This is a genomic window from Buttiauxella gaviniae (assembly GCF_040786275.1).
Lineage (GTDB): Bacteria > Pseudomonadota > Gammaproteobacteria > Enterobacterales > Enterobacteriaceae > Buttiauxella > Buttiauxella gaviniae_A.
On sequence record NZ_JBFMVT010000002.1, the window covers coordinates 1,268,775 to 1,384,117 of the forward strand.

The 115,343-nt window shown below is 51.3% G+C and carries 104 protein-coding genes and 5 tRNA genes (1 of these 109 only partly in view); 47 read left to right on the plus strand and 62 right to left on the minus strand.

Translation table 11 applies throughout. The features are described 5' to 3' along the window. From deoD to AB1E22_RS06475, 13 genes are all read right to left on the minus strand, one after another. Positions 1-98, minus strand: partial view of a purine-nucleoside phosphorylase gene (deoD, locus tag AB1E22_RS06415; RefSeq protein WP_367594594.1) — the start only. Its footprint begins 622 nt before the window's first position; only the first 98 of its 720 coding nucleotides appear in the window; its start codon is at positions 96-98; the stop codon falls past the left edge of the window. A 59-nt stretch (positions 99-157) separates the two neighbouring features. Next, complete coding sequence (gene deoB / locus AB1E22_RS06420) at positions 158-1,381, minus strand: phosphopentomutase (RefSeq protein ID WP_367594595.1); 1,224 nt, start codon at positions 1,379-1,381, stop codon at positions 158-160. A 73-nt stretch (positions 1,382-1,454) separates the two neighbouring features. Next, complete coding sequence (gene deoA / locus AB1E22_RS06425) at positions 1,455-2,774, minus strand: thymidine phosphorylase (protein WP_367594596.1); 1,320 nt, start codon at positions 2,772-2,774, stop codon at positions 1,455-1,457. Positions 2,775-2,832: 58 nt separating this feature from the next. Beyond that, a complete protein-coding gene (gene deoC / locus AB1E22_RS06430) occupies positions 2,833-3,612 on the minus strand; it encodes a deoxyribose-phosphate aldolase (protein WP_367594597.1) in 780 nt (259 codons plus the stop codon). A 341-nt stretch (positions 3,613-3,953) separates the two neighbouring features. Beyond that, positions 3,954-5,231: a NupC/NupG family nucleoside CNT transporter gene (locus tag AB1E22_RS06435; protein ID WP_367594598.1), complete on the minus strand. Its 1,278-nt coding sequence runs from the start codon at positions 5,229-5,231 to the stop codon at positions 3,954-3,956. Positions 5,232-5,398: 167 nt separating this feature from the next. After that, positions 5,399-6,178, minus strand: coding sequence for a TatD family hydrolase (locus AB1E22_RS06440; RefSeq protein ID WP_367594599.1), 780 nt, complete (start codon positions 6,176-6,178; stop codon positions 5,399-5,401). After that, positions 6,175-7,248 (minus strand): patatin-like phospholipase family protein, encoded by a 1,074-nt coding sequence (locus tag AB1E22_RS06445; RefSeq protein WP_367594600.1) that lies wholly within the window; start codon positions 7,246-7,248, stop codon positions 6,175-6,177. The genes AB1E22_RS06440 and AB1E22_RS06445 overlap by 4 nt, the downstream gene beginning before the upstream one ends. A gap of 177 nt (positions 7,249-7,425) precedes the next feature. Then, positions 7,426-7,587, minus strand: coding sequence for a DUF1328 domain-containing protein (locus AB1E22_RS06450; protein WP_064513877.1), 162 nt, complete (start codon positions 7,585-7,587; stop codon positions 7,426-7,428). Between the two features lie 137 nt (positions 7,588-7,724). Then, entirely contained in the window at positions 7,725-8,309 is a 585-nt protein-coding gene (gene osmY / locus AB1E22_RS06455) for a molecular chaperone OsmY (RefSeq protein WP_367594601.1), read from the minus strand. 353 nt (positions 8,310-8,662) lie between these two features. Continuing rightward, on the minus strand, positions 8,663-10,252 hold the full coding sequence (prfC, locus tag AB1E22_RS06460) for a peptide chain release factor 3 (RefSeq protein ID WP_367594602.1): 1,590 nt from the start codon (positions 10,250-10,252) through the stop codon (positions 8,663-8,665). A 112-nt stretch (positions 10,253-10,364) separates the two neighbouring features. After that, the gene (gene yjjG, locus AB1E22_RS06465) at positions 10,365-11,039 is read right to left on the minus strand and encodes a pyrimidine 5'-nucleotidase (protein ID WP_367594603.1); all 675 of its coding nucleotides are present in this window, start codon (positions 11,037-11,039) and stop codon (positions 10,365-10,367) included. A 16-nt stretch (positions 11,040-11,055) separates the two neighbouring features. Continuing rightward, a complete protein-coding gene (gene rimI, locus AB1E22_RS06470; RefSeq protein ID WP_367594604.1) occupies positions 11,056-11,499 on the minus strand; it encodes a ribosomal protein S18-alanine N-acetyltransferase in 444 nt (147 codons plus the stop codon). After that, a complete protein-coding gene (locus tag AB1E22_RS06475) occupies positions 11,468-11,890 on the minus strand; it encodes a DNA polymerase III subunit psi (protein WP_367594605.1) in 423 nt (140 codons plus the stop codon). The genes rimI and AB1E22_RS06475 overlap by 32 nt, the downstream gene beginning before the upstream one ends. A 107-nt stretch (positions 11,891-11,997) precedes the next feature. Here AB1E22_RS06475 and rsmC point away from each other — a divergent pair, with 107 nt between their 5' ends. The 4 genes from rsmC to AB1E22_RS06495 all read left to right on the plus strand — a co-directional run bounded on the left by rsmC (position 11,998) and on the right by AB1E22_RS06495 (position 13,471). Beyond that, the gene (gene rsmC, locus AB1E22_RS06480) at positions 11,998-13,029 is read left to right on the plus strand and encodes a 16S rRNA (guanine(1207)-N(2))-methyltransferase RsmC (protein ID WP_367594606.1); all 1,032 of its coding nucleotides are present in this window, start codon (positions 11,998-12,000) and stop codon (positions 13,027-13,029) included. Positions 13,030-13,149: 120 nt separating this feature from the next. Continuing rightward, a tRNA-Leu gene (locus AB1E22_RS06485) sits at positions 13,150-13,236 on the plus strand. Positions 13,237-13,265: 29 nt separating this feature from the next. Beyond that, positions 13,266-13,352: transfer RNA gene (locus AB1E22_RS06490), tRNA-Leu, on the plus strand. A gap of 32 nt (positions 13,353-13,384) precedes the next feature. Next, positions 13,385-13,471, plus strand: a tRNA-Leu gene (locus AB1E22_RS06495). 47 nt (positions 13,472-13,518) lie between these two features. Here AB1E22_RS06495 and AB1E22_RS06500 read toward each other — a convergent pair. Continuing rightward, positions 13,519-13,758: a DUF1435 domain-containing protein gene (locus AB1E22_RS06500; RefSeq protein WP_367594607.1), complete on the minus strand. Its 240-nt coding sequence runs from the start codon at positions 13,756-13,758 to the stop codon at positions 13,519-13,521. Positions 13,759-14,038: 280 nt separating this feature from the next. On the opposite strand from AB1E22_RS06500, the gene AB1E22_RS06505 reads away from it, so the two are divergent. Together AB1E22_RS06505 and fhuF are read left to right on the plus strand one after the other, a co-directional pair. Beyond that, entirely contained in the window at positions 14,039-15,103 is a 1,065-nt protein-coding gene (locus tag AB1E22_RS06505; protein ID WP_367594608.1) for a GGDEF domain-containing protein, read from the plus strand. Between the two features lie 100 nt (positions 15,104-15,203). Then, a complete protein-coding gene (fhuF, locus tag AB1E22_RS06510; protein WP_367594609.1) occupies positions 15,204-15,992 on the plus strand; it encodes a siderophore-iron reductase FhuF in 789 nt (262 codons plus the stop codon). Positions 15,993-16,045: 53 nt separating this feature from the next. Here fhuF and AB1E22_RS06515 read toward each other — a convergent pair whose 3' ends face one another. Next, positions 16,046-17,392 (minus strand): PTS sugar transporter subunit IIC, encoded by a 1,347-nt coding sequence (locus tag AB1E22_RS06515; RefSeq protein WP_367594610.1) that lies wholly within the window; start codon positions 17,390-17,392, stop codon positions 16,046-16,048. A gap of 472 nt (positions 17,393-17,864) precedes the next feature. Between AB1E22_RS06515 and AB1E22_RS06520 the strand changes: the two genes are divergently transcribed. Next, a complete protein-coding gene (locus AB1E22_RS06520; protein ID WP_367594611.1) occupies positions 17,865-18,323 on the plus strand; it encodes a YbaK/EbsC family protein in 459 nt (152 codons plus the stop codon). A gap of 47 nt (positions 18,324-18,370) precedes the next feature. On the opposite strand, the gene AB1E22_RS06525 is transcribed toward AB1E22_RS06520, so the two are convergent. The 4 genes from AB1E22_RS06525 to pobA all read right to left on the minus strand — a co-directional run bounded on the left by AB1E22_RS06525 (position 18,371) and on the right by pobA (position 22,086). After that, on the minus strand, positions 18,371-18,976 hold the full coding sequence (locus AB1E22_RS06525) for a helix-turn-helix transcriptional regulator (RefSeq protein ID WP_367594612.1): 606 nt from the start codon (positions 18,974-18,976) through the stop codon (positions 18,371-18,373). Positions 18,977-19,096: 120 nt separating this feature from the next. Next, positions 19,097-19,747, minus strand: coding sequence for a LuxR C-terminal-related transcriptional regulator (locus AB1E22_RS06530; RefSeq protein ID WP_367594613.1), 651 nt, complete (start codon positions 19,745-19,747; stop codon positions 19,097-19,099). 221 nt (positions 19,748-19,968) lie between these two features. Then, the gene (locus AB1E22_RS06535) at positions 19,969-20,865 is read right to left on the minus strand and encodes a helix-turn-helix domain-containing protein (RefSeq protein WP_367594614.1); all 897 of its coding nucleotides are present in this window, start codon (positions 20,863-20,865) and stop codon (positions 19,969-19,971) included. A gap of 36 nt (positions 20,866-20,901) precedes the next feature. Continuing rightward, a complete protein-coding gene (pobA, locus tag AB1E22_RS06540; RefSeq protein WP_367594615.1) occupies positions 20,902-22,086 on the minus strand; it encodes a 4-hydroxybenzoate 3-monooxygenase in 1,185 nt (394 codons plus the stop codon). A 288-nt stretch (positions 22,087-22,374) separates the two neighbouring features. On the opposite strand from pobA, the gene AB1E22_RS06545 reads away from it, so the two are divergent. The 4 genes from AB1E22_RS06545 to AB1E22_RS06560 all read left to right on the plus strand — a co-directional run bounded on the left by AB1E22_RS06545 (position 22,375) and on the right by AB1E22_RS06560 (position 24,985). Then, on the plus strand, positions 22,375-23,151 hold the full coding sequence (locus AB1E22_RS06545) for a threonine/serine ThrE exporter family protein (protein WP_367594616.1): 777 nt from the start codon (positions 22,375-22,377) through the stop codon (positions 23,149-23,151). Beyond that, the gene (locus AB1E22_RS06550) at positions 23,142-23,615 is read left to right on the plus strand and encodes a threonine/serine exporter (protein WP_367594617.1); all 474 of its coding nucleotides are present in this window, start codon (positions 23,142-23,144) and stop codon (positions 23,613-23,615) included. Before AB1E22_RS06545 ends, AB1E22_RS06550 begins: the two co-directional genes overlap by 10 nt. A gap of 108 nt (positions 23,616-23,723) precedes the next feature. Next, a complete protein-coding gene (locus AB1E22_RS06555; protein WP_367594618.1) occupies positions 23,724-24,365 on the plus strand; it encodes a TetR family transcriptional regulator in 642 nt (213 codons plus the stop codon). A gap of 116 nt (positions 24,366-24,481) precedes the next feature. Then, the gene (locus tag AB1E22_RS06560; RefSeq protein ID WP_367594619.1) at positions 24,482-24,985 is read left to right on the plus strand and encodes a DUF2501 domain-containing protein; all 504 of its coding nucleotides are present in this window, start codon (positions 24,482-24,484) and stop codon (positions 24,983-24,985) included. A 33-nt stretch (positions 24,986-25,018) separates the two neighbouring features. On the opposite strand, the gene AB1E22_RS06565 is transcribed toward AB1E22_RS06560, so the two are convergent. From AB1E22_RS06565 to AB1E22_RS06575, 3 genes are all read right to left on the minus strand, one after another. Next, positions 25,019-26,035 (minus strand): class I SAM-dependent methyltransferase, encoded by a 1,017-nt coding sequence (locus AB1E22_RS06565; protein WP_367594620.1) that lies wholly within the window; start codon positions 26,033-26,035, stop codon positions 25,019-25,021. 119 nt (positions 26,036-26,154) lie between these two features. Continuing rightward, positions 26,155-27,321, minus strand: a complete 1,167-nt coding sequence (locus AB1E22_RS06570; protein WP_367594621.1) for a M20 aminoacylase family protein — start codon at positions 27,319-27,321, stop codon at positions 26,155-26,157. A gap of 14 nt (positions 27,322-27,335) precedes the next feature. Next, entirely contained in the window at positions 27,336-28,670 is a 1,335-nt protein-coding gene (locus AB1E22_RS06575) for an MFS transporter (protein ID WP_367594622.1), read from the minus strand. 171 nt (positions 28,671-28,841) lie between these two features. Between AB1E22_RS06575 and AB1E22_RS06580 the strand changes: the two genes are divergently transcribed. Then, positions 28,842-29,777: a LysR family transcriptional regulator gene (locus AB1E22_RS06580; protein WP_367594623.1), complete on the plus strand. Its 936-nt coding sequence runs from the start codon at positions 28,842-28,844 to the stop codon at positions 29,775-29,777. 47 nt (positions 29,778-29,824) lie between these two features. Here the strand turns inward: AB1E22_RS06580 and AB1E22_RS06585 are convergent, their stop codons facing one another. Further along, entirely contained in the window at positions 29,825-31,255 is a 1,431-nt protein-coding gene (locus AB1E22_RS06585) for a 6-phospho-beta-glucosidase (RefSeq protein ID WP_367594624.1), read from the minus strand. A 17-nt stretch (positions 31,256-31,272) separates the two neighbouring features. Then, a complete protein-coding gene (ascF, locus tag AB1E22_RS06590; RefSeq protein ID WP_367594625.1) occupies positions 31,273-32,724 on the minus strand; it encodes a PTS cellobiose/arbutin/salicin transporter subunit IIBC in 1,452 nt (483 codons plus the stop codon). A 310-nt stretch (positions 32,725-33,034) separates the two neighbouring features. Between ascF and AB1E22_RS06595 the strand changes: the two genes are divergently transcribed. Beyond that, on the plus strand, positions 33,035-34,054 hold the full coding sequence (locus AB1E22_RS06595; RefSeq protein WP_367594626.1) for a LacI family DNA-binding transcriptional regulator: 1,020 nt from the start codon (positions 33,035-33,037) through the stop codon (positions 34,052-34,054). Positions 34,055-34,203: 149 nt separating this feature from the next. Here AB1E22_RS06595 and AB1E22_RS06600 read toward each other — a convergent pair whose 3' ends face one another. After that, complete coding sequence (locus AB1E22_RS06600; RefSeq protein WP_367594627.1) at positions 34,204-35,235, minus strand: NADP-dependent oxidoreductase; 1,032 nt, start codon at positions 35,233-35,235, stop codon at positions 34,204-34,206. A 98-nt stretch (positions 35,236-35,333) separates the two neighbouring features. Next, positions 35,334-36,854, minus strand: coding sequence for a methyl-accepting chemotaxis protein (locus AB1E22_RS06605; RefSeq protein WP_367594628.1), 1,521 nt, complete (start codon positions 36,852-36,854; stop codon positions 35,334-35,336). Positions 36,855-37,149: 295 nt separating this feature from the next. Between AB1E22_RS06605 and proP the strand changes: the two genes are divergently transcribed. The 3 genes from proP (at position 37,150) to AB1E22_RS06620 (ending at position 41,284) form a co-directional block, all read left to right on the plus strand. After that, positions 37,150-38,655, plus strand: coding sequence for a glycine betaine/L-proline transporter ProP (gene proP / locus AB1E22_RS06610; RefSeq protein WP_367594629.1), 1,506 nt, complete (start codon positions 37,150-37,152; stop codon positions 38,653-38,655). A 297-nt stretch (positions 38,656-38,952) separates the two neighbouring features. After that, positions 38,953-40,344, plus strand: a complete 1,392-nt coding sequence (gene ygjG / locus AB1E22_RS06615; protein WP_367594630.1) for a putrescine aminotransferase — start codon at positions 38,953-38,955, stop codon at positions 40,342-40,344. A gap of 115 nt (positions 40,345-40,459) precedes the next feature. Further along, positions 40,460-41,284, plus strand: a complete 825-nt coding sequence (locus tag AB1E22_RS06620; RefSeq protein WP_367594631.1) for a benzoate transporter — start codon at positions 40,460-40,462, stop codon at positions 41,282-41,284. Between the two features lie 229 nt (positions 41,285-41,513). On the opposite strand, the gene lsrG is transcribed toward AB1E22_RS06620, so the two are convergent. From lsrG to lsrA, 6 genes are read right to left on the minus strand one after another with little or no spacing between them, the layout of a single operon-like run. Then, positions 41,514-41,807, minus strand: coding sequence for a (4S)-4-hydroxy-5-phosphonooxypentane-2,3-dione isomerase (gene lsrG, locus AB1E22_RS06625; protein ID WP_367594632.1), 294 nt, complete (start codon positions 41,805-41,807; stop codon positions 41,514-41,516). Beyond that, complete coding sequence (gene lsrF / locus AB1E22_RS06630) at positions 41,804-42,694, minus strand: 3-hydroxy-5-phosphonooxypentane-2,4-dione thiolase (protein WP_367594633.1); 891 nt, start codon at positions 42,692-42,694, stop codon at positions 41,804-41,806. The genes lsrG and lsrF overlap by 4 nt, the downstream gene beginning before the upstream one ends. Before the next feature lie 9 nt (positions 42,695-42,703). Then, entirely contained in the window at positions 42,704-43,723 is a 1,020-nt protein-coding gene (gene lsrB, locus AB1E22_RS06635) for an autoinducer 2 ABC transporter substrate-binding protein LsrB (RefSeq protein ID WP_367594634.1), read from the minus strand. A gap of 2 nt (positions 43,724-43,725) precedes the next feature. Further along, positions 43,726-44,730 carry an autoinducer 2 ABC transporter permease LsrD gene (lsrD, locus tag AB1E22_RS06640; protein ID WP_367594635.1) on the minus strand — a complete coding sequence of 335 codons (1,005 nt, stop codon included), beginning with the start codon at positions 44,728-44,730 and terminating at the stop codon, positions 43,726-43,728. Then, entirely contained in the window at positions 44,730-45,761 is a 1,032-nt protein-coding gene (lsrC, locus tag AB1E22_RS06645) for an autoinducer 2 ABC transporter permease LsrC (RefSeq protein ID WP_367594636.1), read from the minus strand. Before lsrC ends, lsrD begins: the two co-directional genes overlap by 1 nt. Next, positions 45,758-47,239, minus strand: coding sequence for an autoinducer 2 ABC transporter ATP-binding protein LsrA (gene lsrA / locus AB1E22_RS06650; protein WP_367597344.1), 1,482 nt, complete (start codon positions 47,237-47,239; stop codon positions 45,758-45,760). Before lsrA ends, lsrC begins: the two co-directional genes overlap by 4 nt. A 231-nt stretch (positions 47,240-47,470) precedes the next feature. Here lsrA and lsrR point away from each other — a divergent pair, with 231 nt between their 5' ends. Continuing rightward, positions 47,471-48,442: a transcriptional regulator LsrR gene (lsrR, locus tag AB1E22_RS06655; RefSeq protein ID WP_367594637.1), complete on the plus strand. Its 972-nt coding sequence runs from the start codon at positions 47,471-47,473 to the stop codon at positions 48,440-48,442. A 40-nt stretch (positions 48,443-48,482) separates the two neighbouring features. Beyond that, the gene (lsrK, locus tag AB1E22_RS06660) at positions 48,483-50,069 is read left to right on the plus strand and encodes an autoinducer-2 kinase (RefSeq protein WP_367594638.1); all 1,587 of its coding nucleotides are present in this window, start codon (positions 48,483-48,485) and stop codon (positions 50,067-50,069) included. A gap of 159 nt (positions 50,070-50,228) precedes the next feature. Here lsrK and AB1E22_RS06665 read toward each other — a convergent pair whose 3' ends face one another. Continuing rightward, positions 50,229-51,623 carry a carbohydrate porin gene (locus tag AB1E22_RS06665; protein ID WP_367594639.1) on the minus strand — a complete coding sequence of 465 codons (1,395 nt, stop codon included), beginning with the start codon at positions 51,621-51,623 and terminating at the stop codon, positions 50,229-50,231. 455 nt (positions 51,624-52,078) lie between these two features. Between AB1E22_RS06665 and AB1E22_RS06670 the strand changes: the two genes are divergently transcribed. Beyond that, positions 52,079-54,097: an FAD-dependent oxidoreductase gene (locus AB1E22_RS06670; protein ID WP_367594640.1), complete on the plus strand. Its 2,019-nt coding sequence runs from the start codon at positions 52,079-52,081 to the stop codon at positions 54,095-54,097. Between the two features lie 58 nt (positions 54,098-54,155). On the opposite strand, the gene rlmG is transcribed toward AB1E22_RS06670, so the two are convergent. Next, a complete protein-coding gene (gene rlmG, locus AB1E22_RS06675; protein ID WP_367594641.1) occupies positions 54,156-55,292 on the minus strand; it encodes a 23S rRNA (guanine(1835)-N(2))-methyltransferase RlmG in 1,137 nt (378 codons plus the stop codon). An 86-nt stretch (positions 55,293-55,378) separates the two neighbouring features. Here rlmG and AB1E22_RS06680 point away from each other — a divergent pair, with 86 nt between their 5' ends. After that, on the plus strand, positions 55,379-55,879 hold the full coding sequence (locus AB1E22_RS06680; protein WP_367594642.1) for a M48 metallopeptidase family protein: 501 nt from the start codon (positions 55,379-55,381) through the stop codon (positions 55,877-55,879). Between the two features lie 90 nt (positions 55,880-55,969). Here AB1E22_RS06680 and AB1E22_RS06685 read toward each other — a convergent pair whose 3' ends face one another. After that, the gene (locus AB1E22_RS06685) at positions 55,970-57,616 is read right to left on the minus strand and encodes a glycerone kinase (protein ID WP_367594643.1); all 1,647 of its coding nucleotides are present in this window, start codon (positions 57,614-57,616) and stop codon (positions 55,970-55,972) included. Between the two features lie 135 nt (positions 57,617-57,751). Between AB1E22_RS06685 and AB1E22_RS06690 the strand changes: the two genes are divergently transcribed. Next, on the plus strand, positions 57,752-59,254 hold the full coding sequence (locus tag AB1E22_RS06690; RefSeq protein ID WP_367594644.1) for a helicase HerA-like C-terminal domain-containing protein: 1,503 nt from the start codon (positions 57,752-57,754) through the stop codon (positions 59,252-59,254). Positions 59,255-59,398: 144 nt separating this feature from the next. On the opposite strand, the gene lptG is transcribed toward AB1E22_RS06690, so the two are convergent. Beyond that, positions 59,399-60,478, minus strand: a complete 1,080-nt coding sequence (lptG, locus tag AB1E22_RS06695; RefSeq protein ID WP_367594645.1) for an LPS export ABC transporter permease LptG — start codon at positions 60,476-60,478, stop codon at positions 59,399-59,401. After that, entirely contained in the window at positions 60,479-61,582 is a 1,104-nt protein-coding gene (gene lptF / locus AB1E22_RS06700; protein WP_367594646.1) for an LPS export ABC transporter permease LptF, read from the minus strand. A 276-nt stretch (positions 61,583-61,858) separates the two neighbouring features. Here lptF and pepA point away from each other — a divergent pair, with 276 nt between their 5' ends. The 4 genes from pepA (at position 61,859) to AB1E22_RS06720 (ending at position 67,481) form a co-directional block, all read left to right on the plus strand. After that, the gene (gene pepA, locus AB1E22_RS06705) at positions 61,859-63,370 is read left to right on the plus strand and encodes a leucyl aminopeptidase (protein WP_034459593.1); all 1,512 of its coding nucleotides are present in this window, start codon (positions 61,859-61,861) and stop codon (positions 63,368-63,370) included. 149 nt (positions 63,371-63,519) lie between these two features. Next, positions 63,520-63,978, plus strand: a complete 459-nt coding sequence (locus AB1E22_RS06710; protein WP_139879902.1) for a DNA polymerase III subunit chi — start codon at positions 63,520-63,522, stop codon at positions 63,976-63,978. Positions 63,979-63,984: 6 nt separating this feature from the next. Beyond that, complete coding sequence (locus tag AB1E22_RS06715; RefSeq protein WP_367594647.1) at positions 63,985-66,840, plus strand: valine--tRNA ligase; 2,856 nt, start codon at positions 63,985-63,987, stop codon at positions 66,838-66,840. Between the two features lie 137 nt (positions 66,841-66,977). Continuing rightward, on the plus strand, positions 66,978-67,481 hold the full coding sequence (locus tag AB1E22_RS06720; protein ID WP_367594648.1) for a GNAT family N-acetyltransferase: 504 nt from the start codon (positions 66,978-66,980) through the stop codon (positions 67,479-67,481). Positions 67,482-67,539: 58 nt separating this feature from the next. Here the strand turns inward: AB1E22_RS06720 and rraB are convergent, their stop codons facing one another. After that, a complete protein-coding gene (gene rraB / locus AB1E22_RS06725) occupies positions 67,540-67,965 on the minus strand; it encodes a ribonuclease E inhibitor RraB (protein ID WP_367594649.1) in 426 nt (141 codons plus the stop codon). 99 nt (positions 67,966-68,064) lie between these two features. On the opposite strand from rraB, the gene argL reads away from it, so the two are divergent. Further along, entirely contained in the window at positions 68,065-68,133 is a 69-nt protein-coding gene (argL, locus tag AB1E22_RS21810; RefSeq protein WP_437178408.1) for a putative translational regulatory protein ArgL, read from the plus strand. After that, positions 68,130-69,137, plus strand: a complete 1,008-nt coding sequence (gene argF / locus AB1E22_RS06730; RefSeq protein ID WP_367594650.1) for an ornithine carbamoyltransferase — start codon at positions 68,130-68,132, stop codon at positions 69,135-69,137. The genes argL and argF (AB1E22_RS06730) overlap by 4 nt, the downstream gene beginning before the upstream one ends. A gap of 39 nt (positions 69,138-69,176) precedes the next feature. Here argF (AB1E22_RS06730) and AB1E22_RS06735 read toward each other — a convergent pair whose 3' ends face one another. Then, complete coding sequence (locus AB1E22_RS06735; RefSeq protein ID WP_367594651.1) at positions 69,177-69,629, minus strand: YhcH/YjgK/YiaL family protein; 453 nt, start codon at positions 69,627-69,629, stop codon at positions 69,177-69,179. Between the two features lie 670 nt (positions 69,630-70,299). Between AB1E22_RS06735 and arcA the strand changes: the two genes are divergently transcribed. From arcA to AB1E22_RS06785, 10 genes are all read left to right on the plus strand, one after another. Beyond that, positions 70,300-71,520, plus strand: a complete 1,221-nt coding sequence (arcA, locus tag AB1E22_RS06740; RefSeq protein ID WP_367594652.1) for an arginine deiminase — start codon at positions 70,300-70,302, stop codon at positions 71,518-71,520. 16 nt (positions 71,521-71,536) lie between these two features. After that, positions 71,537-72,448: a carbamate kinase gene (locus AB1E22_RS06745; RefSeq protein WP_367594653.1), complete on the plus strand. Its 912-nt coding sequence runs from the start codon at positions 71,537-71,539 to the stop codon at positions 72,446-72,448. 80 nt (positions 72,449-72,528) lie between these two features. Then, positions 72,529-73,533 carry an ornithine carbamoyltransferase gene (gene argF, locus AB1E22_RS06750; protein WP_367594654.1) on the plus strand — a complete coding sequence of 335 codons (1,005 nt, stop codon included), beginning with the start codon at positions 72,529-72,531 and terminating at the stop codon, positions 73,531-73,533. Between the two features lie 78 nt (positions 73,534-73,611). Next, positions 73,612-75,081 carry an arginine-ornithine antiporter gene (arcD, locus tag AB1E22_RS06755; RefSeq protein ID WP_367594655.1) on the plus strand — a complete coding sequence of 490 codons (1,470 nt, stop codon included), beginning with the start codon at positions 73,612-73,614 and terminating at the stop codon, positions 75,079-75,081. Positions 75,082-75,237: 156 nt separating this feature from the next. After that, positions 75,238-75,717 carry an arginine repressor gene (locus tag AB1E22_RS06760; RefSeq protein ID WP_367594656.1) on the plus strand — a complete coding sequence of 160 codons (480 nt, stop codon included), beginning with the start codon at positions 75,238-75,240 and terminating at the stop codon, positions 75,715-75,717. A gap of 112 nt (positions 75,718-75,829) precedes the next feature. Beyond that, entirely contained in the window at positions 75,830-75,934 is a 105-nt protein-coding gene (locus AB1E22_RS06765) for a pyrBI operon leader peptide (RefSeq protein WP_367594657.1), read from the plus strand. A 42-nt stretch (positions 75,935-75,976) separates the two neighbouring features. Then, on the plus strand, positions 75,977-76,909 hold the full coding sequence (gene pyrB / locus AB1E22_RS06770; protein WP_367594658.1) for an aspartate carbamoyltransferase: 933 nt from the start codon (positions 75,977-75,979) through the stop codon (positions 76,907-76,909). Positions 76,910-76,926: 17 nt separating this feature from the next. Continuing rightward, positions 76,927-77,388: an aspartate carbamoyltransferase regulatory subunit gene (gene pyrI / locus AB1E22_RS06775; protein WP_367594659.1), complete on the plus strand. Its 462-nt coding sequence runs from the start codon at positions 76,927-76,929 to the stop codon at positions 77,386-77,388. A 204-nt stretch (positions 77,389-77,592) separates the two neighbouring features. Further along, positions 77,593-77,979 carry a 2-iminobutanoate/2-iminopropanoate deaminase gene (gene ridA, locus AB1E22_RS06780; RefSeq protein WP_367594660.1) on the plus strand — a complete coding sequence of 129 codons (387 nt, stop codon included), beginning with the start codon at positions 77,593-77,595 and terminating at the stop codon, positions 77,977-77,979. A 369-nt stretch (positions 77,980-78,348) separates the two neighbouring features. After that, on the plus strand, positions 78,349-78,498 hold the full coding sequence (locus tag AB1E22_RS06785) for a Hok/Gef family protein (protein ID WP_367594661.1): 150 nt from the start codon (positions 78,349-78,351) through the stop codon (positions 78,496-78,498). A 137-nt stretch (positions 78,499-78,635) separates the two neighbouring features. Here the strand turns inward: AB1E22_RS06785 and mgtA are convergent, their stop codons facing one another. After that, positions 78,636-81,347, minus strand: a complete 2,712-nt coding sequence (gene mgtA, locus AB1E22_RS06790; protein ID WP_367597345.1) for a magnesium-translocating P-type ATPase — start codon at positions 81,345-81,347, stop codon at positions 78,636-78,638. 370 nt (positions 81,348-81,717) lie between these two features. Between mgtA and treR the strand changes: the two genes are divergently transcribed. The 3 genes from treR to treC all read left to right on the plus strand — a co-directional run bounded on the left by treR (position 81,718) and on the right by treC (position 85,991). Then, positions 81,718-82,665, plus strand: coding sequence for a trehalose operon repressor TreR (gene treR, locus AB1E22_RS06795; protein WP_367594662.1), 948 nt, complete (start codon positions 81,718-81,720; stop codon positions 82,663-82,665). Positions 82,666-82,787: 122 nt separating this feature from the next. Next, on the plus strand, positions 82,788-84,206 hold the full coding sequence (treB, locus tag AB1E22_RS06800; RefSeq protein WP_367594663.1) for a PTS trehalose transporter subunit IIBC: 1,419 nt from the start codon (positions 82,788-82,790) through the stop codon (positions 84,204-84,206). 129 nt (positions 84,207-84,335) lie between these two features. Beyond that, complete coding sequence (treC, locus tag AB1E22_RS06805) at positions 84,336-85,991, plus strand: alpha,alpha-phosphotrehalase (RefSeq protein ID WP_367594664.1); 1,656 nt, start codon at positions 84,336-84,338, stop codon at positions 85,989-85,991. A gap of 330 nt (positions 85,992-86,321) precedes the next feature. Here treC and AB1E22_RS06810 read toward each other — a convergent pair whose 3' ends face one another. From AB1E22_RS06810 to tssI, 3 genes are read right to left on the minus strand one after another with little or no spacing between them, the layout of a single operon-like run. Further along, complete coding sequence (locus AB1E22_RS06810; RefSeq protein ID WP_367594665.1) at positions 86,322-86,873, minus strand: hypothetical protein; 552 nt, start codon at positions 86,871-86,873, stop codon at positions 86,322-86,324. Continuing rightward, a complete protein-coding gene (locus AB1E22_RS06815) occupies positions 86,848-87,837 on the minus strand; it encodes a hypothetical protein (protein WP_367594666.1) in 990 nt (329 codons plus the stop codon). The genes AB1E22_RS06810 and AB1E22_RS06815 overlap by 26 nt, the downstream gene beginning before the upstream one ends. A 16-nt stretch (positions 87,838-87,853) precedes the next feature. Further along, positions 87,854-90,196 carry a type VI secretion system Vgr family protein gene (gene tssI / locus AB1E22_RS06820; protein ID WP_367594667.1) on the minus strand — a complete coding sequence of 781 codons (2,343 nt, stop codon included), beginning with the start codon at positions 90,194-90,196 and terminating at the stop codon, positions 87,854-87,856. A 564-nt stretch (positions 90,197-90,760) separates the two neighbouring features. On the opposite strand from tssI, the gene nrdD reads away from it, so the two are divergent. Together nrdD and nrdG are read left to right on the plus strand one after the other, a co-directional pair. After that, positions 90,761-92,914: an anaerobic ribonucleoside-triphosphate reductase gene (nrdD, locus tag AB1E22_RS06825; RefSeq protein WP_367594668.1), complete on the plus strand. Its 2,154-nt coding sequence runs from the start codon at positions 90,761-90,763 to the stop codon at positions 92,912-92,914. 107 nt (positions 92,915-93,021) lie between these two features. Continuing rightward, entirely contained in the window at positions 93,022-93,486 is a 465-nt protein-coding gene (nrdG, locus tag AB1E22_RS06830; RefSeq protein ID WP_367594669.1) for an anaerobic ribonucleoside-triphosphate reductase-activating protein, read from the plus strand. 19 nt (positions 93,487-93,505) lie between these two features. Here the strand turns inward: nrdG and AB1E22_RS06835 are convergent, their stop codons facing one another. After that, positions 93,506-94,549, minus strand: a complete 1,044-nt coding sequence (locus AB1E22_RS06835; RefSeq protein WP_367594670.1) for a permease — start codon at positions 94,547-94,549, stop codon at positions 93,506-93,508. Positions 94,550-94,636: 87 nt separating this feature from the next. Continuing rightward, positions 94,637-95,290 carry an NAD-dependent epimerase/dehydratase family protein gene (locus AB1E22_RS06840; protein ID WP_367594671.1) on the minus strand — a complete coding sequence of 218 codons (654 nt, stop codon included), beginning with the start codon at positions 95,288-95,290 and terminating at the stop codon, positions 94,637-94,639. A gap of 101 nt (positions 95,291-95,391) precedes the next feature. On the opposite strand from AB1E22_RS06840, the gene AB1E22_RS06845 reads away from it, so the two are divergent. After that, the gene (locus AB1E22_RS06845; RefSeq protein ID WP_367594672.1) at positions 95,392-95,910 is read left to right on the plus strand and encodes a type 1 glutamine amidotransferase domain-containing protein; all 519 of its coding nucleotides are present in this window, start codon (positions 95,392-95,394) and stop codon (positions 95,908-95,910) included. On the opposite strand, the gene AB1E22_RS06850 is transcribed toward AB1E22_RS06845, so the two are convergent. After that, positions 95,907-96,335 (minus strand): YhbP family protein, encoded by a 429-nt coding sequence (locus AB1E22_RS06850; RefSeq protein WP_367594673.1) that lies wholly within the window; start codon positions 96,333-96,335, stop codon positions 95,907-95,909. The genes AB1E22_RS06845 and AB1E22_RS06850 overlap by 4 nt on opposite strands. A gap of 53 nt (positions 96,336-96,388) precedes the next feature. Here AB1E22_RS06850 and AB1E22_RS06855 point away from each other — a divergent pair, with 53 nt between their 5' ends. After that, positions 96,389-96,673 carry a GIY-YIG nuclease family protein gene (locus tag AB1E22_RS06855; RefSeq protein ID WP_367594674.1) on the plus strand — a complete coding sequence of 95 codons (285 nt, stop codon included), beginning with the start codon at positions 96,389-96,391 and terminating at the stop codon, positions 96,671-96,673. A 114-nt stretch (positions 96,674-96,787) separates the two neighbouring features. Here the strand turns inward: AB1E22_RS06855 and AB1E22_RS06860 are convergent, their stop codons facing one another. Together AB1E22_RS06860 and ubiT are read right to left on the minus strand one after the other, a co-directional pair. After that, positions 96,788-97,294 (minus strand): GNAT family N-acetyltransferase, encoded by a 507-nt coding sequence (locus tag AB1E22_RS06860; protein WP_367594675.1) that lies wholly within the window; start codon positions 97,292-97,294, stop codon positions 96,788-96,790. Beyond that, positions 97,288-97,812 (minus strand): ubiquinone anaerobic biosynthesis accessory factor UbiT, encoded by a 525-nt coding sequence (gene ubiT / locus AB1E22_RS06865; RefSeq protein WP_367594676.1) that lies wholly within the window; start codon positions 97,810-97,812, stop codon positions 97,288-97,290. Before ubiT ends, AB1E22_RS06860 begins: the two co-directional genes overlap by 7 nt. A gap of 245 nt (positions 97,813-98,057) precedes the next feature. Between ubiT and ubiU the strand changes: the two genes are divergently transcribed. From ubiU to AB1E22_RS06880, 3 genes are all read left to right on the plus strand, one after another. Next, positions 98,058-99,053, plus strand: a complete 996-nt coding sequence (gene ubiU / locus AB1E22_RS06870) for a ubiquinone anaerobic biosynthesis protein UbiU (RefSeq protein ID WP_367594677.1) — start codon at positions 98,058-98,060, stop codon at positions 99,051-99,053. Between the two features lie 8 nt (positions 99,054-99,061). Next, positions 99,062-99,946: a U32 family peptidase gene (locus tag AB1E22_RS06875; RefSeq protein WP_437178376.1), complete on the plus strand. Its 885-nt coding sequence runs from the start codon at positions 99,062-99,064 to the stop codon at positions 99,944-99,946. 93 nt (positions 99,947-100,039) lie between these two features. Next, the gene (locus AB1E22_RS06880; protein WP_367594679.1) at positions 100,040-101,050 is read left to right on the plus strand and encodes a luciferase-like monooxygenase; all 1,011 of its coding nucleotides are present in this window, start codon (positions 100,040-100,042) and stop codon (positions 101,048-101,050) included. Positions 101,051-101,080: 30 nt separating this feature from the next. Here AB1E22_RS06880 and mtr read toward each other — a convergent pair whose 3' ends face one another. The 14 genes from mtr to secG all read right to left on the minus strand — a co-directional run bounded on the left by mtr (position 101,081) and on the right by secG (position 115,337). Then, positions 101,081-102,325, minus strand: a complete 1,245-nt coding sequence (gene mtr, locus AB1E22_RS06885) for a tryptophan permease (protein WP_367594680.1) — start codon at positions 102,323-102,325, stop codon at positions 101,081-101,083. A 159-nt stretch (positions 102,326-102,484) separates the two neighbouring features. Then, complete coding sequence (locus AB1E22_RS06890) at positions 102,485-104,452, minus strand: DEAD/DEAH family ATP-dependent RNA helicase (RefSeq protein WP_367594681.1); 1,968 nt, start codon at positions 104,450-104,452, stop codon at positions 102,485-102,487. Further along, positions 104,445-104,522 (minus strand): protein YrbN, encoded by a 78-nt coding sequence (yrbN, locus tag AB1E22_RS06895; protein WP_110510645.1) that lies wholly within the window; start codon positions 104,520-104,522, stop codon positions 104,445-104,447. The genes AB1E22_RS06890 and yrbN overlap by 8 nt, the downstream gene beginning before the upstream one ends. Before the next feature lie 110 nt (positions 104,523-104,632). Continuing rightward, positions 104,633-105,517: a lipoprotein NlpI gene (gene nlpI / locus AB1E22_RS06900; protein ID WP_367594682.1), complete on the minus strand. Its 885-nt coding sequence runs from the start codon at positions 105,515-105,517 to the stop codon at positions 104,633-104,635. 117 nt (positions 105,518-105,634) lie between these two features. Next, positions 105,635-107,764 (minus strand): polyribonucleotide nucleotidyltransferase, encoded by a 2,130-nt coding sequence (pnp, locus tag AB1E22_RS06905; protein ID WP_367594683.1) that lies wholly within the window; start codon positions 107,762-107,764, stop codon positions 105,635-105,637. A gap of 245 nt (positions 107,765-108,009) precedes the next feature. Next, a complete protein-coding gene (rpsO, locus tag AB1E22_RS06910) occupies positions 108,010-108,279 on the minus strand; it encodes a 30S ribosomal protein S15 (protein ID WP_002434239.1) in 270 nt (89 codons plus the stop codon). 153 nt (positions 108,280-108,432) lie between these two features. Continuing rightward, positions 108,433-109,377, minus strand: a complete 945-nt coding sequence (gene truB / locus AB1E22_RS06915; protein ID WP_367594684.1) for a tRNA pseudouridine(55) synthase TruB — start codon at positions 109,375-109,377, stop codon at positions 108,433-108,435. Next, a complete protein-coding gene (gene rbfA / locus AB1E22_RS06920; RefSeq protein ID WP_367594685.1) occupies positions 109,377-109,781 on the minus strand; it encodes a 30S ribosome-binding factor RbfA in 405 nt (134 codons plus the stop codon). The genes truB and rbfA overlap by 1 nt, the downstream gene beginning before the upstream one ends. Positions 109,782-109,851: 70 nt before the next feature. Continuing rightward, positions 109,852-112,533, minus strand: coding sequence for a translation initiation factor IF-2 (infB, locus tag AB1E22_RS06925; protein ID WP_367594686.1), 2,682 nt, complete (start codon positions 112,531-112,533; stop codon positions 109,852-109,854). Between the two features lie 24 nt (positions 112,534-112,557). Next, positions 112,558-114,045, minus strand: coding sequence for a transcription termination factor NusA (gene nusA / locus AB1E22_RS06930; protein WP_367594687.1), 1,488 nt, complete (start codon positions 114,043-114,045; stop codon positions 112,558-112,560). A gap of 27 nt (positions 114,046-114,072) precedes the next feature. Continuing rightward, a complete protein-coding gene (rimP, locus tag AB1E22_RS06935) occupies positions 114,073-114,525 on the minus strand; it encodes a ribosome maturation factor RimP (RefSeq protein ID WP_367594688.1) in 453 nt (150 codons plus the stop codon). 211 nt (positions 114,526-114,736) lie between these two features. Beyond that, a tRNA-Met gene (locus tag AB1E22_RS06940) sits at positions 114,737-114,813 on the minus strand. A gap of 59 nt (positions 114,814-114,872) precedes the next feature. Then, positions 114,873-114,959, minus strand: a tRNA-Leu gene (locus AB1E22_RS06945). 48 nt (positions 114,960-115,007) lie between these two features. Then, entirely contained in the window at positions 115,008-115,337 is a 330-nt protein-coding gene (gene secG, locus AB1E22_RS06950) for a preprotein translocase subunit SecG (protein WP_367594689.1), read from the minus strand. Positions 115,338-115,343 lie beyond the last annotated feature (6 nt).

The following is a 115,343-nucleotide window of genomic DNA, read 5'->3' on the forward strand; positions in this document are numbered from 1 at the left end:
AAGGTTTCTGCAATATGTTTTGCGCGCAGCGGGTCGCCCGGCATCAGTACGACGTCTGCGAAATCACCCATCTCTGCATTAATATGAGGCGTTGCCATCTTTTTATTCCTTGTTTAAAGAGGTTCAGTGCGGGCGGCAATTCAGCCGCCCGACAAAATCACAGCATGTTTTTGCCGTAGTCCATTGGAGACGTGCCAAAATAACTGGCCACCGTCTGACCGATATCCGCGAAGGTTTCACGGTGGCCCAGAGAACCGGCTTTCACTTTCGGGCCGTAGACCAACACTGGAATGTGCTCGCGAGTATGGTCGGTACCTTGCCAGGTTGGGTCACAGCCGTGGTCAGCGGTGAGGATTAAAATATCGTCCTCTTTCAGCAGTTCCATCAGCTCAGGCAAACGGCGGTCAAACAGTTCCAGCGCGGCGGCATAGCCCGCAACATCACGACGGTGGCCGTAAGAGGAGTCGAAATCAACGAAGTTAGTGAAGACGATAGTCTCGTCGCCCGCTTCTTTCATCTCTTTGATAGTGGCATCAAATAACGCATCCAGACCTGTCGCTTTCACTTTTTTGGTGATACCGACTTCAGCATAGATATCCGCAATTTTACCCACAGAAACAACCTGACCATTTTTCTCATCAACCAGTTTTTTCAACACGGTTGGAGCGGGTGGTTCAACAGCCAGATCATGGCGGTTACCGGTACGCTGGAAGTTACCCGCTTTGTCGCCGATAAACGGACGAGCGATGACACGACCAATGTTGTAGCCGCCTTCGGTCAGCTCTTCGCGTGCGATTTCGCACAGTTCGTAGAGTTTATCCAGACCGTAAGTCTCTTCGTGGCAGGCAATCTGGAACACGGAGTCAGCAGAGGTATAGAAAATCGGCTTGCCGGTTTTCATATGCTCTTCGCCCAGTTGATCCAAAATTACGGTACCGGAAGAGTGGCAGTTACCGAGATAACCCGGCAGATTGGCACGTTTAACCAGCTTTTCCAGCAGTTCTTGCGGGAAGCTGTTTTCATGGTCGCTGAAATAGCCCCAGTCAAACAGCACAGGCACACCAGCAATTTCCCAGTGGCCTGACGGAGTATCTTTACCTGATGAGAGCTCATGCGCCCAACCATATGCCCCGATAACGTCTGCGTTACCGTCCATACCCGCTGGGATTTTACCGGTAGAGCCTTCTGCGGCTTTAACCAGCCCCAGACGCGTCAGGTTTGGCAGATGCAGAGGCCCTTTACGGCCATGGTCTGCTTCGCCTTTTGCACAAGCTTCTGCGATATGACCAAAAGTATCAGAGCCAACGTCGCCGAAGCGGTCAGCATCTTCAGTCGCGCCAATGCCGAAAGAGTCCAGCACCATAATAAATGCACGTTTCATAATTTCTCCTGCGTCGTTGCGCCTGAAACGCCCGAAGGCGTTTCAAAAAGTGATCAGATCAGTATGCCAGTATTTAACTAATACGGCGATACACGACGGGTGTTTCGACTGGTTCTGTACCGTTAACTTTGATTGCCGCTTTTATAGCGCGGGCTGCTTCCTGCCACTGGGTTTCACTTGCGGCATGAATCACGGCCAGCGGACGTGTGGTATCCACGCTTTCGCCCAGACGAGCCATATCAGTAAAACCAACGCTGTAGTCGATAGTATCCGAAGCCTGGCGACGGCCGCCGCCCATGGAAACCACTGCCATGCCTAACGCACGGGTGTCCATTTCACTGACGAAGCCTGCGCGGTCTGCATAAACGGCTTTGCTGAGAACCGCCGTTGGCAGGTATTTCGCATAGTTCTCGACGAAATCAGCCGGGCCTTTTTGTGCCGCGACCATGCGTCCAAACACTTCCGCCGCTTTGCCGTTATCCAGCACAGCTTGCAGTTTAAGACGTGCTTCTTTGTCATCTTTCGCCAGATTGCCGGAAAGTAACATTTCCACGCACAGCGCCATGGTGACTTCATGCAGACGAGGGTTGACGTATTCGCCAGTCAGGAACTGCACGGCTTCGCGCACTTCAACGGCGTTACCCGCGCTGGATGCCAGCACCTGGTTCATGTCGGTCAGCAGCGCGGTCGTTTTCACGCCTGCGCCGTTCGCCACGCCAACAATCGCTTCGGCCAGTAATTCAGAAAGCTCGTAGGTTGGCATGAAGGCGCCGCTACCCACTTTCACGTCCATCACCAGCGCGTCCAGACCTTCGGCCAGTTTCTTCGCAAGAATTGACGCGGTGATAAGCGGGATGGAATCTACGGTCGCGGTAATGTCACGCGTCGCGTAGAAACGTTTGTCAGCCGGTGCGAGGGAGTTAGTCTGGCCGATAATCGCCACGCCGACATTTTTAATGATGTCGCGGAAACGATTATCGTCCGGGAAAATATCGAAACCAGGAATCGCTTCGAGTTTATCCAGCGTACCGCCGGTGTGGCCCAAACCGCGGCCAGAGATCATTGGAATGTAGCCACCGCATGCCGCCACCATTGGGCCAAGCATTAAAGAGGTCACATCACCCACGCCGCCCGTTGAGTGTTTATCAACGATTGGGCCGTTCAGGTTAAGGCTCTTCCAGTCCAGCACGGTTCCCGAATCTCGCATCGCCATGGTCAGTGATACGCGTTCCGGCATAGTCATGTCGTGGAAGAAGATGGTCATGGCGAGTGCAGCAATCTGCCCCTCAGAGATAGTGTTATCCCGAATACCATTGATGAAGAAACGAATTTCCTCATCGCTTAGCGCGTGACCATCACGTTTTTTACGAATAATTTCTTGAGCGAGGAACAAGGTAACCCCCTGAGTTCATCAGGTGAAATGCGGCGGGGAAACCGCCGCAAGGAAGATATTAATAGCTGCTAGCGCTTTTACCGTCGCCATGACCCAGCGCTTTTAACAGGCTCGCGAGCAGGCTGGAAGCACCAAAGCGGTAGTGACGGGAATCAGCCCAATCAGCACCAAACAATTCATCAGCAATAGACAGGAACAGGGCTGCGTCTTCAGCAGTGCGTACGCCACCAGCCGGTTTGAAACCAACGGTTTTTTCAACGCCCATATCACGAATCACTTCCATCATGATGCGCGCGCTTTCAGGCGTTGCGTTGACTGGCACTTTACCGGTAGAGGTTTTGATGAAATCAGCACCCGCTTTGATAGAAATTTCAGACGCTTTACGAATCAGCGCCTCTTCTTTCAGTTCGCCGGTTTCGATGATCACTTTCAGCCAAACGTTAGCTGCAGCACAGGCTTCTTTACAGGCTTTCACCAGCTCAAAACCCACTTGCTCGTTGCCTGCGATCAACGCGCGGTACGGGAATACCACATCAACTTCGTCAGCACCGTAAGCGATAGCCGCGCGGGTTTCCGCCAGCGCGATTTCGATGTCGTCGTTGCCGTGCGGGAAGTTAGTCACGGTGGCAATACGGATATCAGGCGTGCCTTGTGCGTTCAGCGTTTTACGCGCAATTGGGATAAAACGCGGATAGATACAAATCGCTGCGGTGTTGCCGGCTGGGGTTTTGGCCTGATGGCAGAGCGCGATCACTTTTTCATTAGTGTCATCGTCGTTCAGGGTGGTCAGGTCCATCAATTTCAGGGCGCGCAGGCTGCTTGCAGTTAAATCGGTCATAAATACTCTCCAACAAAAGATATAAAAGTTTCTGGCTGCGAAACTCAACACGTTGGAGCGGACTTGGTTCCTTGAAGAGCAGAGGTAACACGAGTCACCCTCACGTTGAGATCCTTCTCACCGCACATCATCAGTAGCAATGTTATAATTATAACATTCACCCGCCAGATGATTTTGTGTTTTGCCTCACAAAAGCCAAAGGTAAAATTACATGCTTTCTACAGTATATGTGATTTAACAACGATAGATCAGAGAAAAATAATCATGCAGGCATAAAAAATGGCCGGCGCAGGCGCCAGCCATTGATTTCACAGAAATGTTATAATTATAACATTCAGCTTTTATAGCGCCAGGAAGACACCGGCAATCGTTGCACTCATCAGGTTTGACAGCGTACCTGCTGCTACAGCCTTCAGACCTAACTGCGCAATGTCATGACGACGGTTCGGCGCCATGCTTCCCAGGCCACCAATCAGGATAGCGATAGAAGAAAGGTTAGCAAAACCACACAGCGCAAAGGAAATAATGGCTTTAGTGTGATCGGAGAGAACTTGCAGGCCAGCCGCCGCAACGGTCGCATCATCTTTCAGGTATTCCCCAAAGTTCAGGTATGCCACAAATTCGTTGATGATCAGCTTCTGGCCGATGAAAGAGCCCGCCACATTGGCTTCACTCCACGGCACACCGATAACCCATGCCAGAGGTGAGAACACCCAGCCCAGGATCAGTTCCATAGACAGTTGCGGATAGTTGAACCAGCCACCGATGCCGGAAAGCATGCCGTTAAGCAGGGCAATCAACGCCACAAACGCCAGCAGCATTGCGCCCACGTTCAGGGCCAGTTGCATACCCGAAGCGGCACCAGATGCAGCGGCATCCAGCACGTTCGCCGGGCGATCTGGATCGTTTTTCATGGATTCCAGTTCTGGCGCATCGTTTGGTGTTTCAGTTTCAGGCAGGATGATTTTCGCGAACAGTAAACCGCCCGGTGCTGCCATGAAGGATGCGGCAATCAGATATTCAAGCGGCACGCCCATTTGCGCATAACCCGCCAACACAGAACCCGCAACGGATGCCAGACCACCGCACATTACTGCGAACAGTTCTGAGCGCGTCATGGTAGCGATATAAGGACGCACAACCAGTGGGGCTTCGGTCTGACCAACAAAGATGTTTGCTGTGGCAGAAAGAGATTCTGTACGAGAGGTTTTCAGAATCTTACGCAGGCCGCCGCCGAGAATACGAATAACAAACTGCATGATGCCCAAATAGTAGAGCACAGCAATCAGTGAGGAGAAGAAGACGATAATTGGCAGAACACGTAGGGCAAAAACAAAACCACCGCCGCCAAAGACTTCAAACATTTTGTCCGAAACCAGCCCACCGAACAGGAAGGAGATACCGGCGTTACCGTAGCCGATAACGTTCGCGACCCCTTCAGACATGGCGAGCAGAACTTTACGACCGACCGGAACATACAGGATTAGCGCCCCGATGCCGACCTGAATGAGCCATGCGCCAACAACGGTGCGGAGATTAATCGCTTTGCGATTACTGGAAAGTAAAACGGCGATCAGCAGCAGAACGATCATGCCGATCAATCCCATGAGTAGTTGCATACAGAATCCCTGTGTATTGATTGGAAAAAGAAAACCAAGCTAAAAGCCAACAGCGGGCGGGATTATAGCCTCACCAGCCCGGCCAATTGCTATGGCAATCACGTATTTCTACAAATCCAGGGAAACGTTTGTCTTAGAAGTTGAGTCACGTCACATTTTGTTACTGACTATTTCAGTTGGAATAATTCATCACAGTTATGAATTATGGCATGAGCCAGCACATCGGCGGGTTCCGAACGCAGCGAACAAAGCGTTTGAAAAACGTCAGCAATGCGTTCCGGGCGGTTGGGTTGCCCCTGCCAGCCATTGAGCGGCATATCCGGAGCGTCAGTTTCCAGCACCAGAGCGCTAAGCGGTAAATGCGTTATGACGTCGCGCGTTTTGCTGGCTCGCGGATACGTTATCGTTCCACCGACACCAATTTTGTAGCCTAACGCCACGAAACGTTCAGCCTGTTGCAGACTGCCCGCAAAGCCATGCACCACGCCCGTGCGGGGCAAATCATGGCGTTTTAAATGAGCGGCGAGTTTATCGTGCGTACGCCGTGAATGAAGAATGACCGGCAGATCGTAACGTTTAGCCAGTTTGAGTTGTGCATCCAGCATCGCTTCTTGTTTATCGAACAGCGGATTTTCCATATACAGATCAAGGCCAATCTCACCAATCGCCACCAGTTTTTGCGGGCGCTGGTGCAGATGATGTTCAAGCAACGCCAGAGAAGCATCCTGATGTTTGTGAATCACGATCGGATGCAAGCCAAGGGCGGCGTACAGCGCGGGATAGTTATCCGCCAGCGCCAGAACTTTGCTAAACCGGTCAGCTTCAATCGCAGGGACAATGATTTTTTCAACGCCCGCCAGCGCCGCCAGTTGCAGGCTATTGGGCTCATCGTCGCTAAAAGGAGGGAAATCGAAGTGACAGTGGGTATCGTAAAACGTCATCGTCACGCAGAATCCTCATTATTAAAAGTTGAATCATTGGCTTCCGGCGTCTCAATAACTGCTTTGGATAAAGGTTCCTGAGTCACCACCACAGAGGGAACCTTAATCGGGCCAGGCACAACGATACGTGGATAATGGCGTTTAATGGGCGGGTGATCCACAAGCAGCCTGCCCACGGTAGCCAGGAAATAGCGGCCACATAAACGGCCCGTTTTATAATCTGCATTCAGCGCCGGTAAACGGCTCCCTAACGCCATACTCATCAACGGTTTTGGCGGGTAAATCTCGAAAATACGCAGTTTACCCGGAGGCTTCTCGATAAAACTTTGAATCTCGCGATAGCTGGCTTCATGGTGATGGACCAGGTTAAGCAGCGGTTGCAGGCTGCTGTCGCCAAGCCAGCGCTCCATACGTTTAAACCATTCAGGCGTGTAGTACATCTGCGACGGAACCGTGCGAATCACCACCAGCGTATCGGCTCCCAGGCGCATCGCCTCTCTTACCGGCACAGCATCACTGATTCCGCCATCCTGGTAGCCTATGCCGTCAATTTCTACGCCAGCGCGATAAAAACCCGGAATCGCACTGGAAGCTTTAAGCAGATTCAGCCAGGAACCGCTGTCTGGTGAAAAGTAGCCCGGAGTGTAATCATCGCTGCGGCAGGCACACATATAAAACGCTTTTCCCGACGCAAACAGCTTTTCCGCCGTAATCATGGAGAGCGGGATTTTGGTGGAGGTAGATTGCACTAGCCAGTCGAGATCGATGAGATGCCCGCCGCGCACAAAGCGCAGAGGATCAAAAAATTCACGGGTTGTGGTAAATCGCGTAATCACTCTTCTGGCGTAACCAGGCTGGTGACAAACGTAAGCAGAAAGGTTTTGTGCCCCGGCGGAGGTACCGAGGAAAAGCTCGAAAGGGTTGAAATTAGCGCGCATGAATTCATCCAGCACACCGGCTGTAAAAATCCCGCGCTGCCCGCCTCCTTCACAAACAATGGCGAGTTTTCCGGGACGAAACGATTTGAGCGCAAGCGGCGAGATGTTGCCGAGCGTAACGGGTATGCGTTGTCCCACCCTGCTTTCCTAAGTATCTATCCTTCATCTTTCAAGCCGCAGGAGTGTTGGCTACGACTCGAAATCTAAAGAATATATTGTTTTTTTAATTTAAAATTCTGCTGATACAAACGCGAGAGCCAGTCTAATTGACTGGCTCTCTGGTCTGTCTCTAAATGTTATAGCATGTTATTGACGCTAAGGGCGTTTTCGACCCATAAACAGGCTAACCAAGAACAGAATAATACCTACCACGAAGACAATTTTTGCTGCACCTGCCGCAGTACCCGCGAGAGTACCAAAACCCAGTGCTGCTGCAATCAACGCAATAACCAGAAAAATAATGCCCCAACGAAACATAAGCTTCTCCTTAACCATAATGAACCCGAATCGCTTCTGGATGGGTGCGAAGTACACACTCATTGGCGATATTTGAGTAACGATGTTGCTGACCTACTCCTCCGGCGCACCGAAGGAGGAAGTTTCGATATTTACTTTTACTTCATTTTCAGGTCGTTTTTGACGCTTTTCACGCCATCAACTGCTTTTGCGATACTCTCAGCACGCTCAGACTGTGCGTTCGATTTCACGGTGCCCGATAGCTGAACCACACCGTCAGTGGTTTCTACTTTCACATTTCGTGAAGGGACGATGTCATCAGCTAAAAGTTTAGCTTTAATTTCGCTAGTGGTTGCGGTGTCGCCCGCATAACCGCTGACAGATTTTTTAGAGCCGTCACGTACATGCAGTTTGTCGCTGACGGAAGAGACCCCTTCAACGCCTTTAGCGACAGATACCGCCTGTTCCGCCTGCGCCTGGCTTTCGACGAAACCACTTAACGTCACGACTTTTTTGTCAGTTTTCACTGAAATGTCGGTGCTTTTAATATCTTCGTGATCGACCAGAGCGGCTTTCACTTTGGCAGTGATCGCGCTGTCATCCATGAAATTACCGACGTCTTTTACAGAACTATCAATTTTTTGGCCTGCTGTGTCTGCTGCCATTGCACTCCCGCCTGCGAGTACAGAGCCCAGAACAACAGCTAACAGAGTTTTAGAAATCTTAGTCGTAGTCATAGTCATCGATTAATTCCTATAGTTTTGCTCACTATTTGAGCACAAGCCTTGATGTAACGGCTTTCCTTAAATATCGGGCCAAGTCATGCAGCCTCAAATTTTTCCGTTCAGTTTTTAATAACGCCATTCCAAATCAGAGTGAAAGAAGACGCCAGGAAGATTCTTTTACGTGGCATATTCGACCAACCAATTTGTCACTGGTTTGTTAAATATAGACAACAATCACGGAATTGCATGGTGGGTGTGGTTGAAAAACAGGCGATAGAGAGCGAAATGGCGGAAATTAAGAACATTCCGTAAGGGATTAATAAGACGGGAAAAGTAGCAGGACGCGACGGCTGCCGCGCCCTGAGAGACGATTAGTGTTCGCGGGTTTTACGGAACGTCACTTCCGGGTAACGATCTTGTGTCAGGTTAAGATTGACCATTGTTGGAGCGATATAAGCCAGGTTATCGCCGCCATCCAGCGCCAGTTGCATTTCGTTTTTCCGTTTGAACTCTTCAAACTTCTTCACGTCAGTGCTTTCAACCCAACGCGCCGTCGAGACGTTGACCGATTCGTAAATCGCTTCAACGTTATATTCACTCTTCAGACGCGCCACAACAACGTCAAACTGCAGCACGCCGACCGCGCCCACAATCAAATCGTTGTTGGCGATTGGACGGAACACCTGCACCGCGCCCTCTTCAGAAAGCTGAACCAGGCCTTTAAGCAATTGCTTCTGCTTCAACGGATCGCGCAGGCGAATACGACGGAACAGTTCCGGCGCGAAGTTCGGGATACCGGTGAACTTCATCATTTCACCCTGGGTGAAGGTATCGCCGATCTGAATGGTGCCGTGGTTATGCAGGCCGATAATATCGCCCGGATACGCCTCTTCTACGTGTGAACGGTCGCCCGCCATAAAGGTCAGCGCGTCGGAAATCACGACGTCTTTACCGGTACGAACCTGGCGCAGTTTCATGCCTTTTTCGTACTTACCGGAAACCACACGCATGAATGCCACACGGTCGCGGTGTTTCGGGTCCATGTTGGCCTGAATTTTAAATACGAAACCGGTGAATTTATCTTCCGCAGCCTGAACTTCACGCGAGTCGGTTTTACGCGGCATCGGAGCCGGAGCCCACTCAACCAGGCCGTCGAGCATGTGGTCAACGCCAAAGTTGCCCAATGCGGTACCGAAGAATACCGGCGTCAGTTCACCTTCAAGGAACAGATCGCGGTCAAACTCATGGGAAGCGCCCTGCACCAGTTCCAGTTCATCACGCAGTTGCGCGGCAAGATCTTCACCCACAGCGACGTCAAGTTCAGGGTTATCCAGCCCTTTAACAATGCGCACTTCCTGAATGGTGTGGCCTTTACCGGTCTGGTAGAGATAGGTTTCGTCTTTATAAAGGTGATAAACGCCTTTGAACAGCTTGCCGCAGCCGATTGGCCAGGTGATCGGTGAACAGGCGATTTTCAGCTCACGTTCAACTTCATCCATCACTTCCATCGGATCGCGGATATCGCGGTCAAGTTTGTTCATAAACGTGAGGATCGGCGTATCGCGCAGACGGGTTACTTCCATCAGCTTACGGGTACGATCTTCTACACCTTTTGCGGCATCGATAACCATCAAACAGCAGTCGACGGCGGTCAGGGTACGATAGGTATCTTCAGAGAAGTCTTCGTGCCCTGGGGTATCGAGCAGGTTAACCAGGCTGTCGCGATACGGGAATTGCATTACAGATGTGGTAATTGAGATACCACGCTGCTTTTCCATTTCCATCCAGTCAGATTTAGCATGCTGGCTGGAGCCGCGGCCTTTTACGGTACCGGCGGTCTGAATGGCCTGTCCGAACAGCAACACTTTTTCAGTGATGGTCGTTTTACCGGCATCGGGGTGAGAAATGATCGCAAAAGTGCGGCGTTTCCCCACTTCTTGCAAAAAAGGAGACAAAGTCATAATGAAATCTTCTGTGAATTGCGCACAGGCATCGCTGCGCGACAAATGAACGTTACCTGGCGGCTATTTTACCCATCAGGTCAGGTTTAACAATCTAGCTGTGATGCAATCATCAATTACACAACAGTCGCTCCAGTTCACTGAGTGAGGTCACTTCCCAGGTTGGCGTAATGCTTTCTGGCAAGCTTCGTCCGTGGGGGTTGAGCCAGCAGGTGGCAATTCCCGCATTCATACCGCCCAAAATATCTGATTCCGCTGTATCGCCGACCATTAAAACGCGGTCACGGGGCGGATGCCCCATTTGCTCAAAGGTATAATCAAAAATTCTGCGATCCGGCTTTGCCACCCCGACCTGCTCAGAAATCACCAGCAAGTCGAAATAGTCCCGCAGGCCCGTGCGCTCAAGGCGAATTTGCTGTAACGCCGTAAAGCCGTTGGTAATGATACCGATTTTTACTTTATCTTTTAGGGCATTAAGCAATGACACGGCACCTGGCAACGGCACGCAAATCTCCGCCATAGCGTTAAGAAATGCGGCGTTCAAATCTCCCGCAGGGACGGATAACCTTTCCGACCAGCCCTGAAAACGCTGATGCTGTAACTGAAGAGCGCTGATGGCACCGTTCTGGTAATCGACCCACAAAGGCTTGTTAACGGCCTGGTAATCCTGGAAATCTTCAGCGGTAAACGTCACGCTATAATCAAGAAACATCCGCTGCAAGCCGCCGAAAGCGTCGAAGGTAAAGAGCGTTTCGTCAGCATCAAATAAAATCCAGTCCCAGTTCATTTACACACCTGTCGTTTCATCCCAGTGGGAGAGCCATAATAATAGCGTCTTCCCTGCCCTCTTTTGTCGGGTAGTAGTTACGGCGAATTGTCGCCTCGTTAAAGCCCAGGCTTTCATAAAGTGCAATTGCCGCAAGATTTGAGGCGCGCACTTCAAGCCACAGGGTAAAGACATCTCGCGCTTCGAGTTCGCGGATTAAATGCTCCAGCAACTGACGACCCAAACCCTGACGTTGATAATCCGGATCGACCGCAATATTAAACAGCGTCGCCTCATCCAACACGACCTGAGTCACAGCAAAGGCCGCCATTTTTCCGTCTACATCGAGACGCAAATTAAAATAGCGATCGCCTTCGTTACTGGCGAAGGTTTTTTCACTCCATGGGAAAGCATGGCTGCGAAGTTCGATGGCGTAAGCCGAGCTCAAGTCACTTGTGGTGAGGGAAGAAATCGTGTTCATGTTCGCAAATTTGCTGCCACAGCGCCTGCCGGGCGACGCCGTTATGATAAAGCTCGTTTAAATTAGGGGTCGCTAACTGCGCGCCGGAAATGGGGAGCGCATCGCTCACACCCAATCGCCAACTGTTACAGCGGCTTTCAGCGGGCAGCATCGCGGCTCGTTCCGGCGTAAGCTGCATGACCTGCCGGGCGTCCAGATTCAGGCTGCGCAAAACATCGTTTACCAACGGATCGCTGAGGTCTGGAATGTCTTCTGCAATCATCAGTAGTTTAACGTTTTCATGCAGTGAGACTGCAATTTCGCCCTGCAACGCGGCCGGGCGTCGCAGCTCCCACTGGGTGATGCCCAGTTGTTGTAACAACCAGTCACGTCGCAAAGGTAAGTGAGGCATAACGAAACCTGTTGAGAGTGCCAATTGGGGCGCAAATATAGCAAATTCATCGAATGTGCGCCATTAAAGCTCTATAATCCCGGTTCTGATTTTCCAGGAGTAATTTGATGACTGCGTTAACCCCGGCAAGTGAAGTGCTGCTGCGCCATAGCGATGATTTTACCGAAAGCCGCGTGCTGTTTGCCGGTGACTTACAAGACGATCTGCCAGCCCGTTTCGAAACGGCGGCAAGCCGCGTGCATACCCAACAATTCCACCACTGGCAGGTGCTAAACGCTCAAATGGGCGAAGATGCGCAATACGGCCTGGTGGCGGATGCCAATACCATTGGTGATGCCAACACCCTGATTTATTACTGGCCAAAGAATAAGCCAGAAGCGCATTTCCAACTGATGAACATCCTGTCGTTGATGCCCGTAGGCAGCGATATTTTTGTTGTCGGTGAAAACCGCAGCGGTGTACGCAGCGCGGAGCAAATGCTCGCCGAATTCAGCCCGCTTAATAAAATCGATAGCGCGCGTCGCTGTGGTTTCTACCACGGTCGCCTGGAAAAACAGCCGCAGTTTGATGAGCATTCCTGGTGGGATGAGTATCAACATGAAGGCCTGACCGTGAAAACGTTACCGGGCGTATTTAGCCGTGACGGCCTGGATACCGGCAGTAAATTGCTGCTGTCCACCCTAACGCCGCACACCAAAGGTAAAGTGTTGGATGTGGGTTGTGGTGCCGGTGTGCTGGCGGTTTCTCTTGCCAAACACTCGCCGAAAGTTCGCCTGACTTTGTGTGATGTTTCAGCCCCAGCCGTTGCAGCCAGCCGCGCAACGCTTGCTGCGAATGAAATTGAAGGCGAGGTTATCGCCAGTAACGTCTATTCCGAAGTGAATGGCCGTTTTGACATGATTATCTCCAACCCGCCGTTCCACGATGGCCTGCAAACCAGCCTCGATGCCGCACACCAGCTAATTCGTGGCGCAGTGCGTCACCTGAACATGGGTGGTGAATTGCGTATCGTGGCAAACGCCTTCCTGGCGTATCCGGACGTGCTGGATGAAACGTTTGGCAACCACGAAGTGATTGCGCAGACGGGCCGTTTCAAAGTTTATCGCTCTATCGTTATGCGTGGCGCGAAGAAGCGCTAATCCCGCATTGTGCCGCTTTTTGCAGCGATTAGAAAAGCGGCGCTAAATTAACTGTTGACGACGCGTAGAAAACATCTAGAATGCGCCTCCGTGGTTACAATACTTCGGTGTTGTGGGTATGCGAAGGTGGCGGAATTGGTAGACGCGCTAGCTTCAGGTGTTAGTGTTCTTACGGACGTGAGGGTTCAAGTCCCTCTCTTCGCACCATTAACCACGCAAGATATCGTTCGCACTGCGCGAAGGTGGCGGAATTGGTAGACGCGCTAGCTTCAGGTGTTAGTGTTCTTACGGACGTGAGGGTTCAAGTCCCTCTCTTCGCACCAATGCGAAGGCGATATCAGATAAGACTTGATTTGCGAAGGTGGCGGAATTGGTAGACGCGCTAGCTTCAGGTGTTAGTGCTCTAACGGGCGTGAGGGTTCAAGTCCCTCTCTTCGCACCAATTCTTATCAACTTCCCAGCAGAACTCTTCCCCTCAGTTTTACCCTTTTACTTCATTGTTCCCAGATTCATCATCACCAGCGCAAGCCCACTGGCAAATGCCACGCATGATGGCAACAATACAAAATGACGTAACCGTTTATGGTACAGCATGACCGTCGTCGCCAGTAATCCTAATACAATCAAGACTCGCCACTGGCTAAAAGAGAGATCCAGATACAACAATGCGGCGACAATTCCTCCCGGTATGAGTACGCCCCACGCACTTTCAAGCTGCCGTTGTAACATGTTCGCTATCTCTTCAATTGGTAATGATAACCAATATCATATGATATAATTTCTCGTTTGTCAGCGATGGCGTTTGAGTTGTTTTACATAAGAAAGATGAAAGCTTTTCCGATCACCAGATGACATAAATTAAGTAAGGTGATAGATTGAGCACCCATGTTAATAATATGATTAGCATGAATATAATTTCATAACGCAATAATATTTCGATATATTTTTATACTGGATAATTCATTCAATAGCATACCGTCGGGCATGCGTCGTAAGAACAATAATTGATATGACAGCAAAAAATTGGCGCGCTTTACTCAAAGGGAAACACCAACTCTCTTTGCGTTTATTTCTTATTCTGAATGCGTTTTCTGCGAGTTTTAGCATGATATCTCCCGCAGCCAACACTCAGCACATTACCGTGCCAATCATTATGATACTGGTGATAAGCGTGTCATGCCTTGGCTGGCAATTCCTGAATAAAAAACAGCTGATCAATATTCCTGCCGTCTCCCTGACAATAGGCTTACTTTGGGCCGCACATATCTATTTAAAAGTGACAGGAATGCCGCACAATGACCTGTCGTTTTTAATTATTGCGCTGCTGGCGATATTATTCATTGGCTCAATCTCTTTTATCAATAATATACAAGCATTTATTGCTTCCTGTTTGCCGGTAACCTTAATGGTATTTTGGCTCGATCAGGGAGCCAATTGGCCGCGGCTGTTTTATTCCATTGCCCTGCCCGGTTTTGGGATCACCATCCAACATATCATTCATAAGCGCCACGATAACTTTACCCGCCGTTTAATGGATAAATTGCTCGAAGAAAAAGAAACGCTTAATGATTTGAGCATGTTAGACCCGCTTACGGGCTTATATAACCGCCGCGGGTTTCAAAACCGTCTGGACACAATCCTTTCGATAGGAAGCGGCCAACACTATGTGCTGCTGTTGGATATCGACCATTTTAAAGCCTACAACGATAACTACGGCCATAGCATGGGCGATCAGGCGCTGACGCACGTCTCCGCCGCCATTCGTGATGCCGTTCGTTCACGGGATATTGTCACGCGCTATGGTGGCGAAGAGTTTATGGTTTTATTGACTGATATTGATGCCGAGCGTGCCTTGCAAACGGCGGAGCGCATTCGCAAGCGCGTTTATGATTTAGAAATCCCTCATCTGTTTAATGAAGATGTGGCGACCAACGTGACGATAAGCATTGGGCTGGCTCCCCTTGAACAGCAGGATATCGAAGAGGCATTGCGCCAGGCCGACGGCGCGCTTTATCGTGCAAAACGGCAGGGCCGTAACAGTATTCTGGTTAGCGATTCACTTCTTGCAGGCTAAGTAAAAAATCTCATCATTTCCTCTCTGCTTCTTGCTAAAGGCTTTACCTATAGATAGGATTGGCAATCATTATCATTTGTATTAGTGGTCTTGTTTGTCGATGGCACTTCACTCTTCACAGTTTATTGATTCCCTTGCGTGGCAGCCGCCATATACCAGTGAGCAACCCACGCTTGCTGATGCGCTACGTGCGCATTTTGCTGAGCACCGCCCCTGGTTTAGCGACATCATTAAACTCAATGAAACTGCCCCGACAAATAGCCTTACTCTGCGCCAGTGGTCGCAACCCGCGGCTCTCACCTCACTTCTCAACTGCTACAGTGACCATATTTATCGTGAGGAGCCGGAGCTCACCCGAGAGGGTAAGCCGCTAATTTCACTCTGGGCGCAATGGTATCTTGGCCTACTGGTTCCCCCGCTGGTGATGGCGCTGATTACCCAGCCGCGCGCGTTAGATATCGACCCGGAGCATATTCAGGTCGAATTTCATGAATCGGGTCGAGCCGCCACTTTCTGGATGGATGTTCACGAAGACAGAACCGCGACCACGCAGCCGCTCGCTCAACGCCTTGAAAAATTGCTTATCAAAGGGCTGATGCCTGTCGTTGATGCATTAGAAAAAAGCGGTGAGATTAATAGCAAGCTCATCTGGAGCAATACGGGATATCTGCTGAACTGGTTTTTTGGCGAGCTGAGAGCGTTGTTGGATGACGCAACGATTGCCGAATTACGCCATGCCTGCTTTTTCGAAAAACAGTTACGCGATGGCCAGGATAATCCACTTTACCGTACGGTGATTCTTCGTGAAGGTTTATTGGTACGTCGCACCTGCTGTCAGCGCTATAAACTGCCAAATGTGCAACGTTGCGGCGACTGTACTTTAAAATAAAAAAGCAAAACGGTGGGTTTCCCCACCGTTTCATCTCACTACTCACAGTATGTTTAAGCCGCTTCCTGGCTCTCTTGCCCGGACGCTCTTTGCGCCTCTTCCGCCTCCTGTTCCAGCAATTGCTTCTCGTACACTTTAAAGAACGGGAAGTAAATAATGGCGGAAACCACGGCCAGTAAGATAACCAGAATCGCCGCGCGGAAATCCCAGCCTAGCGCCCATGCCGCACCGATGGGTGCAGGTGCTGTCCACGGCACCACAGAAATCACACGGCCAATCAAATCCATTTTCATCGCGCCCCATGCCAGCACGGCGTTAACCATTGGCGCCAGTAGGAACGGTATAAAGAACACAGGGTTCATAACGATTGGCGTACCGAAAATCACCGGTTCGTTAATGTTAAAGCAGGTTGGAACGATACTGAGGCGGCCAATGGAGCGCAGGTGTGCAGATTTACTGCGCAGGTAGCAAATCACCAGGCCCATAGTTGCGCCCGACCCCCCGACAACAATAAAGAATGTCCAGAACGCTTCCATAAAGATGTGCGGCAGCGGTGCACCTTGCGCGAGCGCGCTCTGGTTCATGCCAAGGTTAGTCAGCCAGAACATTTGCAGCATCCCGGAAACGATAGCCGCACCGTGAATCCCGGCAAACCACAGCAGGTGACCAATCAATACCGCCAGCAGAATGGCAGGCAGCGAATCAGCAGCCGATACCAGCGGTTTAAACACGGACATAATCGCCTGCGGGATCAACATGTCAAACTGCGACTGAATCAGCAGGCTTAGCGGATAGAGCGTTAATACAACAACCAGAACCGGAATCAGAAGATCAAAGGAGTTTTTGATCATCGGTGGAACCTGGTCCGGCAGTTTGATCCCGATATTGTGCGCTTTCAGGAAACGCATCATTTCGACACAGTAAATCGCCACCAGGATCGCGGTAAAGATCCCCGTCCCGCCCAGGCTATCGACCGGCAGAGTCCCTTTCGTCTTCGGTGCGGCTACCAACAGGAACGCCATCAACGAAAGCATTGCACACATGAACGGATCCAGACCGTGCGATTTCACGTAGTGCTTACCGAGGTTGTAGGCAATGGCTGCACAAATGTAGATGGACATAATACCCATCGTCATATCAAACGGCGTAAGAATCTGCCCTTCAAACTGTTTCGCCATATCCAGCCACGCACGAGCAAAACCCCAGGTCGTGGTGGGCGAAAAAGGTGGGTACGCAAAGACCAGTAAGAACGAACCAACAATCATGAACGGCATCGCAGAGATAAACCCGTCACGAATCGCCATGACATGGCGCTGTGACGAAATCCGTCCCGCTACGGGGCTCACGTAGTTTTCAACAAAACGAAATATCAAATTAAAGGCTGCATGATTTGAAGACATAGCAGTGCTCCTGTCAGGCCATCAACGCGAAAGTTTCGGCGGGAAGCGTCTCGCCGCACAACAGTGCGTAATTCATAGAGTTGACCCACGTAACCGGGATCTTTTTGTATACAGCTTTGGTTTCTTTAACACTGGCAGGGGCATCAGTGGCACAGCATAATAAAATAGGTTTCATAGGCTGCTCTTATTATTGGGTACAGGTGTGTGACCGTTTCAGTATTCATCGCTATTTCACGCACTGCAACCGGTTACTGAAACCGGTTGCAGTGATTGTGAAGAAGATCCAGAAATCGCTGAAACATTAACTTTTTTAGCCAATTCACATCACAGCTTTCACTTTCAATTCAACATACTCACCGCAATAAACATCGGGCCGGTAAATTGAAATTGGATAGGTATTATCAATATTCACTGGTTTACATATAGCACACGCTTATGCCAAATTATTTGCTGCCATGAATGGGAGAAAAGCATGAGCCTGCAGTCCGTCCGGCAATTCTTTGCCGAAAATGCACCTGATATCGACATTATTGAATTAAACCAAAGCACCGCGACGGTTGCCCTTGCCGCTGCGGCTCATAATGTTGAACCGGGGCAAATTGCTAAAACATTGTCGTTAAAAGTGAAAGATCAAGTCGTGCTGATTGTCGCGAAAGGCGATGCACGCCTGGATAATAAAAAACTCAAAACCGTATTTGGTGCGAAAGCCCGTATGCTAAGCAGCGATGAAGTGGTTATCTGGACGGGTCACCCCGTCGGCGGCGTTTGCCCATTTGGCCTGGAAAACCCGCTTACGGTCTACTGCGACATTTCGCTAAAACAATATAAAGAGGTTTTGCCCGCTGCCGGCGCTATCCACAGCGCGGTGCGTATTTCCCCTGAGCGTATGGCTGAACTCACCGCCGCGCATTGGGTTGATGTTTGTCTCTAATCCGTTGACTGAGGGCTAACAAGCGCCTCAGTCATGCCTGATTCCCTTCATAATTCCTGGCTATATGGCGGTAAATTGAGCTCCTGCATTCCGCTGTCGCTGATCATCCAGGCATACATTTCAGCATCCGTTTTCAGCTCCAGACGGCGCATCGCACTGCTTTTTTGCGCACTGATTGTTTTGTAATTTTTCTCGAGTAATGTCGCAATTTGATTGAGCCGCCAGCCTTTACTGATGAGCCGGAAAACGCGGCGTTCTGAAAAGGTAAGTTTCGTTCTGACCACTTCATCGCCGGATGATTGCGCAGCTTTTTCCTGTAAAAGCAGCGTACTGATTCTTTCCGTCGCAGCCCCACTATTGAACACGTGTTCGATGATGCTGCTCATCGGTTCATGCAAAGAAAGCAGCGACGTTCTGGCCGTCAGCAGCCGCTCAATCGCGATATTCACCAGATGCGCGGGCAAAGTGATCACCCAATAAACATGTCGATACTGATTTTGCAGGCGATTGAGTAAGTCACATATTTCGAAACTGTTCTGAAGTGGGCTATCCAGCTCCAGTATCACCACGTCTATCTGCTCCATTATTTCTGGCGTAAGTTCTGAGTAATCTGCCAGTGGAAGTAGTGAAGACTGCTCCGCTTGTTCTGCCATAACGGCCTGCAAACCCTCTTGCATTAAAGGCCGTTTGCTAATGACCACTGCCCGGCAAAAGGGATTGCGCAGAAAAATCCTTTTTTTGTATCCCGACACATTTATCTCCTTATAAAACAGTTAGTTTCCTGACAACTCGCACCCCAGAACATAAAGATCTTTCTCACAATGCAAACCGAGTTTTTCCATGGCATGCCTTTTATGTGCGCTCACAGTTCTGATATCGCGCCCTAAATTCTGCGCCACCTGGCTGACGTTATGCCCGAGGAATAACTGCCCAATCACCTGCACTTCACAAACGGTCAGCTCGCAAGAAATCCGTTCTTCAAGAATATTTCTGATAGCCGGGCTGCATAGCATGGTCGTTACAGAGAGAGATTTTATGATGAGTTCGCTGAAAGTGGCGGTTGGCTCATACTGAGAAATAATCACCCGCACCCCGAGGGCTGAAATATAATTAAGAATGCTTAATTTATGATTGCGTGTGTAAGCGACTATCACCGCGCTCGGCTGAACGGTTCGGCACCAGTTAATAAACTTAATCTCTTCCGCAAGCTGGGCTGAAGACTCACTGATATTTAAAATGATAAGTGAGCCAGGCGCTTTTAGAACCTCAGCGTAAGCTTCATCAATCTTTTTGGTTACGTTAACTAATTTTCTGTTTTTGCAAACCGATTGTAGTTGATGAACAATTCCCGCCGCCGTAAGTACGCAGGGTACAACCACCATTATCTGATTAGATAAATAATTTGCAGTGATATTGTTTTCCATATCATTCCTTTGATTAATATATCAACCCAAAAAAATATCCACGTCATCCATTTATACATTTAATGTATAAGCAGGAAGAAAGAAGCATGTTTAAAAAAGAATATCGGATTTAGCTGAGAATTTAAAACAGAAGAAAACATTAATGATGAAATAATATTTCTGAAAGCGGCATAATGGTTAGAACGATTTAATCATTATTTAAATATAATTAAACACTGCATTTATATAATGGAATATTTTTGCAACTCACCCACCGGCTGTTGGCGGAAATCTTTCGGCGTCATGTTCGTGTAACGGCGAAAAAAACGAGAAAAATAGGTCGCATCGCTAAAGCCAAGATACTCTGAAATCTGGCTAATCGTCATACTGGTGTAAAGCAAACTGCGCCTGGCCTCAAGCAGCAAACGTTGGTGCAGAACATTCAGGGCGCTACAGCCATAAAACTCATGGCACAGGCTATTCAAATGCACGCTCGATAGTCCCACCTTGCTGGCATAATGCGTCACCGCCAACTGCTCACGATAGTGGCGCTCAACCAGTTGATTGAATTGGTTTATCACCGAACGTTTACGTTCTACACGCGAACTTCCACCGGGAGCAGGCGCACACTGGCGATTAAGCCAGACGAGCAACGCACTGATCAGAGAATGCAGCATCATATCGCGCGCCTCACCCTCGCCCTGATACTCGTTTTGCAGCGTGCTAAAAAGCGTATTAATTTGCCGGCGCGACTTTTTTACCGGTACACACGCAGCCTGGGTTAGCACCTGCAAAGGGCGGCCAAATTGCTGTTCAAACTGAGCGATTAATGGTGCAGAAAACGACAAAGAATAGCCCTGCGCACCAGGGGAAAATTTAAAGGCGTGCACGCACAATGCCGGTACAACCTGAATACAGGCATGATCCACATGGCGTTTAACGCCCTCAATATCTATCTCCACCTGCCCTTTGTGCAAATAGAGCAGTTGAACCAAATCCGCATGTTGATGAACGCGAATATGCCATTCATAAAGACTGCTGCGGCTGTGAATCGATTCGCAGTGCAGTAAATCTGCCGCAGGCCAGTTGCGGCTTTCGCCATACAGTTTAAAGACCGGAATGCTGGGGTTCAGACTCATGGCATCCTCTTTCGGCGCAAACCGCTGTAAAACCGATTACTCAACCGGCTCGAACGGTAGCCCAACATAATTTTCAGCAATGGTGGTTAGTCCCGCGTGGGACGCCAGATAGTACTCACGGTCAGCCTGCTGCATTTTGCGATCGAAATCATTTTGCTCAGTGAAGTCATGTAAAAGATTAGTCATAAACCAGCTAAAGCGTTCACCTTTCCACACCCTACGCAGCGCCATGGGCGAATAGGTTTCCAGTAAATCGGTTCGCCCTTCGTGATACACCTTACGCAAAATGCGATACAGATAATTCACATCTGACGCAGCCAAATTGAGCCCTTTCGCCCCGGTCGGCGGCACGATATGCGCCGCATCCCCCACCAGGAAAAGGTTGCCATATTGCATCGGCTCAACGACATAGCTGCGCAGCGGCGCGATGCTTTTCTCAAGTGAGTGACCAGTCACTAACTTTTCCGCCAACTCCTGGGGCAGGCGTAATTTTAGCTCCTCCCAGAAACGTTCATCAGGCCAGGCTTCTACCTTATCGCTCAGCGGAACCTGCAAGTAATAGCGGCTTCTGGTTAGTGAGCGCTGACTACACAATACAAATCCCCGCTCATGATGAGCATAAATTAGCTCGTGATTTACCGGCGGCGTGTCAGATAGCAAGCCCAGCCAACCGAACGGATAGACACGCTCGTATTCATGCCGAATTTCCGCTGGAATCGACCTGCGTGAAACCCCATGAAAACCGTCACACCCCGCAATATAGTCACAATCTATCCGGCAAGTTTCACCCTGCTTTTCAAAAGTCACGTAAGGCGAATCGCTTTTAACGTCAAACAATTGCACATTACTGACACCGTAAATTGAAGCAACTGCAGATCCACGGCGCGCTTCCATCAGGTCGCGGGTCACTTCTGTTTGGCCATACACCATCACCGTTTTTCCGCCGGTAAGCGCTTTAAGCGGAACCGCAATCCGCTTACCGTCGACAAGAAACTCAACGCCCTCATGGATTAACCCTTCGGCATCCATTCGCTCGCTAACGCCGGCCTCACGCAGTAAATCCACCGTACCACTTTCCAGAATACCGGCCCGAATGCGCCCCAGAACATGCTCCGGCGATTGCCTTTCCAGCACGATATTGCTGATTCCCGCGTTATGCAGCAGTTGCCCGAGCAGCAAACCCGAGGGGCCTGCGCCAATAATCACGACCTGAGTTTTCATAGGGTACGCTCTCCAAAGCATGGTTATTAAAATGTTATTTTTATGTTTAATAAATGCGCATTAATGCATTTTTATCGCCAGGAGAGAGAAAAAGAAGGCCAATATCAGTCTAAAACGTGCACTTTTCGAAAGTCGCATGAAGAGTGTGGGCGACTTCATACTTCGCCGAAAAAGTGTGCGAAATCTGTTATTCGGTTAAATGTTGATCTGGAGCGCATAAGTCCAGGGGGCGGCCTATGTTAAAAAAGCAGGACGTTAAAATTTAATTCCCTCATTCATAGGCCGCGCATGTCGACAGATGTAAACACGCAACGTGAAGTCACTCGGCTCTGCATTCAGTGCGGGCTTTTTTTACTGCAACACGGGGCCGAAAGCGCCCTGGTTGAAGAGCTTTCCAGTCGTCTGGGCATTGCATTAGGCATGGATAGCGTTGAAAGTTCCATTTCAGCGAACGCTATCGTCCTGAGCACCATCAAAAATAATCAGTGCCTCACCACAACCCGTAAAAACGTTGATCGCGGCATTAACATGCACGTGGTGACGGAAGTGCAGCATATTGTGATTCTGGCGGAACATAAGCTTCTGGATTACAAAGACGTTTTAAGGCGTTTCGAGCACATCAAACCGCTGCGTTATCCGCGCTGGCTAGTCGTTCTGATGGTCGGCCTTTCCTGCGGCTGCTTCTGTAAGCTGAACAATGGCGGATGGGACGGCGCATTCGTCGCATTTATTGCCAGCTCGGTCGCGATGTACGTTCGTCTTGCTCTCACGCAGCGCCACCTACATCCGCAGATTAACTTCTGTATTGCGGCGTTTGTCGCAACAACTATCTCGGGGTTGCTGATCGCAAAAGGCCCTTTCGCCAGTACCTCAAACATTGCGATGGCGGCCAGCGTGCTGCTGTTAGTGCCTGGGTTCCCGCTCATCAACGCCGTGGCCGATATGTTTAAGGGCCATATCAATACCGGGCTTGCCCGCTGGGCCATGGCAAGCCTGTTGACGCTTGCGACCTGCATTGGCGTAGTAATGGCGATGTCGTTATGGGAGCTACGAGGATGGGAATAATCGACTTTTTACTCGCCCTGCTGCAGGACATGGCGCTGGCGGCAATCCCCGCGCTCGGCTTTGCCCTGGTGTTTAACGTCCCGCAGCGCGCCTTACCTTATTGTGCGCTGCTTGGGGCCATTGGCCACGGTTCACGCATGGCGATGATGACCGCCGGAATGAACATCGAATGGAGTACTTTTATCGCCTCCATTCTGGTTGGCATTATCGGCATACAGTGGTCGCGCTGGTATCTCGCGCACCCGAAAGTATTTACCGTTGCCGCCGTAATTCCCATGTTTCCGGGCATTTCCGCCTATACCGCCATGATTTCTGCGGTAAAACTCAGCCACTTTGGTTACACCGAAGAGCTGATGATTCAGTTGCTCACCAACTTTCTTAAAGCGTCGTTTATCGTGGGTGCCTTGTCGATTGGCTTATCTATTCCGGGCCTGTGGCTGTACCGTAAACATCCGCGAGTGTGATGAATTTCAGGGCTTCGCTAACTCAGCAGTGCTTTGCTCGCGCAAACTTGTTTTAATGTCATCAGGCTTGGGCCCAACCAGCAGCCTGATGACATTAAGGAGTTTTGCGTGGAAACCCACGAAATTTATCTTCCTGAGCGTTTCGATGACGCCAGTCTGAAAGAAAAGATTTTCTTCAGCGCCATCAGTTTGTTCGCTGAATTTGGCCTTAACGGCGCGCGCATGGAGCAAATTGCAGAGAAGGCGAATACCACGAAGCGGATGGTGGTCTATCACTTCAAAAGCAAAGAGCAGCTTTACGTGCAGGTGCTGGAGTATGTGTATACCCAAATTCGCAGCTGTGAACGTAAGCTAAATCTTGTCGATCGCCCCCCGGTAGAAGCGATGGTTGAGCTGGTGGAATGGACGTTTGATTTCCACGCCACTCACCCGGATTTTATTCGCATTATTTGTATGGAAAACATGCAGCGCGGGCGTTTTGTTAAAGAATCGGCTTACCTGCGCGAGATTAACCGCAGCGCACTGGAATTACTGGAAAATGTGCTTTCCCGCGGCCAGGAAAAACAGCTATTCAATAAGCAAGTGACCGCCAAAGACGTGCACCGTCTGATCAGCAGCTTTAGCTTCTATCATGTCGCGAACAGTTATACCTTCTCCAACTTCTTTGAAGAGGGAGCGGAACCGGCTGACAGCACCTCCCATTACCGTGAAATGGCCGTAAAAGTGGTGCTGCGCTACATCGGGCCATGAAAATTAGGCTATCTGGAAGCTTTAAGAAATCTCTGACCCTCGATGAACTCAGAGAAAGCGGTATACTCGACGAAAATTCTCCTGCGATGCAGGGTTATCGAAAAGAGTATAAACAGATGAAAGCAAGCAATAAGGTTATGTGTGCTCTGGCACTGGCAACGTCCGTATTCACCGCTCAGGCGATGGCCTCAAGCTGGCAGGATCAGCTCTCCAGCGCGGCAAGTGAATTGAGCAAGACGACCACCACTAGCAACACTGCGGGCACCACCGGTAACTCAATGGCATCCCTGACCAGCCTACTCGGCGGCGGAACGAGCGCCCTGAGTTCTGCCACCATGACCAACGCGGCAGGTATTTTGCAGTACTGCATGAAGAATAAACTGGTTTCTGCCACCAATACGGACAACATCAAGAACCAGCTTCTGGATAAGCTCGGCCTGGATAGCGGCACCAAACAAACCCAGCCGCAGGATTACACCCAGGGTCTGATGGGGCTGCTTAACACCGGTAAAGATCAGCAGTTGAATCTGAATACCATCGGCAGCTCGCCGCTGGCAGAGAAAGTGAAAACCAAGGCGTGTGATTTTGTACTCAAGCAGGGTGTGAATTACCTCTCTTAATATTCTCTCCTGCCCCTTTATTGAGGGGCAGGTTTAAGATTTCACATTGATTTCCAGCACCGCATAAACCCCATCGCTCGGAAGCGTCACCGTCACATTCTTCAAATCAACACCCGCCGCAAGAATAATATCTCTCAGCTCAACCAGCGTTCGCGGGTAGAGCGTGGCCCAGCCGATACAGCGCAGCAAAAAGGCGAGCTGCGGGCTGGTACTCAACATATTGGAGATAATCATCACGCCACCGGGTTTCACTAATCGCAACGCGTGGCGGATAAAATGCACCGCATCAGGTGCCGAAAAATATTCGAAAATCCCCAGGCCATCCACCAATTCAGCCGACTGCTCACCCAGTTCCTTTACCAGCTTGTCGCTGACAATTATCCCCTCGAGCAAATTGCGCATCAGCAGTTGATAATGATGCCCTTCAACCAGGCCATATTGTGTCGCCAGCCCGCGAGCAAACATCAGCGATTGGCGATCGCGGTCAATCAGCAACAAAGTGAATTTCTGCGTGCGTCTGTTCGCCCCGCGTAACGCTCTGAGAACCGGCACCGCCGCCCCACAAGCCAGGCTTATCCAGTTTCCCGTCGCATAATTATTAATATAAACATCGGCAATCGCCGCCATCACTTTCGCCCGCGACCGAACGCCTTGCGCATCGTTGGCATGAATAAACCAGGAACGGCTGTTGCCATCCATTTCCCTGCCGCTTATCAGACGCTCGGCCAGAGGATGCTGCACAGCCCACAGGGAAAGAGCGGTAGGAACCAATTGGCAACGCCACTCGTGAAGCGCGGGCCGATCCTGAAAGGCTTGTTCTGAGAGTTTATTGCGAAAGCGGATCTGCTTTTTTCCCAGGCTATCTAAAAAAATTTCCGGGGCTTCCAGGGCGGGATCATTTATTAGCTGCTGGTTAATATCACCGATCTGTTCTGACACCCGATCCTTCATCGGCCAGGTATCACTTATGTCGCTGTAAGAGATATGTTTGATGGCAAGATCCGCAGGAACAGAGCCGGGGATCACGGTGAGAAACGGTTGCCAGGACATGTTTAACCTCTACACACAGTTTCTTTAATTTTAGAAAATGTAGGGTTATTAGCCGTCAGTAGAAAGTTGTAATTTAGTAGCGCTCACGCAGCTTGCCGACGCCGCGTGAGCGTGGAAAATCAGCGTAAAAACGACTCGGTCAGTTTGGCCCAATAGGTCGCACCGCTTGAAATACAGGCGTCGTTAAACTGGTATAAAGGATGGTGAACGGAATAATCATTCTTTCCCGTTCCAATACCAAGCCACAGATAACAGCCCGGAACTTCCTCCAGCATGAAAGAGAAATCTTCGCTGCCCATCGCACTTTTCACCTGCGCAGGATCGGCAACGTTATCGGCTCCAAAAACATCACGCGCAATCTGCAACGCAAACTCGGTCTGCTGCGGATCGTTCACCGTCACCGGGTAGCCAAAATCCACCGCAATGGATACCTTCACGCCAAAACTTTCCGCCTGCGCGTGAACCAGCTTCTGAATGCGCTGTTTCACCACATCACGCACTTCTGATTTAAACGTTCGCATATTCAATTTCAGCACCGCGCTGTGCGGAATAATATTATGCGTCGTACCGCTTTGCAGGCTCCCCACCGTCACCACCGCGGAATCCTGAGGATCGACATTGCGCGAAACAATAGTTTGCAACGCCATGACGATCGACGCCCCGGCGACGGTAGGATCGATACAGTGCTCAGGCATCGATCCATGCCCGCCTTTGCCCTCAAGGGTGATCGTCATGCTATCCGACGAAGCCATTAATGCGCCGGGCTTGGTCGCGATCTCGCCAGCGGGCAGTAAGGGGAAATTATGCAGGCCAAACACCGCATCACACGGAAAGAGCTTAAATAACCCATCGTCGATCATGCGCTTTGCGCCGCCGATGGACTCTTCTGACGGCTGGAAAATCAGATGCAGCGTGCCATTAAACGGGCGATGCTCAGCCAGATAACGGGCGGCAGACAGCAAAATAGCGCAGTGCCCGTCATGCCCGCAGGCGTGCATTTTCCCTTCCACCACGCTTGCCCACGGCAGACCGGTTTGCTCCTGCATCGGCAGCGCGTCCATATCCGCGCGAATCCCCAGGCGCTTGCCGCCGTTCCCGACTTTCAACGTTCCCACCACACCGGTGCCGCCTAAGCCACGATGCACTTCATAGCCCCAGCCCGTCAGCAATTCAGCAATACGGTTGCTGGTGCGAAACTCCTCAAAACCTAACTCCGGGTGCTGATGAAAATCGCGACGAATAGCAATCATCTCTTCTTCGTTATCAAGAATTTCTTTAATAAGCATAGGGTTATTCCTTTTTATTCATCAGAGAAAGTTTTGTGCTCATGCCAGGCAAGCAGCGCTGCAAAAGTAACGATGGCGCAGAACATCAAATACCAGGCGGGCGCCATGGGTTGTCCGGTGACTTTTAACAGCCAGGTGACGATGAGCTGCGCGAAACCGCCAAATAGCGTCACGCCGATGGCATAGACCATCGCCATGCCCGAGGCACGCACCGCTTTTGGAAAGGCTTCGAGGATCAACAGGAAAAAGGCCGCCGCACTGATATTCGCCAGGATCTGATCCAACGCGATCAGCATCAGCGTCACGCCCACCGGCGCACCATGAAGAATGGAAGCGAAGATCGGCCAAATCAGCACAAACGACACCACCGCACAGGCAATAAGGATCGGTTTGCGTTGCGGAAGTTTATCCGCCAGTTTGCCGCCGAAATAAGGGATCACCAGCGTTAACCCCGCCGCCGTCAAACTCACCCACCATGAAGTGCTGGCAGGCATGTGCAGCGTGTTAACCATATACGCCGGCATGTAATAGATAATGATGTAGAACGTGGTAGTGGCTTTCATCACCAGCAAAATGCCGAGTAATAACGCACGGCGATGTTCACGCCATAACGTCAGCACCGGATTTACAGCGGCAACGGTCGGCTCCACGGCATGGGTTTCAGCCAGTTGCCTGCGGATGTACAAACCGATCGGCATAATCGCCAGGCCGACAATAAACGGAATGCGCCAGCCCCAGTCGTAAAGCTGTTCTTCACTCAGCACATGGCTCAAACCCGCGCCCATTGCCGCACCAAACAGTGCCGCCCCGCCCTGGCTGGTCATCTGCCAACTTACGCGAGTGCCACGGCGAGATTTATCCCCCGCCTCCATCAGCCATGATGTCGCGGCCCCCACTTCGCCGCCCGCAGAAAACCCCTGCAACATACGTCCCGCCACCAGCACGATAGGGGCGAGAATGCCAACCTGATGATAAGTGGGCGCAAATGCCACCATCATCACTCCTAAAGACATCAGGCCAAGAATCAGCGTCATTGCCGCTTTACGCCCATGTTTATCGGCATAATTTCCGAGCACCATGCTGCCGAGCGGACGCATCACAAACCCCACGCCAAACGTCGCCACCGCCATCAGCAACGAGGTGTAATCATTGGAGCTTGGGAAAAACAGATGACCAATGATCACCGAGAAAAAACTGTAAACCGCAAAATCATAAATCTCGAGGCCATTGCCGAGAGTAACCGCCACCAACGACTTAAAATTGGCGCGCTCCGGGACCAACGGCGCATCATACGGAAGCGAGGCTGATACCTCCGCCTCCCCCTGGGCATAACTGACACGCTGTTTCATGCTCACGTCCTTTTTTTGTTACTCAGATGTAAACAAACTGGAATGGATTTAACTATCTGCATAAAAAAAGAACATTACAATCATAAAAATTAGTTATGCCTTTGGTTATCTTATTTGTATTGTGAGAGAGCAATTTTTGCACCACGGTAGCTATGCAGGCGGGACGGAAAATTGAAAATCAAACTAAATCAGTTAGATATTTTGTTGGAAGTGGCGGCGCAGGGCAGTATTGGCAAAGCGGCAAAAGCGTTACACCTCACCCAACCGGCCATTTCCAAAACCATTCAGGAGATGGAAGCGGAAATCGGCATGCCGATTCTGCAACGCTCATCACGCGGCGTAACGCTAAATGAGTACGGGCAAGTTTTGCTGCGCCACGCCCGCGACATCGACCGTTCGCTGCATCAGGCGCGAGACGAAATCGACAGCCTGCTCGGCAAAGCGATGCGCCAGTTACGGGTAGGGTTTACCTCCGCCGCCTCTTACGGGCCCTTTACCCAGACGCTCATTCAGTTTCAGACACGCTACCCCGGCGTAAAACTCATTATTATGGAAGGCCGACCGCAGCAAATTCATCATGCGCTGGAAAATCAACGGCTGGATATCGCGGTGATTACCACGGCAAGCAATACCGAGCAAAATGGCATGTACTGCGAGACGCTCTACGCCCTGAGCAACACGATAATCGCCGGAAATCACCACCCCGTGACGCACACCACATCCCTGAAAAACCTGCTGAATTACCCGTGGCTGGATTGGGATGAGCCCGGAGAGCACTCGATTCTGAGGCAAGTTTTCCGCCGCTATAACCTGCCGCTGCCACAAAATGTGGTTCACTGTTCATCGCCGTGGATTATGGCGCGCATGATGGAGCAATCTGAAATGGTCAGTATGTGGACATCGGTTCGCCTGCGCTTTCCTGGCTACAGCCCACACCTGCGCCCGCTGGTGCTGCGCGAAGTGCTCCCGGCCAGCAGCATCTGCATTTTGTGCCCAAATATCGCCCGCCTTTCGACGGCAGGAAATACCTTTATGGAAATGCTGAGGATTAACACGCGCGACTGGCTGCAGGATAGCGATGCGGTTGAGATGGTAGTGCGGGTATAAAGAATTATCGCGGCCCGGCAAATAACCCGGGCCGCAAAACAGACGTGTTAGCTTAAATCAGCCCCGTTGCTGGCAATCACTTTCTTATACCACCAGAACGATTTTTTACGCGTGCGGGAGAGCGTACCGTTGCCCTGGTCATCGCGGTCAACATAAACAAAGCCATAGCGTTTGCTCATCTCACCGGTTGAGGCTGAAACCAAATCGATACAGCCCCATGAGGTGTAGCCGATAACCGGAATCCCGTCGTCAATCGCATCGCCCATCGCTTTAATATGCTCGCGCAAATAGCTGATGCGGTAATCGTCATTGATTTCGCCGTGCTCGTTGATAACGTCTTTCGCCCCGAGCCCGTTCTCCACCAGGAACAGCGGCTTCTGGTAGCGGTCATACATCATATTCATGGTGATGCGCAGGCCGAGCGGGTCAATGCCCCATCCCCATTCGCTTGCTTCGATGTGTGGATTTTTCAGCGATTTCACGATGTTTGCCGCATTACTGTTTTGGTCGTTCATATCTGCGGACGCACAGCGCGAGGCGTAATAACTGAACGAGACGAAATCAACCGTGTCTTTAAGTATCTCTTCATCGCCCGGCTGCACTTCAAGCTCAAAGCCCTTTTCGCGGAACAGACGTTTGGCATACGCCGGATAAGCCCCACGCGCCTGAACATCAATAAAGAACAGATTCTCACGATCTTTTTCCAGTGCCGCCCAGACATCTTCAGGCTTACAGGAGTACGGGTAGAAATTGCCCCCCGCCAACATGCAACCGACCTGATTATTCGGGTTCACTTCGTGGGCAATTTTGGTCGCCAGCGCGCTCGCCAGCAATTCATGGTGCGTCGCCTGGTATTTTACCTGCTCTTTATTATCGCCCGCTTCAAAGACCAGGCCTGCACCGGAGTACGGGCTGTGCAGCAAAATATTGATTTCGTTAAAGGTCAGCCAGTATTTCACCAGCCCGTCGAACGCTTCAAAACAGGTACGCGCATAGCGGGTGAAAAACTCCACCATTTTGCGGTTACGCCATGAACCGTACTCTTTCACCAGATGCATCGGCACATCAAAGTGGCACAGCGTCACCAGCGGTTCGATACCGTACTTTTTGCATTCTGCAAACATGTCGCGATAAAACGCGATGCCTTCCGCGTTCGGCGTTAATTCATCGCCATTCGGATAAATACGACTCCAGGCAATCGAGGTGCGGAATACCGTAAAGCCCATTTCCGCCATTAACGCGATGTCTTCTTTATAGCGATGATAGAAATCGATCCCGACGTGGCTTGGGTAAAATTCATCATCACGTAAGCTAAAGCGTTTTTCGATACCCAGTTTTACCGATAAACGGTCTTTGCCGTGGGGGATCGTATCAACCGTGGTGAGCCCTTTACCGCCTTCAAGATAGGCGCCTTCAGCCTGGTTCGCCGCTATCGCACCGCCCCATAAAAAACCATCAGGAAAAATTGATGCAGTCATGAGATTCCTCTTCTAAATTAGTTAGCGTTCACAGCTTGCTGCGGAGCAACAACGGCCTCTGGTTTCTTCTCATTCCCCTCTTCAACCGGAATATCTTCAAAGCCCAGCAGTAAGGTCAGGAAGAAAGAGAGCATCACGGCCAGAATCATCACGCCAAATACCCAAACGATGGTCATAGGATTGGCGGGGTCAAAGAACTGCACGCTGGTAAACAAACCTGGCGATGCCATCGAATGGCTGGCAAGCCCGCCAATGCCTGCGACCGCGCCGCAGATAAAACCGCTTATCAAGGCCGCAATCAGCGGGCGTTTGAGGCGCACCGCCACACCATAAAGTGCGGGTTCAGAAATTCCGGCCACAATCGCAGAAGCCGCCGCAGCTAATGCAGTCTGGCGCAGTTCAGGGTTTTTCGTTTTCCATGCCACAGCTAAAGATGAACCACCCAGCGACAGGTTGGCACCAATTTCCGATGGCATAACCATGCCCTCTTTACCCGTTTCGGCAATGGTTTGAATGATAGACGGAGTGAATACACGGTGCATGCCGGTCATCACCAGTAACGGCCACAGCGCGCCCATAATCGCGACGGACAACCAGCCCAGATAGTGGTGAATGGTATAAACCAGAGATGAAATCCCAGTACCGATCCAGATACCCAGCGGGCCAATCAGCATGATGGCAATCGGGGCGGAGATCAGCACAATCAACATCGGTTTCAGGAAGTTTTTAGTTACTGCCGGCGTGATACGGTCCACCCATCTTTCGATGTAAGACAGCAACCACGTCATACACAGCGCGGGGATAACGGTGTAAGTGTATTTCACGGCCGTCACGGTCATCCCCATAAATTCAACATGTTGGCCCTGCGCGGCTTTTGCCATCAGGTCAATGAAGTTCGGGTGAACCAATACGCCAGCAATGGCTATCGCCAGCGACATATTGGTTTTGAATTTCACCGCCGCTGAGGCTGCAACCATCACCGGCAGGAAGAAGAATGCGCCATCGCCAATCACATTGAGAATAATTAACGTGGAAGAGCCTTTCTCAAAGATTCCGGTCATATCCAGAATCATCGCCAGCAGCTTCACCATCGAGCCGCCGATAATCGCCGGAATCAACGGTGACATGGTGCCAATCAGCGCATCCAGAATCCCGGCACCAATACGTTTTAGCGTGATTTTATTTTTACCTGAGGCGGGCGCCACAGGCTGCATACCATCCGGCAACAGCTTCAACACTTCCGCATACGCCTGAGAAACGGTGTTACCGATAATCACCTGGCACTGATTTTCGCTGCGAACCACACCCAGCACACCGTCGATAGTTTTGAGCTTCGCGGTATCCACAACGCTGTCGTCATTTAACACGAACCGCAAACGTGTCATGCAGTGTGTCACCGCTCCCACGTTGCCCGCCCCACCAATTGCGTCGACTATCGACCGGGATACTGCCGCATAATTCTTAGCCATGAGCTATCACTCTCTTGTAATGACACACGCTGTATCAAGCTTGCGTTTATTTTTCAAATTCATGCAGTTATGAACAATTTCTCCCGGTAACACCGCGTCGACATGTAGGGGTCTGAGAAATAGGTAACCGGTTCCACATTAGATTGACCATGCAAAACCAACAGATCAAACACTAATTTTACATTATGTTAATTTTGTGATGACGATCGCCATAAGCGCGGCATGCACCCAGTGTGCAAACCTTTCGCGCAGTATTTTGTCGCCGTGGAATGTGTAAAATGGGCGCATTCAAGAAAGCCAGGAAGCTCCCATGTCGACAATGCTAGAAGTGGCAAAAAAAGCCGGTGTCTCAAAAGCCACCGTTTCACGCGTTTTATCCGGCAAGGGATACGTTAGCGAAGCCACGAAACAGCAGGTCTATAAAGCCATTGAAGACGCCGGGTATCGGCCAAATTTACTGGCGCGTAATTTGGCCTCTAACAAATCAGAATGTATTGGCTTAGTCGTTACCAACACGCTTTATAACGGCAGCTACTTTAGTGAAATACTTTCTCAGGCGGCGAAGAAATTAGAAGACAATGGCCGTCAACTTATTCTGGTGGATGGTAAACACAGCGCCCAGGAAGAGCGGGAAGCGATCCAATTTTTGCTCGATTTACGTTGTGATGCGGTAATTATTTATCCGCGATTTTTGACCATTGATGAAATGGACGAGATTATTGAAAGGCATAAACAGCCGATCATGGTCGTGAACCGTAAATTAAGAAAACATCAAAGCCACTGTATTTGTTGCGACCATAAAGGCTCGAGTTTTCTGGCAACAAAATATCTTATCGACCGCGGTCATCGTGATATCGCCTTTATTACCGGCTCGATGGATTCCCCGACGGCAGTCGAACGCTTATCTGGATATAAAGAGGCGTTAAATCAATACGATATTGGCATTAATGAAAACCTGATTGTGCTAGGAAAATGGACACCAGCCAGCGGCGTTGCCGCCGTTGAGGCATTGCTTTCACACAAAGAAAAGATCAGCGCAATCCTCGCCAGTAATGACGAAATGGCAATTGGCGCAATGAAAAAATTAAATGATGAAGGGATCTCCGTCCCCAGTAAAATATCGATTATTGGCTTCGATAATATCCCTGTTGCCCCTTATCTTTCACCGGCATTATCCAGCGTTAAAGACCCGGTAAGCAGTATGATTAGCGAAGTGATCAACCGTTTAATATCGATGCTGGACGGCGGCTATTTATCGAAAGAGAATATATTTACCTCTGAATTACAGGCAAGAAATTCAGTGGTTGATGGGCCTTTTGCCGTTAAATAATATTGGGTGGATGTCGCTTATCCACCCTACAAACCAGATGTAGGTCGGGTAAGCGCTAGCCCCACCCGCAGCCGGATTCGCCCACTACCGCCAGCGTTTGATGTAGGTCGGGTAAGCGCTAGCGCCACCCGACAAAATCATCCCGATATTTAATCAGCCACTTTCACAATCAGCTTGCCAAAATTCTTGCCGACCAACAAACCACGGAACGCTTCCACACTTTTTTCCAGGCCATCGACAATATCTTCGCGGAACTGGATTTTCCCTTCTGCCAGCCACTGGCTCATTTGCTTAAAGAATGCCGGATAACTATCGCTATAATCCTGCGAAATAATAAACCCTTGAACACGCAGACGTTTCTTCAGGATAGTCCCCATCAGCAGCGGTAAACGGTCGTGCTCAAAGGAGCTGTTCATGCCGTTGTACTGGCTGATAACGCCGCACACCGGAACGCGAGCTTTGGTATTGAGCAGAGGCAACACGGCATCAAACACCGCCCCACCCACATTTTCAAAATAGACATCAATCCCGTTACCGCAGGCGGCTTTTAACTGCTCCGCAAAATCCGGGGCTTTGTGATCGATACAGGCGTCAAATTTCAGGGTTTCAGTTACATAGCGGCATTTCTCCGCTCCGCCCGCGATACCCACAACTTTCGCACCGAGCAGTTTCGCCACCTGGCCCACCACCGACCCCACAGCGCCGCTGGCTGCCGCCACTACCACCGTTTCGCCCGGTTGCGGATTACCAATATCGGTCAACCCCATATAGCCGGTGAACCCCGGCATTCCCAGCAAACCGAGCGCATACGAAGGGTGCTGCATATTGGCATCCAGTTTCTGCAAACCTTCCCCATTTGACAGGTCGTAATCCTGCCAGCCGGTGTACGCCAGAACCAGATCTCCCGCTTTGTAATCGGCGTGTTCAGATTTCTCGACGCGGCACACGGTGCCAGCGCCAATTACATCCCCGATAGCCAGTCCAGGCGTGTAAGACTCCGCATCGTCCATACGCCCGCGCATATACGGGTCGAGAGATAAATAGAGCGTCCGTAGCAGCACCTGGCCCGCAGCAGGCTGCGGCACCGGCACCTCTTCCAGGCGGATATCTTGATCGGTCGGCATACCTTTTGGACGCTGCGCCAGCACAAAGCGGCGGTTAATTTGGGACGACTGACTCATAACGCTCTCCAAAGATTAGGGTCGTGAATAAACGTTCAATCTGTCCCAGACTAGCTAATAATTCGTCAGCATGGAGCGAAAAATGTGCCCTATAGAATTTAATGCAACACCGTTACCGCATCTTCCAGACGTGCCGCGCGATGTTTCACCATGGCAGACACTTCTGCACTTTCTTCGACTAACGCGGCATTTTTTTGCGTGATCGCATCCAGTTCGGCAACCGCGCGGGTTAAATCCGCTAGCCCTTCGGCCTGTTCCGAAGTGGCATGGCTGATTTGCCCGAGCAACTGTGTGACGTTTCGCACCTGCTCAACAATGTCATTCATGGTGCGCCCCGCCTCGTGAACCTGAACGGTACCGGACTGCACTTTGTTGGCGCTGGCATCGATAAGTTTGCGAATATCATTTGCCGCCGTCGCACTACGCTGCGCCAGGTTGCGCACCTCCCCGGCAACCACCGCAAATCCTTTGCCCTGCTCTCCCGCTCGCGCGGCTTCAACGGCGGCGTTAAGCGCCAGAATGTTGGTCTGGAAGGCAATGTCATTGATAAGGCTGGTAATCGAACCAATACGCTGAGTGCTATCGGCAATATCATCCATGGTGGTCACGACGGTTTCCATTGCCTTGCCGCCGTGGGCCGCGGCCTCGCTCGCCGAGCTGGAGAGCTTATCTGCTGCGGCGGCGGTTTCTGAGTTGTTCTGTACCGAAACCGCCATCTGGCTCATGGTGGTCACCGTTTGCTGCACGTTAACAACCGACTGGCGCGTCCGTTCATTCAGCTCCACATTGCCCTGCGCCAGCGTCTCGCTGCCGCTGCGTACATTTTCGACCTGATGGCTGACATCATGAATCAGCCAGCGACACATCAAACCGAGCTGGCCGATGGCGCGTAACGTCATACCGATTTCATCCGTCCGCGCCAAATGCTGCACGCGCTGTTGATTTCCCGTCGCCACTTCCAGCGCCTGACGCGCCACATTTTCCAGCGGGCGAGCGATTTGCCACTCCAGCAGACCACAGGCCAACACACTCGCAAGGCCGCTAATCAGCAGGGAAAGTACGCCGATCTCCAAAGCGGCAGAGGCCGCCATCATAAGCAAAAACACACCGCTCATGATCAGGCGGATACGGCTTCGCAGCGGTAACGCGGGTAATTTTCCCGGCCAGCCTTTACGCAGCACCAGCCCTTTAAACAAACGGCGTTTGCAGCGCTCCTCTTTAAGTGCCTTATAGAGCGGCTCGACGGAAGCAATCTCTTCCTGCGTCGCTTTAGTACGAATCGACATATATCCGGTCGTTTTCCCGTTGCGCACCACCGGCACGACGTTTGCCCGCACCCAATAGTGGTCCCCGTTTTTACGCTGATTTTTAACAATACCGGTCCACGGCTCGCCCTTTTTCAGGGTGTACCACATATCCGCGAAGGCAGCTTTTGGCATATCAGGATGGCGCACGAGGTTGTGGGGTTGGCCGGTAAGTTCGTGAAGTTGGTAACCACTTACTTTCACGAATGCATCATTCGCATGGGTAATGATGCTCTTTAAATCGGTGGTGGACATCAATGTCGTATCGTCGTCGAGCAGGTATTCATGCTGTGTAGCAGCCGCGCGCGCAGTCATAGCAACTCCCTTGGCAGGTTATCCGATTGTTAATATTTTTAGTTGTATTGTTATTTCGGCGCTGCAAAGATTTACTTTAGCGGTTAAACTTGATCGCGATCACAGTTTATTAACGAAGCCATATTTTTTATAATGATTTAAGGCGCAAGCCACATTTACCAATACTTTCATGAAGTTATTAATGAAAACAGCATAGTGACGCTAAGTGCTGGAGTTTTAACCTTCAAGATATAAACCGCACACTACAATGAATTGGGAGACCATTTCGCTCCCGCAAGGAATAAAGAGGAAAATAATGCTAAAAAGGAAAAAGAAAGTCAGACCTATCAAGGTCAGTGACGTAACCATCATTGATGACAGCCGCCTTAAAAAGGCTATCACCGCCGCTTCACTCGGCAACGCAATGGAATGGTTTGATTTCGGCGTATATGGCTTTGTTGCCTACGCTCTCGGTAAGGTCTTCTTCCCGGATGCCAGCCCAAGCGTGCAGATGATTGCCGCGCTAGGGACCTTCTCCGTTCCCTTCCTAATTCGCCCATTAGGCGGCCTGTTCTTCGGCATGCTGGGTGATAAGTACGGGCGTCAGAAGATCCTTTCCATCACCATCATCATTATGTCATTGAGTACCTTCTGTATTGGCCTGATCCCGTCATACGCGACGATAGGTATCTGGGCGCCAATCCTGTTGTTACTTGCGAAAATGGCGCAAGGGTTCTCAGTGGGTGGTGAATACACCGGGGCTTCCATCTTTGTGGCGGAATACTCCCCGGACCGTAAACGCGGCTTTATGGGTAGCTGGCTCGACTTTGGTTCGATTGCCGGGTTCGTCAGCGGCGCGGGCGTTGTGGTGCTGATTACCGCTATCGTCGGTGAAGCTAACTTCCTTGATTGGGGCTGGCGTTTGCCGTTCTTCCTGGCGCTTCCTTTAGGGATTATCGGCCTGTATCTGCGCCACGCGCTTGAAGAGACACCGGCGTTCCAGCAGCACGTTGAAAAACTTGAGCAAGGCGATAAAGAAGGCCTGAGCGACGGGCCAAAAGTCTCCTTTAAAGAGATTGCGACCAAGCACTGGCGCAGCCTGCTGACCTGTATCGGGATCGTTATCTCCACCAACGTGACCTACTACATGTTGCTCACGTACATGCCGAGCTACCTGTCGCACAACCTGCACTATTCCGAAGAACATGGCGTGTTAATCATCATCGCTATCATGATCGGGATGCTGTTTGTGCAGCCGGTGATTGGCCTGTTGAGCGACCGCTATGGCCGCCGTCCGTTTATTCTTTGCGGGAGCATCGCGTTACTGATTCTGGCGATCCCAGCCTTTATCCTGATTAACAGTAATGTGCTGGGGCTGATATTTGCCGGGCTGCTGATACTGGCGGTGATTTTGAACTCCTTCACCGGGGTGATGGCATCTACGCTCCCGGCCATGTTCCCGACGCACATCCGTTACAGCGCGCTCGCCAGCGCCTTTAATATCTCCGTGCTGGTTGCCGGTGTCACACCAACGGTTGCCGCGTGGCTCGTCGAGACTACCGAAAACCTGATGATGCCTGCTTATTATCTGATGGTGGTTGCGGTCATCGGCCTGATTACCGGCCTGACGATGAAAGAGACGGCGAATAAACCGCTGAAAGGCGCCACGCCTGCCGCGTCGGATATTGCCGAAGCGCGCGAAATCGTCCAGGAACACCACGATAATATCGAGCAGAAAATCGAAGATTTAGATCGTGAAATCGAAGAGTTACAGGCGAAACGTACCAATCTGGTACAGCAGCATCCGCGCATTAACGAGTAACGTCTCTCAGTGATAACAACGCCGGGCTATATCCCCGGCGTTTTTTATTTAACGGCCATTTGCCCCATTAAGTAGCACGACGCATGGTTATGGTGCAATAAAACCAGATATCTCCCAGAAAATCCGCCTCGCTCCAGCATATTTAGCCGCAAAATGTCTCTCTGTGTGACTAATTATTACGCAATTTGCATTCCGTCAGATCGTTTATCCTGATTTTGTTTAGGGGAAGCGAAGTGGCGTATTCCCTGCAATACTTATTTTGTGTATCGCGTGATACGTCCCTCCCAGGAGCACATTTTGAACAGGTTACCCACTAGCGCTTCGGCTCTTGCCTGCACAGCGCACGCTCTTAACATCATCGAAAAGAAGTCACTTAGCCATGAGGAGATGAAGGCGTTAAACCGGGAAGTGATTGAAAACTTCCAACAGCATGTGAATCCGGGTTTTCTTGAGTATCGCAAATCAGTGACCGCCGGCGGGGATTACGGAGCCGTAGAGTGGCAAGCGAGCAGTCTGAATACGCTTGTCGACACCCAGGGTAAGGAATATTTGGATTGTCTGGGTGGGTTCGGCATTTTTAACGTGGGGCACCGTAATCCAACAGTGGTATCCGCCGTACAGCATCAGCTCGAAAAACAACCCCTGCACAGTCAGGAGCTTCTCGACCCTCTACGGGCGATGCTAGCCAAAACGCTTGCGACTCTTACACCTGGTAAACTCAAATACAGTTTCTTTAGCAACAGCGGTACAGAATCGGTTGAAGCGGCGATTAAGCTCGCAAAAGCGTATCAATCCCCGCGCGGGAAATTTACCTTTATCGCCGCCAGCGGCGCGTTCCATGGCAAATCTCTCGGGGCATTATCCGCCACAGCAAAATCGGCATTTCGTAAGCCGTTTATGCCTCTACTGCCGGGCTTCAGGCATGTGCCGTTTGGGAATATCGACGCGTTACGCACCATGCTCAGTGAATGTCGCAAAACGGGCGATGATGTCGCAGCCGTGATCCTGGAGCCTATTCAGGGTGAAGGCGGTGTGATCATCCCACCATTGGGATATTTACCCGCGGTTCGTCAGCTTTGTGATGAATTTGGTGCGCTACTGATTTTCGATGAAGTGCAAACCGGTATGGGGCGTACGGGCAAAATGTTTGCCTGCGAACACGAAAACGTACAGCCTGATATTTTATGCCTCGCCAAAGCACTCGGCGGCGGCGTAATGCCGATTGGCGCAACCGTTGCGACAGAAGAAGTGTTCTCTGTGCTGTTTGATAATCCTTTCCTGCACACCACCACTTTTGGCGGCAACCCGCTGGCCTGTGCGGCAGCGCTCGCAACCATCCATGTTCTGCTTGAGCAAAATCTTCCCGCTCAGGCCGCGCAAAAAGGGCAGCTTTTGGTGGACGGATTCCAGGCGCTGAAACGCGAGTTCCCGGACCTGGTGGTTGATGCCCGAGGCCAGGGATTGCTGATTGCTATTGAGTTTAGCGACAACGAAACGGGCTATAACTTTGCAAGTGAAATGTTCCGCCAGCAGGTGCTGGTCGCCGGGACGCTCAATAACTCGAAAACAATTCGGGTTGAGCCACCGCTGACGATCACTCTTGAGCAGTGTGAACATGTGCTGAGCTGTGCAAGGAAGGCATTAAAATCGGTTTATACCAGCAGCACTAAATCTGAATTAGTGTTATGACCCTCCTATCCCCCGGAATATCATTCCGGGGGATATAATAAGCCTGCTCATTTTTTTACCCTTCAGAACACTTTATACTGGTTCCCTTACTTATTTTTAACGCTGGTTTCCCTTCATGATCTACGACTGCTTCCTCTATTACGATGAAGATATGCTGCTCGACATACGCTTAAACGTTCTCAATGATTATGTTGATAAGTTTGTGATTGTTGAATCTACGCATTCTTTTACGGGTTTGCCGGTCGAGCTGCATTTCGATATTAATAAATATCAAAAATTCAAAGATAAGATCATTTACGTGGTGTTCGATGAACCGCCTGTTGAAGACAGTTGGACGAACGAAGCGCGCACACGCAATGCGATCATGAGAGGCCTTAAAGACGCTAAAGATGATGATATTATTATTGTTTCGGATGTTGACGAATTAATTCATCCAGATGCCATTGCGCAGCATAAGCCTCATTATTTGTGTTCTGTATTGCATCAAACTTTTTACAATTATCAGTTTAATCTGCAAGTGTTTAATGATGATGGAAGGCCACGTATTTGCCCTGCGCCGCGCATCACCAGTTATAAAAACTTAAAAAACTTCTTTTTGGGCGAGCCAGAAACATTGCGAAATTTAAAACGCTCCGTTTTACATAAGCAATGGTTTAAATGGAATTATCTCAAATTCAGAACGCAAAAAATTAAAAATGGCGGCTGGCACTTTTCCTGGATAATGACGGCTGAGCGCATCTCCGAAAAAATGTCCGCCATTTCGCATACGGAATACGACACGCCGGAGCTGAATAACCAGGAGCATATCAAGAATGCCATTGAGAATGGGCTTGATATCTGGGCGCGTGAACGAAACCTGCAAGTGGTCAGTTTGCAGGACGGGGATTTTCCGGCGTACCTGAAGGAAAATGCGCATAAATTTGCTGAGTTTATTCGCTAAGGTTTAAAACCATCTTCAGCTAAACCCTCTCCAAGGATGTCTCTCATACAGATCTCACTCAGGTATTCGGCAAGAACCGGTTCGGACCCCACCCCAGCCCTCCCCTTTCCAGGGGAGGGAGTTTAGCTCCTCCACCTGCAAGGGGGACTTTTACTCCTCCCCCTGGCAAGGGGGAGGCTGGGAGGGGGTCATTTGTTCCCGACACTGGCAGAGCCAATATCACCACCACTTAACCCGGCAACAACCCCACAAAACTCCGCTTCTTACGCGGCTCCGACATCATTCCATCCAGCTTCTCTACGCACGCCAGATAGTGCGCCGTTTGCTTGTGCGCCAGCACCGCGTCCTCATTCTGGTAGGCTTCATAGATAAAAAACCGCGTCGGCACATCCGGGTCTTGCAGCACGTCAAAACGCAGATTTCCCGGCTCTTTAACCGACCCTTCGTGATTGGCGCGGAACACATCCATAAACTCATCAACCCGCTCCGGTTTGATATTAATTTCCACCAGCGTCACATTCATGCTTTGCCTCCCTGATGCTTTTCATCCAGCCAGAACTGGTACGCCTCGCGGGCGGAAAGATTCTCGTGCACCACCTTTTTCACCGCTTTTAACATGGCGAGGGGCGCGTCAGACTGGAAGATATTGCGCCCCATATCCACGCCGCTTGCGCCCTGGTCGATCGCTCTGAAGCACATCTCCAGCGCCTCTTGTTCAGGCAACTTTTTGCCACCGGCGATAACAATCGGCACCGGGCAACTGGCAGCCACTTTTTCAAAACCCTCTTCGACAAAATAGGTCTTCACAAACTGCGCGCCAATTTCTGCGGCGATGCGGCTGGCGAGGGAAAAGTAGCGTGCATCACGCGTCATCTCTTTGCCCACGCCCGTTACGGCAAGGGTTGGGATCCCGTAGCGCGTCCCTTCATCCACCAGTTTGATAATGTTGTTGATCGACTGATGCTCATATTCGCTGCCGATATAAATCTGCGCCGCCACCGCACAGGCGTTGAGCCGCAGCGCATCTTCCATCGTCACCGCCACACTTTCCCGCGATAGTTCGCTGAGAATGGAGTTGCCGCCAGAAGCCCTAAGCACCACGGGTTTGTTGGTGGCGGGCGGCACTACGCTGCGCAAAATACCGCGGGTGCACATCAGCACATCGGTTTCCTGAAACAGCGGGGCGATGGAGAGATCAATACGCTCAAGCCCGGTAGTCGGCCCCTGAAAATAGCCGTGATCGAACGCCAGCATCACGGTGCGCCCGGTGTCGGGGTTAAAGATCCGCGCCAGCCGCGACTGCATGCCCCAGTCCAGCGCCCCACTCCCCTTCAGGTAAAAGGCTTTGTTCTCCTGTGGGCGGCCAATGCCGTAATCTTTGCCGTCTCTGATATCGTCAAGATCTGCCATTTTTCCCCCTCAGAAATCGTATTTGCCGATGTTGTCTTTGGTGAACACTACGCGCTCCGGCAGCAGTACAATGCCGTTGCCTTTGGCTTCATACTGGTAGCCCTGCACGCTGTTTGGTTCGACTTTCAGGGTGCCAATTTTCGCCACGTCGATAGTGTCTCCGACATTAAGATCGCCCTTTTTCAGTAGCGTATTTGCGACGTTGACCGCAATTTCCCCCTGCTGCACCACGTCCCACAGGCCAAAGGCTTTTACCGTTCCGCGTTCAACATACGGGCGCATCACGTTTGGCGTGCTGAAACCGACGATCGCCACATTGGTGCGTTTCAGGTTTTCCGCCGCCTGGGCTGCGGCTGGCAATGCGTTGGCATCCGGCGCGATGATCGCATCCAGATCCGGATAGGCTTTTAAGATCCCTTCTGCGGTTTGCAGGGATTTAGTCGCATCGTTATAACCAAACTGCGTGGTGACGATCTCCCACTGCGGATGATCTTTGGCAATCTTCGCTTTCGCCTCTTTCACCCACTGGTTTTGATCCGTCACGGTAGGGCTTGAGTAGAAGAACGCCACTTTAGCGGCAGGTTTGGTGACCTGTTTAGCCGCCATGTCTACCAGCATGCCGCCGAGCTGCTGCGGCGTACCCTGGTTGATGTAAATGCTGCGGCATTCCGGTTTGGTGTCGGAATCCCACGTCAGGACTTTCACCCCGCGCTGCATGGCGCGTTTTAGCGCAGGGCACAGGCCATCCGGCGACACGGCTGAGACAATAATCGCGTTATAGCCCTGATTGACGAAGTTGTTAATGAGCTGCACCTGGCCGGAAACGCTCGGCTCGGTTGGGCCGTCGTAGGTCACCGGCACGCCGAGATCTTTACCCGCCTGCATCGCTCCGTTGCCGCCGCTGGTAAAGAAGCCCACGCCAACCAGCTTCGGAATAAAAGCAATCCTGTCGGCGGCTTGCGCGCTAACCACGCCAAAGGCCAGAGCGAGCGCACTGAGTTGCAGAGCGCGTTTTGTTGTCTGCTTCATAATCAAACTCCCGTTAGTTTTCTGTTACCGCGCAAACGACGCCAGGTCGCCTGTAGATAATCGCGGTGCAAACTCACCGAACGACCAATGACCACCACAATCAACAGCGCACCGGACAACGCACTCGATACCTGATTAGGCACGCCAGCCATCTGTAAACCTTGTTGCAAATACCCCACTAACAACGCCGCAAGCGCAGTACCGACAATCGAGCCGGAACCGCCGTAGATATTCGCCCCGCCCAGCACCGCCGCCGTGAGCGCAGGCATCAGTAAATCGCGTCCTAAATCGGAACGCGCCGAACCGAAATAAGAAACCAGCACCACCGCCGCAATTGCCGACGCCAGCCCCACCATGCCGTAAACCCCGTACAGCGAGCCGTTGACCGGCAATGCGGCATACCGCGCCGCACGCGGGTTTTGCCCAATCAGGAAAATATGGCGACCAAAGCGCGCGCGATGCGTCAGCAGCCAGAACAGCAGCGTAATCACGGCAAACATCACCAGCGGAACCGGCAGGCCGAGCAGCGTCAGATTGGCGAAGTTGGTAAAGGCATCCGGGAAGCCGCCAATGCCTTCATAGCCGGTCGCCCCCGCCATACCCGAAAGCAAAAGCGCCGCCCCGCCAAATAGATAAAGCGTGCCGAGGGTGATAACCAACGGGCTGATACCGGTGTAGTGAATCAACGCGGCGTTAAATAATCCGCAGAACAGGCCAACGGCGAGCGTGAGAATCACCGCCACAGAAATCGGTAGCCCGGCATTGAGCATGACGCCCAGCGCAATGGCGCACAGGCCGATGGTGGAGCCCAGCGAAATATCAATCCCACCGCTGATAATCACCAGCGTCAGCGGCAGCGCCACAATCCCGATGCAGATAAAATCGCTGGTGCTGAACAGCAGCATATTCACATCGAGCATGCGTGGATTCACGGCCCCAAATAACAGAATTTCCACCACCAGAATCAGTAACAGCGCCATTTCCCAGTTAAGTTTCAGCTTTTTCATCACGCCACATCCTTCTTCTTACGGGGAAAAGGCCGCACGTTTTTCGCCCCCGGTAACGGCGGCACAAAACGGCTATATTTTTGCGCCCGCTGGTGACGCGCCAGCGCCTGGCGCAGGCGTCCATCCAGCACCAGCACGCCGAGCAACACCAGGCCCGCGATAAAGTCATTCCACCAGGCCGGGAGTTTGAAGAGCACCAAAACGGTGTCGATTTGCGTGAGGAAGAACGCGCCGAGGAACGCGCCAATTACCGTGCCGGTTCCACCAAGCAGAGAAATGCCACCCAGCACGCAGGCGGCGATGGCTTTCATCTCCAGCCCGCTGCCGGTTTGGTTTGGCACAAAGCCAATTTGTGAGGCGAAGATAATCCCGGCGATGGCCGCCAGCATGCCGTTAAAGGTGAACGCCAAAAAGCGCGTACGGTTTACCGCAACGCCCAACTGGCGGGCCGCGGCGAGATTATCCCCTACCGCATAGAAATCGCGCCCGAACGCGGTTCGCGCTAATACCCACGCAAAAATAGCCACCAGCGCCAGCACCATAAAACCAAGCGGGGAAATCCCCAGCGCAATGGGCTCTGAGAGCGATTTCAGGCTGGCGGGTAATCCTTCAATCCATTTCCCGCCCGTCCACAGCAGCATGCCGCCGCGATACAGCCCGAGCGTGCCAAGCGTGGCAACGATCGCCGGAATGCGTAGCCAGACCACCAAAACCCCGTTAAAGAATCCTGCGAGCGCGCCAATCAGCATGGCGAATAACATCGCCATCGGCAGGCTATAACCGCTGTTTAGCGCCACGCCAACCGCAATGGCACACAAGCCCACGGTCGATCCTACCGACACGTCGATATTGCGCGTGAGCATCACCATTGATGCGCCAACCGCCAGCAGGATAAGGATCTGCGCGCTGGTGAAAATCATGCTCAATGTTTGCAGGCTGAAGTAGCTGTGATTGAGCGCCACCAGCACGGCAAACAGCGCGAGGATCGCAAGCCCCGCGCTGAGCTCGCGGTTACGCAGCAATTTTTTCATGCTTTACCTCCGCCAAACGCCATGCTCATCATTCTGTCGACGGTGATCGACGGTTTGCGTAACTCCCCGTTCATCGCCCCCTGGTGCATCACCAGCACACGATCCGCAAGCCCGCTGAACTCGTCGAGATCCGATGAGATCATCAGTACCGCAACGTTTTGCGCCGCCACGCTTTTGATCAACTGATAAATATCTGCCCGCGCGGCAACGTCTACACCACGCGTCGGTTCATCAATGATCAACAACAGCGGATTGGCTTCAAGGCAGCGCGCCAGGAGTACTTTTTGCTGGTTGCCGCCGGAAAGCGTGCGCACGGTTTGCTCGGCATCATTAAGTTTGATGCCAAGCGCGCGGTGGTAACGCTCCACAACAGCCGCCTCGCGTTTGTTTTGCTGCCACACGCTCGACTCGTTGAGCGCCACTGTGTTCCAGCGGATCGGCGCATCGAGAAATAACCCGGAAACCTGGCGATCTTCCGGCAGATAAATCAGCCCGCGATCGAGACGTGATTTGGTGCGATCCCCGCTAATTTCCCGGTTTTCAAGAAAGATGCGCCCGCCGCGAACGGGCCGTAAACCATAGAGCGTTTCGGCAAGTTCTGTGCGCCCGGATCCCACCAGACCCGCAAGGCCGACGATCTCCCCGGCGTACAGCTCAAAGCTGAGATCGATAAAACCTTCCCCAGTCAGCTCCTCCACGCGCAGAACCGGAAAATCCTGCGGTTCGGTGCGGCGGTTACCCGGCAACGCCAGCCACAGTTTTTGCGTATCGCTTAACGTGTGCTGGCGGTCGATCGGCGTCATGGCGTTGATCAACTGTTCATCCAGCAACTGCGCCGTTTCCCCCTGCAACACCACCGCTCCGTCGCGCATCACCGAAATATGGCTGGCTAGCTGGCGGATTTCCGGCAATTTATGGGAGATAAAAATGATGCCCACGCCCAGGCTTTGTAACGCCCGAATCTGGCGAAACAGGCGTTCGGTTTCCCCTGGCGTTAGCGAGGCGGTGGGTTCATCAAGGATCAGGATCTTCGCTTCGCGCATTAAACCGCGCAGGATCTCAACCATCTGTTGATCGGCCACTTCCAGCGTGCTCGCGGTGGCCGTGAGCGGGATCTGGCATTCCAGTTGATGCATTTTTTCCTGCAGGCGTTGTTCGACATCACGCAGGCGCGGCAGGCGAAAAAGAATGTTCTCCCGCACCGTGAGATTAGGAAACAGCATCGGTTCCTGCGGCACCAGATAAATCCCTAACTCATGCGCCTGCCCCGGTTTGAGTCGCCCAAACGCTTTACCCTGAACGTTCAGTTCACCGCTGTCAGGGGTTTCCACACCGGCGAAAATCTTCATTAGCGTCGATTTCCCTGCGCCATTACCGCCAAGCAAGGCATGGACCTGCCCGGCATACAGAGCAAAATCAATACCTTTGAGAACGCTCACCCCAGAAAACTGTTTACTGATGTTGTGCGCTTCAAGCATTGCGGCGGTGTTGGGCATTTTCACTCCACAATTGAACAAAAGAGAAATTGAATTAATAATGTTCAAAAGCGTAGACGCCGGGTTATCTTTACAACGCGTCCGGGATCACAAAATTTTTAAATAGATCGGCTAAACCCTTTGCATCTGAAAATGATCTTTTTGCCGTGCGCTTCACATTTTCTTATCCCGCATCTTCGAACATATGATCTAAATTTTAATAAGAGTTCACTTATGAGCGATAAACGAGCAGCAGAAGAAGGCAAACTGGCCGCCCTGCCGATGGCAGAAGAAGAGTTGCTGGCGCGCGTGGCCTGGTCTTACTACCACGATGGGCTAACCCAAAATGACATTGGCGAACGGCTCGGGTTGCCGCGTTTGAAGATTTCGCGGCTGCTGGAGAAAGGCCGTCAGTCTGGCGTTATACGCGTGCAGATTAACTCGCGTTTTGAAGGCTGTCTGGCGCTGGAAACTCAGTTGCAGCAGCGTTTCAGCCTTAAAATTGCGCGCGTGCTTCCGGCGCATAACACACCGCCGATGACGACGCGTTTAGGCATCGGCGCCGCGCAATCTCTGATGGGGATTCTGGAACCGGGGCAGATGTTAGCGGTGGGATTTGGTGAGGCGACCATGAATTGCCTCCAGCATTTGAGCGGGTTTATCGGCTCGCAGCAGATTCGCCTGGTGACGCTTTCCGGCGGCGTCGGGCCCTATATGACGGGTATCGGCCAGTTAGACGCGGCGTGCAGCGTTAGCATGATCCCCGCCCCGCTGCGGGTTTCATCCCCGCAGGTGGCCGAAATTTTGCGCATGGAAGCAAGCGTGCGGGATGTGATCCTCGCCGCAACTGCCGCAGATGTCGCCGTTGTCGGCATCGGGGCTATCAATCAAAAGCGCGACGCTACGATTCTGCGCTCCGGTTATATCAGCGAAGGTGAACAACTGATGTACGCCCGCAAAGGTGCGGTGGGCGATATTCTTGGCTATTTCCTGCAAGCGGATGGCGAACTGGTGGAAGGGTTGGAAATTCACCGTGAATTGCTTGGCGTAACGCTCGACGACCTCGCGCATCTCCCAACCATTGTGGGCGTTGCGGGCGGCGTGGATAAAGCGGACGCTATTTATGCCGCACTTCAGGGCCAGCGAATTAACGGCCTGGTGACGGAAGAAGAGACTGCGCGGGCGGTGCTAGCGTTGGCGGATTAAATTTTATTCGTCGCCAGCCGCGCTCATAAGAGGAAAGGCGATGAGTTATTTACTTGCACTGGACGCCGGAACGGGCAGCATCCGCGCCGTGATCTTCGATACTTCAGGCCACCAGATTGCCGTCGGCCAGGCCGAATGGAAACATCTGAGCGTGGTGGATGTCCCCGGCTCGATGGAGTTTGATCTCAGCACCAACTGGCAGCTCGCCTGCCAGTGTATTCGCGAAGCCTTGCAAAATGCCCATCTGCCACCGGGCGCTATCAGCGCCGTTGCCTGCTGTTCGATGCGAGAAGGGATCGTGCTTTACGACAGCAATGGCGAGGCGATCTGGGCCTGTGCCAACGTCGATGCTCGCGCCAGCCGCGAAGTCAGCGAACTTAAAGAGATCCATGATTTCCAGTTTGAATCCGAGGTGTACCACGTTTCGGGCCAGACGCTGGCGTTAAGCGCCATGCCGCGCCTGTTGTGGCTTGCCCATCATCGGCCAGATATTTATCGCAAGGCCGCCACCGTCACCATGATTAGCGACTGGCTGGCGGCTAAACTGAGCGGCGAGCTGGCCGTCGATCCATCCAATGCAGGCACAACGGGAATGCTGGATTTAGCAACCCGCGACTGGCAGCCTGCTTTAATGGATATGGCCGGACTGCGGGCAGATATTCTCTCCCCGGTAAAAGAGACCGGGACGGTGCTTGGCGGCGTCACTCAGGAAGCGGCGCAACAAAGTGGCCTGCGGGCTGGCACTCCCGTCGTTATGGGCGGCGGCGATGTGCAACTGGGCTGCGTCGGGCTTGGCGTGGTGCGCGCTGGGCAAGCGGCGGTGTTAGGCGGTACATTCTGGCAGCAGGTGGTGAACCTGCCCGCGATCAAAACCGATCCAGAAATGAATATTCGTATTAACCCGCACGTCATCAGCAATATGGTGCAGGCGGAATCCATCAGCTTCTTCACCGGCCTGACAATGCGCTGGTTCCGCGATGCTTTCTGTGCCGAAGAGAAACTGCTAGCTGAACGGCTGGGCGTGGATACTTACGCCCTGCTCGAAGAGATGGCGGCGCGGGTTCCGGCAGGCTCCCACGGCGTAATGCCGATTTTCTCCGACGCCATGCATTTCAAGCAGTGGTATCACGCCGCACCGTCGTTTATTAACCTCTCCATCGACCCGGAAAAATGCAATAAAGCGACGCTTTTCCGCGCGCTGGAAGAGAACGCGGCGATTGTTTCGGCATGCAATCTTGAGCAAATTTCCGGTTTTTCCAGTATTGAATTTGACTCGCTGGTGTTTGCGGGCGGCGGCTCGAAAGGGGCACTGTGGAGCCAGATCCTCAGTGACGTAACCGGTTTGCCCGTGCGTGTGCCGGTTGTTAAAGAGGCTACCGCGCTAGGCTGCGCGATTGCTGCGGGCGTTGGTGCCGGGTTGTTTAACAATCTGGCTGATGCCGGAGAACGGCTGGTGCAATGGCAGCGCGAGTTCACGCCAAACCTGGCACATCGTGAACTGTATGACGAAATGAAACGCAAATGGATGAAGGTGTATGCCGATCAGTTGACGCTGGTGGATAGCGGTTTGACGACATCGATGTGGCAGGCACCGGGGCTGGTAATGCCACCCCGGCCCTCTCTCTGAGGGCTGTCTCTTATACAGCTCTCACTCAGGCATTCGGCAAGAATGCGATTCGGACCCCACCCCAGCCCTCCCCTTGCCAGGGGAGGGAGTAATTAACTCCTCCACCTGGCAAGGGGGAGGCTGGGAGGGGGTCAGCCCAGGGAGAGGGATAAACTCACATTAGAAATAGTACTTAAACCGTACGCGGCCGCCGTAACGGGTATTGTCACTGCCGTCACCAGAATCATGATCGGCGCTGACCCACGACACGTAGGTACCGAGATAAATATTGAAGTTCTTCATACCCATCACGTTCGGGAACAGATACGAAGAGTGAATGGTGTGGATATCATAAGTGCCTGCATTAGTAATCCAGCAGTCGTTATCGCAGTTATCCAGGGCGTTGGTCACATCAAACTTGTCGATATCGTTGTGGGCGTAGATATAGCCGAGTTCGAAGTTATGCCATAAGGCGTTCGCGCCTGCGGTGAAATCGGTTTCGTCGGAGGCATCCAGATAAGCGGTATTCAGGTTGGCGACAATACCGTCATCCGGATCGGTTTTCTGGCCGTTCCACGTCATGGTTAAGCCATACCCGGTGCGGTCAGATTGGTCTACCGTTTGACCGTTGGCATCTTTATACCCGTAGGCGTTGTTCACCACCTGCGCTTCCATCGCTGCGGCAACGGAGAAGTTATCCTGCGACCAGGAAATAACCGGGCGCAAATAGGCCACGTTTTTATCGTTAACCAATTCATTACCGTGATAGGACTTGTCCTGATAGAGCGATGTCCCGTTTTCCAGCAGCGTATTCAGCTCGAAATACCAGTTGTCGATAGTTTTGCTCAGCAGGAAGTTGCCGCCGGAATCGCTACGCCCGCGCCCTTCTTTCATCATGTAGATATAGCCGTAGCCATCGCCGTACAAATCATTGGCGGTATTACCGGAATACTCAACAAAGGTATCCTGATTAAGCGGGAACATATCGTAAGCTTCGAAACGGCCGACTTTGATTTTCCAGTCATTTTCATGACCAAAGAAGAAAACCGCATCATCAAGATTCATATGCCCGGTTAAATCGGCTAACGGCTGGGCGGAGAAACCCGCAAAATTGCCGTCATCCATACGGCGATAACCATCAAAGCCCAGCAGCAAACGCCCATTAATATCCCAACGTTCATTATTACCATCAGCCCAATTCGTATTAGCACTACGGCGCATGGAGGTCAGGCCATTACTCCGGCTGGCTGCATCCATATTAAATTCGACATCGCCATATATTTTAAGATCGCCATAACCGGTTAAGGTTAATTTTGGGGATTTATTATCGGTTTCGCTATTAACAGATTGTTCGCTCACTACCGTGACAGGTGCGGTTTGCGCGACTTGCACTGGAGCAGGTTTTGATTTTATTTGCTGAATTTCAGCTTCGGCTGTTGCGGCACGTTTTTCCGCCGCGATTAAGCGTTGTTCTAATTGATTAAGCCGTTGTTCCAGTGCGCTTTCATGGGTCGCGGCTATTGCCCCGCTGGATAAAACAGCCCCCACAACCAGGGATAATAATTTTATTTTCATAGGCATCACAGATCCTTGTTAATATTTTATATAAATCCCATGAATATATTTAAGGATTCATAAATAAAGAAAATAAATTGAATTCCGCTCTGATGAATTGCTGCGAAAAGAAACATAACAACATTATTTTTTATCTCAAAAGAGAAGTTTTCATAACTGTATCTTCATCACATTCAAATAAATAAAAAATGAAATTAGACTTTAAATCATAAATTAAAAGTATATGAAAGCAGGAATATATAATTCTCACGCCGAGTTATAACGATATTTATGAATAAAGAAAAAATTTCCATAACGCCGCCACCGGATAGCCCGGCCCTTGCCCCAAGGGAATCCCTCACCTTTCTTTGATTCACGTCACAATCATTCGACAACTTTCCCCCATTTACGCTACATCCCGCTAAATTACTAACTCATCCGACCACATAATAATAATGACCTACAGGAAGAAGAATATGAGCTATCCGTCGCTGTTTGCCCCGCTTGACTTGGGTTTCACTCAGCTAAAAAACCGTGTGCTTATGGGCTCAATGCACACCGGGCTTGAGGAGCACCCAAACGGTGCCGAACGCCTGGCGGCTTTTTATGCCGAACGCGCGCGTCACGGCGTGGCGTTGATTGTTACGGGCGGCGTTGCCCCTTCGCCTTCGGGCGTAGGCATGGAAAGCGGCGCGGTGCTCAATCACGCCAGCCAACTGGCACACCATCAAGTCGTGACCAAAGCGGTGCACCGTGAAGGCGGGAAAATCGCCCTGCAGATTCTGCACACCGGACGCTATAGCTATCAGCCTAATCCTGTTGCCCCCTCCGCAATCCAGGCCCCCATTAACCGGTTTAAACCTCACGCGTTAAATCACGATGAAATCCTCACCTTAATTGCAGACTTTGCTCAATGCGCCAGCCTGGCGCAGCAGGCCGGATACGATGGTGTCGAAATAATGGGTTCCGAAGGCTATTTGATTAACCAGTTTTTAGCCGCACGAACCAACCAGCGTGACGATGAATGGGGCGGGGATTATCCGCGCCGGATGCGCTTTGCGATAGAAGTGGTGCGCGCGGTGCGTGAAAAAGTGGGGGCGAATTTTATTATCATTTATCGCCTGTCGATGCTGGATCTGGTTGAGGGCGGCGGCACGTTTGAAGAGGCCGTGCAGCTTGCCAAAGCCATTGAAAAGGCGGGAGCCACACTTATCAATACCGGCATTGGCTGGCACGAAGCGCGTATTCCGACCATCGCCACACCGGTTCCACGCGGGGCGTTTAGCTGGGTAACGCGTAAATTAAAAGGTCTGGTTTCGATCCCGCTTGTCACGACGAACCGGATTAACGATCCGCAAACCGCCGAGCAGATCCTCGCCGAAGGCGATGCCGATATGGTGTCAATGGCTCGCCCGTTCCTTGCAGATGCCGAGTTTGTCTCCAAAGCCCAGCAGGGGCGCGAAGACGAAATCAACACCTGCATCGGCTGCAACCAGGCGTGTCTGGATCAGATTTTCCTTGGGAAAGTCACCTCCTGTCTGGTGAATCCTCGCGCCTGCCATGAAACTAAAATGCCGATTGTTCCCGCAGCCGTACGTAAAAATCTGGCGGTCGTTGGCGCGGGCCCCGCAGGGTTAGCATTTGCGATCAACGCCGCAGGACGCGGGCACAAAGTGACATTATTTGACGCGGGTGCAGAAATTGGCGGGCAATTTAATATTGCGAAGCAGATCCCAGGCAAAGAAGAATTTTACGAAACGCTGCGTTATTACCGCCGAATGTTGGGCCTGACCGGCGTTGAGGTTCGCCTCAATCAATACGTGACAGCGCCAATGCTTGAAGCGTTCGACGAGATTATTCTCGCCTGCGGGATTGAACCGCGTCTGCCGCTTATCGACGGCATCATGCATCCTAAGGTCTTGAGTTATATCGATGTGCTACGCGAAAAAGCACCGGTTGGCGACCGCGTAGCGATCATCGGCTCCGGGGGTATTGGCTTTGATACCGCGATGTATCTAAGCCAGGAAGGGGAATCCACCAGCCAGAATATCGCCGAGTTTTGCGTGGAATGGGGCATTGACACCAGCCTGCAACACGCGGGAGGCTTGCGTCCGGAAGGCGTTCATCTGCATAAAAGCCCGCGCCAAATTGTGATGCTGCAACGCAAAACCAGTAAACCGGGCGAAGGGTTAGGAAAAACGACCGGCTGGATACATCGCACTACGCTTCTGGCACGCGGCGTAAAAATGGTAGCGGGTGTGACATACGAACGAATTGACGATGAAGGGCTGCATATCACGGTCGGCGGAGAACCGCAGACGTTAGCCGTCGATAACGTGATTATTTGTGCCGGGCAAGATTCACGTCGTGAACTGGCTCAGCCGTTACGTGAACGAGGGAAAATCCTGCATTTGATTGGGGGGGCGGACGTGGCGATGGAACTGGATGCCCGACGCGCAATCGCACAGGGCACCCGTTTAGCGTTAGAGATTTAGAGCACGTGTATGTCGGGTGGATAAGCGTCATCCACCCTTTTACCCAAAGGGACAAAACTTAGCGGCGACGCCCTAACTTCACGGCTTTTAAAACGACAAATTTCTTGTTGGTCGCAACCGTGTCGCAGTTACCGAAAATCTTTTTCAGCTTGTGGTAGTAATCCAGATGGCGGTTAGCAACGATGTACAGCTCGCCGCCATTTTGCAGGCAACGACGGGCATGGTGGAACATTTCCCACGCCACCTGGTCGGTCAGCGCGTGCTGCTGATGGAACGGCGGGTTACACAAAATGGTGTTGAAGCGATAAGGCTCAACGCCCGACAGCGCGTTATTAATCATAAACTCGCAGCGGTCGAGATTTTCCGGCATGTTGGTTTCAACGTTCAGGCGGCTTGACGCAACAGCCATCGGCGATTCATCAACAAACACCACTTTCGCTTCCGGGTTTTTCTCAAGCAGAGTCAAACCGATCACACCGTTACCGCAACCTAAATCGACGATTTCGCCTTCCAGGTTTTCCGGCAAATGTTCGATGAAGAAACGTGCCCCAATATCCAATCCGGTACGAGAAAAGACATTCGCGTGGTTGTGAATCGTCCACGGCGTGCCTTCCAGTTTCCAGCTCAGCGTTTCTGCCGCTTCTTTTAACGCCGGAGCGTTAAAAGTACAGTTAATCAGACGTGCTTTTTTCCATGCCAGTGTGGTAGTGGTCGGCCCAAGAATTTTTTCAAACAACTCGATAGTGGAGTTGTGAATGTCACGCGTTTTAGCCCCCGCAATAATACGCGTTTCAGGCGTCACAACATGGCGCAGCGCGCGCAGTTGTTGTTCCAGCAGCGCCAGTGTTTTAGGAATTTTAATCAGCACGACCGCGGGAGATTGCGGGTATTTCACTGTGCTATCCAGGAACGTGACGCTGGATTCAACGATCCCGTTCTCACGCAGGTTCTCACGGATAGCCAGTTCGCTGAGGTAGGAGTCGCTTATGCTATACGGCTTGTGTTCAGCCAGTACGCAAGACAGCGCCCCGAAATTGTCATTGAAAATCAGGACCGGGCCACTGATTTCGATTTCGTCCAGTTGCTGCAAAAGGTAGTCATCCGCAGCTTCCCACGCCTGTAGTGGGTTAACGTCATCCGTTTCTGGAAAACGTTTTAGTGTCAGTGAACGGAAACCGTTGTCTAATTGGCTCATCGGCCCTCCTGAATGGTAAAATTTCGGCGTTATCCCCGAATGGGGGCGTGAGTATACCCTTTTTTCCCCGTTATTATGAGAAATGCATGAGCGAACTGACATACCTACAGGGCTACCCTGAGCATCTGCTCTCCCAGGTGAGAACGCTGATTGCGGAACAACGTCTGGGTGAAGTGCTGCAAAAACGCTATCCGGATACGCACAACATCACCACCGATAAAGCACTGTATGCCTGGACGCAAGAGCTTAAAAATCAGTATCTGCGCAATGCTCCGCCGATCAATAAAGTGGCGTTTGACAGTAAAATTCATGTGCTTAATAACGCGCTGGGTTTACACACGGCGGTGTCACGCGTTCAGGGTAATAAGCTGAAAGCCAAAGCGGAAATTCGTGTTGCGACGGTCTTTAAAAATGCACCGGAAGCGTTTTTACGTATGATCGTGGTTCACGAACTGGCGCACCTGAAAGAGAAAGATCACAACAAAGCGTTTTACTCGTTGTGCTGCCATATGGAGCCGCAATATCACCAGTTGGAGTTTGATACCCGCCTGTGGTTAACGCAGCTGGCGTTAACCGGGCAGGGATAATTACCAGGAAAAAGGTAGATGCCGCTGGCGCTTATCTCACGACGAGCCGGGGTTTTGTAGGTGCGATAAGCGCAGCGTCATCCAACACAATCACTTCATTCCTGCAAAAACCGCCGCAATTGCTACGGCTCCAGGGTCTTTCACCCCTTTCAGGCTATCGCTATTTACATATGACGAGCGCCCGGCATTAGCTTTTTGCATATTCGCCGTCGCCTCTGCTCCTTGCTGCGCGGCCTTCACCGCAGCGCTTAAACCGCTCTCTTTGAGCGCCTCAAGCGCAGGCTGCAACGCGTCGATTAACGTGCGGTCGCCCAAATCAGCGCCGCCATAACGTTTCATCTGCTCAAGTCCAAACAATAGCGCATCCGCAAGCGGCTGCTTTTTAGCCATTTCCTGCCCGCTTGCCGTAAAGAAAATGGACATCAGCACGCCGCTCGAGCCTCCCATCACGGTCGCCAGACGTTCTCCGATAAGCTCCAGTAACGCAGCGGGGTCATTGAGGGGGAGCTTGCCGTCATCGTTGAGCTGCGCAATATCTCTCGCACCTTGTGCAAACGTAGAGCCTGTATCGCCGTCCCCCACTTTTGCATCCAGCGCATTCAAGGCTTTTTCCTGCTCGATAAGCGTTTGGGTAATGTTGGCAACCAGCGCGCGAACGTCGGCATTTTCTGACGGTTTCGTCTGGGAGCCTTCACGAATCACGCTGTGTTTTTGCAACGGCATTGCCTGTAGTTTCACGGCAGGCTGCCAACCTGCGGTTTCCACATCGGCCTGCAACGCTTTAATAAACGCCTCATTAAGTTCGATGACTGAGAGCGAAAAACCTTTCATATCCAGCGCGGTAACCAGCGGCGCCGGGCCAATCAAATAGTCGATTTGATCCTTAATATCTGAATGCACCAGCTCTTTGGTAAGAATGGCCATTTCCAGGGATGACACGCCGCCAAGGTTGTTGATCAGTACCGCAAGCCTTGCCTGCTCCCCTGTCTTTTTACGCAGGTGTTTTACCAGCGTGGCAATCGTCTTTTGGCTGTTTTGGCTATCCACCGTGCTCGCTCCCGGCTCGCCGTGAATCCCCAACCCCAACTCAACATGCCCGCCTTTAATGCGCCCTTCTTCTTCATTTTGATCGGCTTGATCGGGCAGATTGCAGGTTTGCATGGCGACACCCATGCTGGCAATGCTGTCGCACGCAAGTTGCGCAATGTCTCGAACATCGCTTAATGATTTGCCCTGCTCTGCGGCAAAGCCCGCAATTTTGTGCACCAGAACGGTTCCGGCAATTCCGCGCGGCTGTTTGTTATCCGGCAGCGAAATATCGTCGCCAACAATAACCATCTCTACTTTGAGGCCATGCTTTTTCGCTTTCTCTGCCGCAAGCCCGAAGTTCAGGCGATCGCCGGTATAATTTTTCACGATCAGCAGGCAGCCCCGGTCACCCGTTACGGCCACGATGGCATTTAAAACGGCCTCCACGCTTGGCGAGGCAAACAAGTCTCCGCATACCGCCGCGGTGAGCATCCCTTTGCCAACAAAGCCCGCGTGCGCCGGTTCGTGGCCCGAACCACCGCCGGAAATAATCGCGACTTTGCTTTTATTCCAGTCTTTGCGTACCACCACGCGAATCGCGGGATCGGTATCTAAACGAGCGAGGTTTTGAAAACGAGAGCTGATGATGACGCCTTCGATGGCATCGTTGACCATTTGCTTACGGTCATTAAAGAAGAATCTGGACATAGTTTCCCAATAATAAGTAATACATAGGCAAAGCATAGTCTTTGCTGCGAGAGATGCCGCAAACCGAAGGCTTTGCAGATGACGTTCCGTATGCGCTTGCTATGCTTATGGAAATATCGTCACAGGGAAATCATCATGATTGCGCCGCTTTTAATTGCCAGAACCACTGAACAAGAACTGCATTTGTTACCCAGTATGGCGAACCGTCACGGGTTAATAACCGGCGCAACGGGTACCGGTAAAACCGTCACGTTACAAAAACTGGCGGAATCATTTTCTGAGATTGGCGTGCCGGTATTTATGGCGGACGTTAAAGGCGATCTCACCGGCGTGGCGCAAGAAGGTGCCGAGTCTGAAAAGCTGCTCGCAAGGCTTGCAAAAATTGGCGTCAACGACTGGACGCCGCACGGTAATCCGGTTGTGCTGTGGGATATTTTTGGTGAAAAGGGCCACCCTGTGCGGGCGACCATTTCCGATCTCGGCCCGTTGCTACTCTCGCGCCTGCTCAATCTTAATGATGTGCAGGCTGGCGTGCTGCAAATCATCTTCCGCATTGCCGATGACCAGGGTTTATTGCTGCTCGATTTTAAAGATTTGCGCGCGGCAACGCAGTACATCGGCGATAACGCCAAATCGTTCCAGAACCAGTACGGCAATATCAGCAGCGCTTCTGTCGGGGCGATTCAACGAGGGCTATTGCAGCTTGAACAGCAGGGTGCCGAGTACTTCTTCGGCGAGCCGATGCTCGATATCAAAGACTGGATGCGCACCGATGCCAACGGCAAAGGCATTATCAATATTTTATCCGCTGAAAAGCTTTATCAGATGCCAAAGCTGTATGCCGCCAGTTTGTTGTGGATGCTGTCGGAAATCTACGAACAACTGCCGGAAGCGGGTGACCTGGATAAACCCAGACTGGTGTTCTTTTTTGATGAAGCCCATTTGCTCTTCAACGATGCGCCGCAGGTGCTATTGGACAAAATCGAGCAGGTGATTCGCCTGATTCGTTCCAAAGGCGTTGGCGTCTATTTCGTTTCCCAAAACCCATCGGATATTCCGGATACCGTGTTAGGGCAGCTCGGCAACCGTATTCAACATGCGCTCCGAGCCTTCACTCCCAAAGACCAGAAGGCCGTTAAAACGGCGGCACAAACCATGCGTGCCAACCCAACATTCGATACCGAAAAAGCGATTCAAGAATTAGGCACCGGCGAAGCGCTAATCTCTTTGCTGGATGAAAAAGGCAGCCCAACCGTGGTGGAACGCGCCATGGTTATTGCGCCTTGCTCGCGCATGGGGCCGGTAAGCGAAGATGAACGCAACGGGCTTTTAAACCACTCGCCGCTTTACGGTAAATATGATGAAGCTGTCGACAGGGAATCAGCCTATGAGCGCTTACAACAAGGTGTTCAGGCGGCAGGCGAGCAACAAAACGCGCCTCCGGCAAAAGGTGAATCGGTCGCCGTTGATAACGGTATTCTCGGTGGGCTGAAAGATATTCTATTTGGTACAACGGGCCCGCGCGGGGGCAAGAAAGATGGCGTAGTGCAGACCATGGCGAAGAGCGCGGCACGCCAGGTGACCAATCAAATTATTCGCGGTGTTTTGGGAAGTATTATGGGCGGGCGTGGGCGTTGATTTTCTTGAAAATTCTGGTGGATAGCGCCAGCGCTTATCCACCTCAAATTTTCAAACTTCTTTTGGTGGATGGCGCTTCGCTTATCCCCCCTACAGCACCAATTCTGTAGGTCGGTTAAGGCGCAAGCCGCCACCCGACAAAACCTAGCCTGAGCGCTTCATCATCAACCATAGACTGATCAGGAAGAAAGTAGCGCTTGGCAGCAATGCGCCAAGAATAGGCGGAATGTTATACACCAGGCTTAACGGGCCAAAGATTTGGTCGAGCACATAAAATACGAAACCAAAACTAATCCCGGTAACAACACGCACACCCATCGGCACGCTACGCAGTGGGCCGAAGATAAACGACAGCGCCATGAGCATCATTACCGCAACGGAGAGTGGCGCAAAGATTTTGCTCCACATGTTGAGCTGATAACGCCCGGCATCTTGCCCGCTGGATTTAAGGTACTTCACGTAGTTGTGCAGGCCGCTTATCGACAACGCATCGGGGTCAAGCGCAACAACACCCAGTTTGTCTGGCGTGAGATTGGTTTTCCACTCGCCGCTAACTGTCTGCGCACCAGTGATTTGTTTCTCATTGGTCAGGTTGGATTCATCTACCTGAGATAAGCGCCACACCTTGTGTTCAACATCGTATTGCGCTGAAGCTGCATAACGTACCGATTGCAGGCGGCGCTCTTTGTTAAAGCTATAAATACTGACGCCCGCCAGATCGTTATCGCCTTTCACGCGTTCGATATAAACAAAGCTTTGGCCGTCTTTCGCCCATAAACCCTGTTGCGTGGTCAGCAAAGAACCGCCGTACATCTGCTGTGCACGGTAGTTACGCGCCATCTGCTCACCCTGAGGTGCCACCCATTCGCCAATCGCCATGGTCAGCAACACGAGCGGAATCGCGGTTTTCATGACTGAAAATGCAATCTGCATACGGGTAAAGCCGGAGGCCTGCATCACCACCAGCTCACTGCGCTGCGCTAACATGCCCAGCCCAAGCAGTGCGCCGAGCAGGGCTGCCATCGGGAAGAAGATCTGAATGTCTTTTGGCACGCTCAGGACAGTGTAAAGCCCTGCCCCCATCGCGGAGTAGCTGCCCTGACCGGCCTTTTTCAACTGGTCGACAAACTTAATAATGCCCGACAGCGACACCAGCATGAACAACGTCATCATGATGGTGGTGAAGATGGTTTTACCGATATAACGGTCGAGAACACCAAACATTTATGCCGCTCCTCGTGTTTTGCTAAAGCGTGCACGTAGCTGGCGCATCGGCACCGTATCCCACACATTGAGCACCACTGCGATGGCAAAATAGACCAGGTTAACCAACCATATCCAGATCATCGGGTCGATTTTCCCCTTCGCCGCGTTCGATTTCAGCGAGGTCTGAAGCAGGAAGAACACCAGATACAGCAACATGGCAGGCAACATTGACAGCACACGGCCCTGGCGCGGGTTCACCACGCTTAACGGCACCACCATCAAGGCCATAATAAATACGGTAACGATAAGCGTCAGACGCCAGTGCAGTTCAGCTCGCGCACCCGGGGTATCACTTGACCACAAATTGTGGAAATACATCTGACTGGAATCATCGGGATCAAGCGCCACCGTCTGGTGCCCTACTATTGCCTGATAATCCTGGAAGTCCGTGATACGGAAGTCACGCAGCAGCGCCGTGCCTTCAAAACGCGTACCGCTATTAAGCGTCACGACTTGAGATCCATCATGACGCTGCGATAAATGACCGGAGTCAGCAACCACGACAGAAGGACGCGCGTTGCCTTTCGGGCGCAGTTGCGCAAGGAAGACATCTTTGAAACTTGAGCCATCGACGCTTTCAATAAAGAGCACCGAATTTCCGTCAGTCGCTTGCTGGAACTGCCCCTGTGCAAGTGCCGCCATTCCTGGGTTTGCTTTGGCTTCCGCCAACACTTCATCTTGATGACGAGAAGACCACGGGCCTGCCCACATCACGTTGACTGTGGCGACCGCGCCGGTAAAGAGTGCGAGGATCATTGCAGCTTTGATCAGCACCGCTTTACTCAAGCCACAAGCATGCATTACCGTGATTTCACTCTCGGTATACAGTCGGCCAAGCGTCATGAGTAGCCCAAGAAATAGGCTAAGAGGCAGGATAAGCTGCGCCATTTCAGGCACACCCAACCCTAACAGAGAGAGTACGAGGTTTGTCGGAATTTCGCCGTCAACAGCCGCACCCAGTATCCTGACCAGCTTCTGACAAAAAAAGATCAGCAGCAGGATGAAAAGGATAGCAAGTTGGCTTTTGAGCGTCTCCCGAACCAGATATCTTATGATAATCACATTAAATACGCCTGTGAAAACGAGTCTTTTTGCAGGAAAATCGCTTGTTTCATCGCTTATACGTCATTTATTCTCTTGAGTCGTCGAAAACATCGCTAAGATTAAAAAGCCCGGCATGTTACTGGCGCAGGGTGATTTAAATGACGTCGCCGAAACTGTTAAAAACATACTCGTAAGATTAACACGAAGTCATCGCAACCGCGGAGATGAGTTACGAAAGCTTGCAATTCTAGCTGTAGCCACCGCCGTTGTCTTTAAGATTCAGGAGCGTAGTGCATGGAGTTCAGTGTAAAAAGCGGTAGCCCCGAGAAACAGCGTAGTGCCTGCATCGTAGTGGGAGTCTTTGAACCGCGTCGCCTGTCCCCGGTCGCCGAACAACTCGATAAAATCAGCGATGGCTACATCAGCGCGCTTTTGCGCCGTGGTGAGCTTGAGGGAAAACCCGGTCAAACTTTATTGCTTCACCATGTTCCGAACGTGCTCTCAGAGCGCATTCTGCTGATTGGGTGTGGCAAAGAGCGTGAACTGGATGAACGTCAGTATAAGCAAGTTATCCAGAAAACAATTAATACGCTTAACGATACTGGCTCAATGGAGGCCGTTTGCTTCCTGACTGAACTACACGTTAAAGGCCGCAACACCTACTGGAAAGTACGCCAGGCGGTGGAAACGGCAAAAGAGTCTTTATATAGCTTTGATCAATTAAAGACCAACAAAAGCGAGCCGCGTCGCCCGCTGCGTAAAATGGTCTTTAATGTGCCAACGCGCCGCGAGCTGACCAGCGGTGAGCGTGCGATTCAACACGGTCTGGCCATTGCAGCCGGTATTAAAGCGGCGAAAGATCTCGGCAATATGCCACCAAATATCTGTAACGCCGCGTACCTGGCCTCTCAGGCACGTCAGTTGGCTGATTCTTACAGCAAGAACGTGGTCACCCGCGTGATCGGCGAGCAGCAGATGAAAGAGCTGGGCATGCACTCATACCTCGCGGTGGGTGATGGTTCCCAGAATGAATCGCTGATGTCGGTTATCGAATACAAAGGCAGTGCCGATCCTGATGTGCGTCCCATCGTCCTGGTCGGTAAAGGCCTGACGTTCGACTCCGGCGGTATTTCTATCAAACCAGCCGAAGGCATGGATGAGATGAAATACGACATGTGCGGCGCGGCATCCGTTTACGGCGTGATGCGTATGGTTGCAGAGCTGAACCTGCCGATTAACGTTATCGGTGTGCTGGCAGGCTGTGAGAACATGCCTGGGGGGCGCGCGTATCGCCCGGGCGATGTGTTAACGACCATGTCCGGCCAAACCGTTGAAGTACTCAATACCGATGCGGAAGGCCGCCTGGTACTGTGCGACGTGCTGACCTACGTTGAGCGCTTCGAGCCAGATGTGGTTATCGACGTGGCGACCCTGACCGGCGCATGTGTGATTGCCCTGGGCCATCACATCACCGGCTTGATGTCTAACCACAATCCGCTGGCACATGAGCTTATCAGCGCGTCTGAACAAGCCGGTGACCGTGCGTGGCGCCTGCCGATGGCCGATGAGTATCAGGAACAACTGGAAACCAATTTTGCTGATATGGCAAATATCGGTGGCCGCCCTGGCGGCGCAATTACCGCGGCCTGCTTCCTGTCTCGCTTTACCCGTAAATATAGCTGGGCGCACCTGGATATCGCGGGTACCGCATGGCGTTCAGGTAAAGCTAAAGGCGCAACGGGCCGCCCAGTAGCGCTGTTGTCGCAATTCCTGTTGAACCGTTCAGGGTTTAACGGGGAAGAGTGATTTAGCGCCCTTCACGGCCTGCTTTTGTAGGGCGGATAAGCTTGCGTCATCTGCCGTTCCTGAAAAGATGGTGGATGACGCTTCGCTTATCCACCCTACGAAGCTCCAGATCGATTAGATCTTACATTTCAAAATTAAAAGCTGGCTTAATGAAAAACGCGACGTTTTACCTGCTCGACAACGACACACCCTCCGGTGAGTTGAGTGCCGTTGAAGCGTTGGTTTGTGAACTGGCGGCAGAAAGCTTTCGGGCGGGCAAACGCCTGCTGATTGCCTGTGTTGATGAACAACAAGCTATCCGTCTGGATGAAGCGTTGTGGCAGCGAGATGCGCACGCCTTTGTTCCGCATAATCTTGCCGGTGAAGGGCCGCGTTACGGAGCACCAGTAGAATTGGCCTGGCCACAACGACGTGGCAGTTCGCCACGCGATTTACTGATTAGCCTGTTGCCGCAGTTCGCAGATTTTGCCACCGCTTTCCATGAAGTGATAGACTTCGTACCTTACGAAGAATCCCAGAAACAACTGGCCCGCGATCGCTATAAGGCGTATCGCGTTGCTGGTTTCCACTTGACTACGGCGACTCATACCCCGCCGGGAACGACATAGCAGACAATGGAAAAGACATATAACCCGCAAGATATCGAACAGCCGCTTTACGAGCACTGGGAACAGCAGGGCTACTTTAAGCCAAATGGCGACACCAGCCAGGAAAGCTTCTGCATCATGATCCCGCCGCCGAACGTTACCGGCAGCTTGCACATGGGTCACGCCTTCCAGCAGACGATCATGGATACCATGATTCGTTACCAGCGCATGCAGGGTAAAAACACCCTGTGGCAGGCGGGGACTGACCACGCCGGCATCGCGACCCAAATGGTCGTTGAGCGCAAAATTGCCGCCGAAGAAGGGAAAACACGCCACGACTATGGCCGTGATGCCTTTATCGAGAAAATCTGGCAGTGGAAGGCAGAGTCTGGTGGCACCATCACCCGTCAGATGCGTCGTCTCGGTAACTCAGTAGACTGGGAGCGTGAGCGCTTCACCATGGACGAAGGCCTGTCCAACGCGGTGAAAGAAGTGTTCGTCCGTCTGTATAAAGAAGACCTGATTTATCGCGGCAAACGCCTGGTAAACTGGGACCCGAAACTGCGCACGGCGATTTCCGATCTGGAAGTTGAAAACCGCGAGTCCAAAGGTTCTATGTGGCACCTGCGTTATCCGCTGGCTGACGGCGCGAAAACAGCCGAAGGTAAAGATTACCTCGTTGTTGCGACCACCCGTCCGGAAACCGTACTTGGTGATACCGGTGTTGCCGTGAACCCAGAAGATCCGCGCTACAAAGATCTGATCGGTAAATTCCTGGTACTGCCGCTGGTTAACCGCCGCATTCCAATCGTTGGCGACGAACATGCCGACATGGAAAAAGGCACCGGCTGCGTGAAAATCACCCCTGCGCACGACTTCAACGACTATGAAGTTGGCCGCCGTCACGCCCTGCCAATGATCAACATTCTGACTTTCGACGGTGATATCCGCGAAGCGGCAGAAGTGTTTGATACCAACGGTGAAGAATCTACCGTTTACGGTACCGAAATCCCTGCTCAGTTCCAGAAACTGGAGCGTTTTGCTGCACGTAAAGCTGTGGTCGCTGCGTTCGAAGAAATGGGCTTGCTCGAAGAGATCAAACCACACGATCTGACCGTTCCTTACGGCGACCGTGGCGGCGTGGTTATCGAACCAATGCTGACCGACCAGTGGTACGTGCGTACCGCCCCGCTGGCGAAAGTCGCGGTAGAAGCGGTTGAGCAAGGCGACATTCAGTTCGTACCGAAGCAGTACGAAAACATGTACTTCTCCTGGATGCGCGATATTCAGGACTGGTGTATCTCTCGTCAACTGTGGTGGGGTCACCGTATCCCGGCCTGGTACGATGCCGAAGGCAACGTTTACGTTGGCCGTAATGAAGCGGAAGTTCGCGCTGAAAATAACCTCGGCGATGACGTTGCTCTGCACCAGGACGAAGACGTGCTGGATACCTGGTTTTCCTCCGGTCTGTGGACCTTCTCCACCCTCGGCTGGCCTGAGAACACCGAAGCGCTGCGTACTTTCCACCCGACCAGCGTGATGGTCAGCGGCTTCGACATCATCTTCTTCTGGATTGCGCGCATGATCATGCTGACCATGCACTTCATCAAAGATGAAGACGGCAAGCCGCAGGTTCCGTTTAAAACCGTCTACATGACCGGTCTTATCCGCGATGACGAAGGGCAGAAGATGTCCAAGTCCAAGGGTAACGTTATCGATCCGCTGGATATGGTTGATGGAATCTCGCTGGAAGATCTGCTTGAGAAGCGCACCGGTAACATGATGCAGCCGCAGTTGGCTGAGAAAATCCGTAAACGCACCGAGAAGCAATTCCCGAACGGCATTGAGCCACACGGCACCGACGCCCTGCGCTTTACGCTTGCGGCACTGGCCTCTACCGGTCGCGATATCAACTGGGACATGAAGCGCCTGGAAGGTTACCGTAACTTCTGTAACAAGCTGTGGAACGCCAGCCGTTTCGTGCTGATGAACACCGAAGAGCAGGATTGTGGCTTTAACGGCGGCGAACTGGTTCTGTCGCTGGCTGACCGCTGGATTCTGGCCGAGTTCAACCGCACCGTGAAGGCATACCGTGAAGCGCTGGACAGCTATCGCTTTGATATCGCTGCTAACATTCTGTATGAGTTTACCTGGAACCAGTTCTGTGACTGGTATCTGGAGCTGACTAAGCCGGTAATGAACGGTGGCTCAGAAGCAGAACTGCGCGGCACGCGTAATACGCTGGTGAACGTGCTCGAAGGGCTGCTGCGCCTGGCGCATCCAATCATTCCATTCATCACGGAAACCATCTGGCAGCGTGTGAAAGTCCTGAAAGGGATTAGCGAAGATACCATCATGCTGCAACCGTTCCCGGCGTATAACAGCGCGCAGGACGATGAAGCTGCGTTTGCGGATACCGAATGGCTGAAAGATGTGATTACAGCGGTGCGTAATATTCGTGCTGAAATGAACATCGCGCCGAGCAAACGCCTGGACGTGCTGCTGCGCGGCTGTACCGAAGAAGCGGTAAGACGCGTCAGCGAAAACCGCACCTTCCTGCAAAACCTGGCACGTCTGGAAAGCATCACTCTGCTGGCTGCTGATGATAAAGGTCCGGTTTCCGTGACCAAAATTATCGACGGTGCAGAGCTGCTGATCCCGATGGCAGGCCTGGTAGATAAAGAAGCGGAAATTGAGCGTCTGGCTAAAGAAGTTGCGAAGATCGAAATTGAGATTGGCAAAATCGAAGGCAAGCTGTCCAACGAAGGCTTTGTCGCCCGTGCACCAGCAGATGTCGTCGCTAAAGAGCGCGAGCGTCTGGTTGGTTTCGCAGATGCCAAAGCGAAACTGATTGAACAGCAGGCTGTTATTGCTGCGCTGTAATTCGTTTAGCTAAAACACAAGGCCGGGAAATTTCCCGGCTTTTTTTTGCCGCTGATTGCAATTTCCTCACTTGCACCAACCCTGCTGGAATGCTATTAACATCGGCTTATGTTCCCCAGGGCCTCACGAGTCATATTATGAATATCACTGCTCCGGTTGAAATCGCACTGCGCCGGATAACCGAACGCGACAATGCGGCGATCGCCCGCGTTATCCGCGAAGTCTCTGCTGAATATGGTTTAACAGCCGATAAAGGCTATACCGTAGCAGACCCCAATTTAGATGAGCTGTTTCAGGTTTATAGCCAACCAGGCCATGCTTTTTGGATTGTGGAACTTGACGGAGAAGTCGTTGGTGGCGGTGGTGTCGCACCTTTAACCTGTAGTGAGCCAGATATTTGCGAACTGCAGAAAATGTACTTCCTGCCGGTGGTACGCGGCAAAGGGCTGGCAAAGCGCCTGGCGTTACAGGCGATGGATTTCGCACGTACTGAAGGGTTTAAGCGCTGCTATCTGGAAACCACTGCGTTCCTGACAGAAGCTATTGCACTGTATGAACGTTTAGGCTTCGAGCATATCTCTGAACCGCTCGGCTGCACCGGGCACGTGGACTGCGAAGTACGGATGCTCAAGTCTCTGTAAAACATAATAAGGCGAGTTAATTCTCGCCTTATTCAATTACGCCGCAGCTTGGAAGAAATTAATGGCGAACGCCATCGTCGTCTTCATCTAAAAAATCTTCGTCGTCGCCTTCTTCACCCTCTTCACCGTTCGGGTCTTCAAAGTAAGTGCCCCAGCCGTCATATTCCACACCGAATTTCTCAGCGAGGTTCAGCAACTGTTCAACTTGCTCATCCAGCAGTTCAGCTTTCAGCGCGCTTTCGCTCAGCACGTCGCAGCAGATGACGGTTTCGCCCTCTTCCACTTCCAGCTCTTCCGGGTCGGTCACTTCATAACCCATTTTGAACGCTTCAACCGCTGCTTTTTCCAGGGTTTCAAAGTCGTCTGCGGAAAGGTGATGTTCGATGGTGTACAGCGCGTCCGGGTCGCTGCCGTCTTCCAGTAATTCTTCAATAATCAAACGCGTTTCTTCGCGTTGCTCTTCCAGCAGTTCTGGATTTGCCATGGCCCTTTCCTCAATTTATCGGCAGATACTTCTATTTTCACACACGGCTGAGTTTGCCTCCACCTTTCCCGCTAAAGTTTTATCTGCTGGGGGTTGCAAATGAATATTCATACATATAAATTGAATATTAATTCAATAAATGGCTTGTGCCATGCGAGGGAAATATGAGTCATTTCTATCAAAAACATTTTCTTAAATTACTGGATTTCACCCCTGCACAACTGCACGAACTCCTTGCCCTGTCTGCCAAACTGAAAAGTGACAAGAAAAAAGGGACTGAAGTTCAGCACCTTACTGGTAAAAACATCGCGCTCATCTTCGAAAAAGACTCGACTCGTACGAGGTGCTCTTTCGAAGTTGCCGCATTTGACCAGGGCGCACGCGTCACTTATCTCGGCCCGAGCGGCAGTCAGATTGGGCATAAAGAATCAATTAAAGATACCGCACGCGTATTGGGCCGCATGTACGATGGCATTCAGTATCGTGGTTTTGGTCAGGAAATTGTTGAGACGCTGGCGCAATATGCTGGCGTGCCGGTGTGGAACGGGCTGACTAACGAATTTCACCCTACGCAACTGCTGGCCGATCTGCTGACCATGCAAGAGCAATTGCCGGGCAAAACCTTCCAGCAAATGACGCTGGTTTATGCGGGTGATGCGCGTAATAACATGGGTAATTCAATGCTGGAAGCGGCGGCATTGACCGGTCTGAATTTGCGTCTGGTGGCACCGAAAGCCTGCTGGCCCGATGAAAACCTGGTCGCAGAGTGCCAGGCGCTGGCCACGCATAACGGAGGCAAAATCACCCTGACCGAAGATATTGCCGCGGGGGTGAAAGATGCCGATTTCATTTATACCGATGTGTGGGTGTCTATGGGCGAGGCAAAAGAGAAATGGGCGGAGCGTATTAATCTGCTGCGGCCTTATCAGGTGAATCGGGCCATGCTTGAGCTTACCGGCAATCCGCAGGTGAAATTCCTGCACTGCCTGCCTGCTTTCCATGACGACCAAACCACATTAGGTAAACAGATGGCAGAACACTATGGCCTGCATGGTGGCATGGAAGTGACGGATGAGGTATTCGAATCAGCAAACAGCGTGGTGTTCGACCAGGCAGAAAACCGGATGCATACCATCAAAGCGGTGATGGTTGCGACGCTGGCGAAGCTTTAGTGAGAAGTGGCGGATAGACGCTATCCGCCACTTCCAGAATTACGCCATCAACATCTTCACAACGACCTTACGCACCTTCTCAGGCTTGCCTACGGCACACAAAGGTTTGTGGACTTCGCCTGGATAAAACACCACGAAATCCCCTTCATTTAATACGACAGTTTTTTCCTGTTCGCCTTCAGGCAGGAACGCGATGTCCTTGTCTGCCAGCCAGTCTGTTTCTGGCGTACCCGCAGGCAAACAGCTAAAGGTCATCCCTTCCTGGCCGCGCATCACAATCTGGATATCCAGATAGCGTTGGTGAAATTCCGCCTGGCGCTCAGCGAATGGCTGCGTGCTGTCTTCAGAAACCAGCATAAACAGACGGTTGCCGTCGATATCATGTTTCCCAAGAGGGGTTTCAGGGGTGATGTGCTGTTTTACATGCTCGATCGCCTGACGCAGTTCTTCAGGAAGCCAGGACTGCAAAGAGTGAATGTTGCCAATAATCATGATTAATCCTTTTTTGAAACGATGTTTTATTATCGTATTTATACGAGCATTCACCCTTTGCCGCCACGAGTTTTTTATGAAAATTGGGGCTGGCGCATGTTTAGCGCAAAACATGTTACAGGTTTGTATCTGGCTTGAGGTTTTTATGCATAGAAAAAGCATAACTTCAAAACTTCACCTATCCGCCTTTGCCATAACTTGCTGTTTAAAAAACAGATTTATTTAAAACAAATCATCAGTCACAGTTTAAACCTGGTAAGTAAGTGCAAATTTAATCATAACTATTTTGTTTATTTCCCAGCATCAGAGATTAAAAAATGCATTTTATGCATAACTATACCCAGAAAACAAAAACCCATTAAATTTCAATAAATTATAAATTCCCCATTTATGCTTCAAATAACATCCAATTAACACACACGATAGAATAAGCGTAATTACGCGTAGTTATTCATATCGGCTCACCCCCTTATTTGTCATTCCATGACAGCTATCAATTAATTAACAGACAATTTAAAACTCCCTTGAACACGTGATAAACCTCACATTAAATAACCCTTATGAAATTAATATACGCCTCGAAGACATTACGAAAATTTATTTCATTCGCAGTGATAATTAATTATCACCACTGATATTTTCACCTCAGGATTAATGCAAAGGAATAGTCATGGACAAACACTATGTAGGTTCCGAAATTGGACAACTTCGCAGCGTAATGTTGCATCGCCCTAATCTGAGCCTGAAAAGACTCACCCCTTCCAATTGCCAGGAATTATTATTTGATGATGTTTTATCAGTAGAACGCGCTGGCGAAGAACACGATATATTTGCCAATACCCTGCGCGGCCAGGGCGTTGAGGTTTTATTGCTGACCGATTTGCTGACACAAACGCTGGATGTCAGTGACGCTAAGGCCTGGCTGCTCGACACCCAGATTTCTGACTATCGCCTTGGGCCTGCGTTTGCTTCCGATATTCGCGGCTGGCTTGCGGATATGCCGCACCGTGAACTGGCGCGGCGATTAAGTGGCGGCCTGACTTATGGCGAAATTCCAACTTATATCCAGAATATGGTTGTCGATACCCATGAAGTCACCGACTTTATTATGAAGCCGCTGCCAAACCATTTATTTACTCGCGACACATCCTGCTGGATTTATAATGGGGTTTCAATTAACCCAATGGCCAAAGCCGCACGCCAACGCGAAACCAATAATCTGCGTGCTATTTACCGCTGGCATCCATTATTTACCGATGGCAATTTTATTAAATATTATGGCGACGATAATATTAATTATGACCACGCAACCTTAGAAGGCGGCGATGTATTAGTCATTGGCCGTGGCGCGGTGTTAATTGGTTTGTCCGAACGCACCACGCCACAAGGCGTAGAGTTCCTCGCTGAATCCTTATTCAAACATCAACAGGCCACCCGTGTTATCGCCCTCGAATTGCCAAAACACCGGTCATGTATGCACCTCGATACAGTAATGACGCACATCGATATCGATACCTTCTCCGTTTATCCCGAAGTGGTTCGCAAAGACGCCCAATGCTGGACGTTAACCCCAGACGGCCACGGCGGTATTAAACGCCACCAGGAACCGAATCTGCTGCACGCCATTGAACAGGCGCTAGGCATTGATCAGGTGAAACTTATCACCACCGGCGGCGATGCGTTTGAAGCCGAACGCGAGCAGTGGAACGACGCGAACAACGTGCTGACCGTGCGCCCCGGCGTGGTTATCGGCTACGAGCGCAATATCTGGACCAACGAAAAATACGACAAAGCGGGCATCAAAGTGTTGCCGATTCCTGGTGATGAGCTGGGTCGTGGACGCGGCGGCGCACGCTGCATGAGCTGCCCATTAGAACGTGACGGTATTTAATCCAGGGAGAAACATCATGGAACACAAACCGACACTGGTCGTCGCCCTGGGCGGTAACGCCTTATTAAAACGTGGCGAACCGTTGGAAGCTGAAATACAGCGTAAAAACATCGATCTGGCAGCGAAAACGATCGCGCAGCTCACCTCATCCTGGCGCGTTGTTCTGGTTCACGGTAACGGGCCACAGGTGGGATTACTGGCGTTACAGAACAGCGCCTATCAGAAGGTGGCGGCTTATCCGCTCGACATTTTGGGCGCTGAAAGCCAGGGAATGATCGGCTACATGTTGCAGCAATCCTTGAAAAATCAGCTTCCAAACAGAGAAGTCAGCGTACTGCTGACGCAAGTTGAAGTGGACGCTAACGATCCCGCTTTCCAGAATCCCACCAAGTACATCGGCCCGGTGTATGACAAAGCGCAGGCTGACACGTTAGTGGCAGAAAAAGGTTGGACAGTTAAAGCCGACGGCCACTATTTCCGCCGCGTGGTGGCCTCTCCGCAGCCCAAAAAGATCGTTGAAAGCGATGCGATCAGCGCGCTTATCCAGCGCGATCATCTGGTGATTTGTAACGGTGGCGGCGGTGTTCCTGTCGTGGAAAAAGCCGATGGCTACCACGGTATTGAAGCGGTGATTGATAAAGATCTTTCCGCCGCCCTTCTGGCTCGCCAGATAGAAGCCGATGCGCTGCTGATCCTAACCGATGCCGACGCGGTGTATCTCGACTGGGGTACGCCAACCCAACGGCCAATTGCTCATATCACGCCGCAGGCGTTGGACGGTATGAAATTTGATGCCGGTTCGATGGGGCCGAAGGTCGCCGCCTGTAGCAAGTTCGTTGCGCAGTGCCACGGAATTGCCGGAATCGGAGCGCTTGAGGATGGCCCGGCTATTTTGGCTGGCGAGAAAGGGACGCTGATTCGAGAGTAACGCCCCGAACCGCAGAAACGATTTGTAGGGTGGATAAGCGAACGCGCCATTCACCATCAAAATTAAAAAGGATAACGAAAATGACCATCAACTTAAAAAACCGCAACTTCCTGAAACTGCTGGACTTCAAACCGGCAGAGATCCAGTACCTGATCGATTTGGCTCGTGAACTGAAAGCGGCAAAAAAAGCGGGCACGGAGAAGAAAACCCTGCAGGGTAAAAACATTGCGCTGATTTTTGAAAAAACCTCCACCCGTACCCGCTGCGCGTTTGAAGTTGGCGCATTCGATCAGGGCGCGCTGGTGACTTATCTCGGCCCAAGCGGCTCGCAGATTGGCCATAAAGAATCCATGAAAGATACCGCCCGCGTACTGGGCCGGATGTATGACGGCATCGAATACCGCGGCTACGGCCAGGATATTGTCGAAGAACTCGGTGAATACGCGGGCGTTCCTGTCTGGAACGGCCTGACCAACGAGTTCCACCCGACACAGATCCTCGCGGATTTGATGACCATGCTCGAACACGCGCCGGGCAAAAAACTCCAGGATATTTCCTTCGCTTATCTGGGCGATGCCCGCAACAACATGGGTAATTCCCTGATGGTTGGTGCGGCGAAAATGGGTATGGATATTCGCCTGGTCGCACCAAAAGCCTTCTGGCCGGAAGCGGCGCTGGTTGAACAATGCCGTGCTATCGCCAAAGAAACCGGCGGGCGCATCATGCTGACCGAGAGCGTAGAAGAGGGTGTTGCGGGCGTTGATTTCCTCTACACCGACGTATGGGTTTCCATGGGCGAGCCGAAAGAGGCCTGGGCCGAACGCGTGAGCATCATGACCCCCTATCAGGTTAACCAAAACGTACTCAACGCCACCGGTAATCCGCATGTGAAATTCATGCACTGCCTGCCAGCTTTCCACAACGAGCACACCAAAGTAGGTAAGGAAATCGAGCAGGAATATGGCCTGAAAGGGCTGGAAGTGACCGAAGAAGTCTTTGAATCCCCTCACTCCATCGTCTTCGACGAAGCTGAAAACCGTATGCATACGATTAAAGCCGTCATGGTTGCCACACTCGGAGAGTAATCCGCACGGGCGGCGGGGACGACACCCTCGCCGCCTTCTGTGCATTCATGCTGCATCCCACAGCAAGAGGAAAGGAAAATGGCCGATGCTACCCACGGAGATGTCACTGCGACATCCACAACAAAAGAGACAAAATTAGGGCTTAGCGCGCTGGTTGCGCTGGTTATTGGTTCAATGATTGGCGGCGGCGTATTTAGCCTGCCGCAAAACTTTGGCTCCGTCGCCTCACCGGGCGCGTTACTCATTGGTTGGGTAATTACCGGAGTCGGAATGTTATGTCTTGCCTTTATCTATCAAAATCTTAGCTCACGCTGCCCGGAACTTGAAGGTGGAGTCTACAGTTACGCTCGCGCGGGATTCGGCGATTTCATTGGCTTCCAGTCTGCCTGGGGCTACTGGTTCTCCGCCTGGCTGGGCAACGTTTCTTATGCAGTATTACTGTTCAGTGCAATGAGCTTTTTCATTCCGGTATTTGGCGACGGAAACAACCTGCCGTCGATAATCGGTGCATCCGTCGTGCTGTGGCTGGTGCATGCGCTGGTCTTACGTGGAGTGCGTGAAGCGGCTTACATCAACACCATTCTTACCGTCGTCAAAGTCGTTATCCTGCTGGTGTTTATCGTTGCGGTATTAATCGCCTTTAAGATCGGCGTATTCACCGCTGATTTCTGGGGCCGCATGATGATCGTCAACGGCCAGGAACCGGCGCTGTTCGATCAGGTGAAAAATACCATGCTGGTGACCACCTGGGTGTTTATCGGTATAGAAGGGGCGACGGTCGTTTCTGCCCGCGCCGCAAAACGCAGTGATATTGGTAAAGCGACGGTGATTGGATTGCTGGGCGCACTGGCGATTTATGTGCTGGTTAGCGTACTGTCGATGGGGATTTTGGATCAGGCATCACTTGCGGGTTTGAGAAACCCTTCTATGGCAGGTGTACTGGAAAATGTGGTTGGGCCGTGGGGGGCTAAATTTGTCGCTGGGGGCGTAATTCTTTCGGTCGCAGGTGCCCTGCTCGCCTGGACATTATTTGCCGCAGAATTACCGCGCGTTGCGGCAAAAGACGGTATCTTCCCGAAAATCTTCGCCAGAGAAAACGCCAGGCATTCCCCTTCATTCTCTCTGTGGATAACCAACGGTTTAATCCAGTTATTCCTCATCCTCACTCTGTTCTATGAAGCAGGTTATCAGGCGCTGTTTTCCATCGCGACGGCGGCAATTCTGCCACCGTACCTGTTCAGCGCCGCGTATGGGCTGAAACTTGCCTGGACCGGTGAACGTTACGCCGCAGGGGAATCACGTACCGGCGGAATTCTTCTCGGCATCATTGCCACGGTGTATGGCTTCTGGCTCTGCTACGCCGCCGGTGACTCGATGCTACTGAGTTCGCTGTTATTCACCCCTGGGATCCTGGTTTTCCTGTGGCAGAAAAAACAGCAGGGGCAATCAATGCTGAAAAGTTATGAATGGGCCATCGTGGCAGCAATACTGTTGCTCGCGGCCTGGACGTTGAAGCTGGTTGTTTCCGGTGCCATACAGATTACTTGATAAGCCTAACGCCTCGAAAGGGGCGTTAAATTCTTTAAAGCTCACAATCAGCAACATTTTTTATTGGTGGGATAGGGAAAATCTGATCAATGGAACAGTTTAAATTTATAAGCGGCGTAAATTAATCACGTTAAAAATCAAGGAAGGGTGAACACAATGAGCATTTCTCACGCTCCGTCCGAGAAAGATCACAACCAGCTTACGCTCTGCCAAAGACTCATTGTCCATAAGAGCTACCACTCACAAGAAGAGTTGCGCCGCGATATGCAGCTCCATGGCTTTGAGAACATCAGCCAGTCAACCGTCTCCCGGCTCCTGAAGTTGCTTGGCGTGATCAAAATCCGCAACGCCAAAGGGCAAAAAATTTATGCATTAAATCCGCAATCTCAACCCGAACCGGATGCCGCACGCTCGGTGGCGGAAATGGTGATTAGCGTCGAACATAATGCCGAATTTATTATGATTCACTCGGTTGCAGGATACGGACGTGCCGTAGCAAGAATTCTTGATTATCGCGCCCTGCCAGAGATTTTAGGCGTAGTGGCAGGCAGCAGCATCGTGTGGATTGCTCCGCGTGAGGTGCAGAAAACGGCGCAGGTTCACCGCCGAATTATGCAAACGCTTGGCTTGCATTAGCCACGGATAATTATTCACGGCAACCGATTGCTTTTAGATAAACCATGTGAATTTATCGCTTGAAGTGTCCTTTTACACGCGTATAATGCGCCACAATTTGCCGGGAGGAAGCATGGTCCAGTGTGTTCAAAAAAATGTCACACCACGTCGTCTGAAAGACGGCGCGAACCTGTTTTTCTTTCCGTTGCTTCAATCAATTCCAAAGGCCCCTCATTGAGGGGCTTTTTTTTTGCCCGACGCCCGAGAACAGGAGATAAACATGGCTAACCCGCTATATCAAAAACATATCATTTCCATAAACGATCTCAGTCGTGAAGAGCTTGAACTGGTGTTATCTACCGCGGCAAAACTGAAAGCCACTCCGCAACCTGAGCTGCTGAAACATATCGTTGTGGCGAGTTGTTTTTTTGAAGCCTCCACGCGCACGCGCCTCTCTTTTGAAACCGCAATTCACCGCCTGGGCGCGTCCGTCGTCGGTTTCTCAGACAGCAGCAACACCTCGCTGGGCAAAAAAGGCGAAACGCTGGCAGATACCATTTCGGTGATCAGCACTTACGTCGATGCCATCGTAATGCGCCATCCGCAAGAAGGAGCTGCACGCCTGGCGACTGAGTTTTCTGGCAACGTGCCGGTGCTGAATGCCGGTGACGGTGCAAACCAGCATCCAACGCAAACGTTGCTAGATTTGTTCACGATTCAGGAAACCCAGGGGCGTCTGGAAAACTTGAATATCGCCATGGTCGGCGACCTGAAATATGGCCGCACCGTGCATTCGCTGGCGCAGGCGCTGGCGAAATTTGAAGGCAACCGCTTCTACTTTATTGCGCCAAACGCGCTGGCAATGCCGAAGTACATTCTCGATATGCTCGATGAGAAGGGCATCGTCTGGAGTTGCCACGAAGCTATCGACGATGTAGTCGGCGAGCTGGATATTCTCTACATGACTCGCGTACAGAAAGAGCGTCTCGACCCATCGGAATACGCTAATGTGAAGGCTCAGTTTGTGCTGCGCGCGGCGGATCTTGAAGACGCCCGCGAGAACATGAAAGTGCTGCACCCGCTGCCACGCGTTGATGAAATTACCACTGATGTGGATAAAACACCGTACGCCTGGTATTTCCAGCAGGCGGGCAACGGCATTTATGCCCGCCAGGCCCTGCTGGCATTAGTTTTGAATCCTGAACTGGTTTGAGTGAGAGGAAGATAAAGATGACACACGACAACAAATTACAAGTTGAAGCGATCAAACGCGGTACGGTTATCGATCATATTCCTGCTCAGGTGGGCTTTAAGCTGCTAACCCTGTTCCAACTGACTGAAACCGACCAGCGCATCACCATCGGCCTGAACTTGCCTTCACGCGAGCAAGGCCGTAAAGACCTGATCAAAATCGAAAATACTTTCCTGACCGATGAGCAAGTCAACCAGCTGGCCTTGTATGCCCCGCACGCCACCGTCAACCGTATTGATGAATATGAAGTGGTGGGTAAAAGCAAACCGAGCCTGCCTTCACGCATCGACAAAGTGCTGGTTTGCCCAAATACCAACTGCATCAGCCGCAGCGAGCCGGTGCACTCTTCATTTGCGGTGAAAAAGCGCGACGAAAATATCAGCCTGAAATGCAAATATTGTGAGAAGGAGTTCGCACATCACGTGGTGCTGGCGGATTAATCATTGCCGCTAAAGCTCTCGTCCCTATAATGGGCGGGAGCTTTTTCACTGTACTCGAATTATACCCTTTAGATTTCGAGTTGCAGGTAGGCGGCAAGGGAGCTTATCCCCAGGAGCTTACTTTAGTAAGTGACTGGGGTAAGTGAGTGCAGCCAACACCCCTGCAGCTTGAAAGATGAGGGGTATCTTATATAAGGAAGAAACATGTCTCGCATTATCAGCACCGAAAACGCCCCAGCAGCCATCGGCCCCTATGTTCAGGGCGTAGATCTTGGCAGCATGATTATCACTTCCGGTCAGATTCCGGTTGACCCGAAAACAGGCAGCGTGCCGGAAGACGTAGCGGCGCAAGCCCGCCAGTCTCTGGAAAACGTACAAGCAATTGTTGAAGCGGCTGGCCTGAAAGTGGGCGATATCGTTAAAACGACCGTTTTCGTTAAAGATCTGAACGATTTTGCGACAGTGAATGCGACTTACGAAGCCTTCTTTAATGAGCATAAAGCCACTTTCCCAGCGCGTTCTTGCGTGGAAGTGGCTCGTCTGCCAAAAGACGTAAAAATTGAAATCGAAGCGATTGCCGTTCGCCGCTAAGTTTTGCTGAATAAAAAGAGCTAATTCTGTAAAGAACTGGCTCTTTTTTTATCTTAAAAAAATATTCGAACAGACTAAAACTGCTTTCAGTTATTAATCGAACCACTATTAATTAGTGCAAAAATATAAAAAGACATTCAATAATAATTAAGCATTAGTCTGTGGTAAGTTTTTAAAATAGTATTAGCGCGGGTGCTGAAGCCATTAACCTTCAGCATAAAATCACTTCATTACAAGTCTTGCTGTGGGTTGTGTTGCAGGTTATTTGGTAGAGGTCCCATCCCCTAAACTAGCGGATGGGGAACTACCAAAACACCCCAGACAGGTGCAATGGTAGTTCTTCTGAAGCATAACTTCAAGCGAAGGACTATGAAAAAAGCATTGAAGCTTTATGGTTTATTAATAGTTTGCTTAACAATTATCACTATTACTTTTCTGATTCAGGATTCGCTATGCGAATTTTTCTTTATCAACAAGGATGTGATGATATTCAGTAAACTTTCCTGCGCACGCAGTTAATAATCCATTGGGGGAGTTCGCTCCCCCTGCTTTAATGGAGTGTGATGGTAACAGCACCCTTTTAAATATAGCTGCCTAAGCAGCCATATTTATTACTGGTTTATTTAACGCTTGCTCGTGAGAGGGCAAGATGCAGATTACTGCCAGCCGTAACGGCGGCTATAGAACCCTTTCATGCACTGAGTCAACGTCATATAGCCCGCAAGAATCGCAATCAGCCACGGGAAGTAGCTTAGCGGCAGCGCCTGAAGTTGCAGATAACTTGCCAATGGTGAAAACGGCAGAGCAATCCCGATCACCATCACCACCAGCGTCATCAACATTAACGGCCAGGCCGCGCGGCTCTGAATGAATGGGATGCGACGGGTACGAATCATATGCACAATCAGTGTTTGCGATAGCAACCCCACCACGAACCAGCCGGACTGGAACAGGGTTTGCGCTTCCGGCACGTTAGCCTTGAACACCCACCACATCACGCAGAACGTCAGAATATCGAAGATGGAACTGATCGGCCCGAAGAACACCATAAAGCGCCCTAAATCCGCCGGATTCCAGCGCTGTGGTTTCTTGATCTGCTCGTCATCAACGTTATCGAAAGGAATCGCTACCTGGGAGACATCGTACAGCAGGTTCTGAATCAATAAGTGCAGCGGTAACATCGGCAAGAACGGCAGGAAGGCGCTGGCCACCAGCACGCTGAATACGTTACCGAAGTTAGAGCTGGCGGTCATTTTGATGTATTTCAGCATATTGGCGAAAGTGCGACGACCTTCAATGACGCCCTCTTCCAGCACCATCAGGCTTTTTTCCAGCAGGATGATGTCGGCCGCTTCACGCGCAATATCCACCGCGCCATCAACGGAAATCCCAATGTCTGCCGCACGCAATGCTGGCGCGTCATTAATGCCATCGCCCATAAAGCCGACCACATGCCCTTCGCCGCGCAGCAGGCGCACGATGCGCTCTTTGTGCATTGGCGTGAGGCGGGCAAACAGCGTGGTACGCAGAGCCAGTTTCGCGAGGTCTTCGTCGTTCATCTTCTCAATGTCGCTCCCGATAACCAGATCGCCCACATCCAGCCCCACTTCGCGACACACTTTCGCTGCCACGAGCTCGCTGTCGCCGGTGAGGATCTTAACGGTAATGCCACTCTCTTTGAGCGCTTTCAACGCAGGCGCGGTAGATTCTTTCGGTGGATCGAGGAAGGCGATGTAACCTTCGAGGATCAGATCCGATTCGTCGATACGGCCATAATCTTCGCTGCGTGCAGGCAGACATTTGGTTGCCACCGCCACCACGCGCAAGCCCTGGCGGTTCAGATCGTCGGTAACGCGGCGAATACGCGCCAACAGTGAATCGCTGAGCGGCACAATTTCGTCGCCATAACGAACCTGCGTACAAACATTCAGGATCTCTTGCAACGCACCTTTGCAGATCAACTGGTGAACATCGGGTTGCTCGGAAACCACCACCGACATACGGCGGCGTTCAAAGTCGAATGGGATCTCATCCACTTTTTGCCAGCGCGCAACTGCATTACGCGCATGATCTTCTTCAACCCCTTCCAGCACCGCCACATCCAGCAAGTTTTTCAGCCCCGTCTGGTAATGGCTGTTAAGCCAGGCTGTGTGCAGAACATGGTTGCTGACCGCCCCGAGAATATCGGTGTGGGTTTCCAGCACAATGCGATCCTGCGTCAGCGTGCCGGTTTTATCGGTGCACAAAATATCCATCGCGCCGAAGTTTTGAATCGCATCGAGGTGTTTGACGATCACTTTCTGTTTGGAAAGTTTCACCGCGCCACGTGCAAGCGTTGAGGTGACAATCATCGGCAGCATTTCAGGCGTTAAACCCACGGCGACAGAGAGCGAGAACAGCGCCGCTTCCCACCAGTCGCCTTTGGTGAAACCGTTAATCAGCAGCACGACGGGGGTCATCACCAGCATGAAGCGGATAAGCACCCAGCTCACGCGGCTGATGCCTTTCTGGAACGCATTGGGTTCGCTTTCTTGCTGAGTGACGCGCCCGGCCAGTTGCCCAAACCAGGTGTTGCCGCCGGTTGCGATAATCATTGCCAGCGCCGTACCGCTGACCACGTTAGTACCCATAAAGCACAGCGTGTCGCATTCCAGCGGGTTGTTATGCGACATATCGCGGCTGACCGCGACTTTCTCAACCGGGAGAGATTCCCCTGTAAGCGACGCCTGGCCGACAAAAAGATCGCGCGCCTGCAACACGCGCAGATCGGCAGGAATCATGTCGCCCGCTGCCAGTTTGACGATATCACCCGGCACCAGTTGATCGAGTGGGATTTCCACAAACGCACTTTCACCGCTTTCGTTGATGACGCGCAGCACGGTTGCGGTGTTACTGACCATCGCTTTTAACGTATCCGCCGCTTTCGTGGATCGCGCTTCCTGAATGAAATTCAGCATTGTGGCGATCGCCACCATCAGTGCGATGACGCCCGCAGCAAAGAGATCTTCGGTTGAGTAAGAAACAATCCCAAGAATGGTCAGCAAAATGTTGAAAGGGTTGCGGTAACACGTCCACAAATGCACCCACCACGGCGACGGTTTCTGCGCCGGGATTTGGTTCGTGCCATGCAGCTCAAGCGCATTCTCAACTTCCCGGGCGTTTAACCCTTCCGGGTGGCTCTGGAAATCGCGATAAAGCTGCTCTTCGGAAGCGGCGGCATATTTCAGGCAAGCTTCACTCAGCGAGGCCGGAACCTCCTGGGCATGAGCAATGGTATGGTCATCCGGCATCAGGTCGCGCTGGATCAGGCGGCGTGGCAGGTGGCGGCTCAGTTGTGCAAACAACTGCCGGGTCAGATTTTTAAACAGCATAGTCGTCCCTTAGCACCGCGTAATGCGGCACCTGGTAGCATGCAGGCGCGGCTAATCCTTGCCTTGCAGGCCAAATTTTTTCATCAGCAGGGACATCTGTGAAAAGTACGATCGACGCCGCTGCCTTACGCTATCCGGTAAGGCAGCCACGTCTTATGAAGAAGGGATGATTACCGGATGATTTGTGTGATTACAGTTTCAGGACTGGGATCGGGTTCCATGTCGCCTCCGGTTAAAAGAAAATATGTCTACGGGCACAGTCTACGCCCACAAAACTAAACCTGATGTAAACCAGATTTTTTCCATTGTGGTATCGTTGGCGGGTCTTACTCTATTAAGAAATTGATTGCAGGGAAGAACCATCGATATGCAAAGCCGCCTCACGATAAAAGATATCGCACGTTTAAGCGGTGTCGGTAAGTCCACCGTCTCTCGCGTTCTTAATAATGAAAGCGGGGTCAGCGCGCGCACGCGTGAACGCGTGGAAGCGGTAATGCAGCAAGAAGGTTTCTCCCCTTCCCGTTCGGCGCGTGCGATGCGTGGCCAGAGCGATAAAGTGGTCGCCATTATTGTGACGCGTCTGGATTCGCTTTCGGAAAATCTGGCGGTGCAAACTCTGCTGCCCTCGCTTTATGAGCAAGGCTACGATCCCATCATGATGGAAAGCCAGTTCTCTCCCGATTTGGTCGAGGAGCATCTTGGCGTGCTGCGGCGTCGTCATATCGACGGTGTGATTTTGTTTGGTTTTACCGGCATTCCTGAGAAAATTTTACAGCCGTGGCAATCAACGTTGGTTTTGATGGCGCGAGACGCCAAAGGATTTGCCTCGGTCTGTTATGACGACGAAGGGGCGATTAATCTCCTGATGTCACGCCTGTACGAGCAAGGCCACCGCCATATTAGCTTCCTGGGCGTTCCTCATAGCGATATCACCACCGGCTATCGCCGACATCAGGCGTATCTCGCTTTTTGCAAAGCCCATGATTTGACGCCAAATTTCGTTCTTCCGGGTCTGGCGATGAAGCAAGGCTACGATCATGTTGAAGAAGTACTGACTCCGCAAACCAGCGCCCTGTTGTGTGCGACCGATACCCTCGCCCTGGGCGCCAGTAAGTATTTGCAGGAAAAGCAAATCACCACGCTTCAACTGGCAAGCGTAGGCAGCACACCGCTGATGAAATTTCTCCATCCAGAAATTATCACCGTCGATCCTGGCTATGCAGAAGCCGGGCGCCAGGCCGCGCGGCAGTTGATCGGCCAAATTACGCAGTCCTGCGATCTTCGCCAAATAGTGATCCCTGGTTCGTTGCTATAGCCGCCCTTTGTTCACAGTTTATTGTGATCGTCGCCCTGTTTCGGGAACGTTCCCGTTTTCATGAAAAAGATTAAAAGATAACCTTGCACGCAGCTAACCCCTCACTCCTTCGGAACATCAAAATGGCCAAAGTGAAACAACAGGATATAAACAGGCTGATAGACCTGGTCGGCGGAAGAGCCAACATAGCCACCGTGAGCCACTGTATTACCCGGCTGCGTTTTGTATTGAATAACCCCGCGGCGGCGTCCCCAAAAGAGATCGAAGAACTGCCGATGGTCAAAGGCTGCTTCACTAATGCCGGGCAGTTTCAGGTGGTGATTGGCCCTGAAGTGGGTGATTACTATCAGGCGTTGATCGCCGCCACGGGACATAGCTCAGCGGATAAAGAACAGGCCAAACTGGCCGCGCGCCAGAACATGAAATGGCACGAACAATTGATTTCCCACTTCGCGGAGATCTTCTTCCCTCTGTTACCTGCGTTGATCAGCGGCGGTTTAATTTTAGGCTTCCGTAATGTGATCGGCGATTTGCCGATGAGCAATGGCCAGACGCTTGCGCAGATGCATCCCTCTTTGCAATCCATCTACGACTTCCTGTGGTTGATTGGCGAGGCGATATTCTTCTATCTGCCGGTCGGTATTTGCTGGTCCGCCGTGCGAAAAATGGGTGGGACGCCTATCCTTGGGATTGTGCTTGGCGTCACGCTCGTCTCACCACAACTGATGAATGCTTATGAATTGGGTAGCAAAATTCCAGAAGTGTGGAACTTTGGCTGGTTCACTATCGAAAAAGTGGGTTACCAGGCGCAGGTGATCCCCGCGTTGTTAGCGGGCCTGGCTCTTGGCTTTATTGAGACGCGTCTGAAACGCATTGTGCCGGATTACCTCTATCTTGTAATTGTGCCTGTGTGTTCGCTGATTCTGGCGGTATTCCTGGCGCACGCGTTTATCGGCCCGTTTGGGCGCTGGATTGGTGACGGTGTGGCATTTGCAGTTCGCCACTTGATGACTGGAAGTTTTGCCCCTGTCGGCGCAGCGCTTTTTGGTTTCCTGTACGCACCGCTGGTGATTACCGGTGTGCATCAGACCACTCTCGCCATCGACATGCAGATGATTCAGAGCATGGGCGGAACACCTGTATGGCCGCTGATTGCACTCTCTAACATCGCTCAGGCATCCGCGGTTGTCGGCATCATTATTTGCAGCCGTAAACATAACGAACGTGAGATTTCAGTTCCGGCGGCGATCTCCGCGTACCTCGGAGTGACCGAACCGGCGATGTACGGTATCAACCTGAAATATCGCTTCCCGATGCTATGCGCGATGATTGGCTCGGGTCTTGCGGGCTTGCTGTGCGGCCTGAGCGGCGTGATGGCGAACGGCATTGGCGTCGGCGGCTTGCCGGGCATTCTGTCCATTCAGCCGCGTTACTGGGAAGTTTATTCCCTCGCCATTCTGATTGCAGTGGTGATTCCGATTGTGCTGACCAGCGTGATGTATAAGCGCAAATACCGTCAGGGCACATTGTTAGTAGTGTAGTCAGTTCGCAATCGGTGGTGGATGACGCTAACGCTTATCCACCCTACAACGGCTTTTCGTAGGTCGGATAAGCGTTAGCGTCATCCGACAATAGAGGTCACATTGGCCTCAATGGTTTAGGAATGATTTATGAATACAACTCCTCCATGGTGGCAGCATGGTGTCATCTACCAGATCTACCCGAAGAGTTTTCAGGACACGACCGGCAATGGCACCGGAGATCTGATTGGCGTAATCAAGCGCCTCGACTACCTCAAACTGCTGGGCGTGGATGCTATCTGGCTAACGCCGTTTTACGTCTCCCCGCAGGTGGATAACGGTTATGACGTGGCGAACTACTGCGCCATCGACCCCACCTACGGCACGCTGGATGACTTCGACCTGTTGGTCGCCGAGGCCCACGAGCGCGGCATCCGCATCATTCTGGATATGGTGTTTAACCATACTTCCACCCAACACGCCTGGTTCCACGAAGCGCTGAATAAAGAGAGCTCGTTCCGCGAATTTTATATCTGGCGCGACGGCACGCCGGACATTCTGCCCAACAACTGGCGTTCCAAATTTGGCGGCAACGCCTGGCGCTGGCATGCGGAAAGCGGCCAGTATTATCTTCACCTGTTTGCGCCTGAGCAGGCAGATCTCAACTGGGAAAATCCGCAGGTTCGCGCTGAACTGAAAAAAGTGTGCGAGTTCTGGGCCGATCGCGGCGTGGACGGTTTGCGTCTTGATGTCATCAACTTAATCTCCAAAGATCAGGATTTCCCGAGCGATATTGAAGGCGGTGACGGGCGTCGTTTCTACACCGATGGGCCACGCATTCATGAATATCTGCAAGAGTTCAGCCGCGATGTGTTTATCCCGCGCGGGTTAATGACCGTTGGCGAAATGTCGTCAACCACGCTGGATAATTGCCAGCAATATGCGGCGTTAAATAGCAATGAATTGTCGATGACGTTCAACTTCCACCATCTGAAAGTGGATTATCCCGGCGGGCAAAAATGGACGCTGGCGGCGCCTGATTACGTAGCGCTGAAAGCGATTTTCAGCCACTGGCAGCAAGGCATGCACAACGTGGCGTGGAATGCGCTGTTCTGGTGTAACCACGATCAGCCCCGCATCGCGTCGCGCTTTGGTGATGAAGGTGAGCTGCGTGTTCCTGCGGCGAAAATGCTGGCGATGGTGCTGCATGGTATGCAGGGCACGCCCTACATTTATCAGGGCGAAGAGCTGGGAATGACCAATCCACACTTCAAACGCATCATCGATTACCGCGATGTGGAAAGCCACAATATGTATGCTGAACTGCGCGCCCAAGGGCGGGATAGCGACAATCTGTTGGCGATCCTCGCCAGTAAATCCCGTGATAACAGCCGCACGCCAATGCAGTGGGACGATGGGGAAAACGCCGGTTTCACCAAAGGTACGCCGTGGATAAACCTGTGTGATAACTACCAGACCATTAACGCTCGTGCGGCGGTGGATGACCCGGATTCCGTATTTTACGCCTACCAGCGGCTGATAAAATTGCGCAAAGCGAACCCAGTGTTCACCTGGGGTAACTATCAGGATCTGCTCCCGGAACATCCGTATTTGTGGTGCTATCGCCGTGAATGGCAAGGGCAAACGCTGGTGGTTGCCGCGAACCTCAGCCGTGACAACCAGTGGTGGGTTCCGGAAGCCTTTGAAGGTGAATGGGATGTGCTGATGAAGAACTACGCTGATGCAGCGGGTAAACCCGGTGAGATGAGCTTACGCCCATTTGAAGCGGTTTATTGGTTGCAGTAAAATAGTTATATTTCCAAAATAATGGGAATCATCGCCTGGCTGCACTCGGGGAAACGAATGCAGCCAACGCAAATACAGTTTTTATTACGCAACCGCGCAATATACAATTTATATTTAATTCAAATGCTTGTTAATTTTTTCACATGCCAGAGTACCGTCAGGCAACTGAGTGGTAACATCAACAATTGAATAAAGATAAATCATTTTCAGAAAGCAGTGGCGGCTTTAAAATGATTATAATTAGGATATATTCTCCACAATATAACCTCACCATTAAAACGCCCCTCAAAAATGAGTTTTGTTTATCACCCATTAACAATACGCTCATATTCATTCTGAGTAAACTTCTAACCCATTAATAGAGTAAAATGTTTTTGATATGCTACTACCTCTTTCATCTTTTTTTAAAAACCACTCAATGCTGAATCCTGATTTATTCCATTTAAAAGAACTATAGTCTTTATCGTCATTTGAAAAACCTGATTCAAGACTAGCCATAGAAAAACTTTTTTTACAACTGCCAGCTAAAACCTTGCCAATAACATCGACCTTATGGTCATATATTTTATATATATACAACCATAATTCAAAACCTGCCCCACAAAATCCTTCTGGTTTCTCCAGATTCGAATGCTTATTATAAAAAATGGCAAGGTAAGTGTAACCATCGATCTTGTTTAAATTATCAACGATAGACCAATCATCAGCATCCTCAACTAATGGTATAGAGAGTTTTTTATTATCATGAGTTAAAACAAATAATTTATTACCTTCAACAAGAGTCGAATAATCTTCACTTGCAATAGTAGAAATAGATGTTATTTGCAATAATATTAAAAGAACCAGCTTTAATTTTTTATTCATCAAGGATGTGATCAGCATAACATATACCTGTATAACGCCAAGGATGTTCATCATTTTGCCCAGCGGTTCCTGATGGATAATTTTCATTATCGCGTTCATGTAACTCGCCTTCTGTTCTATTTGTATTTTCAGGATTATTCATATCCCAACCTATATTCCCTGTATGAGTATCACATAGAATATTATTTCTCCTAACCCACTGCAACTGCACTTGATCCCATACATAATAAGAGCCTCCATTCCATCGACTAAACGTTTCATGTTGTAATTGATCTTCTGTATAGCTTCGACCATGCGCGCTGAGGTAATTTTCTGCCTCTTGTCTCTTTTGCCGATATAGAGTTGCTCCACCAAGTATATTTTCTTTCCAACTCCAAACTTGGGTATATGTGGGAACAGGGTTTGTCATTTGTGTTATACCATATCCCTGGTCAAATGAAGTAATTGGTTGAGAGTCAAAATTAATAAAATGCTTCGCGGCAGTTTCTTGCTCAAGTAATTTATCAAAGCCTGAAAGCCCCTCCTCCCCATTAATAAAGGTTGTTATATCTTCTAAGTCAGGATTTTGCCCTATTATTGATACCCTCCTTTCAATTTCAACATTCCCAATTTTAACTTTAACAGTAAGCTCTCCCCCTATAGTTTCTTCGCCAAAGTCGACGTTCCATATTTTTTCTGCTGAAGAAAAAGTCCCATTCTTCGAAAAAGTTTTCAATACCTTTCCATTCCTGGATCTTTCTCTTAGTCCACTAGCTTTGGCATCCCATTTAATAGACCACGTCCACTGATATGGTCCAGATTGATCAGTCCTGAATTCAAATATAATCTCAGGTAAAGTTGCATCCTTTTTTATGCTATAAACAGTGTTTTCGCTTGGATTAACCCACGATGTTTGAGCTTGTGCAGATACGACTCTCACAATACTTCCTGGAGTATCATTAGTCCGAGCAGCATTCACAATCCCCTGTCTTTGTACAGGCATAATTTACAACCTCATTTTAAATTAAATAGCTAATTGATAAATGCTCGGGCTCTTCAGTATATATCCTAATAGTAAATCCGTTTTCATCCGTTATTCCCTCCCACGTCTGACCTGAAGCACTTGTAATTTTATATGAGATATTACTTAATACCTTTTTACATAATTCGTCAAAAATTTGGAATTGTTCATTAAATGTATTTCCATTATTATTTGACTCATTCAGCCAACCTAAATTTTTATTTTCTTCAGAAATACCACTATCTACGTTACCGTTGACATAATCACCACTCTTGCGTGATACATCCTCAACGCCCAGCGCACTCAGTATCACCGGCTGCAGTGTCGGGACCAGTGTCCCCGGAGTGCCGCCGCCGCTGAGGTTGATTTTCGGCCCCGTGATATCGATACCCGCGGGGTGAATGACGATAAACGAGCCGCCCGCCTGCAGGGTGATTTTGCTGTGGCTTTTCAGGACAATATCGCCCTGAACGTCAATGCCCAGCGCCCCGGCAATCTTCTGCGCCAGGTCGTCCTTCACTTCCAGGCTGTATTTCCCTTTCACCAGGCTGACGTGGTCTCCGGTGGTGGTGTGCGCCTGCTTTCCTTTTACCGTGATTTTTCTGTCGTTCGCCACGTACAGCGCGTCATCGTGACCAACATTTTCTGTGCGGTCGTGTGCCACCCTCAGCGTCTGGTCATTACCGACGTTTGTCTGCCGGTCATGCGCGACGCTGAGGGTTGTGTCGTGTCCGGCGGCATTTTCTTTGCCCACCGTTACCGTCTGCCCCAGTGCGACGGTGATGCTCTGGTTGTTGCCGATGGTTTCGGTGTGGTCGGCTTTCACCTCCGTGTCACGGTTGTTCAGCACCACCGTCTTCATGTCCTTCTGGGCATGCATCGACAGCAGCTCCTGATTTGTCTCATCCTCGAACATCAGCTCGTTGTAGCCGCTGCCTTTGTAGGTCTGCGAGCGGATAGCCATCTGCGTTCGGGTGCCCGGCAGGTCGCCCGGGGCGCGGTTACCGGCGTGGTAGGTGCGCCCGGTGATAATCGGCTGGTCCGGGTCGCCGTTGAGAAAATCGACAATCACTTCCTGGCCGACGCGCGGGATGGCGATATTGCCGAATCCGGCGCCGGCCCACGCCTGCGAGACGCGTATCCAGCACGAGCTTTTCGCATCCGCCTGGTTGTAGCGGTCCCAGGCAAATTTCACCCGCACCCGCCCGTGCTCGTCGCAGAAGATTTCCTCCCCCGGCGGGCCGTCGACCCGCGGTTTGAGAGGCGGCTGTGAGCGCCAGGTCTGAACGGCGGGGATGACGCTGAAGCTGTTGGTGAGCGTGGTGCCCTGGCCTTCGCTGCCGGTGAGCGCCTGCGGCTGGCTGCCGGTTAACGTACAGGCCACCACCTGCCAGAGGTCGTTGAGGTCTGCGCGCGGGTGGTCCGTCAGGCTGAAGCAGCGCCCCGGCTGGAGCCGGGGTGAGTTGCTGGTGCCGGTGGCGTAGTCCACATCGCTGCGCCAGCCTTCCACCTGATATTTCGCAAAGTCTGCCCCGCGCTGTGCGTCCTTGAAGCGCCCCGGATAGTCAAAAATCTCATACACCGCCCGCTGGTTGGGCATCTCCGACGGGCGGTGATTAAACTGCCCGGGCCAGAGGGGGGCCTTAAAGGTGTAGTCCCGGGTGGTGACCTGCGCCGGGCGGATTTGCGCGCGGCGGCAGAAGCTGTTGATGCAGTAGCGGCTGGATTCACTGGCACCGTTGGGGTTGTACGGCAGCGGGTCGAGTCTGCGCAGCACGCGGCTGTCATCGGCGAAGGTCAGTTTCTGCAGGTTGCGCTCCAGATATTCCTCCTCGCAGAAGAAAATCCCCTCTTCGGCGGCCAGCCGGGCGATGAAGTCGAAGTCGGTTTCCTGGTACTGGACGCAGAACTCACGGAAAGGGTGCGGACGGCGGAACAGGGCGTCGTGGGTGAGCACACCCGTCTCCTTGAGCAGCGTCTGAAAGATGGCGCGGATATCGACATTCTGGAAGCTGCGGCAGTTCTGCCGCTGGGAGCTGCGCCAGAGCTCCGGGCGCATGGTTATGTGATACAGCGTCTGGTGTCTGCCGGTGTTGCCCTGCTCGCAGAAGGTCACGATACCGCGCAGGCGGCGCTTAATCTCCTCGCCCTGCCAGATAATCAGCGTCCCCCCCTGGTCGAGGACTTTACGGAATTCCAGGGCCGGGTTGCTGCTGGCGAGGGTCAGCTCAAGGCGAAACAGGGAGGAGAGGGACTGGGTGAGCTGAAAGTCCACCACGGCGAAGGTGTCATCCGGGGTCCGCCCGGCGGTAAAGGTAAAGCGGGTGCCGTCACTGGCCATGGTGTTATTCCTTTCCTGTCCGTGGATGTATTGACCAGAATTAACAGCTACCACTTAATTATAATTCAGATAAATACAATAAAATCAATTATATACAAACGTATCGTAGCGAGGGGACTAAATAAGAAATGTGATTAACCTCACGCAATGAAAAGTAAGAAAACCTACAAAGTGAATACAGAGATAACAAAAAGCTTCAAAAGTGGTACCCGAGAATCTGGCGAAATATGTTCTAGCTCACAAGCTGGCGACTATTTCTTCGAAAAAACTCTACGTTAAATTAGCTTCCCCCTATCCCCCCTGTGCTGTTCAAAATACTTTGTTCTGCGTCAATAAAATTACAAACATCTTTGATGCAAAGCACTACATATAGACCTTAAAATGCACCCCGACCCAATATGTTGTATTCATCCGCTACTATAACCATACAGCCCACAGCATAACGCTGGGGATTAACTGTGGATAAATTGGGCCGAAATCCGGAAGCCTTTGTCAATACTCACCAATATCAGCTTCTAGGCTGTGACATCCCTTTGTGGATAACCTTTTTAAAATGGAGAAATCATGACACCGCATGTGATGAAAAGAGACGGGTGCAAAGTACCTTTCACTTCAGAGCGCATTAAAGAAGCTATTCTTCGTGCAGCTAAAGCAGCGGGAGTCGATGACGCAGACTATTGCGCCACCGTCGCAGATATTGTGCGCGCTCAAATGGAAGGCCGCAGCCAGGTTGATATCGGTGAGATTCAGACCGCCGTTGAAAACCAACTGATGGCGGGCGACTACAAGCAACTGGCACGCGCTTATATCGAATATCGCCATGACCGCGATATTGAGCGTGAAAAACGTGGCCGTCTGAACCAGGAAATTCGGGGTCTGGTTGAACAAACCAACTCGGCTTTGCTTAACGAAAACGCGAATAAAGACAGCAAAGTTATTCCTACTCAGCGTGACCTGTTAGCCGGTATCGTGGCAAAACATTATGCTTCACAACACCTGTTGCCGCGTGATGTAGTCCTGGCACATGAACGGGGTGATATTCACTATCACGACCTCGATTACTCACCATTCTTCCCGATGTTTAACTGCATGCTTATCGATCTTAAAGGCATGCTGACGCACGGCTTTAAGATGGGTAATGCGGAAATTGAACCGCCAAAATCTATCTCTACGGCTACTGCGGTAACCGCGCAAATCATTGCCCAGGTTGCCAGCCACATTTATGGCGGCACCACCATCAACCGTATCGATGAAGTGTTGGCCCCGTTTGTTACCGCAAGCTTCGATAAGCACCGCGAAACAGCCGAAGAGTGGCAGATCCCAGACGCCGAAAATTATGCGCTTTCTCGCACCGAGAAAGAGTGCTACGACGCCTTCCAGTCTCTGGAGTATGAAGTGAACACGCTGCATACCGCCAACGGGCAGACGCCGTTTGTAACCTTCGGTTTTGGCCTGGGAACCAGCTGGGAATCGCGTCTGATTCAGACTTCTATTCTGCGTAATCGCATCGCGGGCCTGGGTAAAAACCGTAAAACGGCAGTGTTCCCGAAACTGGTCTTCGCTATTAAAGATGGTCTGAACCACAAAGCGGGCGATGCAAACTATGACATCAAACAACTTGCTCTAGAGTGCGCCAGCAAACGCATGTACCCGGACATTCTGAATTACGATCAGGTTGTGAAAGTGACCGGCTCGTTTAAAACGCCAATGGGCTGCCGAAGCTTCCTGGGCGTGTGGGAAAATGAGCAAGGCGAACAGGTCCACGATGGCCGTAACAACCTCGGTGTTATCAGCCTCAACCTGCCGCGCATCGCGTTGGAAGCTAAAGGCGATGAAGCCACTTTCTGGACGCTGCTCGATAGCCGTCTGGAACTCGCCCGCAAAGCGCTGATGACACGTATCGCCCGTCTGGAAGGCGTAAAAGCCCGCGTAGCGCCAATCCTGTATATGGAAGGAGCATGCGGTGTGCGCCTGAAAGCTGACGACGACGTTTCTGAGATCTTCAAAAATGGTCGTGCGTCGATTTCTCTGGGCTACATCGGCATCCACGAAACCGTGAATGCGCTATTTGGCAATCAACACGTTTATGACAGTGCAGAGCTGCGTGCAAAAGCAGTGGCGATTGTTGAGCGTCTGCGCCATGCAACTGACCGCTGGAAAGACGAAACTGGCTACGGTTTCAGCCTGTACAGTACACCAAGCGAAAACCTGTGCGACCGTTTCTGCCGCCTTGATACCGCTGAATTTGGCGTGGTGCCGGGCGTTACCGACAAAGGATACTACACCAACAGCTTCCACTTAGACGTTGAGAAAAAAGTTAACCCGTACGACAAAATCGATTTCGAAGCGCCGTATCCACCAGTGGCGAACGGCGGTTTCATCTGTTACGGCGAATACCCGAACATTCAGCACAATCTGCAGGCGCTGGAAGATGTCTGGGATTACAGCTACAAACATGTTCCGTATTACGGGACTAACACTCCTATCGACGAGTGTTACGAGTGTGGCTTTACCGGTGAGTTCGAATGTACCAGCAAAGGCTTCACTTGCCCGAAATGTGGCAACCACGACGCCGCGCGCGTTTCCGTAACTCGCCGTGTATGTGGCTACCTCGGAAGCCCGGATGCCCGTCCGTTTAACGCCGGTAAGCAAGAAGAAGTGAAGCGTCGCGTGAAGCATTTGGGTAACGGGCAGATTGGCCTTTCGCAAAACAATTGACGTCAGAGCAAGGCGGCAAACGAAGAATCCCTGGGAGCTGACTAAAGTCAGTGACCAGGGTGATTGAGAGCAGCTAACGCAGCTATGATGGCAAGTGAGAAGCGAAAATGAATATCCATCAGTATTACCCGGTAGACATCGTGAATGGGCCGGGTACACGCTGCACGCTGTTTGTTTCCGGCTGCGTGCACGAATGCGAGGGGTGCTATAACAAAAGCACCTGGCGGGTAAATTCCGGTATCGCGTTCACGCAGGAAATGGAAGATCGAATCATTGCCGATCTGAACGATACGCGTATCCGCCGCCAGGGATTGTCGCTTTCGGGAGGCGATCCGCTTCATCCGCAAAACGTGCCGGACATTCTAAAGCTGGTGCAGCGGGTGCGGGCGGAATGCCCTGGAAAAGATATTTGGGTATGGACCGGCTACAAGCTGGATGAGTTAACATCTGAGCAGCGTGAAGTGGTTGATTTAATTAACGTGCTTATTGACGGCAAATTCGTTCAGGATTTGAAAGACCCGGCGCTTATCTGGCGCGGCAGCAGCAACCAGGTCGTACATCATTTGCGATAAAGCCCCGCCAGGGGCTTTTTTATATCAGCGCCAACGCACCAACAATCATCCCACTCAACGCAACTAAACCACCTGTTAGCCACAACGCTTTTGCGGGAAACGCTTTGTGCAACATAATCAATGACGGAAGGCTAACCGCAGGTAGCGTAATCAATAACGCCAAAGCCGGTGCCGTGCCCATTCCCGCCAGCATCATGGTTTGAATAATTGGGATTTCAGCGGCGGTTGGAATCACAAATAAGCAGCCCGCAATCGCCATCGCAATCACCCAAAATAGTGTGTTATCAACAGCGCCATCGGCGTGTGGGAAGAGCCACACTCGCGCAGCTCCCAGCACCAGAACAGCCAGGATATAAACCGGAATAGTGCTCCAGAACAGGTTCCACAGCGCTTTCATCCAGCGTTGCAGGAAATTCCCCTGCGTTTGTGGCGTTGCAACAGGTTGTGGAATATCGGTAGTTTGCGGCTGATCTTTTACCCAACGTTGCACCAGCGTCGCCACACCTAAAACCGTGACAATTCCCACTACTGCGCGAATTAAAACAAACTGCCAGCCGAGCACAAAACCCATAAACACCAGTGTTGCCGGGTTAAGTAACGGGTTGCCCAACCAAAACGCCAGCGCCCCGCCCATTGAAACAGACTGGCGGCGCATGCCTGCTGCAACCGGTGCTGCGCAACAGGTGCACATCATGCCTGGCAATGAGAAAAGGGTTCCGAATAATGTACCGCTAAAGCGCGGCTGACCTAGCGTGCGCAGCAGCCAGTTTTGTGGGATCAGCACCTGAATCAGTGAGCCTAAAAGCACGCCCAGAACTGCGGCTTTCCAGACCGCAAGGAAGTAGACCATGGCGTAATCCCACGCCGCTTTGAGTGGATTTATTTCTGACTGAGCGATTATCGATTTACCGATACTGTGCGTTTCGGCGGCGGTGAAGGCTTTACCGTAGTATGGCTGCCATTTCACTATCCACAAGCCCACAATGACGACCAGGAAAAAAAGAACGGGTTTCCACCAGGCGAAAGATTTCTCATCCGCCGGGAATGAAGGCTGAGTTTGCATTAACAATGACCCTGAGTTTGAAAATACGATTGGTATTATTATTGGAGCCATTAATAGTACGTTTGGAGTAGGGGTATTGAAAAGGCATTATGTCGGAATCGTCTTTTGAGCCGCTAATTCCCGCAGCTCGCGGGAGTCTAAAATAGCCACGCCTTCGTGTGACGGTGAAAGGGCTTCATGCAGCATTGCTTTTGCCACATCACGTGCTTCAATGGATTTCCATTTACCGGGCATAATTTTAAACAGAGGAGCAAAGAGCGATTCATTAAAGCGTTGCGATTCACGATGCCCAAGCAACATAGATGGGCGAGCAATCGTCAGGCGCGGCCAGTTCTGGGCTATTAGCGCCTCTTCCATTTCACCTTTTACCCGATTGTAAAAAAAGGGCGATTTGCTGTTCGCGCCAATCGCGCTGACCACCAGCATATGTTTTGCTCCCAGGCGTAAACCCGTTATCGCGGTATCCACTACCAGCGTGTAATCCGCCAGCACGAACGCTTCTTTACTTCCCGCTTCGCGCATCGTGGTTCCCAGGCAGCAAAAAACCGTATCTAACGGCTCGGTTAATTGTGTCAGAGCGTCACTCAGTTGTGGATCGTGAGGGTTTATAACTTTGTTCATCAGCGGCAGTGGACGCCGTGTCGCAGCAACAATATGGCTGACTTGCGGTTCACCAATCAGCATATGCAATAAGTGCCCGCCAATGAGACCTGTGGCTCCGGTTATTAATACTCGGTTCATAGAAACTCCTTATTCAGATGAATCTAAGTCTAGTCCTTTCGCTTGCAAAGTCTGCCTCGTGGTCCAGGCTTAATCACTGAAACCATAAAACCGGAGGAACTATGAGCAAGAAGATTGCAGTCTTGATCACTGACGAATTTGAGGATTCGGAATTTACCTCGCCTGCGGCCGAGTTTCGTAAAGCGGGTCATGAAGTGGTGACGATTGAAAAGCAGGCGGGAAAAACAGTTACCGGTAAAAAAGGTGAAGCGAAAGTCACTATCGATAAGGCGATTGATGAAGTCAGACCTGCCGATTTCGATGCACTTTTGCTACCTGGCGGCCATTCACCTGATAGCCTGCGCGGTGACGAACGCTTCGTGACGTTTACGCGCGATTTCGTGAACTCCGGCAAACCCGTGTTTGCTATTTGCCACGGCCCGCAGCTACTCATCAGCGCCGATGTGGTTCGTGGGCGTAAACTTACCGCAGTGAAACCTATCGTGATTGACGTTAAAAATGCCGGGGCCGACTTCTATGATAAAGAAGTGGTGGTGGATAAAGATCAGTTAGTCACCAGCCGGACACCGGACGATCTTCCCGCATTTAATCGCGAAGCGCTGCGTCTGTTAGGCCGTTAATTTTCCCGCAGCCAGTGCAGTTTTTTGCCAAAGCCGAGAGTGTTGTCTGTCATTTTCAGCTCGTCGAGCCGGATTTCCCATACGGGGGCAGACATCACTCGCGCCACAGGAAAGCGTTTGCAGTAACGGGGGCGAATGCTTGCCGCTTCTTCCTCTTCAACCAGTGTGATTTCCCCGCGAAACTGTACGCCACGGATTAACGCCACGGTTTTAGGCTGGCCGTTGACCGTTCCCGCGACTTGAGATTGCTTCCCGATGATTCCGCTGTGGCGAGTGTGAGTTTCGCTTAACAAATAAAAAGCTATGCGTTGTTCATCAAAAAGATAGAACGCATTTGCACACCATAAATCGCCATTATTGCCCGCGCAGTAAGTCAGTACATGCTGTTTGTTCAGCCAACGACTGATGGCATTGAGAGTTTCCATGTGCATCCTGAAGAGTGGTATTCTGCGGAAAACGTTAATTATGCGCCCGACCTATGTCTGCCTGGTATCTCTATTTAGTCCGCACTCTCGATAACCGTTTATATACCGGCATTACCACCGATGTGGCACGCCGCTTTGGTCAACACCAGTCTGGAAAAGGGGCGAAAGCCCTACGCGGAAAAGGTGAACTGAAGTTAGCCTTCAGCCATCTGGTGGGCGATCGCTCATCAGCCCTGCGCCTGGAATATCGTATAAAACGGCTGACTAAATTGCAGAAAGAGAGCCTTGTCGCGGGGCAACTATCTTTTGAAGATCTGATGGCAGATCTTCAAACATAAATTATCCCCAATAGATTTCGTGTTGCAGGTAGGCGGCAAGGGAGTTCATCCCCAAGAGCTTACTGGGGTGAAGGAGTGCAGCCAACACCCCTGCAGCGCGAAAGATGATGGGGATTAAAATTCCCGATTAAAGTGCTCGTGATATTCCACCAGCCCTGAAACACCGTTAAGCGCGTCATCAGCGAGCGGATGAATAAGGAAGTGAGCTTCTGTATCAGGCCACGCGCAACGTAGACCCAACTGGGCAGCAGGAACAAAACCAAAGCGTTGATACATCGCCGGTTCGCCTAACGTAACGACTGCCGCGTAGCCAAATTCATTGAGCGAATCGAGCCCTTCATAGACCAGTTTTTTCGCCAGCCCCTGACCACGGTAGGCTTCGTCAACGGCAAGTGGCGCAAGCCCCACCCACTGAAGCTCTTCGCCTTCTACCGCTACCGGGCTAAATGCCACATAACCCACGACCTGGCCTTCATCGTCAGTGGCAACAACACCCAGCGTTAACAGGCCGTCTTCTCGTAATTCCTTCACCAGATCGGCTTCGCCGTTACCGTTAAAAGAACGACGAAGTAAGGCGTCGATGCCCGGAGCATCAATAGGTATTTCTACACGAATTAGCATGGCTCACCTACCGAGTTACTTTCTGGAACAGGTTTGTGTTTCAGACCTGCTTCGACAAAATCAGCCAGTTGCAGCAGCAGTATGCGCAAGGGTTTAGGCATCGCATCCAGCTCAATGGCATCCATTAAATTTTTGACGTACAGCCCCAGTTCCGTGTCCCCTTCAATCACCAGTCGACGCTGGAAAAACAGAGTATCGGGATCTTGCTTACGTGCGGCGATCATCAGCAGATCGTTGGCTGTTGCGCTGAAGCTGACATCAGCCGGGGCATCTTCACGTACCACCAGTTTATTATCTTGCACCGAAGTAAACCACTTTAGACCGAGATCGCGTACTTCAATACTTAACCAGCGTCCCTCAAGAAACTCGAGTTCACCCTCTTCCATCGCCTGACGAAATTGCCAGCCAAGGACCTGTTCAAGCACCTGGCGCTTGAGCGCAAAGGGCGTCAGTTTTACCGGTGTTTTTAACAATGACGGGCCAAAATGGACCAGGCGTGAATGCAATTTATCCAACACGAGTATGACTCCTTGAGAAATTTTGCTGCTATTTTGCCACACCAGCCATTATCCGTAGCGGTGCAAATCAACAAAGGTGCGGGTACCGATACCATTTATAAGGCTCATCAATACGCCATTAGCTGCCTTAAATCAAAATTTGTCGCGGTCGGGTTAACTAAAATCCCAGTTCGTTAACAATTTTGCTGCTCTGCCCAGGGCTGCATGGGTTACCCCTCAGGTTACCCGATGATTCAGGATAAATTATGGAGTTGCTTTGCCCAGCCGGAAACTTACCGGCGTTGAAAGCGGCCATCGATAATGGTGCCGATGCGGTTTACATTGGTCTTAAAGATGACACCAACGCCCGCCATTTTGCTGGCCTGAATTTCACGGAGAAGAAACTGCAAGAAGCGGTGAGTTACGTGCATCAACATCGCCGTAAACTGCATATCGCTATCAATACCTTTGCGCACCCCGATGGCTATGTGCGCTGGCAACGAGCAGTGGATATGGCAGCGCAACTCGGGGCTGATGCCTTAATTCTGGCCGATCTCGCCATGCTTGAGTACGCAGCAGAACGTTATCCGCATATCGAACGCCATGTTTCGGTGCAAGCCTCTGCCACCAATGAAGAAGCTGTTCGCTTTTATCATCGCAACTTTGACGTCGCTCGTGTGGTACTGCCGCGCGTGTTATCCATTCATCAGGTGAAACAATTAGCCAGAGTGACACCCGTGCCGCTGGAAGTCTTTGCTTTCGGTAGTCTGTGCATTATGGCCGAAGGGCGCTGTTACCTTTCCTCTTATCTGACAGGCGAATCACCGAATACCGTAGGTGCTTGTTCCCCTGCGCGCTTTGTTCGCTGGCAGCAAACCCCGCAGGGTCTGGAATCGCGCCTTAATGATGTGCTGATTGACCGCTACCAGGATGGCGAAAACGCCGGTTATCCAACGTTGTGCAAAGGCCGCTATCTGGTTGATGACCAGAAATATCACGCGCTTGAAGAGCCAACCAGCCTGAATACGCTTGAGCTGCTGCCTGAATTACTCGCGGCAAATATTGCCTCGGTGAAAATCGAAGGCCGCCAGCGTAGCCCGGCTTACGTAACCCAGGTTGCCAAAGTGTGGCGTCAGGCAATCGACCGTTGCATGGCCGATCCGGAAAACTACCGAGCACAACCGGCATGGATGGAGGCGCTGGGCGCCATGGCCGAAGGCACACAAACCACTCTCGGTGCCTATCACCGTAAATGGCAGTAGGGAAAACCATGAAATATTCATTAGGGCCGGTGCTTTATTACTGGCCAAAAGAGACCCTGGAAAAATTTTACCAGGCTGCCGCAAACAGTAGCGCCGAGACGATTTACCTCGGCGAATCGGTATGCAGCAAGCGCCGCGCCACTAAAGTGGGTGACTGGCTGGATATGGCGAAAAGCCTGGCAGGCCAGGGAAAACAAGTGGTGCTTTCAACACTGGCATTAGTTCAGGCACCTTCTGAGCTAAACGAACTCAAACGCTATGTTGAAAATGGCGATTTCTTAATTGAAGCCAATGACCTGGGCGCGGTAAACATGGCGGCAGAACGTAAACTGCCGTTTGTGGCAGGCCATGCGCTCAACTGTTATAACGCGGTAACGCTGCGACTGCTGCTCAAGCAGGGCATGGTTCGTTGGTGCATGCCGGTTGAGCTGTCGCGCGACTGGCTCTCCAACATGCTTATTCAGTGCGATGAGTTAGGGATTCGCAATAAGTTTGAAGTGGAAGTACTCAGTTACGGCCATTTGCCGCTTGCCTACTCTGCACGTTGTTTCACCGCTCGTTCCGAAGACAAACCGAAGGATGAGTGCGAAACCTGCTGCATTAAATATCCGGTTGGGCGCAATATGCTTTCGCAGGAAAACCAGCAGGTGTTTGTGCTCAATGGTATTCAGACCATGAGCGGCTATGTTTACAACCTTGGAAACGAGCTGGCATCCATGAAGGGGCTGGTGGACATGGTGCGGCTATCGCCGATGGGGATGGAAACGTTGCGTGTTCTGGAAGCATTTCGCAAAAATGAGAACGGCAATGCTCCGTTATCTTTGGCGCAGCAAAACGATTGTAATGGTTACTGGCGACGCGTGGCTGGCCTTGAACTGGTAACGCAGAGCTGAGAAAAGGCTCACTTTGTTACTTAATTGTTGATGGATTTCGGCAATACTGAAGAGGTTATCAGCAAACGAAGTACCTAAACAAAGTGAGCCGTTATGTCTGAATCTACCCAAGTTCCGTTTTCATTACTTGATTTAGCGCCCATCCCACAAGGCTCCCAGCCGCGTGACGCATTTCTTCGTTCTCTGGATTTAGCTCGCCTTGCCGAAAAGCGCGGGTATCACCGTTATTGGCTGGCCGAGCACCACAACATGACCGGGATTGCCAGTGCGGCAACATCGGTGCTCATTGGCTACCTGGCAGCAAACACCGAAACGTTACGCCTCGGCTCGGGCGGCGTGATGCTGCCGAACCATTCGCCTCTGGTGATTGCCGAGCAGTTCGGCACGCTGGAAACGCTTTATCCTGGTCGTATCGATTTGGGATTAGGCCGTGCACCGGGAAGCGATCAGCGCACAATGATGGCATTGCGCCGCCATATGAGTGGTGACATCGACAATTTCCCACGTGATGTGAGTGAGCTGGTGGCCTGGTTTGACGCAACCGATGCGAATCCGCCGGTGCGTCCTGTTCCGGGTTATAACACTAAAATCCCTGTCTGGTTGTTAGGTTCCAGTCTGTATAGCGCCCAGCTTGCGGCCCAGCTTGGGTTGCCGTTCGCGTTTGCCTCGCACTTTGCCCCGGATATGTTATTCCAGGCGCTACAGCTTTATCGCGCGCAGTTCAAACCCTCCGCTCGCCTGGAAAAACCGTACGCAATGGTGTGCATAAATATTGTTGCCGCCGAAAGCAACCGCGACGCGGAGTTTTTGTTTACTTCGATGCAGCAGGCTTTCGTTAAATTGCGTCGCGGCGAAACCGGTCAGTTGCCGCCGCCAATTGAAAATATGGACAGTTTCTGGAGCCCGGCAGAAAAGTACGGCGTGCAACAAGCGCTGAGTATGTCGCTGGTGGGTGATAAAGCGAAAGTCCGTCACGGGCTGATCTCTTTATTGCGTGAAACGCAGGCCGACGAAATCATGGTTAACGGTCAGATCTTCGACAGTCAGGCAAGAATGCACTCCTTTGATTTAGCGATGGATGTGCATGAGAGTCTAATGGGATAAGGTTTCGCCCCTCTTTTGAGGGGCAAAAATTTAGTGATATACCGGCAAGAGATTAAAGCTCGAAAGAAGATGAATCACTGCGTTGCCAACCCCAAACACCAGAATCAGCACAATCATTTTATTCCCGCCCCACACTCGATACGCCGGGCTGCCGAATTTCTTGCGTGATGCTCTCGCAAGCAGGGCCGGAACAATAGCCGCCCAAATCGTTGCCGCAAGCCCTGCAAAACCAATCGCATAGATAAACCCGTCAGGCCAGATAAATCCACCCAACATTGGTGGGATAAATGTCACTAACGCCGTTTTCAGGCGACCAATCGGTGAATCATCGAACTTAAACAAGTCAGCTAAATAATCGAATAAACCTAACGTCACGCCCAGGAAGGAGCTGGCGACGGCGAAATTAGAGAAAACGATCAGCAGCAAATCCAGCGCACGACTGTTTAACACTCCGCTCAGCGCACCAACCAGCACATCGATATTCCCGCCTTTATCCGCGATGGCGATAAAGTCACCACGTGGAATATTGCCCATGCTCCCCATCAGCCAAATGGTATACAGCGCCAGCGCCATCAGCGTTCCCCACAACAGGCAGCGCTTAATCGTCTGTGGATCTTTGCCATAATATTTCATCAGACTGGGCACGTTGCCGTGATAGCCAAACGAGGCCAGACAGAAGGGCAGCGTCATAAACAAATAGGGCAAATAACTCGGATTGATGGCCTTACTATCCAGAAGCGTTGCAGGTTCGATATGCCATATCAGGCCACCAAACGTCATAAAGAAAGTCAGGATTTTTGCACCAAGCACGATTGTTGTCATGCGGCTAACCGCTCGAGTGCTTAACCAAACGATAAACGCCACCACAAAAGCAAAAATCAGCCCGGCAAATCTGGCAGGGAAATCGACGGACATTTCACCCAGCGTATGGTGAATGACCGACCCGCTTGCCGAGATATAGGCGTAAGTCAGAATGTAGAGCACGAAGGCAATGGAAAGGCCGTTAATCAGATTCCAGCCTTTGCCCAACAGGTCTTTGGTGACCGTGTCAAAACTGGAGCCAACGCGGTAGTTGAGGTTAGCTTCCAGAATCATCAGCCCTGAGTGCAGCATACAAAACCAGGTCACGATCAACGCCGCTAAAGACCAGAAAAACCAACTGCCCGCCATCACCACAGGCAAGGAAAACATCCCTGCGCCAATAATAGTCCCGCCAATAATCATGACGCCGCCAAAAATAGACGGCGATGCCTGGGGGGTCGATAAGGTTGCCATACGAATTCCTGAAACAATGAACGACTGTCAGAGCGACAAATCTACTACGCAACATTGTACCAGTACATGAGTACAATTTGGATAAAAAAAATCCCGGTCGATTAAACCAGGATTTTTATCACTGCCTGCTGATTATCAGCAGGCATAACGTTCTGTCAATTACGCTTCAGTTGTACGACGACGAGCAGGAGCTGCGCCATCTTCACGACGTGGGCCACGACCGCCTTCACGACGTTCGCCGCTGAAGCTACGTGGTGCGCCAGCACCTGGACCGTCACGACGTGGACCGCGGCCGCCTTCACGACGTTCGCCACCACCGAAACCACGACCAGCACCACCGCCGCGGCGTTCGCCACCACGGTCAGTACGTGGCTGAGCATCACCCATCAACTGCATATTCATTGGTTTGTTCAGAATACGAGTACGGGTAAAGTGCTGCAGAACTTCACCTGGCATACCTTTTGGCAGCTCGATGGTGGAGTGAGTACCAAACAGCTTGATGTTACCGATGTAACGGCTGCTGATATCGCCTTCGTTAGCGATAGCGCCAACGATATGACGAACTTCGACACCATCATCACGGCCAACTTCGATACGGTACAGTTCCATGTCGCCAACATCACGACGCTCACGACGTGGTGCATCGCCATCACGCTGCGGACGATCGCCACGCTCTGGACGGTCACCGCGTGGTGCACGGTCGCCACGTGGAGCGCGATCTGAACGTTCGAAACGTTCGTCGCGTTCACGGAATTCACGACGTGGACGCATTGGTGCATCTGGTGGCAGGATCAGAGGACGTTCGCCCTGTGCCATTTTCAGCAGTGCTGCAGCCAGCGTTTCCATGTCCAGCGCTTCTTCAGTTTCAGCAGAAGGCTGAATTTTCGCCAGCAGGCCACGGTACAGATCCAGATCGCTGCTTTCCAACTGCTGCTGAACTTTAGCAGCGAACTTAGCCAGACGACGCTCGCTCAGCAGGTCGCGGTTTGGCAGCTCTACTTCTGGAATGGTCAGCTTCATGGTGCGTTCGATGTTGCGCAGCAGACGACGCTCGCGGTTCTCAACGAACAGCAGCGCACGGCCAGCACGACCCGCACGACCAGTACGACCGATGCGGTGAACGTAAGATTCTGAGTCCATCGGGATGTCGTAGTTAACAACCAGGCTGATACGCTCAACGTCCAGACCACGAGCTGCAACGTCGGTTGCAATCAGGATATCCAGACGACCGTCTTTCAGACGCTCCAGAGTTTGCTCACGCAGTGCCTGGTTCATGTCGCCGTTCAGGGCAGCACTGTTATAGCCACTCTGTTCCAGCGCTTCAGCCACTTCCAGCGTTGCGTTTTTGGTACGTACGAAAATGATAGCCGCATCAAAATCTTCAGATTCAAGGAAACGAACCAGCGCTTCGTTTTTACGCATACCGTGAACAGTCCAGTAGCTCTGGCTGATGTCCGGGCGAGTCGTTACGCTGGATTGAATGCGAACTTCCTGCGGATCTTTCATGAAACGACGGGTAATACGACGAATCGCTTCTGGCATCGTTGCAGAGAACAGAGCGGTCTGATGACCTTCTGGAATCTGAGCCATGATAGTTTCTACGTCTTCAATGAAGCCCATACGCAGCATTTCATCAGCTTCGTCCAGTACCAGACCTTTCAGGTTGGACAGATTCAGCGTACCGCGTTTTAAATGGTCAAGCAGGCGGCCTGGGGTACCAACAACAATTTGTGGTCCCTGACGCAGGGCGCGCAGCTGCACGTCATAACGCTGGCCACCGTAAAGGGCAACAACGTTTACGCCATGCATATGTTTAGAGAAATCCGTCATGGCTTCAGCAACCTGAACCGCCAGTTCGCGGGTCGGTGCCAGCACCAGGATTTGTGGTGCTTTCAGCTCTGGATCAAGGTTATGCAGCAGCGGTAAAGAGAACGCTGCAGTTTTGCCGCTACCTGTCTGGGCCATACCCAGAACATCGCGGCCAGCCAGCAGTTGTGGAATACACTCTGCCTGGATTGGAGATGGTTTTTCGTAACCCAGATCGTTCAGGGCTTTAAGGATAGAGCCGTTAAGACCCAGATCGGTAAAAGTAGTTTCGATAGTAGTAGTCTCGATGGTATCAGTCATGTAGTACACGTGCCTCGTAGATGGCGGCCAGTCTACATAACTCATCGTGAAATTGACCTGCAATTTTCATTGAAAAGTGTGAACCGGCTCAAATTTGGTTGATTAACGAACAAAAACGCCCTCACCCGTTAAGGTGATGACTTTAATTAAAAAGTTTATGGGCTGATCGATGTTCGTCAGCTATTGCTGGTCCGATTCTGCCAGGTCATCTTGCTCCTGGCCCAAGAGCGCTAATTCCAACAATGCATAACGATGCTCAACGTAGTTGTGTACGTTGTTAGCGACCGCTAACTTGAACAGTGCCGTGGCGCTGTCCTTTTCCCCCAGACTTAGGTAGTACTTACCTAAATAGAAGTTGGTTTCACTGAGATGCTCAGCGAGCGAGGTGTTATCCGTTGCGTCCGCCTCGAGGCGTTCCATTAACGTTTTTTCGTTAATGTTCCCCAGGTAGAACTCGACAATGTTCCATCCCCATTGCTCTTTATCCGATTTATCGAAGCGCTGTTGTAACGCAACTTTGGCCTGTTTAGCGTCAATATTGCTTTCGGCAATATAGAGCCACAGACTGCGGAACGGATCATTGGGATCGTCTTGATAAAACGCTAGCAGATCATCTTGCGCTAAACGATAACGACCACCGTAATAGAGGGCGATACCGCGATTTAAATGCGCGTAGTTGTAAGTTGGATCAAGCTCAAGTACAGAATCAAACGCTTCATAGGCAGCATCAAAATTGCCTGCCTGCGTTAAATATATACCTAAGTAATTGAATACTTCAGGCATATCGGGGCGGATTGCCAGCGCTTGTGAAAAATCATTTCGCGCCAGAGCCCGCAAGCCGAGGCTATCATACAACACTCCGCGCTCATATAAAAGCTGTGCGCGTTCATCATCGGTTAAAGCCCGGCTGGCAAGTATCTGTTCCATGCGCGCAAGAATGACTTCTTGCTGCAAAGTCGGCTGCAATGGCACCGCCAGGACTTCGCTTTTACGCCAGGCAGAGTTGCTGCATCCTGCAAGCGTGAGAGCTGTCGCAACGAAACACCAGCGCAAAAAAGGCCTCATTTCCCACTCCCGAAGACAACAAAAGTATGACGTCCTGTCCGCCGGCTCTAAAACGAGACTCCCTGCCCCGTAATAAACAGCTCTCCATGTTGCCATGGAGAGCTTAATCGGTATCGCTTACTCAGCTTCTGGTGCAGCTGGTGCTGCGCTTTCTGCTGGAGACTGCTCAGTCGCTTCTTTGATGCTCAGACGAACGCGACCCTGACGGTCAACTTCCAGTACTTTAACTGGAACTTCTTGACCCATTTGCAGGTAGTCAGTCACTTTCTCTACACGCTTGTCAGCGATTTGAGAGATGTGTACCAGACCTTCTTTACCGCCGCCGATAGCAACAAATGCACCGAAATCAACGATACGAGTCACTTTACCATTGTAGATACGACCCACTTCGATTTCAGCTGTGATCTCTTCGATACGACGAATTGCGAATTTCGCTTTGTCGCCATCGGTCGCAGCAATCTTAACAGTGCCGTCATCTTCGATTTCAATGGTAGTACCGGTTTCTTCGGTCAACGCACGAATCACAGAACCACCCTTACCGATCACATCTTTGATCTTGTCTGGGTTGATTTTGATGGTGTGAATACGTGGAGCGAACTCAGAGATATCGCCACGCGGAGCGTTGATAGCCTGTTCCATTACGCCAAGGATATGCAGACGCGCACCTTTAGCCTGGTTCAGAGCCACCTGCATGATTTCGCGGGTGATACCTTCGATTTTGATATCCATCTGCAGGGCAGAAATACCTTCACGGCTACCAGCAACTTTAAAGTCCATGTCGCCCAAGTGATCTTCATCACCCAGAATGTCAGACAGAACAACAAAGTTGTCGCCTTCTTTCACGAGGCCCATCGCAATACCGGCTACTGCGGCTTTGATTGGCACGCCTGCGTCCATCAGTGCCAGAGAAGCACCACAAACGGAAGCCATGGAAGAAGAACCGTTGGATTCAGTGATTTCAGACACTACACGCACGGTGTATGGGAAGCGATCGGCTTCTGGCATAACAGCCAACACGCCACGCTTAGCCAGACGACCGTGACCAATCTCACGACGCTTCGGTGAACCGACCATGCCGGTTTCGCCTACGGAGTACGGAGGGAAGTTGTAGTGGAACAGGAAGCTATCGGTACGCTCGCCCATCAACTCATCCAGGTTCTGCGCATCACGAGCGGTACCCAGAGTGGCAGTAACCAGCGCCTGAGTTTCGCCACGAGTGAACAGTGCGGAACCGTGAGTACGTGGCAGAACGCCAGTACGCACATCCAGACCACGGATCATGTCTTTTTCACGGCCATCGATGCGCAGTTCGCCTGCCAGAATACGGCTACGAACAACGTTTTTCTCGATAGCGTGCAGAATATCGCTCACTTCGCCAGCATCAAGAGTTTCGTCTTCTGCAGACAGTGCCGCGATAACGTCAGATTTGATAACGTCAACTTGCGCGTAACGTTCTTGCTTATCAGTGATACGGTAAGCATCGCTCAGGCGAGATTCAGCAAGTGCAGCAACGCGCGCGTTCAGCGCTTCGTTAGCGGCTTCTGGCTGCCAATCCCAACGTGGTTTACCCGCTTCAGCAACCAGAGAGTTGATGTTCTGGATAACAACTTGCTGTTGGTCGTGACCGAATACTACCGCGCCCAGCATCTGGTCTTCGCTCAGCAGTTCAGCTTCGGATTCAACCATCAGCACCGCGCCTTCGGTACCGGCAACAACCAGGTCCAGCTTACTGGTTTTCAGTTCGTCAGCAGTTGGGTTCAGAACATATTGGTCATTGATGTAACCAACACGTGCAGCACCAATTGGGCCATTGAATGGAATACCAGACAGGCTCAGAGCAGCAGAAGCACCGATCATGGCAACGATGTCAGGGTGAACCTGTGGGTTTACAGAAACCACAGTTGCGATAACCTGAACTTCGTTCACGAAGCCTTCCGGGAACAGCGGACGCACTGGGCGGTCAATCAGACGCGCGATCAGTGTTTCGCCTTCGCTTGGACGGCCTTCACGGCGGAAGAAGCTGCCTGGAATACGACCAGCAGCGTAAGTACGCTCTTGGTAGTTAACGGTCAGTGGGAAGAAATCCTGACCTGCTTTCGCTTTTTTCTGACCGACTACGGTCACGAATACTGCAGTGTCGTCCATGCTTACCATAACTGCTGCGGTAGCCTGGCGAGCCATCATGCCGGTCTCTAAAGTGACCGTATGCTGACCGTATTGAAATTTACGGACAATCGGATTTAGCAAAATAATATCCTTAATAATCTTTGGTAGCAGGTGATTGCACATGCTCCGTTTAACCCGATCTCTATCGCATCCTCGCGACTAATGACAACCCTGACCCGCCCATGCGGATAAAGCCTCTCATTAGCCGCGCGAACCTCTGCAACAAAGATCACACCCTGCAACAATACATTAGTTTCCATAGAATTGCTGCCATCTGGTTGAAAAAAGGGGCCTTAAAAGGCCCCTTTTTCTGAAACTCGCAAGACTTAGCGACGCAGACCCAGACGCTCGATCAGGCTGGTGTAACGTGCTACATCTTTACGCTTCAGGTAGTCGAGCAGTTTACGACGCTGAGAAACCATACGCAGCAGACCACGACGGCTGTGGTGATCTTTTTTGTGCTCTGCAAAGTGACCTTGCAGGTGGTTAATCTGTGCAGTCAGCAGTGCAACCTGAACTTCGGTAGAACCGCTGTCGTTAGTACCACGACCAAACTCAGAAACGATTTTAGCTTTAGCTTCAACGCTTAGAGACATTTTCAACTCCAAAATTATAGATAAAAAGAGAGAGTGCCGATCTCTAATTCAGCAACTCCAGTGCACATTCACACGACTGTTAAACAGAAATGTGAATGTTAAGCCGCGCTATTTTACCTGTAGCAACCTGTTATCGCAAGGCAACTACGAGTATCACACGGGGTACTCTACGACCAGACGGCGAGGCGCTACGCGTCCATCGTCATCAATTTCAGCCATGCCGATAAATTTCCCTTCATCGCCTTCGGTAACGCGAACCAGGCCTTCTGCAGGGCTACCAGCGACTTGCACCGGCTGTCCATTCTTGAAGTAACCCGCAACCGCAGGTAATAAATTCACGATTGGGAAGTCCGAAGCAGGGCTGTCCATCGGCATCAGAAGTGGATCTAACAGCACAGACGGATCAATTTCTTGCTCTTGCGCTTGTTCAAGCAAAGCATTCAATTGTTCAAGCGTTACCATACGGTCAACAGGATATTTGCTCACCGCAAGGCGGCGCAGGAAAGTCACATGAGCACCGCAACCGAGTTTTTCACCTAAATCATCAGTGATGGTGCGAATGTACGTCCCTTTTGAACAGTGAATTTCCAGCTCAAGCTCATTACCTTCATGGCGAATAAACAGCAGTTCGTAGACGATAATAGAACGCGCTTCACGCGGCACTTCAATACCCTGGCGTGCATACTCATACAGAGGCTTACCTTGATATTTCAGCGCTGAGTACATCGAGGGAACTTGCTGCGTTTCACCACGGAAGCTGTCTAAAGCCGCTGCCAACTCGTGTTCGGTAAAGTTTACCGGACGTTCCTGAACAATGGTGCCATCGGCATCAGAAGTGTCCGTACGCTGCCCAAGGCGGGCAATCACACGGTAGCGCTTATCGGAGTCCAGCAGGTAACGTGAGAACTTCGTCGCTTCACCCAAGCAAATCGGCAGCATTCCGGTTGCCAGTGGGTCAAGCGCTCCGGTATGACCGGCACGGTTAGCGTTATAAATACGCTTAACTTTCTGCAATGCATCGTTTGAAGACAAGCCCTGAGGCTTATCTAACAACAGCACACCGTGGATATCACGACCACGACGACGAGGACGACTCATTAATCCTCCTTGCTGTCATCCGTATCGTTTACACGACGCTCATCATCGTTTCTGATGACGTTAGAAACCAGATTCGACATGCGCATACCTTCAACCAACGAGTTGTCGTAGAAGAAGGTCAGTTCAGGCACAATACGCAGGCGCATCGCTTTGCCCAGCAAAGAGCGAATATAACCAGAAGCATCTTGCAGAACTTTGATGCCTTCTTTGACTGCGGCTTCGTCTTTATCATTCAGGAAGGTCACAAATACTTTGGCATAAGCCAGATCGCGTGACACTTCAACACCAGAAACGGTGGTCATCATACCCAAACGCGGGTCTTTAATTTCGCGCTGCAGGATAATTGCGATCTCTTTCTGCAATTCCTGAGAAACACGCTGAGGGCGACCAAATTCTTTCGCCATAATAAATTCTCCATACAAATCGGGGGGCGCTCGGCCCCCCTAAAGATATTAGCTATTTGTTCGGCTGATATCAGGCGATGGTACGCTGGATTTCGATGATTTCGAAGACTTCGATCACATCGCCAACACGCACATCGTTGTAGTTCTTCACGCCGATACCACATTCCATGCCGTTACGAACTTCGTTCGCGTCATCTTTGAAGCGGCGCAGGGATTCCAGCTCACCTTCATAGATAACAACGTTGTCGCGCAGTACACGGATTGGGTTGTGACGTTTGACCACACCTTCGGTAACCATACAACCTGCGATTGCGCCAAATTTCGGTGATTTGAACACGTCGCGAACTTCGGCCAGGCCGAGGATCTGTTGTTTGAGTTCCGGAGACAGCATGCCGCTCATTGCCGCTTTCACTTCGTCAATCAGATGATAGATGACGGAGTAGTAACGTAGATCCAAGCTTTCTGATTCAATTACGCGGCGAGCAGATGCATCGGCACGAACGTTGAAGCCAACGAGGATTGCGTTGGAAGCTGCTGCAAGCGTAGCGTCAGTCTCAGTGATACCACCCACGCCAGAACCGATGATTTTAACTTTAACTTCATCAGTTGACAGTTTCAGCAGGGAATCGCTGATCGCTTCTACAGAACCCTGAACGTCAGCTTTCAGCACAACGTTAACTTCTGACACTTCGCCTTCAGTCATGTTGGCGAACATGTTTTCCAGTTTAGATTTCTGCTGGCGAGCCAGTTTAACTTCGCGGAATTTACCCTGACGGTACAGAGCAACTTCGCGAGCTTTTTTCTCGTCACGAACAACTGTTACTTCATCGCCCGCTGCCGGCACACCGGACAGACCAAGGATTTCAACAGGAATAGATGGACCCGCTTCTGCGACTTCTCGACCCATTTCGTCACGCATTGCACGAACACGGCCATATTCGAAACCACAAAGAACGATGTCGCCTTTGTTCAGTGAACCTTCACGAACCAGAACAGTTGCTACCGGGCCACGACCTTTATCCAGGAAGGATTCGATAACAACACCGCTTGCCATGCCTTCACGCATTGCTTTCAGTTCGAGAACTTCAGCTTGCAGCAGGATTGCGTCCAGCAATTCGTCAATACCGGTACCCGCTTTCGCAGACACATGTACAAACTGGCTTTCACCGCCCCACTCTTCTGGCATGATGCCGTACTGAGACAGTTCCTGCTTAACGCGGTCTGGATCAGCTTCTGGCTTATCAATTTTGTTTACTGCAACCACTACCGGCACCTGCGCCGCTTTCGCGTGCTGGATTGCTTCGATAGTTTGTGGCATTACGCCATCGTCTGCAGCCACAACCAGAACAACGATATCCGTTGCCTGAGCACCACGAGCACGCATAGAAGTAAACGCTGCGTGGCCTGGGGTATCCAGGAAGGTGATCATGCCGTTGTCAGTTTCGACGTGGTATGCACCAATGTGCTGGGTAATACCACCCGCTTCGCCAGACGCCACTTTAGTAGAACGAATGTAATCAAGCAGAGAGGTTTTACCGTGGTCAACGTGACCCATGATAGTAACAACCGGTGCGCGAGCTTCTGCTACTGCATCGGTGTCACGGTCGCTCATCAGCGCCTCTTCCAGCTCGTTTTCACGACGCAGGATAACTTTGTGGCCCATCTCTTCGGCAACCAGTTGTGCGGTTTCCTGGTCGATGACCTGGTTAATGGTTGCCATAGCACCCAGTTTCATCATCGCTTTGATGACCTGAGAGCCTTTAACAGCCATTTTGTTTGCCAGTTCTGCAACAGTTACGGTTTCGCCAATGATGACGTCACGGTTAACTGCCTGCGCAGGCTTGTTGAAGCCTTGCTGCAGTGAACTTGGTTTACGCTTGCCTTTACCACCACGAACCGCAGCACGCGCTTCTTCACGATCAGCTTTAGACTCACCGTGTTTGCCGCCTTTCTTCTGGCGAGGTGCTTTAGTAGTAGCAGTACGAGCACGAGTGCGACCTGCTTCAACTTCACGGTCGTTTTCGTCTTCGGCCTGACGCGCATGTTGGGAAGTGGTTACATGGTAATCAGATTTGTCGTCTTCCACTTTCTCTTCTTCCGTCCACACACCTGCGTTAGCTTCAGCCATTTTACGGGCCTCTTCAGCTACACGACGGGCGTCTTCTTCTAACTTGCGACGGGCTTCTTCTTCCGCTTTACGCTTAAGCTCAGCAGCTTCTGCTTCGCGGCGGGCTTTGTCTGCCTGGGCGCTTTTCGTCATATCGTCTTGATTGCTCACTTTGTCTTTTTCCGCAGCTTCACGTTTCGCTTTGTCAGCGGCTTCACGCTTAGCTTTCTCTTCAGCTTCACGTTTAGCTTTTTCTTGCGCCTCACGTTTGGCAGCTTCCTGCGCCTCACGTTGGGCTTGCTCTTCCGCTTCACGCTGCGCCTGTTCTTCCGCGGCAAGACGTTCTGTCTCTTGCGGATCACGTTTCACAAAGGTGCGCTTCTTGCGGACTTCGATTTGTACCGATTTACTTTTCCCACCGGTACCTGGAATGTTTAAAGTACTGCGCGTTTTGCGCTGTAATGTCAACTTATCTGGCGCAGAACCATGTTCACGGTTCAGGTGCGCCAGTAATGTCTGTTTCTCTTGGGCTGAGACAGAATCATCAGCAGCCTTAGGGATCCCTGCATCAGCAAATTGCTGTACCAGGCGGTCCACGGAGGTCTGAATCTCTGCGGCCAGCGCTTTTACGGTTACATCTGTCATGCTGTTCCTTCCTGCTACAGTTTATTACGCTTCGCCGCCAAACCAGCAGATATTGCGAGCAGCCATAATTAATTCACCGGCCTTCTCGTTTGTTAAACCTTCAATATCTGACAGATCGTCGACACCTTGCTCAGCCAGGTCTTCCAGCGAGCTCACACCGCGCGAAGCGAGTTTAAAGGCCAGGTTGCGATCCATACCTTCGAGGTTCAGCAGATCCTCTTTAGGTTTGTTATCGCCCAGGCTTTCTTCCTGCGCCAAAGCCAGTGTGGTGAGGGCGTTTTTGGCGCGATCACGTAATGCTTCCACTGTATCTTCATCAAGGCCATCAACTTCCAACAGCTCTTTCATCGGCACATAGGCCAATTCTTCCAGAGTGGAGAAACCTTCTTCTACCAATACAGTGGCGAAGTCCTCGTCGATGTCGAGGTATTTGGTAAAGGTATCAATGGCAGCATGTGCTTCAGCCTGATGCTTAGCTTGCAGATCATCAACGGTCATCACGTTGAGTTCCCAGCCGCTCAGTTGTGCAGCCAGGCGAACGTTTTGACCGTTACGACCGATTGCCTGTGCCAGATTGCCTGCCTCTACCGCGATATCCATTGTATGTTTGTCTTCATCGACCACAATGGAAGCCACGTCTGCTGGTGCCATAGCATTGATAACAAACTGCGCTGGGTTATCGTCCCACAGCACAATATCAATACGCTCACCGCCCAGCTCTGTGGAAACTGCCTGAACACGCGCACCGCGCATACCCACACAAGCACCAACCGGGTCGATACGCTTATCGTTAGTTTTCACAGCGATTTTCGCACGAGAACCAGGATCACGAGCAGCAGCTTTAATTTCAATAACTTCTTCGCCAATTTCCGGTACTTCAATGCGGAACAGTTCGATCAGCATTTCTGGCTTGGCACGGCTTACAAACAGTTGAGCACCACGAGCTTCCGGACGCACAGCGTAAAGAACACCGCGGATACGGTCGCCTGGGCGGAAGTTTTCACGCGGCAGCATGTCTTCACGAAGAATAACAGCTTCAGCGTTGCTACCGAGATCAAGAGAGATATTCTCGCGGTTAACTTTTTTCACCACGCCCGTGATGATTTCACCTTCATGTTCGCGGAACTGATCAACTACCATTGCACGTTCAGCTTCACGTACTTTTTGTACGATAACCTGTTTTGCAGTCTGAGTAGTGATACGGTCGAAGGTCACAGATTCAATCTGGTCTTCCACATATTCGCCAACATTCAGCTCTGGATCTTCGAATTGAGCTGCATCAAGGGTGATTTCACGCGTTGGTTGGGTAACTTCTTCAACAATGACCCAACGGCGGAAGGTATCAAAGTCACCACTTTTACGATCGATGCTGACGCGCACATCAATCTCTTGTTCGTATTTTTTCTTGGTCGCTGTTGCCAGTGCACTTTCCAGCGCTTCGAAAATCTTCTCACGCGGCAATGATTTTTCGTTGGAAACTGCTTCTACAACAGCCAAAATTTCTTTGTTCATCCTGGGTTTTCACCTCAATCCAAACTATTAAAAGTGGGGTACCAGGTTCGCTTTCTGGATGTTGCTCAGCGCGAACACTTCATCTTTGCCTTCCACCGTGACCGTGATCATCTCACCTTCTACGGCTTTAATAATACCCTGCCATTTACGACGGTTTTGCACAGCCATTCGCAACACAATGCTCACTTCTTCGCCGGTAAAGCGAACGTAATGCTCACTCGTGAACATTGGGCGATCGAGGCCAGGTGAGGAAACTTCCAGGTTGTAAGCCACAGTGATAGGGTCTTCGACATCCAGTACTGCACTTACCTGGTGACTGACATCAGCACAATCATCAACATTGATGCCATCTTCACTATCAATATAGATGCGCAGTGTGGATTGGCGACCTCGGACAAATTCGATACCGACCAATTCATAGCCCAGCGCCTCGACTGGTGCTGAAATCATCTCTGTTAATTTTTGCTCTAATGTGGACAAGCCCACCCCCAAGACATAAAAAAAGGGCATATAGCCCAGTTATTCTGAAGTCAGATAACAAAAAACCCCGATAAATCGGGGCTTTATATAACTGAACCCTGTATGCCGCAATTGCGGCCCGGACACTATCCAGGAGAATTTTTTTCTAAATTCTTCGCGAATACACCGGTCGATGTTCACAGTATATTTGAAAAAGAACTCTCAGGGAAAGTGGTTGCGGGGGCCGGATTTGAACCGACGACCTTCGGGTTATGAGCCCGACGAGCTACCAGGCTGCTCCACCCCGCGTCCGAAAACGTGGCAAATACTACGCCAGAATTGCATTAAATGCAAGAATTGCTGGGATTTGGTACCGAGGACGGGACTTGAACCCGTAAGCCCAATCGGGCACTACCACCTCAAGGTAGCGTGTCTACCAATTCCACCACCTCGGCACTTTGCGTACAACAATCAAATCTTGCTGTACAGAAGCTTACTACTTATTACTGCGGGATATCGCTGCTCGGCTTGGTAGGTGCCGCTGGCTGTGACTCAGTTTTTGTTGGCTGAGTTAAATTATCCCACACACTTCCTTTATCGGTTTTGTTGGTATTGAGGTTACCCAGTACCAGGCTGATAATAAAGAACAGTGTTGCTAACACAGCGGTCATGCGGGTCATGAAATTACCAGAACCACTTGAACCAAACAGTGTAGCGGAAGCGCCTGCTCCGAAGGAGGCTCCCATATCAGCGCCTTTACCTTGTTGCAGCATGATAAGACCAACAAGGCCTAAGGCTACAATAAGGAAAATAACTAAAAGAGCTTCGTACATAATCAA

Coding starts and splice junctions, on each gene's coding strand:
- AB1E22_RS06535 (WP_367594614.1), bottom strand. CDS start 20,865: ATGAGTCTGAACCCCAGCATTCCGGTCTTTAAACTGTATGGCGAAAGC.
- lsrR (WP_367594637.1), top strand. CDS start 47,471: ATGAGCGATAAACGAGCAGCAGAAGAAGGCAAACTGGCCGCCCTGCCG.
- AB1E22_RS06720 (WP_367594648.1), top strand. CDS start 66,978: ATGAATATCACTGCTCCGGTTGAAATCGCACTGCGCCGGATAACCGAA.
- pobA (WP_367594615.1), bottom strand. CDS start 22,086: ATGAAAACTCAGGTCGTGATTATTGGCGCAGGCCCCTCGGGTTTGCTG.
- rimI (WP_367594604.1), bottom strand. CDS start 11,499: ATGAACACGATTTCTTCCCTCACCACAAGTGACTTGAGCTCGGCTTAC.
- fhuF (WP_367594609.1), top strand. CDS start 15,204: ATGGCACTTCACTCTTCACAGTTTATTGATTCCCTTGCGTGGCAGCCG.
- treC (WP_367594664.1), top strand. CDS start 84,336: ATGAATACAACTCCTCCATGGTGGCAGCATGGTGTCATCTACCAGATC.
- AB1E22_RS06710 (WP_139879902.1), top strand. CDS start 63,520: ATGAAAAACGCGACGTTTTACCTGCTCGACAACGACACACCCTCCGGT.
- AB1E22_RS06595 (WP_367594626.1), top strand. CDS start 33,035: ATGTCGACAATGCTAGAAGTGGCAAAAAAAGCCGGTGTCTCAAAAGCC.
- AB1E22_RS06670 (WP_367594640.1), top strand. CDS start 52,079: ATGAGCTATCCGTCGCTGTTTGCCCCGCTTGACTTGGGTTTCACTCAG.
- AB1E22_RS06690 (WP_367594644.1), top strand. CDS start 57,752: ATGATTGCGCCGCTTTTAATTGCCAGAACCACTGAACAAGAACTGCAT.
- lsrA (WP_367597344.1), bottom strand. CDS start 47,239: ATGCTTGAAGCGCACAACATCAGTAAACAGTTTTCTGGGGTGAGCGTT.
- AB1E22_RS06515 (WP_367594610.1), bottom strand. CDS start 17,392: ATGTCTTCAAATCATGCAGCCTTTAATTTGATATTTCGTTTTGTTGAA.
- prfC (WP_367594602.1), bottom strand. CDS start 10,252: ATGACTTTGTCTCCTTTTTTGCAAGAAGTGGGGAAACGCCGCACTTTT.
- infB (WP_367594686.1), bottom strand. CDS start 112,533: ATGACAGATGTAACCGTAAAAGCGCTGGCCGCAGAGATTCAGACCTCC.
- AB1E22_RS06765 (WP_367594657.1), top strand. CDS start 75,830: ATGGTCCAGTGTGTTCAAAAAAATGTCACACCACGTCGTCTGAAAGAC.
- AB1E22_RS06745 (WP_367594653.1), top strand. CDS start 71,537: ATGGAACACAAACCGACACTGGTCGTCGCCCTGGGCGGTAACGCCTTA.
- ascF (WP_367594625.1), bottom strand. CDS start 32,724: ATGGCTAAGAATTATGCGGCAGTATCCCGGTCGATAGTCGACGCAATT.
- AB1E22_RS06620 (WP_367594631.1), top strand. CDS start 40,460: ATGATCTACGACTGCTTCCTCTATTACGATGAAGATATGCTGCTCGAC.
- lsrF (WP_367594633.1), bottom strand. CDS start 42,694: ATGGCAGATCTTGACGATATCAGAGACGGCAAAGATTACGGCATTGGC.
- AB1E22_RS06680 (WP_367594642.1), top strand. CDS start 55,379: ATGAGCGAACTGACATACCTACAGGGCTACCCTGAGCATCTGCTCTCC.
- AB1E22_RS06575 (WP_367594622.1), bottom strand. CDS start 28,670: ATGAAACAGCGTGTCAGTTATGCCCAGGGGGAGGCGGAGGTATCAGCC.
- treB (WP_367594663.1), top strand. CDS start 82,788: ATGGCCAAAGTGAAACAACAGGATATAAACAGGCTGATAGACCTGGTC.
- AB1E22_RS06545 (WP_367594616.1), top strand. CDS start 22,375: ATGTCGACAGATGTAAACACGCAACGTGAAGTCACTCGGCTCTGCATT.
- argF (WP_367594654.1), top strand. CDS start 72,529: ATGACCATCAACTTAAAAAACCGCAACTTCCTGAAACTGCTGGACTTC.
- treR (WP_367594662.1), top strand. CDS start 81,718: ATGCAAAGCCGCCTCACGATAAAAGATATCGCACGTTTAAGCGGTGTC.
- AB1E22_RS06840 (WP_367594671.1), bottom strand. CDS start 95,290: ATGAACCGAGTATTAATAACCGGAGCCACAGGTCTCATTGGCGGGCAC.
- AB1E22_RS06835 (WP_367594670.1), bottom strand. CDS start 94,549: ATGCAAACTCAGCCTTCATTCCCGGCGGATGAGAAATCTTTCGCCTGG.
- rbfA (WP_367594685.1), bottom strand. CDS start 109,781: ATGGCGAAAGAATTTGGTCGCCCTCAGCGTGTTTCTCAGGAATTGCAG.
- arcD (WP_367594655.1), top strand. CDS start 73,612: ATGGCCGATGCTACCCACGGAGATGTCACTGCGACATCCACAACAAAA.
- AB1E22_RS06855 (WP_367594674.1), top strand. CDS start 96,389: ATGTCTGCCTGGTATCTCTATTTAGTCCGCACTCTCGATAACCGTTTA.
- nrdG (WP_367594669.1), top strand. CDS start 93,022: ATGAATATCCATCAGTATTACCCGGTAGACATCGTGAATGGGCCGGGT.
- argF (WP_367594650.1), top strand. CDS start 68,130: ATGAGTCATTTCTATCAAAAACATTTTCTTAAATTACTGGATTTCACC.
- AB1E22_RS06665 (WP_367594639.1), bottom strand. CDS start 51,623: ATGAAAATAAAATTATTATCCCTGGTTGTGGGGGCTGTTTTATCCAGC.
- proP (WP_367594629.1), top strand. CDS start 37,150: ATGCTAAAAAGGAAAAAGAAAGTCAGACCTATCAAGGTCAGTGACGTA.
- nrdD (WP_367594668.1), top strand. CDS start 90,761: ATGACACCGCATGTGATGAAAAGAGACGGGTGCAAAGTACCTTTCACT.
- AB1E22_RS06520 (WP_367594611.1), top strand. CDS start 17,865: ATGAGCCTGCAGTCCGTCCGGCAATTCTTTGCCGAAAATGCACCTGAT.
- AB1E22_RS06500 (WP_367594607.1), bottom strand. CDS start 13,758: ATGTTACAACGGCAGCTTGAAAGTGCGTGGGGCGTACTCATACCGGGA.
- pyrI (WP_367594659.1), top strand. CDS start 76,927: ATGACACACGACAACAAATTACAAGTTGAAGCGATCAAACGCGGTACG.
- AB1E22_RS06850 (WP_367594673.1), bottom strand. CDS start 96,335: ATGGAAACTCTCAATGCCATCAGTCGTTGGCTGAACAAACAGCATGTA.
- AB1E22_RS06880 (WP_367594679.1), top strand. CDS start 100,040: ATGTCTGAATCTACCCAAGTTCCGTTTTCATTACTTGATTTAGCGCCC.
- AB1E22_RS06605 (WP_367594628.1), bottom strand. CDS start 36,854: ATGACTGCGCGCGCGGCTGCTACACAGCATGAATACCTGCTCGACGAC.
- lptG (WP_367594645.1), bottom strand. CDS start 60,478: ATGTTTGGTGTTCTCGACCGTTATATCGGTAAAACCATCTTCACCACC.
- nusA (WP_367594687.1), bottom strand. CDS start 114,045: ATGAACAAAGAAATTTTGGCTGTTGTAGAAGCAGTTTCCAACGAAAAA.
- AB1E22_RS06715 (WP_367594647.1), top strand. CDS start 63,985: ATGGAAAAGACATATAACCCGCAAGATATCGAACAGCCGCTTTACGAG.
- AB1E22_RS06810 (WP_367594665.1), bottom strand. CDS start 86,873: ATGCTGATCACATCCTTGATGAATAAAAAATTAAAGCTGGTTCTTTTA.
- AB1E22_RS06815 (WP_367594666.1), bottom strand. CDS start 87,837: ATGCCTGTACAAAGACAGGGGATTGTGAATGCTGCTCGGACTAATGAT.
- pepA (WP_034459593.1), top strand. CDS start 61,859: ATGGAGTTCAGTGTAAAAAGCGGTAGCCCCGAGAAACAGCGTAGTGCC.
- AB1E22_RS06530 (WP_367594613.1), bottom strand. CDS start 19,747: ATGGAAAACAATATCACTGCAAATTATTTATCTAATCAGATAATGGTG.
- AB1E22_RS06585 (WP_367594624.1), bottom strand. CDS start 31,255: ATGACTGCATCAATTTTTCCTGATGGTTTTTTATGGGGCGGTGCGATA.
- truB (WP_367594684.1), bottom strand. CDS start 109,377: ATGAGTCGTCCTCGTCGTCGTGGTCGTGATATCCACGGTGTGCTGTTG.
- lsrC (WP_367594636.1), bottom strand. CDS start 45,761: ATGAAAAAATTGCTGCGTAACCGCGAGCTCAGCGCGGGGCTTGCGATC.
- yrbN (WP_110510645.1), bottom strand. CDS start 104,522: ATGAAAATTGCAGGTCAATTTCACGATGAGTTATGTAGACTGGCCGCC.
- nlpI (WP_367594682.1), bottom strand. CDS start 105,517: ATGAGGCCTTTTTTGCGCTGGTGTTTCGTTGCGACAGCTCTCACGCTT.
- ridA (WP_367594660.1), top strand. CDS start 77,593: ATGTCTCGCATTATCAGCACCGAAAACGCCCCAGCAGCCATCGGCCCC.
- yjjG (WP_367594603.1), bottom strand. CDS start 11,039: ATGAACTGGGACTGGATTTTATTTGATGCTGACGAAACGCTCTTTACC.
- AB1E22_RS06570 (WP_367594621.1), bottom strand. CDS start 27,321: ATGCTTATTAAAGAAATTCTTGATAACGAAGAAGAGATGATTGCTATT.
- AB1E22_RS06685 (WP_367594643.1), bottom strand. CDS start 57,616: ATGTCCAGATTCTTCTTTAATGACCGTAAGCAAATGGTCAACGATGCC.
- AB1E22_RS06875 (WP_437178376.1), top strand. CDS start 99,062: ATGAAATATTCATTAGGGCCGGTGCTTTATTACTGGCCAAAAGAGACC.
- rsmC (WP_367594606.1), top strand. CDS start 11,998: ATGACTGCGTTAACCCCGGCAAGTGAAGTGCTGCTGCGCCATAGCGAT.
- AB1E22_RS06565 (WP_367594620.1), bottom strand. CDS start 26,035: ATGTCCTGGCAACCGTTTCTCACCGTGATCCCCGGCTCTGTTCCTGCG.
- AB1E22_RS06560 (WP_367594619.1), top strand. CDS start 24,482: ATGAAAGCAAGCAATAAGGTTATGTGTGCTCTGGCACTGGCAACGTCC.
- AB1E22_RS06550 (WP_367594617.1), top strand. CDS start 23,142: ATGGGAATAATCGACTTTTTACTCGCCCTGCTGCAGGACATGGCGCTG.
- AB1E22_RS06860 (WP_367594675.1), bottom strand. CDS start 97,294: ATGCTAATTCGTGTAGAAATACCTATTGATGCTCCGGGCATCGACGCC.
- secG (WP_367594689.1), bottom strand. CDS start 115,337: ATGTACGAAGCTCTTTTAGTTATTTTCCTTATTGTAGCCTTAGGCCTT.
- deoB (WP_367594595.1), bottom strand. CDS start 1,381: ATGAAACGTGCATTTATTATGGTGCTGGACTCTTTCGGCATTGGCGCG.
- deoC (WP_367594597.1), bottom strand. CDS start 3,612: ATGACCGATTTAACTGCAAGCAGCCTGCGCGCCCTGAAATTGATGGAC.
- osmY (WP_367594601.1), bottom strand. CDS start 8,309: ATGACTATGACTACGACTAAGATTTCTAAAACTCTGTTAGCTGTTGTT.
- lsrG (WP_367594632.1), bottom strand. CDS start 41,807: ATGAATGTGACGCTGGTGGAAATTAATATCAAACCGGAGCGGGTTGAT.
- AB1E22_RS06475 (WP_367594605.1), bottom strand. CDS start 11,890: ATGCCTCACTTACCTTTGCGACGTGACTGGTTGTTACAACAACTGGGC.
- AB1E22_RS06785 (WP_367594661.1), top strand. CDS start 78,349: ATGAAAAAAGCATTGAAGCTTTATGGTTTATTAATAGTTTGCTTAACA.
- pyrB (WP_367594658.1), top strand. CDS start 75,977: ATGGCTAACCCGCTATATCAAAAACATATCATTTCCATAAACGATCTC.
- AB1E22_RS06735 (WP_367594651.1), bottom strand. CDS start 69,629: ATGATTATTGGCAACATTCACTCTTTGCAGTCCTGGCTTCCTGAAGAA.
- AB1E22_RS06505 (WP_367594608.1), top strand. CDS start 14,039: ATGACAGCAAAAAATTGGCGCGCTTTACTCAAAGGGAAACACCAACTC.
- mtr (WP_367594680.1), bottom strand. CDS start 102,325: ATGGCAACCTTATCGACCCCCCAGGCATCGCCGTCTATTTTTGGCGGC.
- AB1E22_RS06600 (WP_367594627.1), bottom strand. CDS start 35,235: ATGAGTCAGTCGTCCCAAATTAACCGCCGCTTTGTGCTGGCGCAGCGT.
- AB1E22_RS06525 (WP_367594612.1), bottom strand. CDS start 18,976: ATGGCAGAACAAGCGGAGCAGTCTTCACTACTTCCACTGGCAGATTAC.
- AB1E22_RS06450 (WP_064513877.1), bottom strand. CDS start 7,587: ATGTTTCGTTGGGGCATTATTTTTCTGGTTATTGCGTTGATTGCAGCA.
- arcA (WP_367594652.1), top strand. CDS start 70,300: ATGGACAAACACTATGTAGGTTCCGAAATTGGACAACTTCGCAGCGTA.
- lsrD (WP_367594635.1), bottom strand. CDS start 44,730: ATGAAAAAGCTGAAACTTAACTGGGAAATGGCGCTGTTACTGATTCTG.
- lsrK (WP_367594638.1), top strand. CDS start 48,483: ATGAGTTATTTACTTGCACTGGACGCCGGAACGGGCAGCATCCGCGCC.
- rpsO (WP_002434239.1), bottom strand. CDS start 108,279: ATGTCTCTAAGCGTTGAAGCTAAAGCTAAAATCGTTTCTGAGTTTGGT.
- tssI (WP_367594667.1), bottom strand. CDS start 90,196: ATGGCCAGTGACGGCACCCGCTTTACCTTTACCGCCGGGCGGACCCCG.
- AB1E22_RS06890 (WP_367594681.1), bottom strand. CDS start 104,452: ATGACTGATACCATCGAGACTACTACTATCGAAACTACTTTTACCGAT.
- AB1E22_RS06845 (WP_367594672.1), top strand. CDS start 95,392: ATGAGCAAGAAGATTGCAGTCTTGATCACTGACGAATTTGAGGATTCG.
- lsrB (WP_367594634.1), bottom strand. CDS start 43,723: ATGAAGCAGACAACAAAACGCGCTCTGCAACTCAGTGCGCTCGCTCTG.
- rraB (WP_367594649.1), bottom strand. CDS start 67,965: ATGGCAAATCCAGAACTGCTGGAAGAGCAACGCGAAGAAACGCGTTTG.
- AB1E22_RS06760 (WP_367594656.1), top strand. CDS start 75,238: ATGAGCATTTCTCACGCTCCGTCCGAGAAAGATCACAACCAGCTTACG.
- AB1E22_RS06435 (WP_367594598.1), bottom strand. CDS start 5,231: ATGCAACTACTCATGGGATTGATCGGCATGATCGTTCTGCTGCTGATC.
- ubiU (WP_367594677.1), top strand. CDS start 98,058: ATGGAGTTGCTTTGCCCAGCCGGAAACTTACCGGCGTTGAAAGCGGCC.
- rlmG (WP_367594641.1), bottom strand. CDS start 55,292: ATGAGCCAATTAGACAACGGTTTCCGTTCACTGACACTAAAACGTTTT.